Annotated in this window: 37 protein-coding genes and 3 pseudogenes (2 of these 40 running past the window's edge); 23 read left to right on the forward strand and 17 right to left on the reverse strand. The window is 71.8% G+C overall.

Annotated features, from left to right (window positions below; genetic code table 11):
- Nucleotides 1–224, forward strand: partial view of a non-ribosomal peptide synthetase gene (locus OV427_RS07055; protein ID WP_267855341.1) — the 3' portion only. It extends 4,813 nt beyond the left edge of the window; the window shows 224 of its 5,037 coding nt (coding positions 4,814–5,037); its start codon lies beyond the left edge, outside the window; its stop codon occupies nucleotides 222–224.
- A 10-nt stretch (nucleotides 225–234) separates the two neighbouring features.
- Nucleotides 235–17,133: a non-ribosomal peptide synthase/polyketide synthase gene (locus OV427_RS07060; RefSeq protein ID WP_267855342.1), complete on the forward strand. Its 16,899-nt coding sequence runs from the start codon at nucleotides 235–237 to the stop codon at nucleotides 17,131–17,133.
- 7 nt (nucleotides 17,134–17,140) lie between these two features.
- Here the strand turns inward: OV427_RS07060 and OV427_RS07065 are convergent, their stop codons facing one another.
- Complete coding sequence (locus OV427_RS07065) at nucleotides 17,141–17,893, reverse strand: arginyltransferase (protein ID WP_267855343.1); 753 nt, start codon at nucleotides 17,891–17,893, stop codon at nucleotides 17,141–17,143.
- A gap of 213 nt (nucleotides 17,894–18,106) precedes the next feature.
- Between OV427_RS07065 and OV427_RS07070 the strand changes: the two genes are divergently transcribed.
- From OV427_RS07070 to OV427_RS07080, 3 genes are all read left to right on the forward strand, one after another.
- Nucleotides 18,107–18,358, forward strand: a complete 252-nt coding sequence (locus OV427_RS07070; protein WP_267855344.1) for a hypothetical protein — start codon at nucleotides 18,107–18,109, stop codon at nucleotides 18,356–18,358.
- Nucleotides 18,359–18,584: 226 nt separating this feature from the next.
- Nucleotides 18,585–19,436: a glycosyltransferase family 2 protein gene (locus tag OV427_RS07075; protein WP_267855345.1), complete on the forward strand. Its 852-nt coding sequence runs from the start codon at nucleotides 18,585–18,587 to the stop codon at nucleotides 19,434–19,436.
- Entirely contained in the window at nucleotides 19,433–20,878 is a 1,446-nt protein-coding gene (locus tag OV427_RS07080; RefSeq protein ID WP_267855346.1) for a pyridoxal-dependent decarboxylase, read from the forward strand. The genes OV427_RS07075 and OV427_RS07080 overlap by 4 nt, the downstream gene beginning before the upstream one ends.
- On the opposite strand, the gene OV427_RS07085 is transcribed toward OV427_RS07080, so the two are convergent.
- Entirely contained in the window at nucleotides 20,868–22,358 is a 1,491-nt protein-coding gene (locus OV427_RS07085) for a carbamoyl-phosphate synthase (protein ID WP_420718249.1), read from the reverse strand. The genes OV427_RS07080 and OV427_RS07085 overlap by 11 nt on opposite strands.
- Nucleotides 22,359–22,537: 179 nt before the next feature.
- A complete protein-coding gene (locus OV427_RS07090) occupies nucleotides 22,538–23,353 on the reverse strand; it encodes a methylase (RefSeq protein WP_267855347.1) in 816 nt (271 codons plus the stop codon).
- A 181-nt stretch (nucleotides 23,354–23,534) separates the two neighbouring features.
- Here OV427_RS07090 and OV427_RS07095 point away from each other — a divergent pair, with 181 nt between their 5' ends.
- Entirely contained in the window at nucleotides 23,535–24,533 is a 999-nt protein-coding gene (locus tag OV427_RS07095) for a hypothetical protein (protein WP_267855348.1), read from the forward strand.
- Nucleotides 24,534–24,640: 107 nt separating this feature from the next.
- On the opposite strand, the gene OV427_RS07100 is transcribed toward OV427_RS07095, so the two are convergent.
- A complete protein-coding gene (locus OV427_RS07100) occupies nucleotides 24,641–26,167 on the reverse strand; it encodes an MBL fold metallo-hydrolase (RefSeq protein ID WP_267855349.1) in 1,527 nt (508 codons plus the stop codon).
- Between the two features lie 108 nt (nucleotides 26,168–26,275).
- Between OV427_RS07100 and OV427_RS07105 the strand changes: the two genes are divergently transcribed.
- The gene (locus OV427_RS07105; protein WP_267855350.1) at nucleotides 26,276–28,141 is read left to right on the forward strand and encodes an OPT/YSL family transporter; all 1,866 of its coding nucleotides are present in this window, start codon (nucleotides 26,276–26,278) and stop codon (nucleotides 28,139–28,141) included.
- 296 nt (nucleotides 28,142–28,437) lie between these two features.
- Nucleotides 28,438–29,640 carry a threonine--tRNA ligase gene (gene thrS / locus OV427_RS07110; protein ID WP_267855351.1) on the forward strand — a complete coding sequence of 401 codons (1,203 nt, stop codon included), beginning with the start codon at nucleotides 28,438–28,440 and terminating at the stop codon, nucleotides 29,638–29,640.
- Nucleotides 29,641–29,689: 49 nt separating this feature from the next.
- On the opposite strand, the gene OV427_RS07115 is transcribed toward thrS, so the two are convergent.
- The 3 genes from OV427_RS07115 to OV427_RS07125 form a co-directional block, all read right to left on the reverse strand.
- The gene (locus OV427_RS07115) at nucleotides 29,690–30,019 is read right to left on the reverse strand and encodes a hypothetical protein (protein ID WP_267855352.1); all 330 of its coding nucleotides are present in this window, start codon (nucleotides 30,017–30,019) and stop codon (nucleotides 29,690–29,692) included.
- 121 nt (nucleotides 30,020–30,140) lie between these two features.
- Nucleotides 30,141–31,718 (reverse strand): DUF7151 family protein, encoded by a 1,578-nt coding sequence (locus OV427_RS07120; RefSeq protein WP_267855353.1) that lies wholly within the window; start codon nucleotides 31,716–31,718, stop codon nucleotides 30,141–30,143.
- Between the two features lie 296 nt (nucleotides 31,719–32,014).
- Nucleotides 32,015–32,431, reverse strand: a complete 417-nt coding sequence (locus tag OV427_RS07125) for a CBS domain-containing protein (RefSeq protein WP_267855354.1) — start codon at nucleotides 32,429–32,431, stop codon at nucleotides 32,015–32,017.
- Nucleotides 32,432–32,639: 208 nt separating this feature from the next.
- Here OV427_RS07125 and msrB point away from each other — a divergent pair, with 208 nt between their 5' ends.
- Complete coding sequence (gene msrB, locus OV427_RS07130) at nucleotides 32,640–33,062, forward strand: peptide-methionine (R)-S-oxide reductase MsrB (protein ID WP_267855355.1); 423 nt, start codon at nucleotides 32,640–32,642, stop codon at nucleotides 33,060–33,062.
- A 74-nt stretch (nucleotides 33,063–33,136) separates the two neighbouring features.
- Nucleotides 33,137–33,496 carry a hypothetical protein gene (locus OV427_RS07135; RefSeq protein ID WP_267855356.1) on the forward strand — a complete coding sequence of 120 codons (360 nt, stop codon included), beginning with the start codon at nucleotides 33,137–33,139 and terminating at the stop codon, nucleotides 33,494–33,496.
- A 24-nt stretch (nucleotides 33,497–33,520) separates the two neighbouring features.
- Here OV427_RS07135 and purL read toward each other — a convergent pair whose 3' ends face one another.
- Nucleotides 33,521–37,426 (reverse strand): phosphoribosylformylglycinamidine synthase, encoded by a 3,906-nt coding sequence (gene purL / locus OV427_RS07140; RefSeq protein WP_267855357.1) that lies wholly within the window; start codon nucleotides 37,424–37,426, stop codon nucleotides 33,521–33,523.
- Between the two features lie 322 nt (nucleotides 37,427–37,748).
- Here purL and OV427_RS07145 point away from each other — a divergent pair, with 322 nt between their 5' ends.
- On the forward strand, nucleotides 37,749–38,153 hold the full coding sequence (locus OV427_RS07145; RefSeq protein WP_267855358.1) for a hypothetical protein: 405 nt from the start codon (nucleotides 37,749–37,751) through the stop codon (nucleotides 38,151–38,153).
- Between the two features lie 28 nt (nucleotides 38,154–38,181).
- On the opposite strand, the gene OV427_RS07150 is transcribed toward OV427_RS07145, so the two are convergent.
- Nucleotides 38,182–40,269 (reverse strand): fibronectin type III domain-containing protein, encoded by a 2,088-nt coding sequence (locus tag OV427_RS07150; protein WP_267855359.1) that lies wholly within the window; start codon nucleotides 40,267–40,269, stop codon nucleotides 38,182–38,184.
- A gap of 189 nt (nucleotides 40,270–40,458) precedes the next feature.
- Here OV427_RS07150 and OV427_RS07155 point away from each other — a divergent pair, with 189 nt between their 5' ends.
- Both OV427_RS07155 and OV427_RS07160 read left to right on the forward strand, forming a co-directional pair.
- Nucleotides 40,459–41,934 carry a PLP-dependent aminotransferase family protein gene (locus OV427_RS07155; protein WP_267855360.1) on the forward strand — a complete coding sequence of 492 codons (1,476 nt, stop codon included), beginning with the start codon at nucleotides 40,459–40,461 and terminating at the stop codon, nucleotides 41,932–41,934.
- Nucleotides 41,931–44,945: a serine/threonine-protein kinase gene (locus tag OV427_RS07160; protein WP_267855361.1), complete on the forward strand. Its 3,015-nt coding sequence runs from the start codon at nucleotides 41,931–41,933 to the stop codon at nucleotides 44,943–44,945. The genes OV427_RS07155 and OV427_RS07160 overlap by 4 nt, the downstream gene beginning before the upstream one ends.
- A gap of 91 nt (nucleotides 44,946–45,036) precedes the next feature.
- Here the strand turns inward: OV427_RS07160 and OV427_RS07165 are convergent, their stop codons facing one another.
- The 6 genes from OV427_RS07165 to OV427_RS07190 form a co-directional block, all read right to left on the reverse strand.
- Nucleotides 45,037–46,245 (reverse strand): NAD-dependent epimerase/dehydratase family protein, encoded by a 1,209-nt coding sequence (locus OV427_RS07165; protein WP_267855362.1) that lies wholly within the window; start codon nucleotides 46,243–46,245, stop codon nucleotides 45,037–45,039.
- A 95-nt stretch (nucleotides 46,246–46,340) separates the two neighbouring features.
- Nucleotides 46,341–47,639: a hypothetical protein gene (locus tag OV427_RS07170; protein ID WP_267855363.1), complete on the reverse strand. Its 1,299-nt coding sequence runs from the start codon at nucleotides 47,637–47,639 to the stop codon at nucleotides 46,341–46,343.
- Nucleotides 47,640–47,725: 86 nt separating this feature from the next.
- Complete coding sequence (locus tag OV427_RS07175) at nucleotides 47,726–48,565, reverse strand: metal-dependent hydrolase (protein WP_267855364.1); 840 nt, start codon at nucleotides 48,563–48,565, stop codon at nucleotides 47,726–47,728.
- 35 nt (nucleotides 48,566–48,600) lie between these two features.
- Complete coding sequence (locus OV427_RS07180) at nucleotides 48,601–50,121, reverse strand: hypothetical protein (RefSeq protein ID WP_267855365.1); 1,521 nt, start codon at nucleotides 50,119–50,121, stop codon at nucleotides 48,601–48,603.
- Between the two features lie 102 nt (nucleotides 50,122–50,223).
- Nucleotides 50,224–51,663 carry a DUF2079 domain-containing protein gene (locus OV427_RS07185; RefSeq protein ID WP_267855366.1) on the reverse strand — a complete coding sequence of 480 codons (1,440 nt, stop codon included), beginning with the start codon at nucleotides 51,661–51,663 and terminating at the stop codon, nucleotides 50,224–50,226.
- 79 nt (nucleotides 51,664–51,742) lie between these two features.
- Nucleotides 51,743–52,315, reverse strand: a complete 573-nt coding sequence (locus OV427_RS07190) for a hypothetical protein (protein ID WP_267855367.1) — start codon at nucleotides 52,313–52,315, stop codon at nucleotides 51,743–51,745.
- A 190-nt stretch (nucleotides 52,316–52,505) separates the two neighbouring features.
- Between OV427_RS07190 and OV427_RS07195 the strand changes: the two genes are divergently transcribed.
- Entirely contained in the window at nucleotides 52,506–53,066 is a 561-nt protein-coding gene (locus OV427_RS07195; RefSeq protein ID WP_267855368.1) for a DUF2378 family protein, read from the forward strand.
- A 27-nt stretch (nucleotides 53,067–53,093) separates the two neighbouring features.
- A complete protein-coding gene (locus OV427_RS07200) occupies nucleotides 53,094–54,188 on the forward strand; it encodes a hypothetical protein (protein WP_267855369.1) in 1,095 nt (364 codons plus the stop codon).
- Between the two features lie 15 nt (nucleotides 54,189–54,203).
- Here OV427_RS07200 and OV427_RS07205 read toward each other — a convergent pair whose 3' ends face one another.
- The gene (locus tag OV427_RS07205; protein ID WP_267855370.1) at nucleotides 54,204–55,037 is read right to left on the reverse strand and encodes a hypothetical protein; all 834 of its coding nucleotides are present in this window, start codon (nucleotides 55,035–55,037) and stop codon (nucleotides 54,204–54,206) included.
- 258 nt (nucleotides 55,038–55,295) lie between these two features.
- Nucleotides 55,296–55,733, reverse strand: coding sequence for a DUF2383 domain-containing protein (locus OV427_RS07210; RefSeq protein ID WP_267855371.1), 438 nt, complete (start codon nucleotides 55,731–55,733; stop codon nucleotides 55,296–55,298).
- Between the two features lie 489 nt (nucleotides 55,734–56,222).
- Between OV427_RS07210 and OV427_RS07215 the strand changes: the two genes are divergently transcribed.
- The 8 genes and pseudogenes from OV427_RS07215 to OV427_RS50710 form a co-directional block, all read left to right on the forward strand.
- Nucleotides 56,223–61,685 (forward strand): non-ribosomal peptide synthetase, encoded by a 5,463-nt coding sequence (locus OV427_RS07215; RefSeq protein WP_267855372.1) that lies wholly within the window; start codon nucleotides 56,223–56,225, stop codon nucleotides 61,683–61,685.
- A 53-nt stretch (nucleotides 61,686–61,738) separates the two neighbouring features.
- Nucleotides 61,739–66,439 (forward strand): type I polyketide synthase, encoded by a 4,701-nt coding sequence (locus OV427_RS07220; protein WP_267855373.1) that lies wholly within the window; start codon nucleotides 61,739–61,741, stop codon nucleotides 66,437–66,439.
- 44 nt (nucleotides 66,440–66,483) lie between these two features.
- A complete protein-coding gene (locus tag OV427_RS07225) occupies nucleotides 66,484–71,136 on the forward strand; it encodes a type I polyketide synthase (RefSeq protein WP_267855374.1) in 4,653 nt (1,550 codons plus the stop codon).
- A 45-nt stretch (nucleotides 71,137–71,181) separates the two neighbouring features.
- Nucleotides 71,182–77,112 (forward strand): type I polyketide synthase, encoded by a 5,931-nt coding sequence (locus OV427_RS07230; RefSeq protein ID WP_267855375.1) that lies wholly within the window; start codon nucleotides 71,182–71,184, stop codon nucleotides 77,110–77,112.
- Between the two features lie 2 nt (nucleotides 77,113–77,114).
- A complete protein-coding gene (locus OV427_RS07235) occupies nucleotides 77,115–92,306 on the forward strand; it encodes a non-ribosomal peptide synthetase (protein ID WP_267855376.1) in 15,192 nt (5,063 codons plus the stop codon).
- Nucleotides 92,307–92,392: 86 nt separating this feature from the next.
- Nucleotides 92,393–98,956, forward strand: a pseudogene (locus OV427_RS07240) (amino acid adenylation domain-containing protein); the annotation flags it as partial.
- Nucleotides 98,956–112,962: pseudogene (locus OV427_RS07245) on the forward strand (non-ribosomal peptide synthase/polyketide synthase); the annotation flags it as partial. The pseudogenes OV427_RS07240 and OV427_RS07245, both read left to right, overlap by 1 nt.
- A gap of 50 nt (nucleotides 112,963–113,012) precedes the next feature.
- Nucleotides 113,013–115,343: pseudogene (locus OV427_RS50710) on the forward strand (non-ribosomal peptide synthetase); its annotated part runs 258 nt beyond the window's last position; the annotation flags it as partial.

Below are 115,343 nucleotides of genomic sequence, written 5' to 3' on the forward strand. Positions count from 1 at the left end.
TCGCGGCGCGGCTCGTCTCCCGGGTGCGCGCGGAGCTCCAGGTCGGGCTGACGGTGCGGCACGTGTTCGACCACCCGACGGTGGCGCGGCTGGCGGAGGTGCTCGCAGCGCAACGGAGCCGCCCCCCAGACGCGGACGTCATTCAACGCGCGGAGCTGCCCGTGGACGCGGCGCAGCTCTCCGACGACGAAGTGAACCTGCTGCTCGGCATCGACGACCTCTGAGGTCCCCAACATGAGCCAGACACCCAGGACCGCGGTGCTTTCCCAGACCGAGCGGCGCGAGGCACTCGCACGGCTGCTCCAGGAGCGGGGCCCCGGCACGAAGCTGGGGCCGGTGTCCTTCGCACAGCAGCAGCTCTGGCTGGTCGATCGGCTGTCTCCGGGCGGCTTCGCCTACAACCTCTTCCGCGCCTTCCGGCTGACGGGGCCGCTGGACGCGGTGGCACTGCGCAAGGGACTCGATGCGCTCGTCCAGCGCCACGAGGTGCTGCGGACCACCTACGCGGACGTCGGAGGCCAGCCCGTGCAGGTGGTCGCCCCGGCGCGCGAAGGACACTGGCCCACCGTGGACCTGAGCGACGTGTCGGAACGTGAGGACACCGCGCGCCGGCTGGCACGGGACGAGGCGGAGCGGCCCTTCGACCTGGAGCACGAGCATCCCCTGCGGGCCACGCTGCTGCGGCTGGGCACGCAGGACCATGTGCTCCTGCTGTCGCTGCACCACATCGCCTGCGACGAGTGGTCCCTGGGCGTGCTGGTGCGCGAGCTGGGGACGCTGTATCGGGCGTTCTCCTCGGGGGTCGCCCCTTCGCTGCCGGCGCTGCCCATCCAGTACGCGGACTTCGCGCGCTGGCAGCGGCAGAAGCTCACGGGTGAGGCGCTGGAGCCACTGCTGGCGGAGTGGCGCCGCCGACTCTCCGGCCCCCTGCCCTCGCTGGAGCTGCCCGCGGACCACCCTCGGCCAGGCACCCGGACGCTGCGGGGCGGACACCAGCGGGTCCACCTGCCGGCGGAGGTGGCTCGGGAGCTGGAAGCCCTGGCGCGCCGGGAGGGCGTCACGCCGTTCATGCTGCTGCTGGCGGCGTGGCAGGTGCTGCTGCGGGTCCATTCGGGGCAGGAGGATCTGTTGGTGGGCACCCCGGTGGCGGGGCGTGGCCGGGCAGAGGTGGAGGGGCTCATGGGCGCCTTCGTCAACGTGCTGGTGCTGCGCACGGACCTGTCGGGAGACCCGTCCTTCCGCGAGCTGCTGGCGCGGGTGCGCGCGACGTGCCTGGACGCGTACTCGCGAGAGGACGTGCCCTTCGACCGGCTGGTGGAGGCACTGGAGGTGCGCGGGGACGCGGGCCGCACGCCGCTGTTCCAGACGATGTTCACCTTCCAGGCGGCCCCCGCGGCAGCGCTGGAACTGGCCGACGTGCGGGTGTCACGGCTGGAGGTGGAGCGGCGGCTGTCGAAGTTCGACGTGAGCCTGCACCTCGCGGCGGGCCCGGAGGGCCTCTCCGGTGAGCTGGAGTACAGCGCCGACCTCTTCACACCCGACACCGCGGCGCGGCTGGCGGAGCGCCTGGAGGTGCTGCTGCGAGGCGTGGCCCTGGCTCCCGACGCGCGGCTCTCGGCGCTGCCCGTCATGGCGGAGGCGGAGCGGCACCGGTTGCTGGTGGAGTGGAATGCCACGCGCACCGACTACCCACGGGACGCGACGCTCCCCGCGCTGTTCGCGGCCCAGGCGGCGCGAACGCCCGACGCCGTGGCGGTGGCTTTCGGAGACTTGCGGCTCACCTATCGGGAGCTGGACCGGCGGGCGAACGGGCTGGCTCACCACCTGCGCGCGCTGGGCGTGAGGACGGGCACCCCGGTGGGGCTGTGCGTGGAGCGCTCGCTGGAGCTGGTCGTGGGCGTGCTCGGAATCCTCAAGGCCGGAGGCGCCTACGTGCCGCTGGACCCGAGCCACCCGCGAGAGCGGCTGGCGCTGCTCCTGGACGACACGGGCGTGCCATGGGTGCTGGCCTCCCCGGAGCTGCTGCCACGGTTGCCGGAGACGCTCGGGCTTCAGGTGGTGCCCCTGGGCGCCGTGACGACGGAGCGGGAGGACGCGCCCCGCACCGGAGTGACCGCGGGCGACCTCGCGTATGTCGTCTACACGTCGGGCTCCACGGGCCGGCCCAAGGGCGTGGGCGTGCCTCACCGGGCGGTGGTGCGGCTGGTGATGGGAGCGGACTACGCGCGGTTCGGCCCTGACGAGGTCTTCCTCCAGCTCGCGCCGCTGGCGTTCGACGCCTCCACGTTCGAGCTGTGGGGCAGCCTGCTGCACGGTGCTCGGCTGGTGATGTTCCCTCCGCACACGCCCTCACTGGAGGAACTGGGCCAGGCGCTTCGGCGTGAGCGGGTGACGACGCTGTGGCTGACGGCGGGCCTGTTCGAGCAGATGGTGTCCCTCCAGCCCGAGGCACTGGAAGGGGTGCGCCAGCTCCTCGCGGGAGGAGACGTGCTGCCCCCTGGCGCGGCACGCGAGCGGCTGGCCCGTGGCGTCGGCGTGCTGGTGAACGGCTATGGCCCCACCGAGGGGACGACCTTCACCTGCTGTCACGTGATGCGGACACCGGAGGACGTCGGGCCCACCGTGCCCATCGGCCGGCCCATCGCGAATACCCGGGTGTACGTGCTGGACGCGACGCTGCGGCCCGTGCCCCTCGGCGTGCCGGGAGAGCTGTACGCGGGCGGAGATGGCGTGGCGCTCGGCTATCTGGGCAGGCCGGAGCTGACGGCGGAGCACTTCGTGCCGGACGCCTTCAGCACCGAGCCGGGAGCCCGGCTGTACCGGACCGGAGACCGGGTGCGCTGGCGCGCGAACGGGACGCTGGAGTTCCTGGGCCGGCTGGACGGACAGCTCAAGGTGCGCGGCTACCGCATCGAACCGGGCGAAGTGGAAGCAGCGCTGCGCCTGTGCTCCGACGTGCGCGACGCGGTGGTGGTGGCACGAGAGGACGGAGCCAGTGGCAGGAGACTCGTCGCCTACGTGGTGCCCACCACGCCAGGAGCGACGCTCGCGTCCACCGTCCTGCGCGACTTCCTGAAGCAGCGCCTGCCGGAACCCATGGTGCCCTCCGCATTCGTACCGCTGGAGGCCCTGCCCCTCACCGCCAATGGAAAGGTGGACAGAAGGGCCCTGCCCGTCCCGGACTCCACCGTCGCTGAACCGAGGCCCGACAGTGCGCCCCGCACCGCCACCGAGGAGCTGCTCGCGGACCTCTGGGCACGACTGTTCGGCCTGGAGCGCGTGGGCGTGGAGGAGGACTTCTTCGCGCTCGGGGGACACTCGCTGGTGGCCACGCGGCTCGTGGCCTGGGTGCGGGACACCTTCGGCGTGGAACTGCCGGTGCGCCGCGTCTTCGAAGCGCCCACCGTCTCCAGCCTCGCCACCACCCTCGACACGCTCCGGAGTGAGGGACAGCGGCTCCAGGCCCCGCCGCTGGAGCCGGTGGCTCACGAGGGGCCCACGGTCCTCTCCTCCGCGCAGCAGCGCGTGTGGTTCGCGACGCGGTTCGAGCCCGGGAGCGTCCACTACAACGTCCCGTTCCTGCTGCGGTGGAAGGGCGCGCTCGACGTGGGAGTGCTCGAACGAAGCCTGCGGGCCCTCGTCGCCCGGCACGAGTCGCTCCGGACGACCTTCACCGAGGAGCGGGGACGGCCCGTGCAGCGCATTGCGCCCGAGCCATCCCTGGCCCTGCCCGTGGTGGACCTCTCGGGGCTGCCCCCGGAGGCCCGTGAGGACGAGGCCCGCCGGTACGCGGCGGAAGAAGCCGCGCGTCCGTTCGACCTGGAGCAGGGACCGCTGCTGAGGAGCCTGCTGCTCAGGCTCGGACCGGACTCGCACACGTTGCTGCTGACGCTGCACCACATCGTCTTCGACGGCGAGTCCATCGCCGTGCTGCTCCGTGAGCTGCGAGCGCTGTACGCGGCACTCTCCTCTGGAACCACGGCCACGCTGCCGCCACTTCCCATCCAGTACGCCGACTTCGCGGTGTGGCAGCAGCGGTGCGCGCAGGGAGGGACGCTGGAGCCGCAGCTCGCGTGGTGGCGAGAGCGGCTGGCCGGGCTGGAGCCCCTGGAGCTCCCTGCGGACCGTCCCGCCCCCACCGTGCGCACTCGCGAGGGAGCGCGGCTCCAGAGGGTGCTGCCCCGGAGGCTGACGGATGCGCTGGCGGCGCTCGGCCGGCGGGAGGGCGTCACCCGCTTCATGCTGCTGCTGGCCGCCTTCCAGGTGCTCCTCTCCCGCTACACCGGTCAGACAGATGTCGCGGTGGGAGCCCCCATCTCCGGCCGCACCCGGCGCGAGGTGGAGGGGCTCATCGGCTTCTTCGTCAATACGCTGGTGCTGCGCGGAGACCTCTCCGGAGCCCCCACCTTCCGGGCGCTCCTGGGCCGCGTGCGGAACACCTGCCTGGGCGCATATGCCCATCAGGACCTGCCCTTCGACCAGCTCGTCGAGGCGCTCCATCCCGAGCGCGGCGCGGGGCACAGCCCGCTGTTCCAGGTGATGTTCTCCGTGCAGGACGGGGCCACCCCGGTGCTGGAGCTGCCGGGCCTCTGCGCACGCCTGGAGGATGGCGACCCGGGGCGGGCGAAGATGGACCTGGGCCTCGCCATCTCCGAAAGCGAGGCAGGGCTCGTCGCATCCTTCGGCTACGGCACCGAGCTGTTCGACCGGGAGACCGTGGGCCGAATCGCGGACCACTACGTGCGGCTGCTGGAGTCCATCGCCGCGTCCCCGGACCCACGCATCACCGAGCTCTCCATGCTCGCGCCGGAGGAACGCCACCGACTGCTGGTCGAGTGGAATGCCACGGATACCGCCGGGCCCGTGGACTCGCTGGTCCCCGCCCTGTTCGAGGCGAGGGCCGCGCTGACTCCGGATGCGCTCGCGGTGGAGGATGACGCGGGGACGCTGACGTATGGAGCGATGGAGCGGCGGGCGAACCGGCTCGCGCACCATCTGAGGTCGCTGGGGGTGAGGCCCGAGGTGCGCGTGGGGTTGTGCGTGAAGCGCTCGGGGCCGTGGGTGGAGGCAGCGCTCGGCATCCTCAAGGCCGGCGGCGCGTACGTGCCGTTGGATCCGAACCAGCCCATGGACCGGCTGGCCTCCATGCTGCGCGACAGCGGCGCTCCGGTGGTCATCACCACCGAGGCCATCGCCGATGAGCTTCCTTCCGACGGTGAGCAGTGGGTGCTGCTGGACGCGGACGCGCCGCTCATCGAGTCCCAGCCGGACACGCCCCTATCGAGCGGCGCACGCGCCGAACACCTCGCCTACGTCATCTACACCTCCGGCTCGACAGGGCAGCCCAAGGGCGTGGGCGTCACGCACGGCAGCCTGGCGAACCTGGTCCACTGGCACCTGCGCGAGTACGCGGTGGGGCCCGAGGACCGGGTGTCCCACGTCATCGGGACGTCGTTCGATGCGTCGATGCTGGAGCTGTGGCCCACGCTGGTGACGGGGGCAAGCCTCCACATTCCGAGCGACGAGACACGCACGCAGTCCTCGCGACTGCTGGAGTGGCTGGCCGCGCGACGTGTGACGCTGGCCGTCCTCCCCGCGCCCCTGGCCGAGGCCGTGCTCTCCGAGCGCTGGCCCGCAAACGTGGCCCTGCGGGTGCTCGTGTCGGGAGGAGACCGGCTGCATTCCCGTCCCCGTGCGGACGCACGGTTCCGGCTGGTGAACCAGTACGGCCCCACGGAGAGCACCGTGGTGGCGACCTGCGCCACGGTGGCCATGGAGGACACCGAAGCGGGACTGCCACCCATCGGCCGGCCCATCGCCAACACGCGGGTCTACGTGCTGGACCGCGAACTCCAGCCCGTGCCCGTGCGTGCCACGGGAGAGCTGTACGTGAGCGGCGCCGGCCTGGCGCGTGGCTACCTGGGCCAGCCCACCCTCACCGCCGAGCGCTTCATTCCTCATCCCTTCAGCACCGAGCCCGGGGCCCGCCTCTACCGCACCGGAGACCGCGTGCGCTGGCGGGCCGACGGCGCACTGGAGTTCCTGGGCCGCGCCGATGAGCAGGTGAAAGTGCGCGGCTTCCGCATCGAGCCGGGTGAAGTGGAAGCGGCGCTGCTCCAGCACGCGGACGTTCGCGAGGCCGTGGTCGTCGCACGGGAAGACGGGCCCGGAGGCAAGCGGCTCGTCGCGTATGTGGTGCCTCACTCCACCGCGCCCGTCGCCACCGCCCTGCGCGAGTTCCTCCTGCACCGGCTGCCCGAGCACATGGTGCCCTCCGCGGTCGTCATGCTGGACGCGCTGCCCCTCACGCCCAATGGCAAGGTGGACAGGAAGGCCCTGCCCGTCCCGGGCGTCAGCCTCACGGCGGCCTCGCCCGAGCTTTACGTCGCCCCGCGCACCGACCTGGAGCGCCGGGTGGCGGCCATCTGGTCGGAGCTGCTCGGCGTGGCTCGAGTCGGGGTGGAGGACGACTTCTTCGAGCTGGGCGGACACTCGCTGCTGGCCACGCAAGCCCTCTCGCGACTGCGCGAGTCCTTCGGCGTGGAGGTGCCGCTACAGCGGCTGTTCGAGGAGCCCACGGTGGCGGCGGTGGCCCGAAACCTCGAGTCCTCCCTGCGAGACACCGCGCCGGGAGCGCGGCGTGAGCCACCGCTGGTGCCAGTCCCGCGCAACGGTCCGCTGCCGCTGTCGTTCGCTCAGCAGCGGCTGTACTTCCTGGAGCAGCTCGCCCCGGGCGGGGCCACCTACCACGTGCCCCTGGTGGTGCGGCTGGAGGGAGCACTGGAGGCGGACCTGCTCCGCGAGGGCCTGCGGGAAGTGGTGCGCAGGCACGAGGCACTGCGGACGACCTTCGCGATGGAAGACGGGCACCCGATCCAGGTCATCGCGCCGGAGCTGGCGCTCGACATGCCCGTGGTGGACCTCACCGGCCTGTCGTCCGAGGAGCGCGACACGGAGGCCGAGCGTCGCGCCCGGGAAGAGGCGCTGCGCCCGTTCGACCTGCACCAGGGGCCGCTCGTAAGGGCCACGCTGTTGCGGCTCGCGCCGGAGGTCCACGCGCTGCTGCTGTCGATGCACCACATCGTCTCCGACGGGTGGTCCCAGGACGTGTTCCAGCGGGAGCTGAGCGCCATCTACTCGGCACTCCGGTCCGGGGGCGCCGCCACGCTGCCGCCCCTGCCCGTCCAGTCCGCGGACTTCGCCGTCTGGCAGCGCGAGTGGTTGAACGGAGAGGTGCGGGAGACGCAGCTCGCCTGGTGGCGTGAGCAGCTCGCGGGTCCGCTGCCCGTGCTGGAGCTACCAGCGGACCATGCCCGCCCACAGGTCTGGAGCCACCGGGGCGGACGGCTCCGAGCCCTGCTGCCGCGCACGCTGTCCGGGCGTGTCGAGGCCCTGGCGCAGCGCGAAGGGGTGACGCACTTCATGCTGCTGCTCGCGGCGTTCCAGGTGCTGCTGATGCGGCACACGGGACAGGAGGACCTGCTGGTGGGCACGCCGGTGGCGGGCCGCAACCGGCGCGAGGTGGAGGGACTCATCGGCTTCTTCGTCAACACGCTGGTGCTGCGCGGAGACCTGTCCGGAGCCCCCACCTTCCGCGAGCTGCTGGGCCGTGTGCGGGAGCGCTGCCTGGGTGCGTACGCCCACCAGGACCTGCCCTTCGAGCAACTCGTCGAGGCCCTGCATCCCGAGCGGGACCTGGGGCGGACGCCGCTGGTGCAGGCAATGTTCGTGTTGCAGGGCGCCACGCGTGCGGCGCTGGAGCTGCCGGGTGTGTCCGTGCGCCTGCGAGACGTGGAGACGGGCACATCGAAGCTCGACCTGACCCTGTCGATGCGAGAGACGGAGAACGGATGGATCGCCGTCTGGGAGTTCAGCACGGACCTCTTCGAGCCGGCCACGGTGGCTCGGGTTGCCGGGCGCTTCGAGCGACTGCTGGAGGCAGCGCTCGCGGACCCCGATCAGCGCATCGATGCGCTGCCTGTGATGCACGAGGAGGAGCGCCGGAAGGTGCTGGTGGAGTGGAACACCACTGCCGCCGACTTCCCTCGCGACCTCACGCTGCCGGAGCTGTTCGAGCGGATCGTGGCGCTGCATCCAGACTCTGTCGCTGTTGAGAGCAGTGGTTCGCGGCTCAGCTACACGGAGCTGGAGCAAAGGGCGAACCGGCTCGCACACCACCTGCGCTCACTGGGGGTCGGGCCTGAGGTGCGCGTGGGCCTGTGCGTGGAACGCTCGGCGCGCTGGGCCGTGGGCGCCCTGGCCATCCTCAAGGCCGGAGGAGCCTACGTTGCGCTCGACCCCGCCTACCCGCCTCAGCGCCTCGAGTGGCTGCTCAACGACAGCCGGGCGCACCTCCTCGTCACCACGGAAGCCCTCGCCGCGCGGCTTTCCGACAGTGCCACTCCGCGCGTGCTGCTGGACGCGGATGCGCCCCTGATTGCGGCACAGCCTGAGCTCGCGCCTCACTCCGACGCCGGCCCCGCGCATCTCGCCTACGTCATCTACACCTCGGGCTCCACCGGCCAACCCAAGGCCGTCGGCGTCACCCATGCCAGCTTGATGAACCTGGTGGCGTGGCATCAGCGCACGTACGCCCTGACACCCGACAGTCGCTCGACCCAGGTGGCCGGTACCGCCTTCGACGCCTCGGTCTGGGAGCTGTGGCCCCCGCTTGCTTCGGGTGCCAGCCTCCACATCCCCGGCGACGAGGAGCGCGCCAGCCCGGCCCTGCTCCTTCAGTGGCTGGCCGCACAGGCCATCACCCACTGCTTCCTGCCCACGCCCCTGGCGGAGGCCGTCCTCACCGAGGAAGTGTGGCCGCAAGGCATGGCCTTGCGTGTACTGCTGACGGGAGGAGACCGGCTGCGCCAGAGGCCACGCGCGGAGGCTCCCTTCCAACTGGTCAACCACTACGGCCCCACCGAGAGCACCGTGGTGACCACGTGCGCCACGGTGGCCGTGGAGGGCACCGAAGCGGGACTGCCTCCCATCGGCCGCCCCATCGCCAACACGCGGGTGTACGTGCTGGACCGCGAGCTTCAGCCGGTACCCGTGGGTGTCACGGGAGAGCTCTACGTGGGCGGCGCCGGCCTGGCGCGTGGCTACCTGAACCAGCCCGCCCTCACCGCCGAGCGCTTCATCCCGCACCCCTTCAGCGTCGAGCTTGGGGCCCGCCTCTACCGCACCGGAGACCGGGTCCGCTGGCGGGCGGACAGCGCATTGGAGTTCCTGGGCCGCGCCGATGAGCAGGTGAAGGTGCGCGGCTTCCGCATCGAGCCGGGTGAAGTGGAAGCGGCGCTGCTCCAGCACGCGAACGTTCGCGAGGCCGTGGTCGTCGCACGTGAAGACGGGCCCGGAGGCAAGCGGCTCGTCGCCTACGTGGTGCCTCACTCCACCGCGCCCGTCGCCACCGCCCTGCGCGACTTCCTGCTGCACCACCTGCCCGAGCACATGGTGCCCGCCGCCTTCGTCACCCTGGAGGCCCTGCCCCTCACTCCCAACGGCAAGGTCGACAGGAAGGCCTTACCCGCTCCAGAAACGCACGGCACCGCGAGCGCCAGTGGCTACGCGGCTCCAAGCTCCCCCACGGAGGAGAAGCTCGCGTCCATCTGGGCCTCCGTGCTGCGCGTGCGGCAGGTGGGCGTTCGCGACAACTTCTTCGCCCTCGGTGGCGACTCCATCCTCAGCCTTCAAGTCATCTCCCGCGCCCACCAGGTCGGCCTCAAACTCACTCCGCGCCAACTCTTCCAGCACCCCACCGTCGAGCAACTGGCCCGCGTCGTCCAACTGGCCTCCACCGAAGCCACCTCACAGGAGCACGTCTCCGGTCCGGTGCCCCTCACTCCCATCCAGCACTGGTTCTTCGAGTGGGGCCTTCCCACTCCCCACCACTTCAACCAGGCCTTCCTGCTGGAACTCCGCCAGCCCCTCTCCCCCGAAGTCCTGGAGCAGGCCCTGCGCGTGCTGTGCGTGCACCATGACGCCCTGCGCATGCGCTTCACCCACCAGCCCCCTGCCCTCGCCGCAGGCGCGAAGACCTCACGGATGGAAGCAGCACCGCCCCACCTTGCCCACTGGCACCAGGAGAACGCCGAGAAGGCACCACCCCTCACCCTGCTCCAGGTCGACGTCTCCCACCTGCCCCTCTCCCAGCAACCCCAGGCCATCGCCTCACGCGCCGCCGTGCTCCAGGCCTCCCTGCGCCTCGAAGACGGCGGCCTCGTGCGCGCCGCCCTCTTCCACCGCGGCCCTGGCCTGACTCCCCGCCTGCTGCTCGCCATCCACCACCTCGTCGTCGACGCCGTCTCCTGGCGCTTCCTCCTCGACGACTTGCAGGCCTGCTGCCTCGCCCTCTCCCAGGGCCGGCCTCCCGCCCTCCCTCCCAAAACCACTTCCTTCCAGGCCTGGGCACGCCGCCTCCACTCCCACGCCCACTCCGAAGCCCTCTCCCTCCAGGCCTCCTTCTGGACGGGCCTGCCCTGGCACCTCGTCCACCCACTCCCACGAGACACCCACTCCGGCGACAACTCCCTCGCCTCCGCTCGCCACCTCACCGTCTCACTCCCCCCAGACGAAACCCGCCTGCTTCTCCAGGACACTCCCTCTTCCTGGCGCGTGCACATCAACGACCTGCTCCTCGCCGCCCTCGCCCAATCCCTCTGCTCCTGGACCGGCCACTCCGCCCTCGCCGTCAACCTCGAAGGCCATGGCCGTGAGGACCTCTTCGACGACGTCGACCTCTCACGCACCACCGGCTGGTTCACGAGTCTCTTCCCCCTCGTGCTCTCAGCGGAGCCCAAGGCCCGTCCGGGTGAAGTCCTCGCCTCCACGCACCAGCAACTGAGCGACGTGCCGCACAAGGGCCTCGGCTTCGGCCTGCTGCGCTATCTGCGTGAGCTCCAAGACCCGGCAACCCGCGCGCTCGCGGCACTGCCCTCTCCCGAGGTGAGCTTCAACTACCTCGGCCAGCTCGACTCGATGGCGGACACGAGCGCCCTCTTCGGCCTCTCGCGAGACCCGACGGGCCCCATGTACGGCGACCAGGGACCGCGCCGCCATGTGTTGGACGTGAACGGCCATGTCCTCGACGGGCGCCTCGTTCTGCGCTGGACCTACAGCGACAACCTCCACGAGCGCTCCACCATCGAGCACCTCGCCCACGGCTGCCTCGACACGCTCCGTGCGCTCATCCGGGACCGGGACACCGAGGAAGCCCACCGCCGACGTCCCACGGACTTTCCGCTGGCGCGCCTGGCTCCGACCACGCTGGACCGGGTGCTCCAGACGGTTCCCGGAGTCGCGGACCTCTACCCCGTCTCGCCGTTGCAGCAGGGGCTGCTGTTCCATGCGCTCCTGTCCCCCACCACGGGCACCTACGTCACGCAGCTCACCTGGGAGATGCACGGGCTGGACCCGGACGCATTCCGGCGTGCCTGGGAGGTGTTGCTCCAGCGGCACGCCATCCTCCGCACTGCCTTCCTCTGGGAAGGACTGCCCGAGCCCCTCCAGTGCGTCCAGGCCCGCGTCGACCTGCCCTGGCGGGAGCTCGACTGGAGCGACGTGCCGCGGGATGCGCGGGACGAGCGCCTGCGAGCCTTCCTCGCGGAGGACCGCGGCCACGGCTTCAAGCTCACCCAGGCGCCGCTGCTGCGCCTCACGCTCATCCAGATGGACGCGGAGATCCACCGGCTGGTGTGGAGCCACCACCACCTGCTGCTGGACGGCTGGAGCATGGGGCCGCTCCTCGACGAGCTGTTCGCCAGCTACGAGGCCGTGTCCAAGGGTGAGTCCCCGGTCCTCCCGGACCGTCCGCCGTACCGCGACTACATCGCCTGGCTGCGGACGCGAGACGCAGCCCGCGCAGAGTCCTTCTGGCGCGAGTCCCTCGCTGGCTTCACCGAACCCACGCCCCTGCCTGCCGACTCACGGCCCGGTCGCGCTCAGGTGGAGACGGGGGTTCCGGAGGGGCATCTGACCCTGCTCCCAGCAGCGCTCACGGAGAGGCTGCAAGCCTTCGCGAGGCGGCATCACCTCACGATGAACACGCTGGCCCAGGGGGCATGGGCGCTGCTGCTCGGGCGCTACAGCGGCCAGCGGGACGTGGTGTTCGGAACGACGGTCGCCGGCCGTCCGCCAGAGCTTCCTGGCGCGGAGTCGATGATTGGCCTGTTCATCAACACGCTCCCGGTGCGCGTGCGGCTGCCCGAGCGGGAGCGACTCGTGCCCTGGCTTCAGGCGCTCCAGGCGCAACAGAGCCAGGTGCGCCAGCACGAGGCCACACCCCTGGCCCAGCTCCAGAGCTGGTGCGAAGTCCCGAGAGGAACACCTCTCTTCGACAGCCTCTTCGCCTTCGAGAACTACCCGATGGACGGCTCGGTGCGCGAGCGTGCGAACCGACTGGCCGTGAGGGACCTGCGGTCCTCGGAGCACACGCACTACCCGCTCACCGCCGTCATCCTGCCGCGACACGGAGAGCTGCTGCTGAAGCTCGAATACGAGTCCGGCCGCTTCGGCGCCGAGGCAATGCGCCAACTGGTGGAGCACTACCAGACGCTGCTGGAGGGCATGCTCACCCGCGCGGACCAGCCGCTCGCGTCGCTCCCCTGGATGAAGGAGAACGAACGAGCCCGGTTGCTGGTCGAGTGGAACGCCACGCACGCCCCCGTGCCGTCTGGCACCTGCATCCACGAGAAGGTGGAAGCGCACGCCCGCCGCACTCCGCGAGCCCTCGCCGTGAGCGACTCTGAAGAAACCCTCACCTACGCGGAGTTGGAGAGAAGGGCGAACCGGCTCGCACACCACCTGCGCTCGCTGGGGGTCGGGCCCGAGGTGCGCGTGGGCCTGTGCGTGGAGCGCTCGGCGCGCTGGGCCGTGGGTGCCCTGGCCATCCTCAAGGCCGGGGGCGCCTACGTTGCGCTCGACCCCGCCTACCCGCCTCAGCGCCTCGAGTGGCTGCTCAACGACAGCAAGGCACACCTGCTCGTCACCACGGAAGCCCTCGCCGGGCGGCTTTCCGACAGTGCCACTCCTCGCGTGCTGCTGGACGCGGATGCGCCCCTGATTGCTGCACAGCCTGAGCTCGCGCCTCACTCCGACGCCGGCCCGGAGCATCTCGCCTACGTCATCTACACCTCGGGCTCCACCGGCCAGCCCAAGGCCGTCGGCATCACCCACGCCAGCTTGATGAACCTGGTGGCGTGGCACCAGCGCACGTACGCACTGACACCCGACAGTCGCTCGACTCAGGTGGCCGGCACCGCCTTCGACGCCTCCATCTGGGAGCTGTGGCCCCCGCTTGCTTCGGGTGCCAGCCTCCACATCCCCGGCGACGAGGAGCGCGCCAGCCCGGCCCTGCTCCTTCAGTGGCTGGCCGCACAGGGCATCACCCACTGCTTCCTGCCCACGCCCCTGGCGGAGGCCGTCCTCACCGAGGAAGTGTGGCCGCAAGGCATGGCCTTGCGTGTACTGCTGACGGGAGGAGACCGGCTGCGCCAGAGGCCACACACGGAGGCGCGCTTCCAACTGGTCAACCACTACGGCCCCACCGAGAGCACCGTGGTGACCACGTGCGCCACGGTGGCCGTGGAGGGCACCGAAGCGGGACTGCCTCCCATCGGCCGCCCCATCGCCAACACGCAGGTGTACGTGCTGGACCGCGAGCTTCAGCCGGTACCCGTGGGCGTCACGGGAGAGCTCTACGTGGGCGGCGCCGGCCTGGCGCGTGGATACCTGGGCCAGCCCGCCCTCACCGCCGAGCGCTTCATCCCGCACCCCTTCCGCACCGAGCCAGGGGCCCGCCTCTACCGCACCGAAGACCGCGTGCGCTGGCGGGCCGACGGCGCACTGGACTTCCTGGGCCGCGCCGATGCGCAGGTGAAGGTGCGTGGCTTCCGCATCGAGCCCGGTGAAATCGAAGCAGCACTGCTCGAGCACCCGGACATCCGTGAAGCCACCGTCGTGGCACGTGAAGACGGTCCCGGAGGCAAGCGGCTCGTCGCCTACGTGGTGCCTCACTCCAGCGCGCCCGTCGAGGTCGCCGACTCAGTCGCTGCCCGTGCGGTGCCGCACTCCACTGCGCCCGCCACCACCGCCCTGCGCGACTTCCTGCTGCACCACCTGCCCGAGCACATGGTGCCCGCCGCCTTCGTCACCCTGGAGGCCCTGCCCCTCACTCCCAACGGCAAGGTCGACAGGAAGGCTCTACCCGCTCCAGAAACGCACGGCACCGCGAGCGCCAGTGGCTACGCGGCTCCAAGCTCCCTCACGGAAGAGAAGCTCGCGGCCATCTGGGCCTCCGTGCTGCGCGTGCAGCAGGTGGGCGTTCGCGACAACTTCTTCGCCCTGGGCGGCGACTCCATCCTCAGCCTTCAAGTCATCTCCCGCGCCCACCAGGCCGGCCTCAAGCTCTCTCCTCGCCAACTCTTCCAGCACCCCACCGTCGAGCAACTGGCCCGCGTCGTCCAACTGGCCTCCACCGAAGCCACCTCACAGGAGCACGTCTCCGGTCCGGTGCCCCTCACTCCCATCCAGCACTGGTTCTTCGAGTGGGGCCTGCCCACTCCCCACCACTTCAATCAGGCCTTCCTGCTGGAAGTCCGCCAGCCCCTCTCCCCCGAAGTCCTGGAGCAGGCCCTGAGCATGCTGTGCGTGCACCACGACGCCCTGCGCATGCGCTTCACCCACCCGCCTCACTGGCACCAGGAGAACGCCGAGAAGGCACCACCCCTCACCCTGCTCCAGGTCGACGTCTCCCACCTGCCCCTCTCCCAGCAACCCCAGGCCATCGCCTCACGCGCCGCCGTGCTCCAGGCCTCCATGCGCCTCGAAGACGGCGGCCTCGTGCGTGCCGCTCTCTTCCACCGCGGCCCCGGCCTCACTCCCCGCCTGCTGCTGGCCATCCACCACCTCGTCGTCGACGCCGTCTCCTGGCGCTTCCTCCTCGACGACTTGCAGGCCTACTGCCTCGCCCTCTCCCAGGGCCGGCCTCCCGCACTCCCTCCCAAAACCACCTCCTTCCAGGCCTGGGCACGCCGCCTCCACTCCCACGCAAACTCCGAAGCCCTCTCCCACCAGGCCCCCTTCTGGACGGGCCTGCCCTGGCACCTCGTCCACCCACTCCCAAGAGACACCCACTCCGCCGACAACTCCCTCGCCTCCGCTCGCCACCTCACCGTCTCGCTCTCCCCAGACGAAACCCGCCTGCTGCTCCAGGACACTCCCTCCGCCTGGCGCGTGCACATCAACGACCTGCTCCTCGCCGCCCTCGCCCAATCCCTCTGCTCCTGGACCGGCCACTCCGCCCTCGCCGTCAACCTCGAAGGCCATGGCCGCGAGGACCTCTTCGACGACGTCGACCTCTCACGCACCACCGGCTGGTTCACCACCATCCACCCCGTGGTCCTGCCGGCCCTGGCGCACGCCACGCCAGGTGACACGGTGAGCGCCGTGCACCACGCGCTCACGAGCATCCCCGACAAGGGCCTCGGCTTCGGCCTGCTGCGCTACCTGCGACAGTCCACCGAGGACACAGTCGCCATGAGCCTCGCGGCACTGCCCTCGCCCGAGGTGAGCTTCAACTACCTCGGCCAGCTCGACTCACTGGCGGACGCCAGTGCCCTCTTCGGCCTCACCTGGGAGTCCCCCGGTCCAGACCACGGCGCCCAGGGCCACCGCAGACACGTGCTGGACGTGAATGGCCACGTCATGGACGGGCGCCTCGTCCTGCGCTGGACCTACAGCGACAACCTCCACGAGCGCTCCACCATCGACCGCCTCGCCCACGGCTGCCTCGACACGCTCCGCGCCCTCATCCAGACCCGTCCGGCCCAGGTCCCCCCCGAACTCCAAATCGAGGACACCTATCCCCTCTCCCCGCTCCAGCGGCGGATGCTGCGGCACACGCGCCTCGCGCCGGGAACAGGCGCCTACGGCACGCAGCTCACCTGGGAGTTCCACCAGGGCCTGGACGTGCCCGCCTTCCGCCGCGCGTGGGAGGCGATGGTCCGCCGTCACGCCATCCTCCGCACGTCCTTCCCACCCGGGGACGGCACCCAGCAGGTCCACGCCCAGGTCGACCTCCCGTGGAAGGAACACGACTGGCGCACCCTCCCCGCCGAGTCCCAGCACGCGCACTGGGACTCCGTCCTGCGACAGGACCGCGTCCAGGGCTTCGACCCGGCCGCCGCGCCGCTGCTGCGCCTCACCCTCGCTCGCACGGGCACGGACACGTTCCGCTTCGCCTGGAGCTTCCACCACCTGCTGATGGACGGCTGGAGCGTGGGCCTGCTGATGGACGAGCTGCTCGCCACCTACCAGGGCCAGCACACCCCGCTCCCGAGCCGCCCGCCCTACCGCGACTTCATCACCTGGATGAAGCGCCGCACCTCCTCCACCTCCGAAGCCTGGTGGCAAGACACCCTCACCCGCCCCACGCCACTCCCGGGAGACCGGGGCCCGCCGGGCACCCCCACCGTCCCGTGGCGAGAGCACCTGTACGTCCTGCCAGAGTCCCTGACCTCCGCCCTCACGGCCTTCGCAAGGCGGCACCACCTCACGCTGAACACGCTGGCCCTGGGCGCGTGGGCGCGGGTGCTGGCACACCACACCGGCGTGGACACGGTCCTCACACAGGTCATCATCGCCGGCCGGCCTCCGGAGCTGCCGGGGGCGGAGTCCATCATCGGCCCGCTCATCGACGCGCTGCCGCTGCGCATCCCCCTGACCGGCGGCGAGCCGTGCCTCCCGTGGCTGCAGGACCTCCAGGCCCGCCAGCTCGCGCTCGCCGAATACGCGCACACCGAGCCACCGCGGAGCGAGCCCCTTCCCGACACGCTCTACGTCTTCGAGAACTACCCGAGGGATGCCGCCGTGGGCACGCGGGCCCAACACCTGGGCCTGCGCCGCATCCACTCGCTGGAGCAGCCCTTCACCGCGCTCGACGCCGTCGTCCTACCGGGACGGGAGCTGAAGCTCGAGCTCTCCTACGCCCCCGAGCGCCTGGACCCGGCCGTCATCGAGCGGCTCCCCCGCCACTGGCGCGCGGTGCTGGAGTCCCTCCTCGCCAACCCCGAGCAGCGGCTCGCGGACCTGCCGGGAGCCGGGCAGGACGAGGCCCCTGCACGCATCGACACATGACCCGGCCTCACGGCTCTTCGGGAGGCGCCGGCTCCCACCGGGGCGGCGCATCCAGCGCGGGCCGCTCCCGCATCAACTCGTTCGGACGAAAGCCGCCCTTGTAGCGCAGCGACGCGCACGCCTGGACGCGGTAGCCCAGGTACACGTGGGGGATGCCGCGCTCCCGGGCCAATTCCACCTGGCGCACCACGTTGGCGGTGCCGAGCGACAGGTGCGCGTAGGCCGGGTCATAGAAGAAGTACACCGCGCTCCAGGCACGCGGCGTCTCGTCGCACAGGCCCACGCCCACCAGCTTCGGGCCTCCTTCCGCGCCATCGTCGTACCAGGTCAGCTCGCGCGCGGACGGGTGCGGGAAGGAGAACTGGAGCGAGTAGTCGCGCGCGGTAATCGGCGACGGGTTCCACTCGCGCGCGGCCTCGCGCTCCGCATGCCACGCGCGGTACAGGGCCAGCCGGGACGGGTCCACCCGGGGCGTCCCCACCTCCACCCGCAGGTGGGCGCAATTGGCGCGCGCCCGGCGCTGGCTGCGGTTGGGGCGGAAGCCGTCCACGGGGATGCGCAGCGAGACGCATTCATTGCAGGCCGAGCAGGCGGGCCGGAAGTACACCGGCCCGAAGCGGCGCCACCCGCGCACCAGCAGGTGCTCGTACTCCTCCGCCGTGACGTCCTGCATCAGTAGATTTTCCAGGGAGGCCTCCCGCTCCGGCAGGTAACTACAGGGGCGGGGAGCCTCGACGTCGTGAGCCAGGAGGAGGGCCATGGGCGTCCTCGTTCCTGTCCGGCGGCCCTCCCGGCGTCAAGTCGCACACGCTGGCCCGGGTGCAGTGCGTCCGGAGGGCCTCGCGCGGCCCACAAGCCACGACATCCATGTCCCGACGCGGCCCCGACCGCGGGCGCCCCTCCCCATGGGGCGGGCTGGCACGCCGACTGCAAAACAATCAGACGCCGCCCGTGGGGGGGCAGGAGGAAGCACATGGCCCGCGACAGCATGCAGCCCTGGCTGGACCGCCTTTCGTACGGGGAGCTCGAAGTCTCGGGCCTCTCGGCACGCTCGGCGCTGGGCTCCCGGGACTGGGATGGCACCGAGGCCTCCATCGTGTCCCGCTCGTTCGCTCGCCCCGCAAACCCCGACATCTCTGCCCTACCTGTCACGGTTTCCCCAGAGGTCGGGGAAGACACCGCTGGGGGTTATGACGACCTCGACTTCACGGTGGCGAGCTACTGAGCAGCCCCGGCGACGCGTCCGCCCATGACGGCTGCGCGTCGGCAATGAACGCGCGCCCGCCTGCCCTGGACGCAGTTTCTGCGCGGGCCGCGGGGCGCCACGTTTCCCAGAACCCCAACATCCGAGCAGGCAGCCAGGAACGTGCGCGGAAGCAAACAGGCACGCGCGTTCCCTGAGTGGGAAGGCGTCTTCCCGGCCGTGGGCGCCACCGCATATAAGTTCCGGCATGTCAGCGATTGATGTCTCGGTGGTGATGCCCACCCACAAGAGGGAAAAGGAAGTGGTGGAGGCCATCCGCTCCGTGCTCCGCCAGGAGGGGGTGAGTGTGGAGGTCATCGTCCTGGATGACACGCCCGAGGGCACGGCGCGCGCGACGGTGGAGGGGCTGGGGGACGCGCGGGTGCGCTACCTCGTGAATGACCCGCCCTCCAAGGGCCGCCCGGCGGTGGTGCGCAACCATGGGGCCACACTGGCCCGGGGCCGCTACCTGCACTTCCTCGACGACGACGACATGCTCGCGGAGGGCTCGCTGCACGCCATGGTGAGCGCGCTGGACGCCCGGCCGGACGCCGGTGTCGCGGTGGGCTGGGTGGTGCCCTTTGGCGACGACGCGGACTGGCTGAAGGACAAGAGCGAGTACTTCGAGTGGGCGGCGAAGGTGGGCGCCAGCACGCCCAACAGCGCGTGGACGGTGGCGCACATCCTCTTCCGCGGCACGCTGTATGTGAACTCCGCGTGCATGGTGCGCCGCGAGCACTTCGCGCCGCTGGGCGGCTTCGACGCCTCCATCCCCGTCTACGAGGACGTGGACTTCTACCTGCGCGGCATCCGCGCCTACGGCCACGTGTACGTCAACCGCCCCATCCTGCACTACCGCACGGGCCGGCCCTCGCTGATGCACAACCTGGGCAAGGACGGCACGCTGGTCATGCAGTCCAACGAGATGATTCACGGCAAGTACCGCCAGACGAACGGCATGCTGGAGTACCGCGCCCTGCAGCTGCTGATGCGCGCGCTGCCCTTCGACGTCGCCAAGAAGCTGCCGCTGCGACTGCCCAAGCAGGGGCGGGCCTCGTGAGCCTCAAGAGCCGCATCCTCGGTACCGCGAAGCGCCAGGTGAAGGACACGCTGCGGCCGGTGCTGCAGAAGGCCATGGCGCCCTCGCGCACCGCCATCCCCGCCTCGCACTGGGGGTTGGAGCACCGCCCCGGCCAGGGGCTGTGCCTGGAGGGCGTGCCTCTGAAGGAATTGACGGCCCGCTGGGGCTCGCCGCTGCACGTGGTGCACCTGGCCGCGCTCGGCCGCAACGTGGAGCGATTCCTCGCGGTGCCACCCGGCCGCGCGGGCGGCGCCGAGGTCTACTACTCGTACAAGACGAACCCCATCCCGGGCGTGCTGTCCTTCATGCACGAGCGGGGCGTGGGCGCGGAGGTCATCTCCGCCTATGAGTTGTGGCTGGCGCTGAAGCTGGGCGTGGCCCCGGAGCGCATCGTCTACAACGGCCCGGCGAAGTCCGAGGCCTCCGTGCGCGAGGCGATTTCCCGAGGCATCCAGTTGCTCGCCGCCAACCACGCGGAGGAGCTGGCCGTCTTCTCGCGCGTCGCCGCGGAGGTGGGCCGCCGCCCGCGCGTGGCGGTGCGGGTGAGCACGGACAGCGGCTGGTCCGCGCAGTTCGGCACGCCCATCGCCGGAGGCGCAGCGCTGCGCGCCTGCCAGCAGGCGCGCGACTCCAAGCACCTGGACCTGGTGGGGCTGCACGCCCACCGCGGCGCCACCATCCGCACCGAGGGCGAGCTCACCGGCTTCGTGGAGTCGGTGCTCGCCTTCACGGACACGCTGCACCAGGAGCTGGGTCAGGATTTGGAGGTGCTCGACCTGGGCGGCAGCCTGTGCACGCCGACGACGGAGCACATCGCCGAGCGCGACTGGCGGCTCAACCTCACCTTCTTCCGCGACGTGCCCGCGCCGGACCCGGCGGCGTCGCTCTCCATCGAGCGCTACGTGGCGCTGGTGGTGGAGATGGTGGAGTCGCACTACGCGCGCCGGGGCCGCCAGCGCCCGCGCATCTTCCTGGAGCCGGGCCGCGCCATGACGGGCGACACGCAGCTGCTCCTGGCCAACGTCCACGCCCTCAAGCAGGGCGAGGACCGCACCTGGGCCGTCATGGACGCCGGCGTCAACCATGCCGAGTGCGTGCGCAACGAGTACCACCAGCTCTTCCACGTGGAGCGGCCGGACGCGGAGGCCTCGCGCGTGTACACGGTGGTGGGCCCCATCTGCACGCCGGGCGACACGCTCTACTACGCCAAGCGCCTGCCGGAGCTCTCCGTGGGAGACACCCTGGCCATCATGGACGCGGGGGCGTACTTCGTGCCCTTCGCCACGTCCTTCTCCTTCCCGCAGCCGGCCATCATCGCGCTGGACGGCGGCAGGGAGCGGCTGTTGCGCCGCGCCGAGACGTTCGATGACCTGGTGACGTTCGACGCGCCGCCCGCCGAGCCCGCCCGCCTCAGCGGTTGAGCACCATGGAGCGCAGGAAGGCGCGGGGGTGGCGCGCGGAGACGTAGAGAATCTGCGCCAGCTCCACCGCGGTGGGCACCAGGTCATCCGAGTCGATGAGGGGGTCCACCGACACGCCCCGGTGCGACTCCAGCCACTGCCGCCACTGGCGCGCTTCTTCTCCCGGGAGCGCGCCGGACAGCCGCTGGAGGTTGAGCAGCATCTCCAGCGCAATCCGGTTGCAGAACACCTCGCCCCGCCCCTGCCACTCGCGCGCGGCCTTCACCTCGCGCAGGAGCGAGTCCCTGTCACCGACCGCCGCGTGGTACGCGAGCAGCGGCAGCGGCAGGCCCCGGGCGATGTCGAAGCCCATCTGCCCGTAGTAGCGGGGGTTGAAGTCGATGAGGAGGAAGTCGTCCTTCGTCTGGATGAACTCCACCTCGAAGACGCCGTGGTAGCCCAGACGCTTGCACAGCCGCTTCAGCCCGTCGGCCAGCTCCTCGCGCACCGGGGCGGACTCGAAGCACACGCCCACGCCCAGGCGGCGGGGGCGCTGGAGCACCTTCATGGCGCCGCGCACCTCGAACAATTCGCCTGTCTCGTCCACGAAGCCGGACAGGCTGTAGATGCCCTGCGCCGCCTCCGGGTGGAACTCCTGCACCATGGGGCGGGCCACCGCCGGGTCGAACTTCACCAGCATGTCCGCGTACCCGTCGCGCGAGAAGGCGCGGTACTCCTCCGCCAGCTGCGAGGGCTCCGACACCGGGTGGCCCTTGCGGTGGGTGGAGTAGAGAATCTGGGTGGTGGGCTTGATGAGGACGGGGAAGCGCGCCTCGCGCGACACCGCGTCCAGGGCCGCCTCGGACTCGGGGAACCAGGTGCGCGGCAGCCGCAGGCCCACCTCCTGGCCCACCTCGAAGAGCTTGCGCTTGTTGAGCAGGCCGTAGACGGCGTCCACGCCCGGGTCATAGAGGTGGAAGTACTGCGAGAGCGCCTCGCGGTGGACGGACACCAGCCACGCCAGCTCGTCGCTCGTCGGATAGAGCACGTGCCGCATCGGCTCGCGCCGGCCGAAGTCCAGCAGCCACGCGACGAAGTCCTCTGCACGCGACTCGGGGGGGCACTGGACGCGGCGCCCGACGTAGCGGGACCAGCTCGCGGGCCCCAGCTTCGCGGGGTCCGCCACCGTGACGTCGATACCGTTGCGCCCGAAACAGCGCGCGGCCGCGAGCGTGCCGTAGAAGCTCGCGGAGAAGAGCAGCACGGACGGCCGCCCCTCCACACGCGCCTGGGGTGCCTGCTCCACCATGGCGTCCTCAATCTCCTGCTGTGATTCCGGTGCCATCGACTCCCCACCCCGCCGCGAGCGCGGCGTCCCCGCGCGGACCGCGGAGGGCACCTGCGAGGCCAGCCCGGAGGACGTGCCTCGCGGGGGCATGCTGGCGCCAGAGGTGGCCGCGGCGAGCGTCGCGGTGAGGAGGGAGACGAAGTGCCGTTTCATGAAGGTCTGGGGGTCCTGCCCCCCGGGAAATCGCAGGGGCGCAGAATAGCCGTCCGCGCCGTACTTTGCCCCTCCCCCTTGTCATTCATCTTCTCTCAGCGAGGAAGAAACGTGTGGCCCGGCTGCCTGCCCGCCGCGAATGACGGGTGTGCGTCGCGTCATCGCTGGGGCTCCACAGTTCACGGGCTGACGCCACCCTCGGCCTTCCAGACGAGGAAGCCCCGCTCGAGAAGCCACGCGTCGGTCTCCACCCCACCGGTGCGGGCGGCGAGTCGCGGGGCCGTCTCGTGAAAGGCGTCAGGGGGCGCGGCGTGGCCGGCGGCACGGGCCTCGCGCCAGGCGGCGTCCCATTCGGAGAAGAAGGCGTGGATGGGCTCGCCCGGCCGCACGCGGCGGCGCAAATCGCGCGGCAGCCAGTCGCGGAACAGCAGGGGCGCGAAGCCGTGGCGGAAGTCCGTGTGGAAGAGGAGGGCCTCGCGGAAGGGCGGCGCCTCGGCGTCGGGCCCGCGGCGCAGCAGGTGCGCGGTGAGGATGGCCCCCTCCGGGTCCGCGCTGCCCTCGACCAGCAGACCGGATGGCAGCAGATAGCGGGAGAGCGTCCGGTGGACCTCGGGGACGCGCTCGGGCGGGCCCTGCCGCAGCAGGTTCATGGCGCGCACGAGGCGGGCGGGCTCGTCCTCGCCGAGCGGCAGCTCGAAGCCTCCCTCGCGGAAGTGCGTGCGGGCGTCCGCGTGGGCCGAGGCGGCGCGGGCGCGCTCCGCGTCCAGCTCCACGCCGATGACGGCCAGCTCCGGCTGGAGGGCCCGGAAGGCCTCGGCGCTCTCCAGCGTCGTCCACGGGTGCTCGCCGAAGCCCACGTCGACGAAGACGGCGCGCGCCCACGGGCCGTCGCGGCGGGAGAGCAGCTCGCGCTCGGCGTGGCACAGGTACGCGTCCAGCGCGCGCAGGCGGCCACGCGAAGTCCGTCCGCGCGTCTGGGTGTCCAGCGACGACATGGACCCGCTCATGGGGCCAGCGGCGTCCGCCCGTCAAGCGTCGCCGCCCGGCGATGACATGGGCGCGGACAACGTGGGCCCTCTCGGGGACGAGCCGTGCCGTCCGGGCGAGGCCTCCCGACAGTGGCGGAGCGGCCCGGGTTCCCTCCAGCCGACAGGGGCCGGTAGGCTGACGGGCACCGTGGACCCCTCCCCCACCTGTCCCCGCTGTCAGTCGCCGCGTGCCTCGGGGCCGGAGTGCCCCAGGTGCGGTGTCATCTACGCCAGGGCAGACGCCCGGGCCGCCCGCGAGGCCGCGGCGAAGCACGCCGTGCCCCCGCCGGCCGAGGCCATGGCGCTGGTGCCGGAGGAGCCACCCCTCATCGACCCGGCCTGGCTGGTGCGGCCCGGGGAGCTGCGCTCGGACGTCCTCCCCGAGACGACGCCCGACCTGGACGCCGAGGCCGAGGACGCGGCCTGGGAGCTGAAGCTTCACACCTGGGTCCTCCCGGTGGTGCTGCTGGTGTCCTACGGAGCCGCCGCGGGGCCGACTGCGTTCATCGTGCGGCTCTTCACCATGCCGCTCCACGAGCTGGGCCATGCCATCACCGGGTGGCTGTGTGGCTACGCCTCCATCCCCACGCTGTGGAAGACGCTCAACCTCGGGCGCTCGTACTTCATGGCGGCGCTGGCGGCCGCGGCGCTCGGGTACTGGACCTGGCGCGGGTGGAAGCAGCGCCGCCAGTGGCAGGTGGCCGCGGGCGGAGGACTCCTCCTCACGCAGCTCGTCGGGACGCTGCTCCTATCGGAGCAGACGACGCTGATGCTCATCACCTTCAACGGGGACGGGGGGATGATGGTGCTGGGCACCGCGCTGATGGCCACCATGTACGCGCGCGCCGGCAGCTACATCCACGAGCACGGCCTGCGCTGGGGCTTCGCCGTCATCGGCGGCACCAGCTTCATGGACGGTTTCATCACCTGGTGGCGGGCCCGGACGGACTTCGCCGAAATCCCCTTCGGACAGAACGAGGGCGTGGGCCTGAGCGACGCGAGCCGCCTGGTGGACGAGCACGGCTGGGCCGAGGGAGACCTCATCCACCGCTACGTCGCGCTGGGCGTGACGTGCCTCGTCCTCCTCGCCGTCCTCTACGCCGTGAAGCTCGTCCAGGGCCGGCGGCGCCTCGCCGCGCGGGCGTGAGCAGACGCGAGTGTCGGCCATGGCTCCGGCACCGTGGTGAGCACCCAGAACGTGTCCGCCACCCTCCGCCATGACCCCGGCCTGGCGGCCTCGCCGGCCTCCAGGCCTCAGTAGGGCCAGGTGAAGCCGGGGTAGCGCATCACCTCCGGCTTGCGCCGTCCCTTCCACGCCAGCGCCTCGCCGGGCCGCAGGAGCAGCGCCTGCGGCCCGTGCCCCACCGCGCGGCGCACCTCCGCGAGCCGCTCCGGGTACGGGTCCGCGTCCGGATTCTCATCCAGCTGGCTCGCGCCGCTCACCGGCTGTCCCGGGTAGCCCTGGTAGCGGGGCCCCATGCCCTCGCGCCAGTACCAGGGCGCCCCGCCGTCCGCGCACGGCACCACGTAGCGCGCGCCCAGCAATTCGCCGTAATGCAGCGCCTCCTCCGGCCCGGCCATGAGCTGCTGCGGCTTCGTCAGCGCCCGGCGCGGCACGTTGACGAGGAAGGCGTCCAGCGTGCTGAAGCCGAAGAAGATGGGCGCCAGCCGGAAGCCGCGCACGCCGCAGAAGAGCACGTCCACCGGCCCCTCCTCGCGCAGCACCCGCCGGCACACCTCACCCATGTCCCCGCGCACGTCGTGCCCGGAGTCCGCGAAGAAGGCGGAGGAGAAACCCGGCGCGCGCACCAGCCACGCGTTGCCCTCGTTGAAGAGGTCCGGGTAGGGCCCCGCCTCGTCCGTGGGCTGCTCGCCGTGGAAGGGCAGCGCGCGCACGGTGACGTCGCCCACCTGCCGGGACTCGCCCCAGCGCAGCGGCTCCACGCGCGTGAAGCCGAGCTGCGAGAGCCGCAGCGCGCAGTCGGTGGAGAAGAGGCTCTCGCGCTCCACCGCGGGCACGAAGATGCGCGTGTCGCGGGGCAGCGGCAGCAGCGAGCCCAGGTGGAAGTGGTCCCCGTGCGAGTGGGTGATGACCACCGCGTCCACCCGCCCCACGTCCCTGGGCTGCATGGGCGCGTAGCCTCGCGAGTCCACCAGGCCCGCGGGCCGGAAGTACGGGTCCACCAGCACGCGCGCCTCGCGGCCGGACACCAGCACCGTGTTGTGCCCCACGAAGAGGGCGCCGGGCGCGGGCACCTCCACGGGCGCCTCGTGCCGGACCAGCCAGCCGGCCTGCCCCAGGTCCGCCAGCAAGCCCGCCACCACGGGGACCACGGACAGGGCGCGCAATTCCGCGCGGGTGGCGCCCCGGGCCAGCGTGGCGAAGAGGTCCGCGACGTGCGGCCACTCGGACGCGCGCACGGGGACGTCCAGGCCCAGTGACTCCTGGCGCAGGTGCAGCACACGCGGGCGGTGCCGGTGGGCGTCCGGGAAGAGCACCTCGCGCCGCAGCACGCGCCGGCCGCGGCGCCGCCGGCCGTCCTCGCACAGCGCGGCATAGCGGGGCGTCTCCTCGAGCCAGCGCACCAGCGCATCCGCCTCGCGCAGCGCGCCCTCGCGGCCCAGCATGGCGATGTGGCGCTTGAGCGGCAGGTGGGCCCGGCGCACGGGGCGCGCGGTGGGGCCCTGGATGCTGCAGCCCAGGTCCTCGTGGTGGTCGGCTTCCGTCCGGGCCGACGCGAGCACGGCCAGGCTGACGCCCCGGTGCAGGGTGAATCGCATGGCGGGGATGTTAATGCCGCGCCGCGTGAGTGGGGGCTTCGATGACTCGGGGTGCGCGTGGGCCGAGCCCGCGACAGCCGTGGCGAACGCCGCTACCCTGCGGCTCGCATGGCACAACCCGCCCCCCAGCGTCCCCTGCCCCCCTCTGCCCCCGACGCATCCTCCTCTTCGGAGCTCGTCCAGCCCCGCTTCGGCTGGCTACCCGAGGTGGGCACGTGGAAGTACCACGCGCTGCTCAGCGCAGTGGCGCTCCTCGTCCTTGGCCCGCTGGGAGGCATCGCCGCCTCGTACATGAACTTCAGCGTGGGCTTCTTCGTGGGCGGCCAGGTGCTGGCGGGAATCCTGGGCAGCGCCGTCACCTACGGCTACGGCGCGGAGGGCAAGCACGGCGCCAACTACATGCAGACGATGGCCGCGTCGGTGGCCTCGCTGTGCGCCATGTCCGTGCTCATCCAGGCCATGGTGTGGCTGGGCATGGAGATGCCGCCCGCCTGGCACCTCATCCTCTTCGTCGGCTGCGTGGGCATGTTCGCCGTGGGCGTGGGCATGCTCTACACGCCGCTGCTCGTGGACAAGCTGCAGCTCGACTACCCGTCGGGCCTGGCCGTCGCGAACATCCTCCGCGCGCTCACCGACAAGCGGCTGCTCAAGGCGTCCATCTCGAAGCTGGGCGGCGGCACGCTGCTGGGCGCGGTGGCGGCATGGATGACGGAGAAGGTCGCCTTCGTGGCCTCCATCGGCACGAGCGCCGCCACGGTGGGCGCAGGAATGATTGTCGGCAGTCGCATCACCGTGCCCGCCATCGTCATGGCCGTCATCGGCGCGCTGGTGACGCCCTATCTGCGCGAGATTGGCTGGCTGGCGCCGAGTGATCCGTTCCGCAAGGTGGGCTTCATGCTGGGGCTGGCCATGATTTGCGGCGCGGCGGCGGTGGACCTGTCGCTGCTCGCGGTGCAGGCCATGGCACGCATCCGCTCGCGTGCCACGGCGGTGGCGGATGCCGAGGAGGAGTCCTGGAAGAAGGTCAACATGGGCCGGCTGGTGGCCTGGGTGGTGGGTTGGGGCGCGGCGACGTTGCTGGTGGGGACGCAGGTGTTGGGTCAGCCGCTGGGCTGGCTCCTGCTGGGGCTCGCGCTGGCGCTGCTCTTCGTGCTCATCAACGGCATCTCCTACGGCATCACCGACCAGAACCCCATTTCCAGCGCGTTCGTCATCTCCGTCATGCTGATGTCGCTGATGGGGCTGAAGAACCCGCTGGTGGGGTTGATGGGCGCCACCATCCTGCTCATCTCCACGTCCGTGGGCTGTGACATGCAGCAGGACCGCTCCACCGGCTGGCGCCTGGGCACCAACCGCGTCATCCAGTTCCGCTACCAGGTGCTCGGCGTCATCATGGGCGCACTGCTGTGCGTGGGTCTGGCGCGCGTGTTCATGACGGCCTACCCCGCGCTCACCATCAACCAGCTCGACAACCCCAAGGCCGAGGTGGGCCAGTGGGGCTCCGCCATGACGTACAAGCTGGTGGGCGCCATCCGCGGACTGGGCACGCTGTCGGACGCCACGGTGAAGCTGCTGCTCATCGGCCTGGCCATCGGCTTCGTCATCCAGGTGGTGCGCAAGGGCGTGCTGAGCCGGCCGGACTACCAGCGCTTCATCAAGGGTTCCCGCCTGGGCTTCGCGGTGGGCTGGGCCATGGACTCGCTGCTGCTCTCCAGCCCCTACGCGTCGTCGTTCGGTGCCTTCGTGAACTTCCCGGCGGCGCTGTGGTTCGGCGCGGGCGGCATCTTCACCTCGCTGTGGAACACGGTGGCGCAGCGCGGCCAGAAGTCGCACGCCGCGGGCAGCCCCGGCGAGGGCGAGGCCCTCCCCGAGGACATGAGCAGCATGTCCCTCGTCGGCGGCGGGCTCATCGCCGGTGAGTCGCTCTTCTTCCTCATCGCCGGGATGATTGGCCTGGTGTCGCTGCTCGCATGAGGGGGCGGGCCGCGCGCCCGCCTGTCCCGTCGCACTGCTGCAAGGAAGCCCCTGCCCCGGAGGTCGACTTGACTTTCCGTGCGAGGGCCTGCACCTTATTCAGCGTGAGCTTCGTCAATTTCACCACTGCGACCACCACCACGACTCGCTTCGGCGGGCGCGGAACGGTGTGCGTCGCGTGGTGAGCTGACGAACGCACGGTTCCCTGCCCCGCCTTCTCCGGCCGGGGCAACCGTGCGCTCACTTCAGCGCTCCGTCCGGATGGGCCTTTCACCACTTCCGAAACGGAGTTGCACATGCTTGACGAACACGACCACCGCTCGCTGGGCCAGCGCCTGGACCTCTTCCACCTGCAGGAGGAGGCCCCGGGCATGGTGTTCTGGCACCCGCGCGGGTTGATGCTGTACCGGCTGCTGGAGGACCACGTCCGCCGGCGCATGCAGGCGGAGGGCTACAGCGAAGTCCGTACGCCGCAGGTCTACGCGCAGCCCTTGTGGGAGCGCAGCGGCCACTGGGAGAACTTCCGCGAGAACATGTTCCTGGTGGAGGACGGCGAGCGGCACCTCGCCATGAAGCCGGTGAGCTGCCCGGGCCACATCGAGCTCGTGCAGCGCATGGCCCCCAGCTACCGGGATTTGCCCCTGCGGCTGGGGGAGTTCGGCCTCGTCCACCGCAGCGAGCCGGGCGGCGCGTTGCACGGCCTGTTCCGCCTGCGCCAGTTCACGCAGGATGACGGCCACATCTTCTGCGCCGAAGAACAGGTGCAGCAGGAGGTGGTCCGCTTCGCGCGCTCGCTGAAGGACTTCTACGCGGGCCTCGGCTTCGACGAGGTGCAGGTGGCCTTCTCCAGCCGTCCGGCCCAACGCGCCGGCAGCGACGAGAGCTGGGACAAGGCCGAGGCCTGGCTGTTGTCCGCGGCGAAGGAGGCCGGGCTGGAGTGCCTCATGCAGCCGGGCCAGGGCGCCTTCTACGGACCGAAGCTGGAGTTCGTGCTGAAGGACAGGCTGGGGCGCGCGTGGCAGTGCGGGACGATCCAGCTCGACCGGGTGCTGCCCGAGCGCTTCGACCTGCGCTACGTGGACGCCTCGGGGGCGCGAGTCAGGCCGGTGATGCTTCACCGCGCGCTGCTCGGCAGCCTGGAGCGCTTCATCGGCGTGCTGCTGGAGCACCACGGGGGCGCGCTGCCGGCGTGGCTCGCTCCGGAGCAGGTGGTGGTGGCCTCCGTGGGTGAGGCGGCCCGTGACTACGCGGAGCGCTTCGCCGCCCGGCTGCGCGAGTCGGGCTGTCGCGCCCGCGCGGACGTCCGGGGTGAGTCGCTGTCGAGGAAGATTGTCGACGCGCACGGAGCCGGCGCGCCGTGGCTGGTGGTGGTGGGCGCTCGCGAGGTGGAGGCCGGCGGCGTACGCCTGCGCCAGCGCGACGGCGCCCAGAAGGACCTGCGGTGGGACGACGCTGTCGCGGAGTTGGTGGCCGCGTGCCGTCCGGCGGCGGACGCCTGAGTCGGGGACGGCCCGCCCTTCCAGCGAGGAGGGGCGGGCTGTCCGGGTGTCAGCCCTCTTCGGACGAAGAGGCCGACTGCGCGGACTCGCGGCAGTCCCACTCCGACTCATCCGAGAAGTCCTGGCCGGGCCCCACGGAGGCAGCCTCTTCGTCGAGCGCGGGGCTGAGGCTCGGAGTGCAGCTGCCCCCGAAGATTTCCCCGTAGTCCTCCACCCACTCACCGCAGGTGATGATCTCGACGGACCACGGCTTCGCGCAGATGCCGGAGCACGAGGCAGTCCCGGTGCACTTCACGTCACAGTCGGGCGGCAGGGCCAGCGCGGACAGCGGCGCAAGGGTGAGGACGGCAGCGAGCAGGGACTTCGAGAAGAGCTTCATGGATGCCTCGCAGGTGTGGGGGACTGCGAGTGCCACGGTAGGACCGTGGCCGCGTCGCCGTGAATACGGGCCATCCACGATGGACAGCCCTTCTCCACCGCATCCACGAGGCGCGCTCTGCTCAGTAGAACAGCAGCTCCGGCTGGGCCGCCTGGACTTTGATGAAGTCTCCCGAGCCACCCACCTCGGAGGCGCCAGCGGCCACCGAGGAGCTCGTGCCATCTCCGCCATCGCCCGCACAGGCGCCGCCGCCGCCGCCGGCCTGCGCCAGGGCGCTGGCCGTACCCGCGACGGCCGAAGAACCCGCCGTGCCACCGCTCACCTGGATGTTGGCGGGAGTCACGATGACGGGCGTGTTCGCGCTGAGGAACTGGATGATGCCTCCGCCGCCTCCGCCGCCTCCGCCGTACATCTGCCCCGCCACCGGGCTGGAGCCATTCCATCCAACAGCCCCGTTGCCTCCATTCGCGAGGATCTTGCCGTTGCCCTCCACGGTGATGGTGCCGCGGGAGATGAGGCTGACGACCCCGCCACCACCACCGCCGCCACCCGCCACGGGTGTCGGCGAGCCAGCGGGCCGGTTGATGGTGGGAATGCTGTTGTTGATGCCCTGACGGCCGTTCGCATCAATCTGTCCGCGGATGATGATGTTGCCCTTGGCGGCGAGGATGAGCCGTCCGCCACCGTCGCCGCCGAGGATGTCGGGGTTCGTCGTCGAGCGGTAGCCGCTGCCGCCCCCCAGCAGGTCGGCGCGGGAGACCAGTGACGTGCGCCCCAGGTCCAGCCCCTTTCCACCCAGGTACGTGTGGGAGGCGGACATGGCGATACCCCTCTGCGACGGGTTGAGGGACTGAATCTGGAAGTCGGGACTGACGATGATGAGGCCGCTCTGACCGATGATGATGTCGCCCGTGGCGCGAATCATCGTCCCGCTCGACACGATGAGCGTGCCGTCGATGGTCACGTTGTGGAACATCAGGTTGGCGCCACCGGGGGGAAAGTTCCCGGCCTGGAAGTAGCGTGGATTTGAGAAGGAGGAGAGGGTGAAGTCCCCCGCGGAGCCATCGCCGTAGGCGAACGCGAGCGCCCCGGACTCACCCTGGGAGCCCTGCGAGCCCGTGTCGCCGGTGTCGCCCTTGGGACCCTGCGGGCCCGCCGGCCCCGTGTCGCCGGTGTCGCCCTTGGGGCCCAGGGGCCCCACCGCACCCACCGCGCCGGTGTCCCCCTTGGGACCCTGCGCCCCCATCGGTCCCACCTCGCCCGTGTCACCCTTGAGCCCCTGCGGGCCCACCGCGCCCGTCTCGCCCCTGAGCCCCTGCGCGCCGTTGCAGAGGTACTTCGTGGCCGACGCGTTCACCTCGCCTTCTTCATCCAGATCGCCGTCGCCGTTCCGGTCGATGCCGGTCTCCATCTTGATGCCGCCGAAACCGCAGTTGGCGCCCACGGGCTCGGGCGTGGTGAGCAGCAGGGCGCTCAGTCCCTGTGGACCTTGCGGTCCTCCCGCGGGGCCCGCGGGCCCCTGAGCACCCTGCGGACCTTGAGGGCCCTGGGCACCTTGCGAACCCTGGGGTCCAGCCGGGCCCTGAGAGCCATCGGCCCCCACCGAGCCCTTGCAGGCGGCGACGCCGAGAAGCCCCGTCATGAGCGCCACACGCAGCACCTGCGTACGGCCAATCACCATCGAAAGAGGGACGCGCATGTGAACCCCCAACCTGGAAGACGCACGGGTCCGGGAGCAGCCCCGGACTGCGAATGCAGGGGTGCGGGGCCGCGCACACCGGAGAACGACAGGGGGGCATTCTGACCCCACCCGCGCGCCGCGCGCCAGCGTTCTCCGGTCCTTCATGTGGACATGTCGCCCCAGGTGCGCGGACGGCCCGGGACCGGAGCCGTCCTGACGCAAGGCACTACACCGTGCGCGCCCCGCTGCCCGGTTGGAGCTGCCGCGCCCGCCCGCCCGCCCGCGCGCGAACGGCGGACGGGCGGAAGTGGGCGTCAGGCCTGGTGGAGCCGCTCCAGCACCTCACCGGCGTGCAGCACCTCCTCGGGGACGGTGGCCAGGTCATCCAGGCTGAGGATTCCCACCGGCGTCCGCTCCTCGTCCACCACGACGAGGCGGCGCACCATCTTCTCCTCCATCAACTGCTCCGCCACCTCGAGCGTCTCGCGCGCCTCGCAGGTGATGACGACGGTCGTCATCACCTCGCGCACGAGCGTCTTGTTCGGGTCCTGGCCGAGCGCGGCGCAGCGCACGGTGATGTCCCGGTCCGTCAGCATGCCCACCAGCTGCCCGCCCTCCACGACGGGGAGGGAGCCGATGTTGCAGGTGCGCATCCTCAGGGCCGCGACGCGCACGGGCTCGCCCGCCTCGATGGTCTCCAGGTTCTTGGTCATCAACTCGCCAATCCGCATCGCTGGTGCCTCCTTCGCGAGAAGTCCCTCGTCCCTACCCTGGGTGCCCCCGGGAATCCCCGCTGGCCGGCGGCCGGGGCATGGACGCGGAGCGGGCCAGTGGACAACGCGCCGCACTCTCGGCTGCCCTCCAGGCGCGACGGCGGGGCAGGATGCGCATCTGAGTATTTCCCGGTCCTTCCCCGGGACCCGAAAGGAGCATGACGGCATGGCGGACAAGCTCATCCTCAGCGACGACGAGTGGCGCAAGCGCCTCAACCCGGAGGAGTACGACGTCCTGCGCAGGCATGGGACGGAGCGCCCCGGCTCGGGCTGCTTCCTGGGGACGAAGACGCCTGGCACGTACGTGTGCGCCGGCTGCGGCAACCCGCTGTTCAAGGCGGGCACCAAGTTCGAGTCCGGCACCGGGTGGCCGTCCTTCACCCAGCCGCTGACCGCGGACTCGGTGACGGAGGTGCATGACCGCTCGTACGGCATGGTGCGCACCGAGGTCCGCTGCGCGCGGTGCGACGGCCACCTGGGCCACGTCTTCCCGGACGGCCCGCCGCCCACGGGCCTGCGCTACTGCATGAACTCCGTGGCCATGAAGCACGTGCCGGAAGGCCAGCCGCTGGAGCTCGTGAAGGCTTGAGCCGCACCAGACGCGAGCCCGCTCCCGCATCCACTCCGCGGCGGGCTCGCGTAGCCGTTCATGAGGAGGAAGTCATGAACGGACAAGACACCCATTACGAGAGCAACACTCCCATGCGCGACCTGCGGCCGGAGCGGCTGGCGGACGGCGAGCATGCCGTATGGACCTCACCGGAGTCGGTGCGGATCTCCATCGAGGTGCGCGGGGGCAAGGTGGTCCGCTGGCACGCCAGGGACCGGGACGGCAGGCCGGTGAAGCTGAGCTTCCGGCAGGAGGACGGGCACGAAGAAGCGCTGCTCGCCCCGGGAGAAGACGTGCCCATGCTGCCCCCGCAGCAGCCGCCCATCGTCGTCAGGCGCTGCTACGCGTGCTACCCCAACCCGCTGCCCACCGGGCCCCGCATCCTCTGCTACCAGGTGCCCTGCTACGACTGAGGCAGGGCTCCCCGTGGGCGAGGCTCAGCCCAGCCAGGCGCGGGCGTTGCGGAACATGCGCATCCACGGCCCGTCATCGCCCCATTCGCGTGGACGCCACGAGTGCTGCACGGAGCGGTGCACGCGCTCGGGGTGCGGCATGGTGATGGAGAAGCGCCCGTCGCGAGTGGTCAGCCCGGCGATTCCGTGGGGCGAGCCGTTGGGGTTCGCCGGGTACGTCGCCGTCACCTTGCCGTGGTTGTCCACGTAGCGCGTGGTGACGAAGCCCAGCCCGTCGACGCGCGCGGCCTCCGCGTCGCTGGGGAACTCCGCGCGGCCCTCGCCGTGCGAGGACACGATGAGCATCCGGCTGCCGACCATGCCCCGGTAGAAGAGGGACGGCGTGTCCGCCACCTCCACCGTCACCAGGCGCGCCTCGAACTGCTCCGAGGCGTTGCGCACGAAGCGGGGGAAGTGCTCGGCGCCCGGAATCATGTCCTTGAGCTGCGCCATCATCTGGCAGCCGTTGCACGCGCCCAGGCCGAAGCTGTCCGGCCGCGCGAAGAACTCAGCGAACGCGTCGCGAGCGCGCGGGTTGAACAGGATGGACTTGGCCCACCCGCCGCCCGCCCCCATGACGTCTCCGTAGGAGAAGCCGCCGCAGGCCATGATGCCCTGGAAGTCCTTCAGCGACACCCGCCCGGCGAGGATGTCACTCATGTGGACGTCCACCGCCGCGAAGCCGGCGCGGGTGAAGGCCGCCGCCATCTCCTGCTGGCTGTTGACGCCCTGCTCGCGCAGCACCGCCACGCGAGGCTTCGCGCCCTTCGCGATGAACGGCGCCGCCACGTCCTGCGCCGGGTCGAAGCTGAGCTTCGGCGAGAGGCCCGGGTCCGCCGGGTCGCACTTCGCGGCGTACTCCTGCTCGGCGCAGACGGGGTTGTCGCGCAGCAACTGCATCTCGTAGCTGACGCGAGACCACGTGCGGCGCAGGGCCATGGTGCCCTCCGCCAGTCGCGCGTCGCCGTGGCGCACCCGCACCTCCAGCGCCGCCGTGGGCCGGCCCACCTCATGGCAGTGCGTCGCCAGGCCGTGCTGCCCCAGCACCTCGCGCACGCGCGCCACGTCGGCGGCGCGCACCTGCACCACCGCGCCCAGCTCCTCGTTGAAGAGGGCCGCCACCGCGTCACCGCCCAGCGCGGACACGTCCACGTCCAGGCCGCAGTGGCCCGCGAAGGCCATCTCGCACAGCGTGGCCCACAGGCCGCCGTCGGAGCGGTCGTGGTAGGCCAGCAGCCTGCCTTCCTCGTTGAGTGACTGCACCGCCGAGAAGAAGCCCTTCAGCAGCGCCGCGTCCTCCACGTCGGGGCACTCGGGGCCCACCTGCCCGTAGACGTGCGCGGCCACCGAACCACCCAGCCGCTGCTTGCCGCGCGCCAGGTCCAGGAACAACAGCCGCGTGTCCCCGCCCACGTCCACCAGCTGCGGCGTGAGCGACTGGCGCACGTCCAGCACCGGAGCGAAGGCGGAGATGATGAGCGACACCGGCGCCGTCACCGCCTTGCGTGCGCCGCCCTCCTCCCAGACGGTGCGCATGGACATGGAGTCCTTGCCCACGGGGATGGTGAGCCCCAGGGCCGGGCACAGCTCCATGCCCACGGCCTGCACGGCGGCGAAGAGGTTGGCGTCCTCGCCGGGGCTGCCCGCCGCCGCCATCCAGTTGGCGGAGAGCTTCACGTCGGACAGCTTGCCGATGCGCGCGGCGGCGATGTTGGTGATGGCCTCACCCACGGCCATGCGCGCGGAGGCGGCCGCGTTGATGATGGCGAGCGGCGTGCGCTCGCCCATGGACATGGCCTCGCCCGTGGTGCTCGTCACGGTGGACAGCGTCACGGCACAGTCCGCCACCGGCACCTGCCACGGGCCCACCATCTGGTCCCGGTTGACGTGGCCGGACACCGTGCGGTCGCCAATGGTGATGAGGAAGGTCTTGTCCGCCACCGTCGGGTGGCCCAGCACGCGCTCGGCCAGGTCACGCAGCGACACGTCCAGCTTCAGCGGCGGCAGGGCCAGCGGGCGGGACGTGACGTCGCGGTGCATGCGCGGCGGCTTGCCGAACAGCACGTCCATGGGCAGGTCGATGGGCGTGACGCCCAGCTGCGTGTCCCCCAGCTTCAGCACCTGCTCACCGGTGGCGTCACCCAGCACGGCGAAGGGGGCGCGCTCGCGCTCGCACAGGGCGGCGAAGCGCGACAGGTCCTCCGGGGCCACGCCGAGCACGTAGCGCTCCTGCGCCTCGTTGCACCAGATCTCCACCGGGGCCATGCCGGGCTCGGCGTTGGGGACGTTGCGCAGCTCCAGTCGGCCGCCCAGGTCGTTGTCGTGGGCCAATTCCGGCACCGCGTTGGACAGGCCGCCCGCGCCCACGTCGTGGATGGAGCGGATGGGGTTGGTGTCGCCCATGGCCCAGCAGCGGTCGATGACCTCCTGGCAGCGCCGCTCCATCTCCGCGTTGTCACGCTGCACGGAGGCGAAGTCGAGGTCCGCCGCGCTCGCGCCCTGCGCCATGGAGGACGCCGCGCCACCGCCCAGGCCGATGAGCATGGCCGGCCCACCGAGGACGATGAGCTTGTCCCCCGGCTGGAGGCGGCCCTTCTGCACGTGCGGCGCGCGGATGTTGCCCAGGCCGCCGGCAATCATGATGGGCTTGTGGTAGCCGCGCACCTCCACGCCCTGGGGCGTGGGCACCTGCGCCTCGAAGCTGCGGAAGTAGCCGGCGAGGTTGGGACGGCCGAACTCGTTGTTGAAGGCGGCGCCGCCGAGCGGACCGTCAATCATGATGTCCAGCGCGGAGACGATGCGGTCCGGCTTGCCGTAGGGCTGCTCCCACGGACGCTCGAAGCCGGGGATGCGCAGGTGGCTGACGGTGAAGCCGGTGAGGCCCGCCTTCGGCTTGGCGCCGCGGCCGGTGGCGCCCTCGTCGCGAATCTCTCCGCCCGCGCCGGTGGCGGCGCCGGGGTACGGAGAAATCGCCGTCGGGTGGTTGTGCGTCTCCACCTTGATCATGATGTGGGCCGGCTCGCGCACGGCGCCCCACTCCCCCGTCTCCGGATGGGGGAAGAAGCGGTCCACCTCGAAGCCCTCGATGACGGCCGCGTTGTCCTTGTACGCGGAGAGCACGCCCGCCTTGTTCTGGGCGTAGGTGTTCTTGATGGCCTGGAAGAGCGAGCGCTCCTGCGGCTTGCCGTCGATGGTCCACGACGCGTTGAAGATTTTGTGCCGGCAGTGCTCGCTGTTGGCCTGCGCGAACATCATCAGCTCGACGTCGGTGGGGTTGCGCTTCAGCTCGGTGAAGCGCTCCACCAGGTAGTCGATTTCGTCATCGGCCAGCGCGAGGCCCAGCTCCCGGTTGGCATTCGCCAGCGCCGCGCGCCCGCCGCCGAGTACATCCACGGTGGTGAGAGGGCGCGGCGTGTGCGCCTCGAAGAGGACGGCGGCGTCTTCCAGGCGGCCCATCACCGCCTGCGTCATCCGGTCATGCAGCACCGGCGACAGGCGCGCCAGTTCGTCGGACTGCAGTGCGCGCCCGTCGGGGCCGGCGACGTAGTAGGCGACACCGCGCTCCATGCGACGGACCTTGTCGCCCAGGCCGCAGTTGTGCGCGATGTCGGTGGCCTTGGAGGACCAGGGGGAGATGGTGCCCGGGCGGGGCACCACCAGCAGCAGGCTGCCCTTGCGCTCGCCGGCAGCCACGCGGGGGCCGTACTCGAGGAGGCGGCCGAGGGTGGCCTGCTCTGCCTCGGAGAAGGCGGCCGAGGCGTCGATGAAGTGCACGAACTCCGCGTAGACGGACGACACGGAGGGCACCTGCTCGCGGCACCGGGCAAGGAGCTTGGCGAGCCGGAATTCAGAGAGGGCCGGAGCCCCACGCAGGATGTGCATGCTGGACATGGGAATGGGAGTGGCTCTGGGTAACAGCCGGGGCGTCCTTATCACTGCGCGTCGGGGCGGTGAGGGAAGAGTTGCCCCCGGGTTGCCCGCTGCACGGACGGACAGGCGTCACGGTGGGAGCCGCCCGCACGTCAGAGCCTGCGAAGCGCTCGCGATAGCCGGGGAAACACCGCGCGCTCAGTACCCGCCCGGGCCAGGCCCGGCTGCCCGGGCTGGGGCCGCGTGGCGGGGACGCGCACCCCGGCCAGTGGGTCGCGGTCCCCGACGGCGGCGGTTGTAAAGAACACTGGTGTCGACACCACCGCGGAGCTAATCCCGTCGCATGACTCGTCACGCCTGGCTGGGATTGATGCTCTTGACCGCCTGCGCTCCGAACGACATCGCGCGGACGTCCTGTCAGAGCGTGATGATGGCCACGCACGACCCGTGGGAGTGCACGCTCAGCGGTGAGCGAATCGGACGCGCGTCGTCGATCGAGTTCGACACGGAGTCGAGGAACCACGTCGCCCAGGTGAAGTTCACCATGAAAGTCACCAAGGGGACGCTGCGGGTCAGTTACGTCGATCTCGACGGCAACAAGCAGCTCACCGTGACTCCGGCGTCGCCGGCATCGATCGAGATGCAGACGCGCATGCACCGCGAGCGCCGCTCGTTCACGCTGTATTTCGAGCCCCTCGACGGGCACGTCGAGGGACTGACGGGGACGGTCGACTACTCCACGCCGTGAGGAAGAGCCGACGCCGGGGGCCATCCCCCTACCGGTAGTCCACGTGCAGGGCCGGGGCGTAGTCGATGGAGCCGCCCGTCTGCTCGAGGCTGCAGTAGCTCGTGACCTGGTTCTGGTTGTCCCAGGTCTGCCCGCCCCAGGTCGGCACGCGATCCGTGATCGGGGACTGCCCCACGTAGAGGCCGTTCGAGGCCCAGGTCCCGCTCGCCCAGTTCTTCACGAGGGTCGTCACGTCCCAGGCCTGCGCGCCGCCGGCCGTCGGCGCCGGCAGCCACCACGAGCCTGCCGTGTAGACCTGCGGCAGCGTGTTGAAGGTCACCGTGGACGGGTTCCAGGGCCCGGCGAGTGCCCGGACCAGGTAGCGCGCGTCGGACACAGGGTGTGGGGCGAGGGAGCAGGGGTACATCACGAGCGCCGCCACGAGCACGTTCCTCCCCGAGAGCGCCGCCGTGTCGAACCGGAGCGCCGAGCCACCACAGTTGTGGAAGAGGGCCTGCCCGCTCGGGCCGATGGTCCAGGTGAAGAAGCAGCCCACCTCATTCGGTCCGGAGGGGAGGGTCACGTTCTGGTTGGAGCTCAGCGCGGTGCTCTCCATCACGCTGGCGTCACCGGTCGTGCGCAGCACGGCACGGGTCGCGGAGGTGAACGAGACCACGTTGGAGGGCGCGGAGCTCGTCGTCCCCTTCACCGCGCGCACGCGCATCCAATAGGCCGTCGCGGGCGTGAGGCCGCTCACGCTCGTCCCGGTCATGTTGGCGCCGAGGCGGAAGGCCTCGGTGAAGGGCCCCGCCGCCGCGGTGGCGTACTCCACGGAGTACCCCGTCTCATCCTGGGCCACGTCGATCCAGGCGAGGCTCACGCTCGTAGCGGAGGTGACCGTCGCGGTGAGCCCGGTGGGCGTGGCGATGACGACAGGCGGCACCGTCGTCGCCGAGACTGGCGCCGTGTAGCCCGAGGGCGACCACGGCGGCCCGGAGGGCGTGGGGGCGTAGAGGGGGAGCGTGCGGAACCGGTAGTGGTAGAGGGTGCCCGGCGCGAGGCCCGTGTCATCCCACGTACCGTTGGGCGGCCCGCCGAAGACGAAGTTGCCCAGGCGGGCCACCTCGGCCCAGGGGCCGGTGGCGGACGGCGCGCGCTCGATTGCGACGCCGCCGCAGATGTTCCAGGTCCAGCCGAGCCGGAGCGAGGTCTGCGACAGCGCGGAAGCCGACGTGCCCTCCGTGGCCGGGCACAACGTGGCGACGACGATGGGGCCGATGTAGACGGCGACCTGCACCCAGGCGGAGGCGCCCGCGCCACTCACGGCCCGCACGCGGTAGTTGTTGCTGCCGAAGACCGGGCTCTCGTGCACCCAGCCGGTCGAGCCCGCGGGGAGCGTGACTGTCGAACCCCAGGAGACGAACTCGGTGGAGTGCTGTACCTCGTAGGCGGTCTCGTCGGTCGCGGCGTCGGTCCAGGAGAGCCGCGCCACGCTGGCGGAGGCAACCACCTCCTGCACGCCGGTGAGACCGGTCGGCGCGTTGGGCGGCGCCGCCGCGGCCGTGCTCACACTCACGACGGAGGTGAACGCCGACGCGCCGGCGCCATTCACCGCGCGAACCCGGTAGAAGTAGGTGCTCCCGGTGGCGAGGCCCATATCGCCGTAGCCCAGGGCCGAGGCAGGTGGGCTCGCGATGAGCGCGAAGGGCCCGCCGCTCGCAACGGAACGCTCGACCTCGAAGCCGGTGAAGGTTCCGGACGGCGGCATCCAGGTGAGCTCCACGCCCTGGGAGCTCGTGGCCCGCGCGACGAGGTTCGTGGGTGCGGATGGCACTGCCACGCCGCCGTCGTCTCCTCCGCCGCCGTCGTCTCCTCCGCCGCCGTCGTCTCCTCCGCCGCCGTCGTCTCCTCCGCCGCCGTCGTCTCCTCCGCCGCCGTCGTCTCCGCCGCCGCCGTCTCCTCCACCCCCATCGCGGCCGCCTGCTCCACCACCGTCACCTCCGTCCCCGGCGGCGCCTCGGCCGCCGTCTGCTTCTCCATCGCCTGCCCCGTCGGTGGGCCCGCCGCCGCACGCGGCAAGCGCCACGAGCGCGACCAGGAGGAGTGCATGGGGGGTGCGGGGCGAGGCACGAAGCATGGAGACTCCGGTTGAGAGGAACATCGAGGCCGACTATTCCCCTGGCCCGCGGCACGGGGGAGGTGCACTGGCGACAAGTCGGCTGGGCCACCCCTGATTGGGGGGTAGGAGGCTGGCTCACCCTCACTGCGAGCGACGCGGCCGCCCGCGACGTATCCTGTGGCCACGCCGCCAGCGACCGGAGCAGCCATGCCCCCCGGCATCCCCACCATCACCCTCGACCCGCGCTCCAACCGCCCGGTCTACCTGCAGATTGCGCATGCGCTCATGTCCGAGATTCACCGTGGCCGGTTCCGGCCCGGCGACGCGCTCCCGGGCTACCGCACGCTCGCGCAGGGGCTGGGCGTGTCCCGCAACACGGTGATGGCCGCCTACCGCGAGCTCGCCGACGAGGGATGGCTGGTGGCGGCGCCGGGCGAGGGGAGCACCGTCGCACCCACGCCGCCGCGGCGCCTTCCGGGCGCCTCGGAGACTCCGCCCGGGCCCGCGGCGGAGCTCACGGGCGCCGGCATGGGCTTCGACCTCCGCCGGCCCCCCGACCCCGCGGTGCCCGACGCCGCCCGCAATCTGCTCCGCGTCGCCACCGGCAACCCCGACCCGCGCCTCCTGCCTGGCGCCGCGCTCGCGCGGGCCTACCGCCGCGCGCTCACCGTGAACCCGCGCGGCACGCTCGCGGTGGACGACCCGCAGGGCCACCCCACCCTGCGCGAGGCGCTCGCGCGCTCGCTGCGCGCGGCCCGCGGCGTCGCCGCCGCGCCTGAGCGACTGGTGGTCACCCGCGGCGGGCAGCTGCCGCTGGCCCTCGTGGCCCACGCCCTGCTCGGGCCAGGCGACGCGGTGGCGGTCGAGGCGCTCGGCGCACGAGACGCGTGGGAGGCGTGCGCCCGCGCCGGCGCGCGCTGCCTGCCGGTGCCGGTGGACGCGCAGGGGCTCGACGTGGACGCCCTCGAGCGGCTCCTCTCGACGGAGCGGCTGCGCGCGGTGCTCACCACCCCGGTGCGCCAGTACCCCTCGGTGGTCGCGCTCTCGCCGGAGCGCCGGGCGCGGCTGCTCGCCCTCGCGGCGCGCCACCGGTTCGCCGTGCTGGAGTCCGAGCACGACGCCGAGTTCCAGTTCGAAGGAGCGTTGCCCCTGCCGCTAGCCGCGGAGGACCGCGCGGGCGTGGTGGTGCTGGTGGGCTCCCTCTCGAAAATCTTCAGCCCCGGGCTCCGCCTCGGCTTCGTCCACGCGCCCGCGCCGCTCGTGGCGCAGCTGCGCTCCGCCCGCGACGCCCTCGACCGCCACGGTGACCCCGCGCTCGAGCGGGCGATGGCGGAGCTGCTCGAGGACGGCGAGATTGAGCGCCACCTCAACCGCATGCACCCCGTCTACCGCCACCGTCGCGACGTGCTCGCGAACGCGCTCTCGGAGCACGTCGGCGCCGCGCTCACCTTCGACCCGCCCACGGGCGGCCTCGCCCTGTGGGCCCGCACGCGAGAGGGGCTCGACGTGGACGCCTGGGCGCGGCGCGGCCTCGAGCGCGGGGTCGCCTTCCAGGCCGGCCGGCAGTTCGCCTTCGACGGCGGCGCTGTCCCGGGGCTGCGCATCGGTTTCTCCAACTACGGCGACGCAGAGCTGGTCGAGGTCGCGCGACGTATGGGCGAGGCCCTCCCGGAGGGGCGATGACGATGGAGCTGCAGCTGCTGGACGGGCGCGTCGTGCTCAAGGGGCTGCTCGGGGAGGGCGGGATGGGCCACGTCCACCGCGCCTTCGACTCCACGCTCGAGCGCGCGGTGGCGGTGAAGTTCCTGCGCGGCGACGACCCGCGCGAGACCGAGCGGCTCGTCCTCGAGGCGCGGCTGCAGGCGCGAGTGGAGCATGAGAACGTGGTCCGCGTGCACGCGGTCGGCTCGCTGGAGGGCCGCGCGTGCCTCGTGCTCCAGCTCGTCGAGGGGAAGACGCTCGCGGACCTCGCCACGGGCCTCACGCTCGCCACCCGGGTCGAGCTGGTGCGCCAGGCGGCCCTCGGGCTCGACGCCGCCCACCGTCAGGGGCTCGTGCACCGCGACGTGAAGCCCGACAACGTGCTGGTGGAGGAGGGGCCGGGCGTGCCGCTGGCGAGGCTCGGTGACTTCGGCCTCGCCCGCGGCGAGGAGGGCGGGCTCACCCACTCCGGCTTCCCAGCGGGCACGCTCGAGTACATGGCCCCCGAGCAACTCGCCGGCCGAGGCCCGGTGGACTTCCGCGCCGACGTCTATGCGCTCGGCGCCACCCTCTACGCGGTGCTCGCCGGGCACCCGCCGTTCCGCGGGCTCGCCGAGGCGACGGGGCGCTCCGAGCCAGCGAGCCTGCTCCGCCGCATCCTCGCCGATGAGCCGCCGGCCCTCGGCGCCGCGGTCCCCCGCGAGCTGGCGCTCGTGGCCGCGTGCGCGATGGAGCGGGAACCGGCCGCGCGCTACCCCTCGGCGCTCGCGTTCGCAGAGGACCTCGGCCGCTTCCAGCGCAACGAGCCGGTGCTGGCGCGGCCGCCGACGCTCGCGTACCGCGCCACGAAGTGGGCGCGGCGCAACCCGGTGGCGGCGCGCGCCGCCGCCGTGGCGGCGGCGGCGGTGGTGCTCGGCGTGGCGTGGGCCGCGTTCGCCGAGCGGCGGGCGGGCCTGGACGCGCTCGAGGCCGCGCGGCTGGGCGCCGAGGCGCAGCGAATGGAGAGCGCGATGCGCATCGCGCACCTGTCGCCCGCGCACGACCTCTCGCCGGTGTACGCGGCCATCCGCTCCACCGTGGACGAGCTGCGGCGCGCGGACGGCAGCGCCGGAGCAGCCGCGCGGGCCTTCGCCATCGGGCGCGGCCTCCAGCTCCTCCATGACGCCGACCCGGCCCGCGAGGCGCTCGAGCGGGCGTGGACGCTCGGGTTCCATCCCCCCGAGGCGGCGCTCGCGCTCGGCCTGCTGGACGGCGAGCGCTACGCGCGCGAGCGCGCACAGCTCCCGCGCATCGACGACCCGAAGCGGAAGGAAGGCCGGATCGCCGCGCTCCGGGCGCGCTTCCGCGAGCCCGCCGTGGCGCGCCTGCGGCTCGTCCCCACCGCGACCGACGCCGACCGAAACCTCCTCGAGGCCCGCATCGCGTTCGTGGAGGAGCGTCATGCCGACGCCGCCGCGCTCGCCCGGAGGGCGCGCGAGGCCGGGGCCGACCCGCTCGAGGCGAGCACACTCGAGGGCGAGGCCTGGCTGCACCGCTCCCTCGCGGTCTACGAGACGCGCGACCTTGACGGGACGCTCACGCCCCTGGCCGAGGCCCTCCCGGCGCTCCGGCGCGCGGCCGAGATTGGACGCAGCGCCCCCCGCCCCCGCCTCCTGCTCGCCCGGGCGCTCATGCACGAGGGCGTGGTCCGCCAGCAGCGCGAGCCGGTCCGCGCCGACCGCTTCGAACCGGCGCTCGCGGTCCTCGCCGAGGGGCTCGCCCTGGACCCGAAGGACCCGGACCTGCTGGTCGTGCGCTCCGAGATTTTCGCGGAGAAGGGGCGAATCGCACGCATGCTCGGCACCGACCCGGGCCCGAGCCTCCTCGCCGCGGTCACCTCCGCCGATGCCGCGACGCGGGCCGCGCCGGCGAACCGCTCCGCATGGGAGCGGCTCGCCTGGGCTTGCCTCAATTACGCTCGCGAGCTGCGCGATGCCCATTACGAGGTGGGCTGGGCCTGGGAGAAGGGCATCGCGGCGGCGACGCGCGCGGGCGAGCTCTCTCCCGAGTCGAGCACACCGCCTTCGCTGCTCTCGCAGATGTACACGGACCGCGCCGAGACGACCGGCATCCGCGGCGGCGACTCGACCCAGGACATCGAGGCGGCGCTCGTCGCGGCTCGCCGGGTGGCGGAGATTGGAGACCGCCCCATCGTGTCGCGCATCATGCTCTCCCAGGCAATACGCGAGGACGCCACCCGGCGCTGGTCGGCCGGCGAGGCGGCCGACGCGCGCTTCGCGGAGGCGGCCCGCATCATCGGCGAGGCCTTCTCGAGGGGCGAGGCCCAGTCGGCGCTCGCCGGCTTCGGCGTGCAGATTGCAGTCATCTGGGCCGAGTCCGTGCTCCTCGAGGGACGGGGGCCAGACGCCGCGCTGGCCGCGGTGGCTCCCTGGGCCGAGATGCTGCGGACGCGCCTCGACACCGACATCATCGCCGCCGCCCAGCTCGCCGAGCTCGCGGTGCTCGAGGTACAGGCCGCGGTGCTGGCGGGACGGGAGCCCGGGCCTGAGCTCGCCCGGGCCGGGCCGCTGCTCGAGAAGGTGGTGAAGGCCGGGGTCTACCCAGCGATGCGGGGCCGGATGGCGGAGGTCGAGCTGCACCGCGCGGCGTGGCTGGCCGGCCGCGGCCTCGACCCCCTCCCGGCCCTCACCGCCGCCGACCGGTACGCGCAGCTCATGAAGGCGGAGGATGCGAGCAGCCCCGACGGCTGGCGCCTCGAGACGGAGGTCGTGCTCGCGCGGCCCTCGCCGCTGGCCGCCGACCTCGCCCGGGCGCGCGCCGCCATCGACAAGGCCCTGACCTTCATGCCGAAAGACGCGCGCCTCCTCGCCCTCCGCGGCCACGTGCTCGCCGCGTCGGGGGACCTCGCGGGCGCACGCGCCACACTCGAGCAGGCCCGGAAGCGGAACGGCCGCCTGGCGTGGGTCAAGTCGCTGCAGGCCAGGTTGCATTAGCGCATCTCGGGGGGTGTCCCCGCGCGCCCGGCCACGCCAGGCAGGGGCCTCGATGACTGAGGCCCGGCCGTCCGTCGCGACGAAACCTCCCCTACCCGCCCTTGCCGGAAGCCGCCGGAGCCACCGGCGTGGCGGGAGTGGCCGGAGCCGCCTTACCGTCCTTCGCCTTCGCCCACAGCGCGAGCAATTCCGCCTCGCGCTCCGGAGGCAGCCCCGCGCGCATCTTGCCGCGGCGCTCCTCGGGGAGGCCCTTGAAGTACGCCAGCGTGTCGCGGACGGTGACGTCCACCGGCCGGAACTTGAGCCCCGTCTTCACGGCCTTCGCGTTGCTGCGCAGGTGCGTGCCCGCGGAGTTGCCCGCCGGCGGCATGTAGATGGGGAGGCGCATGTCGCCCGTCTCGCCCTGCTTCTCCAGCCAGTCCGCGGGAATCCACGTCAACTTCGTGTCCTTGCCGGACACCTGACGGCACGTATCGAGCATGGCGCCCATCGTCCACGCCTGGCCCGGCCCCACGGCGTTGAAGACGCCGTTCGTGTTGCCCTCGATGAGCAGCACCAGCCACTCTGCGAGGTCCCTCACGTCGATGATTTGCAGCGGGTCATCGGGCGTGCCCGGCGCGAGCATCTCCCCGCCCTTGTCGAAGCGCACCGGCCAGTACGTGAAGCGGTCCGAGCGGTCCTCGGGGCCGACGATGTAGCCCGGACGGACGTTGGCGACGCGGCCCGGCAGCGCGGCCTCTGCGGCCTCCTCGCACAGCCGCTTGAGGGCACCGTAGAACTCGTACTCCTTGCCCATCGTCTCCAGCGTGGGGTCGGCCATCGTCGCGGTGGGGCCGCTCTCGTCCTCGTGGGGCGTCTTGTCGCTGGCGTACGCGGAGACGCTGGAGATGAAGAGGTACTGCTTCACGTTGGGCGCGAGCAGCTCGGCGGAGGCCTTGACGATGCGCGGGTAGTAGCCGGACGTGTCCACCACCGCGTCGAACTTGCGGCCCTTGAGCGCCTTGAGCCCTTCGTCCTTGTTCGGGTCTCGGTCCCCGCGCAGCTTCTCCACGTTGGGGAACAACTCCGGGCGCGTCTTGCCGCGGTTGAACAGCGTCAGCGTGTGCCCGCGCGCCTGCGCCGCCTGCACCACGGCGGGGCCCAGGAAGCCGGTGCCCCCGAGGATGAGGATCTTCTTCTTCGGCCCCTTCTTCGGGGCAGCCCCCTTGTTGCCGGACGCGGCGAGGGCTTCGGGACCGAGCGCGAGCAGGGACGCGCCCGCGAGGGAGTACTGCAGGAACTTCCTGCGAGACGAGGACATGTGTGGCGGCTCCAGGGGGACTTGGAAGCGCTCGGGGGGAGCAGGCGAGGAACCGTGCGCCGGAAATTCCATTCCCGGCGCCGCGCACGCTCTCCCTACCTGTCCCCCAGGGCCATCCCGAAGCCCACCGTCCAGGTGACGCCATGCCCCCAGGCCGCGCCGGGTGGACGCAGGCCCTGGTACAGCACCTCGGTGCTGGCGACGAAGGGCCCGCCGAGTGACACATGGGCCCGCAGCCCCACCGGCACGCCGAGGCGTGAGCCGCCCTCCCAGGACATCAGCCCCACGCCCAAGGTGGCCCGCAGGTCCACCCCGAGCGAGTACCCCGGCCGCCACGCAACCAGCGGAGGCGACTGCACCGCCAGCGCCCAGCCGCCAGAGGGGTGCGGCCGCACTCCCCCCTCCAGCCCGCGCATCCAGTCCACCGACAGCGTCAAGGCATGGGGCAGCGGGAGCGAGGCGCGAAGTCCCGCCACGGGCGCCGTGCCACGCGAGTCCCGGGAGACGCCCCCGAGCGCCTGCAGCGACAGCTCGGGCGAGGGCCGGAAGCCGAGCAACGACAGGCCCGGCGCGTCCGGGGCGGACACCTCCTCGAACCGCGCCGCCGCCCACTCGAGGAAGGCCCGCGCGTATGCCACCGCGGCGGCGGCCCGAGCGTCCACGAAGGCCTCGGTGCTGGCGACATCCACCTGGCGCACGCGGCCCCGCCAGCGGACCTCCGTGCGGCCGAAGGCATTGCCCACCGCGCCATAGACGCCGAACGTCCCCGGGCGCAGCGGGTCCGGCTCGGACCAGAAGGCGCTCCACGGAATCACCGTGCCGTCGCGAGCCGTCAGGGACTGCGAGCGCACCGCCTCCAGCGTCTCGCGCGCGAGAGCGACCTGCGCCTCGACACCGGAGAGCGGAGCCACCTCGCGGGGGGCCATCCGCGACAGCGCCGCGCCGAGGCCATGGTCCTCGAAGCCGTCCCCGAGCCCATGCATCACCGGCACCACGTGCGGCGGCGAGGCCATGTCCTCGATGTGGTGCGCCAGGTGTCCCGCCCTGTCCCAGGCGCGAGCCAGGTCGCCGTGGCGCGCGGCCTCCAGCGCCTCGTCCCACAGGGCCCGCACGCGCGCATCCGAGCCCTCACGCAGCGCCGAGTACAGGTGCCCGTCCGGCCGGTAGAAGTGGTGCCAGCCCGTCCACTTCACGTGGAGGTTGAGGTCCTCCGCGGTGGCCCCGTGCAGCACCGCGCTCCGGTGCTCCGCGAGCCCCGCCCTGCTGCCCTTCGCGACGGCCGCATCGAGCGCGGCCCCGGTGAGCGCGCGGTGGTCCTCCACGGAGAAGGCCTCCGCGCGAGGCGCGAGGCCCACGGCCAGGAACAACACGGAGGCAAGGAGGGCCCGAGTCACACAGCGCATCGTAGAGCACCCCAACCCGCGCCAGCGTCCCGACGTTCCCCCGGTGCCTGCTCGCACGCCGTCCCTGCCGCCGGGCCCTACGCGGCTTCCGCCCCGGGCTCATCGAAGCGCGCCAGGTACGCCCGCGCGAGGTGCAGGTTGTCGTTCTGCAGCGGATGGAAGGACGGGCGCAGGTACTGCTTCAGCCCCTTCCACAGCACGCGCACGAGCACCGGGTCCTTCTTGTGTCCCCGCCACAGCTCGCGCAGCACTCCGCCCCAGCCCAGCCCGGGCTCCTGCCGCAGCAGCGTCACCGACGCGGCGAGCCACAGCCCGAACAGCGACAGCGTGCCCATGAACAGGCCCGCCACGCGCAGCGCGTAGCCCGGGGCCACCTTCCGCAGCACGTCGAAGGCCACGGACTTGTGCTCGATTTCCTCCGCCGCGTGCCACTCGATGAGCCGCTGCATCGCCGGGTGGCCGTCCGCGAACACGCCCAGCGTCAGCGTCTGCTCGCTCATCACCGCGGTGTAGTGCTCCAGCGCGGCCGTCATCGCCAGGCGCAGCGCGGGCGGGAAGTACGGGTCGAGGAAGCCCCAGACGATGCGCTGGTACGCCGCCATGTAGCCGGAGAGCCTGTAGCCCTGTGACTCCAGCAACTCGATGTACGCCTGGTGCTCGCGGGCGTGTTTGCCTTCCTGGGTGAAGAACGCCTTCACCTGGGCGCGCAGCTCCGGCGCGTCTTCCAGGCGGTCCAGGTAGTGGTTGACGCTGCGGACGAAGAAGCGCTCGCCCTGGGGGAAGAGCATGTTGAGCCCGTTCCACAGGTGCGTGGAGCCCAGGCCATGGTGGTGCCACTGCCGGGGGAAGCTCGCGTCGAAGGGGAACTTGAGATGCGTGCGCGGGCGGATGCGTCCGGGGTCATACGGGGGGACCATGGAGGGCTCGGGCGTCGGAAGACCAGGAGGAGGATTCAAGGAAGGGCCGGCGCCACGGGTCGTGCCCGACGGGCCGCCTCCGGAGCGAGCGCGGCCCGGAAAGCGGTGAGCCGCTCACGTGAGTTGAAGACGCCGCTGCCCGCGAGCGTGGCGAAGAAGCGCTTGCGCACGCCCGAAGGCGTCGCGCACAGCACCTCCGTCACGCAGAGGGCCACGCCGCCCCCCACCGCGGGGAGCGGCCGCATGGTGTTGAAGTAGACCGGCGGGTGCCGCGCCAGCGCCGCCTCGTCGTCCACCACGAGCGTCAGCTTGGACACGAGCGCGTTGCCGCACATCGCCGTGGCGACCTGGCGGAGCGCGGGGGTGTACGCGAAGCCATGCGTGGTGAGCGACGGCATCCACCAGGGCAGCGACGGCGAGTAGAGCGTGGAGAAGACGTCCTCCAGCACGCCTCCCTCGTTCCGGGTCCGGGCCAGCAGTGAGGCCACCTGCTCCGGCGTCACCGGCCCCTCGCGCGTGCGCGCCGGCACCACGGCGATGCGGATGCGCCGCCACTCCCGCTCCACGGAGGCCGGCGCGTCCGGCAGCACGGGCACCAGCAGCGTGGGGTTGTCTCCGGACAGCAGCCCCGCTCCGGCGTGCACCAGCGCCTCCAGCGTGGCGCAGCAGAGGTTGCGGAAGTCGAGCCGCTCCGGCAGCTCCACGCGCAGCAGCGGCGAGGGCTCGTCGGGGCCAGTGAGCCAGTCGCCCGAGCCCGCGTCCGCGCCCGCCCCCCGCAGGGGCAGCGCCGACGCGATGGCGCGGGACACGTCGAACATGGACGTGCCGTCCATCACCAGGTGGTCGAAGCTCAGCTCCAGCGAGCCCGTCGTCCCCTCCACCCGAGCCCCCAGCCACGCGCCCGAGGCCAGCAGGTGCGACGTCCAGGCACTGCCGCCGCGCGAAGCACGGTCCACCAACACCTGGGGGCGCAGGCCCTCACGCCGCGCCTCCGCCAACGTGCACACCGGGGCCCGTGCCAGCCGCGCGGCCACCGCCTCCGGCGTCAGCTCCGCGTCGTCCAGGGGCAGCCGCACCATCTGGAAGCCGCCTCCCTCGTGGGTGACGGCGGCGGTGAGCGTGCCCGGATCTGAAGCCGGCTGGCGCGCGTCGAAGCCCTCGCGGCCGAGCTCCGCCACCCAGACGTGCGTGGGCTGGTTGTGCCCCCGGCCCCGACTGTCCCGGTGCCAGCGCGCCACCCGGGCCAGCAGCGCCACGGCCCAGGCGCCTCCGGCGGTGTCCACCCCCAGCGGCTGCAGCGTCACCATGACGCGGCGCGAGCGCGGCTCGGTGGACAGGAATCGCTCCCACGTCGTCAGCGCCGGCACCACGTCGGACTCTCGCCGGGCAGGGAAGAGCCGCTGCCAGCCGTCGCACAGCCGCACCAGCGCGGAGAGCGCCTCGCGAGCCACCGGGTGGAAGTGCGGGAACTTGTACGCCATGGCCGCGTGCACCCGTGCGGTGACGTCCACGTCACGAGGCACGGCCAGGGGGGTATCGGTGCCGGAACCGTCCATGTCGCACGTCCGCGGGGTCAGCGGGGGATGACCCAATGCATCGGTTCCGTACTCTACTCGGACAGGAGACCTGTCCGGTCGCGTCAATTCACGATTTCTCTGTCAGGGCATGTCGGTGAAGCGGCCCCGCGCGAGGAAGACGTGGCCGTCGTCGATGACGATTTCGGCACCCTCCGTGGCACGCCACCGGGCGATGAGCGCCGCGATGTGCTCGGGAGTCATGGGCTGGATGTTGCCCAGCGGGGGCACCTCCACCAGCACCCAGTCGTAGACGGGCCTGCCCTCCGGCTGGGGGCTGCCCACGGCGTACACCTCGTCGCGCGAGGCCAGCGGCGTGACGAGGTTGCCCCCCAGGAGCGCCCTGCCCTCACGGTGCGTGGAGAGGAACTGCACTGCGCGCTCCACGCTGGCCAGCCGGGCCTCGTTGCCCGGGCACATGGACGGGTACGTGGAGGGCGACGCCAGCGTGCGGACCAGTTGCTTGAGGTTGGACTCGTTGGTGGTGATGAGCAGCACGCTCGTCAGCACCAGCACCCACGCGGGCGGGCGGCGTGCGAGCAGCAGCGGCACCATCGCCACCACCAGCGCGGCGATGACGGGCGCGCCGTACTGGTGGCGCCACGCCATGCCCAGGAAGCGGATGCCGAGCATGGGCAGCAGCACCAGCAACCACTTCCAGTCCGGCTTCAGGCGCTCGCGCCAGGCCCAGATGCCGAAGGGGAGGAACAGCAGCAGCAGCGTGCCCACGCGAGAGAGCTGGCGCGGCGCGAAGCGCTCGGCGAGGAACGGACCGAGCCCCTCCTGCAGGCCGCGCTTGAGCCGCTCGCCGTAGTCCACCACGGGGCCGAAGCGGGGCCGCACGCCGATGACGAAGGCGAGCCACGCCACCGCCAGCAGCGCGACGCCCATGGCCAATCGCCGGTCCCCGCGCAGCCACAGCGCCACCGCGAGCATGATGCCCACGTAGGGGAACTCCTCCTTGCACGCGAACAGCAGCACCAGCGACGCCACCAGCAGCGCGTGCTTCCGGAAGTGGAAGGCGAGGCCCAGCAGGATGAACGGCAGCATGGACCACGTGGTGGGGTGGACGGGGAACATCACCGCGTCCACCGTGCTGGGGCTCAAGAGCAGCAGCATGCACAGCAGGGCCGTGGACACGCGGTCCAGCCGGCCGCGCACGTGGAGCCACAGGAGCGGCGCCGTGGAGAGCAGCACCAGGAAGGCCTCCGCCACGAGCGCGGCCCACATGGGCGACATCACCTCGACCAGCGGCCGGGCCAGCCACAGCACGGGGTCGAAGTGGTCGTTGAAGATGCGAATCTGCCGCGCGCTGAGCCAGGGGTTCGGGTCGTCCAGCGACAGCCGCGCCAGCGCCTGGGTGTAGATGCCCAGGTCGTAGTGGGAGAAGCAGCCGTGTGCGGACTGGAGCCAGATGGGCGCCACGACGAGCACGCCCCACACGATGAAGGGAAGGGCCAGCCCGAGCGCACCGGCGACGCGACGCGCGCGCCCGGCTCCGGGTTCAGCTTCTGTCGGGGTCATGATTCCACGTTCGGCGGGAGAGACGAGCAGGGCCGCTCCTACCATGCGCGGGCACACCGCGCAGCCCCGGGAGCGTCCGTCAGCCCGTCGCGCGGCGCGCGGCCAGTGCGCCCTGGACGCCCAGGCCCAGCAACTTGGAGTAGCGGGACAGGCGCGCCTGGAAGCGGCGCTCGCTGCGGCCCCAGTACAGGAGGACGGAGCGAGAGGCGTCCTCGGCGTGGCACAGGTGGATGCCGAACTCGTCCTTGGCGCCAATCCAGTCCGGGTGGTGACGGCGCTCGACGCGCAGGGCGGTGTAGTGCGCCAGGGGCTCGTTCCACGTCTTGTCGCGCAGGGCCCCGCCGCCGGACTGGCGGACCTGCGACGACGTCACCTCGACCTCCAGCCGCGTGAGGATGCAGCTCAGGGTGCCGGCCACGCTGAACAGCCCGCCGAGGAAGAACACGATGGAGAACCACCAGTTCTCCAGGACGGCGGTGAAGGACAGTCCCTGGTCCAGCACGTACGCGGCCGGAATGACGCAGAACCAGGTGCCGATGAGGACCGCGTAGACGACGTCCCCGAGCAGCGGCCGCCAGATGAAACGCAGTGGCAGGTGGCCGCCCATGTCGACGCTCGGAGGGGCCTGGGTGTTCACCTCGAAGAATCGCATGGGGCGGCGCCTCCTCGGGGCTTCGGGGGGTGAAGGGTCGGCCTCACTCGAAAGGGGAGCATGCGCGCGGGGGCGGTGTCCAGTCGGGGCAATCCGCTACAGGCCGCGTGAGTCCACCCCTCAACCAGATGACATGGCACGTGCGCCGGAACTGGCCTCGGGAGGTGGGCTCTGGGAAGAATGCGCGCCCATGAGCAACGAGCGCGTCATCTTCGGCAACACGGTGGACAGTCTCTACCGCAGGACGCTCGACGCGGACCTGCCGCCGGAGCTGCGCGCGCGGCTGAAGGCGCTGGGCATGGACCTGGACGCGCCGCTGCTCGCGGCCTATCCCCACCCCGTCTGGGTGCGCTGCCTCGACGAGGTGGGCCGCACCCTCCACCCGGACGTGCCGCTCGACGAGGCCCGCCGTCGGCTCGCCCGTCGCATGATTGAGGGCTACGCCCAGACGCTCATGGGCGCCGCCGTGCTCGCCATGGCGCGGGTGCTCGGGCCCATGCGCTCGCTGTCGCGGATGACGCACAACTTCCGCAGCGGCAACAACTTCACCGAGACGCGCCTCACCACCGTCGGCCCCACCGCCGCCGACCTCTGGTTCAACGAGCCCGAAGTCACCGAGGGCTTCGTCGAGGGCGTCCTCGAGGAGGGCCTCCACCGCATCGGCGTGCAGGGCCTCACCCTCGCCCGGGACCGCCACGGCCCCGAGTCCTGCACCTACCGCGTCCAGTGGGACGACCCGTCCGCACGCTGACGTCCCCCTCCCGGAAAAGCCCTCACCATGCCCCGCCTCCTCGACACCCTCCCCGTGCTCTACCGGGAACTCCTCCCCGCCTTCTTCCACCAGGACGTCCCCGACGAGACGAAGGCCACCTGCTCGAACTGCGCCATGTGCAAGGAGAACGCGCCGGGCGCCGTCGACGCCGTGGACGGGGTGAGCCGCTTCTTCCGGCCGGACACCAAGTGCTGCACCTACTCGCCGCGCCTGCCCAACTACCTCGTGGGCGCGCTGCTCTCCGACGAGCGCCCGGAGCTGGCCGAGGGCCGTCGCCGCATGGAGGAGAAGCTCGCCAGCCGCAGCGGCGTGACGCCGCAGTGGGTGCGGCCGCCGGCGAAGTTCCAATTCCTCTACAAGAACGGGCACCAGTTCTTCGGCCGGGCCGCGTCGCTGCGCTGCCCCTACTTCGCCGTGGACACCGGCGGCTGCACCATCTGGCCCTACCGCGAGGCCGTCTGCTCCACCTTCTTCTGCAAGTACGTGGCGGGCGCCGACGGCCGCAAGTTCTACATGTCCATGAAGACGTACCTCACGCTGGCGGAAATCCAGCTCTCCCGCTGGGCGGCGTTCCAGCTGCTGCCGGACTACGTCCTCTCCGGAAAGGACCGCGCGGAGACGCAGGCCGTCCCGCTGAGCGTGGAGGACCTGGACGACACCGCGCCGCCCGCGAAGGCGTACGCGGAGCTGTGGAAGGGGTACGTCGGACTCGAGGCGGACTACTACCGCGAATGCTACCGCCTGGTGCGCGAGCTGCCCGCGGACGGACTGGAGCGGCTGCTCGGCCTGGACGGCACGATTGAGCTGAAGACGCTGGAGAAGCTCCACGACACCGCCGTGTCGCCGAAGCTGCCGCGCACCCTCAAGTTCAACCCCGACGCCACCGTGCAGTGGATGCAGGACGGCAGCGTCGCCCTGGGCGCGTACAGCGACTTCGACGCCCTGGCCCTGCCCGGCGAGGCGTACGGCCTGCTGGTGGAGTTCACCGGCCGCGAGCCCGTGGACGCCGTGCGCCACCACCTGCGCGAGCACAAGCAGGCGGACCTCTCCGAGGACGTGCTGCTGGAGCTGTACCGCCACCGCATCCTCGTGGAGGCGTGAGCGGGCCGCGCGCGACTACGGCTGTCCGGACAGCGCGCCCAGCTCGCGCAGCAGCCGGACGGCCGCGTGCGTCTGGCGCCAGGGGAAGACGGTGCCGGCGAGGTGCTCGGCCAGCCACGCGCAGAAGCCCGGGTCGCCCGCGCCCAGCCACGCGGCCCACTCGGACAGCTCGGCCTCGGTGGACTCCCAGGCGCGGCGGTAGGCGCTGGCCGCGGCCATGACCTCCGACACCGCGTGGGTGAAGGCGTCCAGCATGGCCCGCAGCTCCAGCGGCGCGCCCGGCTCGCTGCCGCGCGACTCGCGCAGCCGGCCCACGTGGACCAGCAGGCCCTGCTCCAGCGCGGCGGCGGTGCCCAACCGGGCCTGCGCGCCGCGCAGCAACAACTGGAGGTCCTCGCCCAGCTCGCGCAGCAGCTCCTCGCTGGAGCGGGCCACGGGACGGCCCAGCCGCGTGCAGACGGCCTGCCACAGGTTGCTGTAGCCCAGCAGCTCCGCCACGCTCCGCCCCACGTGAGGCGGGACGCGGTCGAGGAAGTCGAGCGCACACGTGCGGGCCGCACCCACCAGGGTCCCCACCTCGGGGCCACCCTTCGTCAACTGGAGGAGCCGCCAGGCCCACTGGAGCGCCTGCTCGGTGGAGCGGAACAGCGCCTCGCAGCCCACGCCGAGCGCACCCGCGTGGCTCGTGTCCACGAAGGGAGAGGCGACCACGGCGGGAGCGGGGGCGACGGGCGACGGCTCGGCCCGGGGTGCCTCACCGGGAGTCACGGTCTCGGTGCCGCGGTCGTCCGTGCGCCGGTCCGGCCCGGAGCCCGAATCGCGTCCCGACGAACCGCTGTCCAGCCACATGCCGCGCCTCCTGAAGCTCAAATGGCGGACTCCTGGTATCGCATGCCGCACCCACAACCTCCAGACCCCCTCCCCGCACGGACATGCCCGGACGAGAGGGGCCCGAAGGCCGGAACGGGGGTGTACGGGCTCCTGACGCCGCGCGGCCCGGCGGATTCACGGGGCCCCCCCGGGCTCCGGAGGGAGGCGAAGCGACAGCGCCCCCCGGTGCGGGGGCACCGGAGGGCCATGGACCCGACGCGTCAGGTCGTCCCCGCGTCAGTGAAGGGTGCGCTTCAGGCGGCTGAGCCGCTCGTGGGTCCGCTTCTGGGCGGGTAGCAGCTCCATCCGCACGAAGCGCCGGGCCTCGCCGTGCACCTGGTCCAGTCCACCCTGGTAGTCGTTGAGGCCGTGATCCTCACCTTCCTCCAGGGCCTGGATGGCCGCCTTCTCCCCGAGCACGTCCGCGCCCCCCTGGACGAGCTTCGCGAAGCCGCCCCACACGCCCGAGCCCTCCGCGGGCTCGCCGCCCATCTTCCGGATGCGGTCCTTCAGCTCGTCCACCCGGTGCTCGTGGTCGTGCTGGCAGTCCTCCAGCGCGTCCCGGAGCCGGTCGTCCGACACATGCCCCAGTGCCTGACGGTACGACTCCACCGCGGAGATTTCCCCTCGAAGGAAGGTGTTGAGCGCGTCGACATCCTTGCCGATGTTCGCCATGGACGGCCTCCTGCTTGAGCGTGGTACCGCGCGAAGGTGGTGCCGTCCCCGGACGGAGGCGAGGCCCGCTCCCTCGCACGCCCAACCCCCTGGGGCGGGTGGCGCCCACGGCCGGCTGCCCTATTTGCAAGAATGCGCTCGGACTGTGAATATGCCGCGCACGCGACGTCACGCGCGACCCACACCCCGGCCATGATTCGACAGCCTGAACCACCCCCCTGTGCGGCCCGGTGCCGTGCGTCCCCTCCCCCACTCCGCGTCGCAGCCCCATCCCAGGGGCCTCGTACCCGCGCTGGGATGGAGTGCTGTCAGGGGTGACATGCAGGCTTCACCCGTCGTTACTCCCCTTGAGCCTGTTTCATCTGTTCTAAACGCCCTGTCTCAATTATCGGGCCCTCACGGGAAGGCCCTTCACCAGGGCTTCTCGAACAGCCCGTGTCTCCCCGGGAAACACGGCGCTGCTACCGCGATACATTTCTAGGAGGCGTCGTGCCCACCGGTCTTCCTTCGGACCTGGATTCCCGCTGTGACACGCTCGTGGAGCTGCTGCGCTTCCGCGCGGAGCGGCAGCCCAACCAGCGTGCCTTCACCTTCCTCGTCGACGGCGACGAGGAGGAAGCGCACCTCACGTACGCGGAGCTGGACCGGAAGGCGCGCGCCATCGCCGCGGCCCTGCAGGCCCGGGGCGCGCAGGGCCAGCGGGCCCTGCTGCTGTACCCGCCGGGGCTGGACTACATCGCCGGCTTCTTCGGCTGCCTCTACGCGGGCGTCATCGCCGTCCCCATCTACCCGCCGGACCCGATGCGCCTGGGCCGCACCCTGCCCCGCCTGCTGGCCATCAGCCAGGACGCGCAGGCCACCGTCGCCCTCACCACCGACTTCATCCTCGGCATGGGGGAGATGCTCTTCGAGCAGGCGCCGGAGCTGCGCGAGCTGCACTGGCTGGCCACGGACACGCTGGACGAGTCCACCGGCGAGGCGTGGAAGCACCCGGGCGCCACCGCCGCCACCACCGTCTTCCTCCAGTACACCTCCGGCTCCACGTCGTCGCCCAAGGGCGTGGTGCTCAGCCACGCCAACCTGATGCACAACCTGGGGCTGATCCACGGGTGCTTCGGGCACTCGAAGAGCAGCCAGGGCGTCATCTGGCTGCCGCCGTACCACGACATGGGCCTCATCGGCGGCATCCTCCAGCCGCTCTACGGTGGCTTCCCGGTGGTGCTGATGTCGCCGGTGGACTTCCTCAAGCGCCCGCTGCGCTGGCTGAAGGCGGTGTCGCGCTACGGGGCCACCACCAGCGGAGGGCCCAACTTCGCCTACGACTTGTGCATCCGGAAGGTGACGCCGGAGGAGCGCGCCGCGCTCGACTTGAGCAAGTGGGACCTGGCCTTCAACGGCGCCGAGCCGCTCCAGCCGGAGACGCTGCGCCGCTTCGCGGAAGTGTTCGGTCCGTGCGGCTTCAAGATGGAGGCCTTCTACCCCTGCTACGGCCTGGCGGAGGGCACCCTCATCGCGTCGGGCGGCCTCAAGGTGGAGGCGCCGGTGCTGCGCACCGTGGACGCCGCCGCGCTGAAGAGCCACCGCGTCCAGCAGTCCCAGCCGGAGCTCCCGGGCGCGCAGACGCTGGTGGGCTCGGGGCGCAACCTGGACGGACAGAAGCTCCTCATCGCCCACCCGGAGACGGGGGCGCCGCTCGCGCCGGGGCAGGTGGGTGAGGTCTGGGTGTCCGGCCCCAGCGTGGCGCAGGGCTACTGGAACCGCCCGGAGCAGACGGCGGCGGCCTTCGGCGCGAAGGCGCCCGGGGACGACGCGCGCTACCTGCGCACGGGCGACCTGGGCTTCCTGGACGGCGGCGAGCTGTACGTCACCGGCCGCCTGAAGGACCTCATCATCATCCGCGGCCGCAACCACTACCCGCACGACATCGAGCGCACGGTGGAGCCGGTGCACCCCGCGCTGCGGCCGGGCTGTGGCGCCACCTTCTCCGTCGACAAGGATGGCGAGGAGCGGCTCGTGGTGGTCCAGGAGGTGGACCGCCGCGCCGTGGAGTCGGGCAGTGTGGACCTGGAGGCCGTCTCCACCTCCATCCGCCAGGCCGTCGCGGAAGCGCACGAGCTGCAGGTCTACGCGGTGGTGCTCATCCAGGGCGGAAGCCTGCCCAAGACGTCCAGCGGCAAGATTCAGCGCTTCGCCACCCGCGCGGACTTCCTGGCCGGCAGCCTGGAGGTGCTGCACCAGAGCGTGCTCGACACCCCGGCCGCGGCCCCTGTCGCGCCGGCCCGCACGGAGCAGGCCGCGCCCGCCCACGAGGCCCCCGCCGCCCCCGCGCGCGAGCCCAGCTTCATCCAGAAGGCGTTGACGGCCGTGACGGACCCGGGGGCGCGCCGCGCGCTCCTGTCGGTGTTCCTCCAGGAACAGGCCGCCGCGGTGCTGCGCCTGCCCGCGTCGCAGGTGGACGCGAAGAGCCCGCTCCACGTGTACGGCGTGGACTCGCTGATGGCCATCGACTTCAAGAGCGCGCTCGACGCGGGCCTTGGCATCGACGTCCCGCTGGGCGGCATCCTCCAGGGCGACTCGCTGGAGAAGCTGGCGGACACCGTGCTGGCGCTGCTCGCCGCGCCGAAGACGCAGGCCTCGGGCCCGGCCGTCGCGGCGCACGAGAGCACCGGTGACGCCCCGCTGTCCGGCGGCCAGCAGGCGCTCTGGTTCCTGCACCAGCTCGCGCCCGGCAGCGCCGCGTACCACGTGCCCGTCGCGGTGCGCGTGAAGGCCGCGCTGGACGTGGACTCCCTGCGCCGCGCCTTCGACACGCTCGTCACCCGGCACCCGGCGCTGCGCACCACCTTCGCCATGACGGCGTCCGGTCCGGTGCAGCGCATCCACGCCGAGCTGCCGCTGGACTTCGAGACGGTGGACGCCAAGGGCTGGGACGACGCCGCCCTGCGCGAGCGCCTGTCCGAAGAGGCCCGCCGCCCGTTCGACCTGGAGGCCGGTCCACTGCTGCGCGTGCGCCTGTACTCGCGCGCGGCGGATGACCACGCGCTGCTCCTGGCGATGCACCACATCGTCACCGACTTCGGCTCGCTGGCCGTCATCGCGGAGGAGCTGGAGACGCTCTACCCCGCCCTGCGCGCGGGGAAGAACCTGGCGCTGCCGAAGCCCTCGCGCACCTACGCGGACTTCGCGCGCTGGCAGGCGGAGCTGCTGGCCAGCCCTCGCGGCGCGGCGCTGGAGCGCTACTGGCGCGAGCAGCTCGCCGGCCCGCCGCCGGTGCTCGATCTGCCCACGGACCACCCGCGTCCGCCCGTGCAGACGTACGCCGGCCGCGTCCACACCGAGCGCCTGGACACGCAGCTCACCGCGTCCCTCAAGGCGCTGGCACGCGAGCAGGGCGCCACGCTGAACATGCTGCTGCAGGCGGCCTTCCAGGTGCTGCTGCACCGCTACACCGGGCAGGACGACTTCACGGTGGGCGTGGTGAGCGCGGGCCGGCATCGTTCGGAGCTGGCCTCCGTGGCGGGCTACTTCGTCAACCCGCTGGTGGTGCGCACGCGGCCGTCCGCCGCGCTGCCCTTCACGGACTACCTGGCCAGCACGCGGCGCACGGTGCTGGAGGCGCTGGAGCACCAGGACCAGCCCTTCAACGTGCTGGTGGACAAGCTCCAGCCGGTGAGGGACCACAGCCGCTCGCCGCTCTTCCAGGTCATGTTCGTGTACCAGCGCGCCGCGCGCCTGGACGAGCGTGGCCTGACGGCCTTCGCGCTGGATTTGCCGGGCTCGCGCGCCGAGCTGGCCGGCCTTCCGCTGGAGTCGCTGCCGCTGGACCATGGCGGCGCGCAGTTCGACCTCACGCTCACCATGGGTGAGGCCGCCAACGCGCTGGTGGCGTCCTTCGAGTACAACACCGACCTCTTCGAGGCGGGCACCATCGCCCGCATGGCCGGGCACCTGCGCACGCTGCTCGCCGGCCTCGTGGCGGACCCGCGCCGCGCGCTGTCGGACCTGCCGCTGATGCCGGAGGCGGAAGCCCAGCAGCTCCTCCAGATGCAGGCCGGTCCTCGCGTGTCGCTGGACGGCTCGCTGCTCCCCGCCCTCTTCGCCTCGCAGGCGGCGCGCACGCCGGACGCAGCGGCGGTGATGTTCCGCGAAGAGCAGCTCAGCTACCGCGAGCTGCGCCAGCGCGCGGGCTTCCTCTCCGCGTGGCTGCGCGAGCAGGGCGTGGGCCCGGGCTCCATCGTGGGCCTGTGCCTGGAGCGCTCGGTGGAGATGGTGGCCGCGGTGCTGGGCGTGCTGTCCACGGGCGCGGCCTACGTGCCCATCGACCCGGCGTACCCGGTGGAGCGGCTGGCCTTCATCCTCTCCGACGCGGGCACCCCGCTGCTGCTCACCCAGTCCACGCTGCACGGCCAGCTCGCGTCGCACGCGGGCAGCGGCGCGGTGCGGGTGGTGAGCCTGGACACCGAGCTGGACTGGAGCGCCGCGGCATCCGCGACGGTGCCGGAGCCGGTGGCGGTGCGGGCCGAGGACCTGGCGTGCCTCGTGTACACGTCCGGCTCCACCGGCCAGCCCAAGGGCGTGATGCTGGAGCACGGCGGCCTCGCCAACCTCGTGCGCTCCTTCGTGGAGTCCTACGCGCCGGGCGAGAAGGACCGGATGCTGCCGCTCACCTCGGTGGCGTCCGCCAGCTTCGTGGGCGAGGTGCTGCCGCCGCTGTGCACGGGCGCGGCGCTGGTGCTGCCCACCGAGGAGGAGGTGCTGGACGCGGAGCTGCTCTTGGGCCTCATCGCCCGGCACCACATCAGCATCGTCAGCACGGTGCCCGCGGTCATCGCCGGCCTCAACGCGCGCAAGGACACGCTGCCGCCGGTGCGGCTGGTGCTCAGCGGCGGCGAGGCGCTGGTGGCCCGCGACGTGGAGGCGCTGCTGGACACCACCACGGTGGTCAACGGCTACGGCCTCACCGAGACGACGGTCTGCACCACGTACCACCACCTGCGTCCGGAGGACCTCGAGGGCCGCGCGTGGATGCCCATCGGCAAGCCCATCATCAACACGGACGTGTACGTGCTGGACGCGCGGCGCAAGCCCGTGCCCGTGGGCTGCGCGGGTGAGCTGTACGTGGGCGGCCTGGGCGTGGCGCGCGGCTACTGGCGCCGCCCGGAGCTGACGGCGGAGCGCTTCGTCGCCAACCCCTTCCGTCCCGGTGAGCGCATGTACCGCACCGGCGACGTGGCCCGGTGGCTGCCGGACGGCGTGCTGGAGTACCTGCACCGCGCCGACGACCAGGTGAAGATTCGCGGCTTCCGCATCGAGCTGGGTGAGGTGGAGGCCGCCGTGCGCCGCCACCCCGCCGTGCGCGACGCCTTCGTCATGGCGCGCGAGGACGCTCCGGGAGACCGGCGCCTCGTGGCCTACGTGGTGCTCACCGAGCCCGCGCCCACCAGCAGCGACCTCCACGGCTTCCTCTCGGAGTCGCTGCCGCCGTACATGGTGCCGTCGGCCTTCCTGGTGCTGCCGTCGCTGCCGCTGACGCCCAACGGCAAGGTGGACACGCGCGCCCTGCCGGTGCCGGAGGGCGAGCGCCCCGCGCTGGCCGCCGCCTACGCCCCGCCCACCAGCGAGCTGGAGCGGCGCATCGCCACCATCTGGGCGCAGGTGCTCAAGGTGACCGACGTGGGCCTGCACGACAACTTCTTCGAGCTGGGCGGCAACTCCATGCTCATCGCCCAGGCGCACCGCCGCCTGCGCGAGGAGCTGGGTGCGAACCTGGCACTCGTGGACCTCTTCAAGCTCACCACCGTGAACGCGCTGGCCCGCCACCTCGGCAATGCCGAGGCGGGCACCGGGGACGCGAAGGAGCAGGCCCAGTCCATCAAGGACGAGGCCGAGCGGCGCAGGGCCGCCATGGGCCGCCGGCAGCAGGCCGCGCGCGGCCGTGGGACCCGTAAGTAAGGATTCAGGAACTGACTTCCATGCCGCGTGACGCGGCCAGCAGGGACGATTTCATGAGCACCGAGAACGAGACAGAGGGCGGGGGCTTGGAGGGCATTGCCGTCATCGGCATGGGGGCCCGGCTTCCAGGCGCGAAGACGGTGGCCGAGTTCTGGAAGAACCTCAGCGGCGGCGTGGAGGGCATCTCCTTCTTCACGGAGGAGGAGCTCATCGCGGAGGGCATCGACCCGGCCATCGTGAAGGCGCCCAACTACGTGAAGGCGGGCGGCGTACTCGGTGACGCGGAGATGTTCGACGCGGCCTTCTTCGGGCTCAACCCGCGCGAGGCCGCGCTGATGGACCCGCAGCACCGCGTCTTCCTGGAGTGCGCATGGGAGGCCATGGAGGGCGCGGGCTACAGCCCGGAGCGCCAGCCCGGCCGCGTGGGCGTGTTCGGCGGCATGAGCATGAACACGTACCTGCTCAACAACATCTACGCGCACCTGGCCCACGTCGCGTCGCTGGAGAGCCTCCAGGCGTCCATCGGCAACGACAAGGACAGCCTCACCACCGAAGTGGCGTACCGGCTCAACCTCAAGGGCCCGGCCGTCACGGTGCAGTCGTCCTCGTCCACGTCCCTCACCTGCATCCACTTCGCCTGCCAGAGCCTGCTCTCATACGAGTGTGACGCGGCGCTGGCTGGCGGCGTGTCCATCCACTTCCCGGAGAAGGCGGGCTACCTCTACTACGAGGGCGGCACCACGGCGCCGGACGGGCACTGCCACACCTTCGACGCCAAGGCCCAGGGCTTCGTCGCGGGCCACGGCGCGGCCGTCCTCATGCTCAAGCGCCTGGAAGACGCGGTGCGCGACGGCGACACCATCTACGCGGTGGTGAAGGGCTCGGCCTGCAACAACGACGGCTCCCACAAGGTCAGCTACATGGCCCCCAGCGTGGACGGCCATGCGGAGGCGATTGCCCTCGCGCAGGCGGTGGCGGGCGTGACGCCGGACACCATCAGCTACGTGGAGGCGCACGGCACCGCCACGCAGGTGGGAGACCCGATTGAAGTCGCGGCGCTGACGCAGGCCTTCCGCCAGGGCACGGACGCGAAGCAGTTCTGCGCGCTGGGCTCGGCGAAGACGAACGTCGGCCACCTGGACTCGGCGGCGGGCGCGGTGGGCTTCATGAAGGTGGCGCTGTCGCTGCACCACAAGAAGCTGGTGCCCCACCTCAACTACGACACGCCCAACCCGGCCATCGACTTCGCCAACAGCCCCTTCTTCGTGAACACGCAGCTGCGCGACTGGCCGGAGGGCGCCACGCCCCGCCGCGCGGGCGTCAGCTCACTGGGCATGGGCGGAACCAACGCCCACGCCATCCTGGAAGAGGCCCCGCCGCTGCCGGCCACCGACGCCCCGCGCCGCCCCGCGCAACTGCTGCTGCTGTCGGCCCGCACGGACACCGCGCTGGAGGCCACCACGGACCGGCTGGTGTCCCATCTGAAGAACAACCCCGACGTGTCCCTGGCGGACGTGGCCTTCACGCTCCAGGTGGGCCGCAAGCGCTTCGGCAAGCGCCGCGCGCTGGTGTGCCGCACGGTGGCGGACGCGGTGGAGGCGCTGGGCTCCAGAGACCCTCAGCGCGTGCTCTCCGGCGTGCAGGACTCCGCGGGCCGGCCGGTGATGTTCCTCTTCTCCGGCCAGGGCGCGCAGTACGTGGACATGGGCCGGCAGCTCTACGAGACGGAAGCCGGCTTCCGCGCGGACGTGGACGCGTGCGCGGAGAAGCTCAAGCCGCACCTCGGCCTCGACTTGCGCACGGTGCTCTACCCGCCCGCGGGCCAGGCGGAGGCCGCGGCCGAGCGCCTGAAGCAGACGGCGCTCACCCAGCCGGCCCTCTTCGTCATCGAGTACGCGCTGGCGCGCCGGTGGATGGCGTGGGGCGTGAAGCCGCGCGCCATGCTGGGGCACAGCATCGGTGAGTACGTGGCCGCCTGCCTCGCGGGCGTCTTCTCGCTGGACGACGCGCTGTCGCTGGTGGCCGCTCGCGGCCGGCTGATGCAGGGCATGCCGGCGGGCACCATGCTGGCCGTGTCGCTGCCGGAGTCCGAGGTGACGGGCCTGCTGCCCGCGACGCTGTCGGTGGCGGCGGTGAACAGCCCCGGCACCTGCGTGGTGGCGGGACCGGTGGACGCGGTGGAGGCCTTCGCCGCGCAGCTCGCGTCCCGGAGCGTGGCCACCTCGCGGCTGCACACCTCGCACGCGTTCCACTCGTCCATGATGGACCCCATCCTGGACGCCTTCCGCGAGGCCGTGCGCAAGGTGAAGCGCAACGCGCCCCAGGTGCCCTACCTGTCCAACGTGACGGGCAAGTGGATCACCACCGAGGAGGCGACGAGCCCCGACTACTGGGCGAAGCACCTGCGCGGTGCGGTGCGCTTCGCGGACGGCGTGGGCGAACTGCTGAAGGACGCGGACGCCATCCTCCTCGAGGTGGGGCCCGGCAACACGCTGGCCACGCTGTCCCGCCAGCACCCGGCGAAGGGCGCGCAGCACGCCTTCGTCACCTCGCTGCGCCACCCGAAGGAGACTCACGCGGACGCGGAGTTCCTCCTCAACGCCCTGGGCCGGCTGTGGCTGGCGGGCGTGGACGCGGACTGGGACGCGTTCCTCGACGGCGAGCGCCGCCGCCGCATCCCCCTGCCCACCGCGCCCTTCGAGCGCCAGAAGTTCTGGGTGGAGCCGAAGAAGGTCTCCCACGCCAAGGCGGCCCAGGTGGACGACACCTCGGGCGCGGACCAGAAGCAGGACGTGTCTCGCTGGTTCTACCTGCCCACGTGGAAGCGCACGCTGCCGCTCGCCTCCGGTGAGTGGGCGAAGACGAAGGCCTGCTGGTGGCTCTTCACCCCGGGCCCGGACGGCCTGGGCGGACAGGTGGCGAAGCGGCTGGCCGACGTGGGCCAGGACGTCATCACCCTCACCCCGGGCCCGCGCACCGCGCAGGTGGCCGCGCGCCAGTGGACGGTGGACCCGAAGGACGCCGCGGGCTACGCGTCGCTGCTGGAGGCCCTCACCGCGGACGGCTTCGCGCCGGACCGCATCCTCCACCTGTGGAGCGCGGAGCCGGAGCAGTCCGCCGGTGAGGCCGCGCTCGACACGGCACTGGAGCGGGGCTTCTCCAGCCTGCTCTTCCTGGCGCAGGCCCTGGGCCGTCAGGGCGGCGCGAAGCCGGTGTCGGTGGTGGCCGTCACGCACCGCATGCAGGCGCTCGCGGACGAGCAGCCCCGGCCGGAGTGGGCCACGGTGCTCGGCCCCTGCCGCGTGATTCCGCAGGAGTACCCGCACCTTTCCTGCCGCTCGGTGGACGTCGTCGTCCCGCTAGCGGGGAGCTGGCAGGAAGCCGCGCTGGCGGACGTGCTCCTCGCCGAGTGCGCTGCGGCCTCCCGCGCGGAGGCCGCCGTCGCGTACCGCGGCGGTCAGCGTCACGTGCAGGCCTTCGAGTCCGTGCCCCAGGGCGCCTCGAAGCCGGAGTCCCTGCCGCTGCGCGAGGGCGGCGTGTACCTGCTGCTCGGCGGCTTCGGCACGCTGGGCACCGCGCACGCGAAGGCCATTGCCCGCAAGGTGAAGGCGAAGCTGGTGCTGGCCAGCCGCACCGCGCTCCCCGAGCGCTCCGGCTGGGACGCATGGCTCGCGTCGCACGGCGAGGCCGACGCGGTCAGCCGCCGCATCCAGAAGGTGCGGGCGCTGGAGGCGCAGGGCTCCGAGGTGCACGTGGTGGCCGCGGACGTGGCCGACCGGGCGCAGCTCAAGGCGGCCGTGGATGCGACGGTGTCGCGCTTCGGCACCCTGAACGGCGTGGTGTACGCGGCGGGCGACGTGGACCCGGCGCTCTTCCGCGCCATTCCCGACACGCGCCCGGAGGACGTGCGCAACCACTTCCGCAGCCGCATCCAGGGCCTGTACGCGCTGGAGGAGGCGCTGGCGGGCCGGACGCTGGACTTCTGCCACCTGGCCTCGTCGCTGGCGGCGGTGCTGGGCGGCCTGGGGCTGGCCTCGTACACGGCGGCCACGGGCTTCATGGATGCGTTCGCCGCGAAGCACACGCAGCAGTCCCCGGTGCCCTGGACGAGCGTGGGCTGGGACGCGTGGCGCTTCGAGGAGGGCTCGGCCTCGCCGCTGGCCACGGCCACGCCGTTCGGCGCGCTGGCCATCTCCGCGGACGAGGGCGCGCTGGCCTTCGAGCACCTGCTCTCGCTGGGCCCGGTGGGCCACGTGGCGGTGTCCACCAGCTCCCTGTCCGCCCGCGCCGCGCGCTGGACGCGGCCGGAGCAGAAGGAAGAGAAGACGCAGGGCGCGCTGGTGCAGCAGGACGCCGGGGCCGAGGACCGCACCCCGCGCCCCACGCTGCAGAACCCGTACGTGGCGCCCCGCGACGAGCTGGAGGAGTCGATTGCGCGCCTGTGGGAGTCCACGCTGGGCATCGCGCAGGTGGGCGTCCACGACAGCTTCTTCGAGCTGGGCGGCAACTCGCTGGTGGGCGTGAAGCTCATCGCCCGCGTGCGCGAGCAGTTCAAGGTCTCCATCCCCGCCGTCAGCCTCTACGAGGGCCCGACGGTGCACGCGCTGGCGAAGCTCATCAAGGCGGCCACCCTGCCGCCCGACGTGGCCGCGGCCGAGGAAGACGAGTCCAGCATGGACCGGGGCGCGCGCCGCCGCGCCCGCCGCGCCCGCCGGGGTGAGTCCTCCGAGGATGCATCCGAAGACGAGACCTGAGCCGTAGAAACCCGACGGACCCCACACCCGAAAAGTCAGTGCCCATGCCCAACGACATCGCCGCCGACGAGCAGGACATCGCCATCATCGGCATGACCGGGCGCTTCCCTGGAGCGCCCGACCTCGACGCCTTCTGGCGCAACCTGCGCGAGGGCGTGGAGTCCATCCATCCCGTGCAGGACGCGGAGCTGGAAGCGCTGGGCGTGGACGCGTCCCTGCGCAAGGACGCGTCGTGGGTGAAGGCGTCCGCGGCGCTGGAGGGCATGGAGCTCTTCGACGCGGGCTTCTTCGGCTACACGCCCCGCGAGGCGGAGCTGATGGACCCGCAGCACCGCGTCTTCCTGGAGAGCTGCTGGGAGGCGCTGGAGCGCGCGGGCTACGCGCCCGAGGGCTTCAAGGGCGCCATCGGCGTCTTCGGCGGCGCGCCGACGAATACGTACCTGCTGCACAACCTGGTGCCCAACGCGGACCAGCTCAGTATGCTGGACCAGGTGCAGATTGACGTCGCCAACGGCGGCGACTTCCTGGGCACCCGCGTCGCGTACAAGCTCAACCTGCGCGGGCCCAGCTACTCCATCTCCAGTGCGTGCTCCACGTCGCTGGTGGCCACGCACGTCGCCGTCCAGAGCCTCCTCAACGAGGAGTGTGACATCGCCCTGGCCGGCGGCGTGTCCGTGCACGTGAAGCACCCGGAGGGCTACCGCTACCTGCCCGGCGGCATCGTCTCGCCGGACGGACACTGCCGCGCCTTCGACGCGAAGGCGGACGGCACGGTGTTCGGCAGCGGCGCGGGCGTGGTGGTGCTCAAGCGCCTGAAGGACGCACTGGAGGACGGCGACTTCATCCACGCCGTCATCAAGGGCTCCGCCATCAACAACGACGGCTCGGCGAAGGTGGGCTACACCGCGCCGAGCGTGGAGGGCCAGGCCGCCGTCATCGCCGAGGCCCTGGGCGCCGCGGGCGTGGAGCCGGAGAGCATCGGCTACGTGGAGGCGCACGGCACGGGCACGAAGATGGGCGACCCCATCGAGGTGCGCGCGCTCACCAAGGCGTTCCGTCCGCGCAAGGCCAGCGCCGCCCCGGCGGCCACTGCCGCCACCGCGCGCAAGATTCCCATCGGCTCGGTGAAGACGAACATCGGCCACCTGGCGAACGCGGCCGGCGTGTCCAGCCTCATCAAGGCCGTGCTGTCGCTGCAGCACCGCGAGCTGGTGCCCAGCCTCCACTTCGAGCAGCCCAGCCCGGAGATTGATTTCGAGGCGAGCCCCTTCTACGTCAACGCGAAGCTGGAGCCCTGGCCGGCGCACCCGAAGCATCCGCGCCGCGCGGGCGTCAGCTCCTTCGGCGTGGGCGGCACCAACGCGCACATCGTCCTCCAGGAGGCCCCTGCCCTGCCCCCGTCCGGCCCGGCCCGGAAGGCGCAGATGCTGGTGCTGTCGGCCCGTTCCGCCACCGCGCTGGACGCCGCCACGCAGCGGCTGACGAAGCACCTGAAGGCGCACCCCGAGCAGTCGCTCGCGGACGTGGCGTACACGCTCCAGGTGGGGCGCCAGCCCATGTCGCACCGCCGCGTGCTGGTGTGCACGGACCGGGACGACGCGCTCGCGGCGCTCGAAGCCGAGGGCATGCCGCGCTGCCTGACAGACGCGCCCCAGGTGCAGGACCGGCCGGTGGCCTTCCTCTTCCCGGGCCAGGGCTCGCAGTACGTGGGCATGGCGCGCGGGCTGTACGACGCCGAGCCCGTCTTCCGCGAGCACCTGGACGCCTGCGCCACGCACCTGCTCCCGCACCTGGGGCTGGACCTGCGCACGGTGCTGTACCCGGACGCCGCGGGCGTGGAGGAGGCAGCGAAGAAGCTGGGCCAGACGGCCCTGACGCAGCCGGCCCTCTTCGCGGTGGAGTACGCGCTGGCGCGGCTGTGGATGTCCTGGGGCGTGAAGCCGCAGGCCATGCTGGGGCACAGCGTGGGCGAGTACGTCGCCGCGTGCCTCGCGGGCGTCTTCGACTTGAAGGACGCGCTCGCGCTGGTGGCGAAGCGCGGGCAGCTCATGCAGTCGCTCCCCGCCGGCTCCATGCTGAGCGTGCAGCTTCCCGAGGACGCGCTGCGGCCGCACCTCACGCCGGAGCTGTCCCTGGCCGCCGTCAACGGGCCGCGCCTCACGGTGGTGGCCGGGCCGACGGAGGCCATTGCGGCGCTCCAGGCGAAGCTGGAGGCCCAGGCCGTGGGCGTGGCGAAGCTGCACACGTCGCACGCGTTCCACTCGGCGATGATGGACCCCATCCTCCCGGCCTTCATGGACGCGGTGCGCGCGGTGAAGCGCAACGCGCCGAAGCTCCAGTTCCTCTCCAACGTGACGGGCACGTGGATTGACGCCGCGCAGGCCGTGGACCCGGCGTACTGGGCGCAGCACCTGCGCCAGGCGGTGCGCTTCGACGCGGGCCTGCGCACGCTGGCGCAGAAGCCGCAGCTCGCGCTGCTGGAGGTGGGTCCGGGCACGACGCTCGCCTCGCTCGCACGGCAGCAGCCCGGCGCCGAGACGCGCGTGGCCGTCTCCTGCACACGGCACCCGCGCGAGACGACCGCCGACGACGTGACGGTGCTCGTGACGGCGCTGGGGAAGCTGTGGCTCAACGGCGTCCACCCGGACTGGGCGGGCTTCACGAAGAAGGAGCAGCGGCGCCGGCTGCCGCTTCCCTCCTACCCCTTCGAGCGGCAGCGCTACTGGATTGATGCGCGTCCCGGCACCGGCCTGGGCATGACGCGTCCCGCGGCGGCCACCACCTCCGCATCGCCGGAGAAGAACAGCAACCCGGCGGACTGGTTCTACGTGCCGTCATGGAAGCGCGCGCCGCTGCCTCGCACGGCCGTGGCCACCGGGCCCGCGGCGGGCGTGCGGAGCTGGCTGGTGTTCGCGGACGCCGTGGGCGTGGCGGATGCGCTCGCCGCGAAGCTGGTGGCGGCGGGCCATGCCGTGGCGCGCGTCGTCCCCGGCACGGGCTTCAGCGCGTTGAGCGACGGCAGCTTCACGGTGGACCCGAAGCGGCGCGAGGACTACGCCGCGCTGCTGGACGCGCTCCAGCAGCAGGGCCACGCCGTCGGCGGCGTCGTGCACCTGTGGGGCGTGACGGCGGGCAACGTGCTGCGCGAGCTGGCGCTGGACACGGGCCTGCACAGCCTCCTGTCGCTCGCGCAGGCGCTGGGCGCGAAGGGCCAGACGGAGAAACAGCCCTGGTTCGTGGCCACCCGCGGAGCCGCGAAGGTGGAGCGCGCGGACGCCCTGGTGCCCGAGCTGGCGGCGCTGCTGGGGCCCTGCCGCGTGATTCCCCAGGAGTACCCGCACGTCACCTGCCGGCTGGTGGACGTGGCCCCCGAGGGCCGGAGCGAGGACGCCCCCGCCCTGGCGGAGCACCTGCTGTCCGAGCTCTTCACGGGCGCGGCGGAGCCGGTGGTTGCCTGGCGTGGACGCCAGCGCTGGGTGCAGACCTTCGAGCCGCTGCAACTGGAGCAGGATGCCGCGTCCAGCCGTCCGCTGCGTGAGCAGGGCGTGTACCTCGTCACCGACGGCCTGGAAGGCCCGGGCTACGTACTGGCCGCGGACCTGGCGAAGACGCTCCAGGCGCGCCTCGCGCTGGTGGAGGCCCCGGGCTTCCCGGACCGCGAGCAGTGGGCGCAGGTGGTGGCCACCCACGAGCCGACGGACGCCACGCGCCGCAAGGTGGAGGCCGCACAGGCGCTGGAAGCGGCCGGAGCCGAGGTGCTGGTGCTCGGCGTGGACGCGACGGACGAGGCGCAGCTCCAGGGCGCGGTGACGCGCACGCGGGAGCGCTTCGGCCGCCTCGACGGCGTCATCCACGCAGCCAGCGGGCTGCGAGGCGCCATGCTGGGAGCCATCCAGGACCTCGGCCCCGAGCAGCGCGCCGCGTGCTTCGACCCCGCCGTGAATGGCCTGCGGGCCCTGGCCGCCGCGCTGCCCGCGGAGGGCCTGGACTTCGTGCTGCTCATGTCGTCGCTGTCCTCGGTGCTGGGCGGCCTGGGACAGGTGGCGCACGCGGCCTCCAGCGCGTACCTGGACGCCTTCGCGGAGGTGCGCTCCGACGCGGGCACCGTGCCCTGGCACAGCGTGGGCTGGGACGCGTGGAAGCTGGACGACACCGCCGCGCTGGGGGCGCTCGCGAAGTTCGCGCTGAGCCCCGCCGAGGGCGTGGACGCCACGCGCCGCATCCTCTCGGGCGCCTCGGGCGGTCCCATCGCCGTGTGTACGGCGGACCTCGCGTCGCGGCGGCGGCAGTCGGCGCGCTCCGCGTCGCAGGCCCAGGCGGGCACCACGACCGGGGGCCGCAAGAGCCACCCGCGCCCCGCGCTCGCCACGGCCTACGTGGCGCCGCGCAATGACCTGGAGCGCACGCTCGCCACGGTGCTGCAGGGGGTGCTGGGCATCGACCCGCTGGGCATCGACGACAACTTCTTCGAGCTGGGCGCGGACTCGCTCCTCGCCGTCCAGGCGTCCGCACAGCTCAGGCAGGCCCTCCAGGTGGAGGTGCCGGCCGCCACCCTGTACCAGCGCCCCACGGCGCGCTCGCTCGCGGAGTTGCTGGGCGAGGGCGATGCCGCGGCCCGCGAGCGCGCGGAGAAGCTGGCGAAGCGCAAGGAAGAACTGAGCCGCCGCAACCAGTGGCTCCACCGCAAGCAGCGGTAGCAGCGCGAACGCGCGCACCGCCCACATCCCCACGAGAAATACGCCATGGCAGACATCAACGAGACCGACGAGTCCTCCTACGAGGGACTGGCCATTGCCGTCATCGGCATGGCCGGACGCTTCCCCGGCGCGAAGGACGTGGAGCAGTTCTGGAAGAACCTGTGCGCGGGCGTGGAGTCCATCGTCCCCCTCACCGACGACGAGCTTCGCGCCGCGGGTGTGCCCGCCGACGAGCTGGGCTCCGGCCGCTACGTGAAGGCGGCGCCGGTGCTGGACGGCGTGGAGAACTTCGACGCGGGCCTCTTCGGCTACACGCCGCTGGAGGCGCGCGTCATGGACCCGCAGCAGCGCCTGCTGCTGGAGTGCGCGTGGGAGGCGCTGGAGCACGCGGGCTATGACCCGGACAAGCACCCGGGCGAGCGCGTCTCCGTCTTCGCCGGCACCCGCACCAGCACGTACCTCTTCCACGTGCTGGCCAACCGCGCCGCGCTCCAGCCGCAGGACCGCCTGCTGGTGGAGCTGGGCAACGACATGTCGTCGCTGGCCACGCGCGTCTCGTACAAGCTCAACCTCACCGGCCCCAGCACCATGGTGCAGACGGCGTGCTCCACGTCGCTCGTCGCCATCCACCTGGCCTGCCAGAGCCTGCTGATGGGCGAGTGCCGCATGGCCCTGGCCGCGGCCACCGCCGTCAACGTGCCGCACCGCGCGGGCTACACCTACGAGCCGGGCAGCATGCTGTCCCCGGACGGGCACGTGCGCCCCTTCGACGCGAAGGCCGAGGGCACCGTCTTCGGCAGCGGCGCGGGCGTGGTGGTGCTCAAGCGCCTGCAGGACGCGATTGCCGACGGCGACAACGTCCTGGCCGTCGTCCGCGGCTCGGCGGTGAACAACGACGGCTCGCACAAGGCGTCCTTCACCGCGCCCAGCGTGGAAGGCCAGACGGAAGTGCTGCTGGAGTCGCTGGCGTGCGCCGGACTGGACGCGGACGCCATCAGCTACCTGGAGGCCCACGGCACCGGCACGTCGCTGGGAGACCCGATTGAAATCCTCGCGCTCAACAACGCCTGGCGCGCGAGCACGGACAAGAAGGGCTTCTGCAAGCTGGGTACGGCGAAGGGCAACGTGGGCCACCTGGACGTGGCCGCGGGCATGGCGGGCTTCATCAAGACGGTGATGCAGCTCCAGCACCGCAAGCTGCCGCCCATGCTGAACTTCACGGCGCCCAACCCTCAAATCGACTTCGGCAACAGCCCCTTCACCGTCAACACGAAGCTGACGGACTGGACGGGCACCGGCCCGCTGCGCGCGGGTGTCAGCTCGTTCGGCTTCGGCGGCACCAACGCCCACGTCATCCTCGAGGAGGCTCCGAAGGCCGAGGCCTCCGGCCCGTCCCGTCCCGCGCAGCTCCTGCTGGTGTCGGCCCGGAGCGAGGCCGCGCTGGACACGGCCACCGACAACCTGGCGGCGTGGCTGAAGGAGCACCCGGGCGCGTCGCTGGCGGACGTGGCCTTCACGCTCCAGGTGGGCCGCAAGGACTTCGACCACCGCCGCGTGCTGGTGGCCCGCACCGCGCAGGATGCCGCGGAGGCGCTGGCCTCCCGCGCGCCCGCGCGCGTCCTCACGGGCCTGCGCGAGGTGGGCGACCGGCCGGTGGTCTTCATGTTCCCCGGCCAGGGCGCGCAGCACGTGAACATGGCGCGCGAGCTGTATGACAGCGAGCCCGCCTTCCGCGCCGAGGTGGACACCTGCGCGGAGAAGCTCAAGCCGCACCTGGGCCTGGACCTGCGCACCGTCCTCTACCCCGCCCCCTCCGGCGAGGCCGAGGCCACGAAGAAGCTGGAGGGCACCGCCCTCACCCAGCCGGCGCTGTTCGTCATCGAATACGCGCTGGCGAAGCTGTGGATGGCCTGGGGCGTGAAGCCACGCGCCATGGTGGGCCACAGCATCGGCGAGTACGTGGCCGCCTGCCTCGCGGGCGTCTTCTCGCTGGACGACGCGCTGGCGCTGGTGGCCACGCGCGGCCGGCTGATGCAGTCGCTGCCCGCGGGCTCCATGCTCGCCGTGCCGCTGCCCGAGGCCGAAGTCACGCCGCTGCTGGAGGGGAAGCTGGACCTCGCGGCCGTCAACGGCCCGGCGATGTGCGTGGTGGCCGGCCCCACGGAGGCCGTGGACGCGCTGGAGGCGAAGCTCTCCGCGCGCGGTGTCCAGGCGCGGCGGCTGCACACGTCGCACGCCTTCCACTCCGCGATGATGGACTCCATCCTCGCGCCCTTCACGGACGCGGTCCGCCGCGTGCGCCTCCAGGCGCCGAAGCTGCCGTACGTGTCCAACGTGACGGGCACGTGGATTGACGCCGCGCAGGCCACGGACCCGGCGTACTGGGCCCGCCACCTGCGCTCGCCGGTGCGCTTCGCCCAGGGGCTGCGCGAGCTGCTGAAGGACGCCTCCGACGTGCTGCTGGAGGTGGGCCCCGGCCAGACGCTGGGCAGCCTCGCCAAGGCGCAGCCGGAGGCCGCCGGGCGCACGGTGCTCTCGTCGTCCCGCCACCCGCAGAAGCCCGAGTCCGACGCCGCGAAGCTGATGGGCGTGGTCGGCGAGCTGTGGCTGGCCGGTGTGCCGATGGACTGGAAGGGCCTCTACACCGCGCAGAAGCGCCACCGCGTGCCGCTGCCGGGCTACCCCTTCGAGCGCGAGCGCTACTGGGTGGACGCCGTGGAGGGCGCGGCCGCGCAGACGCAGACGCGCGCGCCCACGGGCAAGCACGCGGACGTGGCGGACTGGTTCCACGTCCCCGCGTGGAAGCCCGCGGCCCCGCCCGCGCTGGACGCCGAGGCGCTGGCGAAGTCGCGCTGCTGGGTGCTGCTGGAGGACGGGCTCGGGGTGGGCGAGGCGCTGGCCCGCCGCCTGAAGGCGGAAGGGCGTGACGTCGTCACCGTGAAGGCGGGCAAGGCGTACGCCCGCGAGGACGCGCGTCGCTACACCGCCGCGCCGGACAGCAAGACGGACCTGCAGGCGGTGTTCGAGGACCTGGAGAAGCAGGGCCTGCCCGCCGACGTCGTCGTCCACCTGTGGAGCCTCACCGCGCCGGACGTGACGGGCTCCGGCCCGGAGCTGTTCCGCAAGGTGCAGGACGGCGGCTACTACAGCCTGCTCGCGCTGGGCCAGTCGCTCGCGAAGGGCACCCGGCCGGTGCGCGTGGAGGTGGTCTCCAACCGCCTCCACGACCTGGAGGGCGAGCACCAGGCGCTGGCGGAGAAGTCCCCGCTGCTCACCGCCTGCAAGGTGATTCCGCAGGAGCTCCAGCACGTCACCGCCCGCTGCGTGGAGGTGGAGCTGCCGGTGCCGTCCAGCCCCCGCGCGGAGCGGCTGGCCGGGATGCTGGTGGCGGAGTTCAGCGCCCGTGGCTCGGAGCTGCTGGTGGTGCTGCGCGGCACCCGCCGCTACGTCCAGGCCTACACCCCCGTGCGGCTGGAGGCGAAGGGCGCGCCCCTGGCGCCGATGCGCGAGGGCGGCGTGTACCTCATCACCGGCGGCATGGGCGCGGTGGGCCTCATGCTGGCGGACCACCTGGCGGAGACCTTCAAGGCGAAGCTGGCGCTGCTCGGCCGCACTCCGCTGCCGGAGCGGAGCTCCTGGGACGCGTGGCTTTCGGGCCATGCCGAGGACGACACGACGAGCCGCCGCATCCGCCGTGTGAAGGAGCTGGAGGCGAAGGGCGCCGAGGTGCTGGTGCTCGACGCCGACGTGGCGGACGCCGCGAAGCTCAAGGCGGCGGTGGCCAGGGCGGTGGCCCACTTCGGCGCGCTGCACGGCGTGCTGCACACGGCGGGCGTCACCCGCGGTGACTCGCCGTACATGGCGCTGACGGACGTGCGCCGCGACGCGGCCGAGACGCAGTTCGGTCCCAAGGTGTACGGCACCTACGCGCTGGAGGAGGCGCTGCGCGGGCACGCGGTGGACTTCGTGCTGCTCTTCTCGTCCAGCTCGTCGGTGCTGGGCGGCCTCGCGCACTTCACCTACGCGGCGGGCAACCAGTTCCTGGACGCCTTCGCGGAGAGTCGGCGCGGCCTGGAGTCGCCGCGCTGGGTGAGCGCCTCGTGGGACCCGTGGCCCGAGGAGACGAAGCACACCTCGCTGCGCACGGCGATGGACCAGTACACCATGTCGATTCCGGAGGGCACCCAGGCACTGCGCCGCGTGGTGCAGGCCGGGCTCGACGGCCAGGTGGTGGTCATCACCGGCGACCTGCAACAGCGCGTGCGCCTGTGGGTCGACCGCGAGGTGAAGGCGCCGGGCGCGCCGCAGAAGAAGGCCGCCAACCGCGTGCGCCGGGGCAAGACGGCCTTCGTCGCCCCGGGCACCGATTTGGAGAAGGCGGTGGCCGCGCTGTGGAGCGAGCTGCTCGGCGTGGCCGAAGTGGGCCTGCACGACGACTTCTTCGACCTGGGCGGACACTCGCTGCTGGCCACGCAGCTGCGCAACCAGCTCCAGGCCACCTTCAAGGTGGAGCCGCCGCTGCGCAGCCTCTTCGAGAACCCCACCGTGGCCGGCCTCTCCGGCCTCATCGCGAAGGAGCTGGCGGCGCGCGAGGCCGTCCCGTCCAAGCCCCTGGCCGAGGCCCTGCGCACGGCCTTCCCCACCGAGCGCCCGTCGCTCCTGGAGGACTGGCTGCGCCGCAAGGTGGCGAAGGTGACCAACCGCGCCGTGAAGGACCTGCCCGCCAACGGCAGCCTCACGGGGCTCGATCTGGACGCCATCGGCTCCGAGCTGGAGTTCGACCTGAAGAAGGAGCTCAAGTTCCAGCTCTACCCGCATGAGCTGCGCGAGCACGCCACGCTGCCCGAGCTGTCGCGCTACCTGCTGGCGGAAATGGAGCGCCAGTCGGACCCGGGCCGCTTCGCCACGGACCTGCCGCTGTCGGCCTTGTCGCTGCGCCCCTACCGCCGGCAGGCGTCCGGCCCCAAGGTGCGGGCGGCGAAGAAGAACCCGAGCATGGTGTTCGTGCACTCCACGCCGCGCGCGGGCTCCACGCTCTTCCGCGTGATGCTCGCCGGGCACCCGCGCCTGTTCTGCCCGCCCGAGCTGAACCTCCTCTTCTTCGAGACGATGAAGGAGTGGAAGCAGAACGTGGGCTTCGGCCACGAGATGGAGTGGACCGAGCGCGGCCTGCTGTGGGCCTTCATGGAGATGCTCAAGGTGGACTCCACCGCGGGCCAGGCGTTCCTCGACAAGCTGGTGGCGGACGACGTCTCCTCGCAGGCCGTCTACGGACGGCTGCAGGAGCTGTCCGGCCCGCGCCTCCTGGTGGACAAGACGCCGCCGTACGCCATGGACCCGGAGACGCTGCAGCGGGGCGAGGAGCTGTTCGACAAGCCGAAGTACCTCTTCCTCATCCGCCACCCGCTGCCCGTCATGGAGTCGCTGGTGCGCATGCGCTTCGACCGGCTCTTCGGCCCCAGCCTCTTCGGCTCGGCGGACGTGGACCCCTACGCCGTCGCGGAGACGGTGTGGGCCATGCCCAACCAGAACCTGCTCGACTTCTACGCGCGCATCGGCTCCGAGCGCGTGCACTGGGTCCGCTACGAGGAACTGGTGAGCGAGCCGGAGCGGGTGATGAAGGGCGTCAGCGACTTCCTCGAGCTGCCCTACGACGCCGGCATGGTGCAGCCGTACGACGGCAAGCGCGAGCGCATGCTCGGCGGTCTGGGTGACCCGAACATCCTCCAGCACACGCGCATCGAGGGTGAGCGCAGCGACTCCTGGAAGCGCATCCAGTGGCCCCGTGCGCTGGACGCGTCCACGCGCTCGCTGGCCACCCGCCTGGGCTACGAGCTGCCGGAGGCCGCGCCCGTGCCGAAGAAGGCCGCCGCCGGCGGGGCCGAGCAGTTGCTGGAGAACCTGGACAACCTCTCCGACGAGCAGGTCGCCGCACTGCTGGCGGAGATGGAGGGCGACGCGGACAAGGTAGCCTGACCATGGCGCTCACGCCCGAGCAGAAGCGCGCGCGGCTCGCCGGGCTTCTGCGCGAGCGTTCACGTGCTCGCCGCGAGCCCGTGTCGTTCGCGCAGGAGGGCTTCTGGCTCCAGGAGCGACTCAACGCCGGGGGGACGGTCTTCAACATCCCCACGGCCGTACGCCTCTCGGGCACGCTGGACGCGGACGTCCTGCGCAGGGCGCTCGACGAGGTGATTCGCCGGCACGAGGCGCTGCGGACCACCTTCGTCGAGCAGGACGGCCAGCCGCGCCAGCTCATCTCCCCCACCGCGGAGGCCGCCCTCCCGGTGGTGGAGTTGGGGGAGGTCCCCGAGGACGTCGTGTGGCGCGCGCTGCACGACGAGGCGCGCCGCCCCTTCGACGTGGAGCAGGGGCCGCTGCTGCGGGCGGTGCTCTACCGGATGAGCGCCACCGAGCACCTGCTGCTGCTCAACGTGCACCACCTCGTCTCGGACGCATGGTCTCTGGGAGTGCTGGTGCGGGAGCTGGGCGCGCTCTACCCGGCGCTCGCCGAGGGCCGTGCGTCGCCCCTGCCTCCGCTGCCCATGCAGTACGCGGACTACGCGACGTGGCAGCGCGGCTGGCTCCAGGGAGAGGTGCTGGAATCGCGGCTCGCCTGGTGGAGCAAGCGGCTGGACGCGGATGCGGTGCTGGAGCTGCCCACGGACCGGCCCCGGACCCCGGCGGCCTCCACGCGTGGCGCACGGCAGACGGTGGTGCTGCCCCTGGCATTGCTCGACTCGCTCCGGACGCTGGCCCGCCGCGAGGGCTGCACCCTCTTCTCTCTCCTGATGGCCGCGTACGGCGTGCTGCTGTCCCGCTACAGCGGACAACCGGACGTCGTCGTGGGCACACCGGTGGCCGGGCGCTCCCGCGCGGAGCTGGAGGGGCTGGTCGGGCTGTTCGTCAACGCCCTGCCCCTGCCACTGGACCTGTCCGGGGACCCGTCCTTCCTGGCGCTGCTCGGCCGCGTGCACGAGGGCGTGCTCGGGGCCATGGCCCACCAGGACGTGCCCTTCGAGACGCTGGTGGAAGCGCTCCGGCCCGAGCGACGGCCGGGCATCACGCCCCTGTTCCAGGTGTCGCTCACGCTTCAGAACGCGCCCCTGCCCCCGCTGGAGCTGCCGGGGCTGCGCATGGAGGCGCAGCCTGTCGACAGCGGCGCCAGCCAGCAGGACGTGTCCCTGCTGTTCACCGAGCTGGAGCAGGGGCTGCGCACCGCGGTGGTGTACCGCACCGACCTCTTCGAGTCCGAGCGCATCTCCCGCATGCTGGGGCACCTGCACACGCTGCTGGAGGGCATCGTCGCCGCTCCCGGCAGACGCCTGAGCGAGCTGCCCCTGCTGTCCGCCGGGGAGCAGCGGCAGGTGCTCGTGGACTGGAGCGGCCGGACCGAGCCCTTCCCGGACGGCGCCTGCATCCACGAGTTGTTCGAGGCGCAGGCACGGCGCACGCCCGACGCGGAGGCGGTGCGCTTCGAAGCCACCGTGCTCACGTACGCGCAGCTCGACGCTCGCGCCAACGCGCTGGCGCACCTGCTGAGTGCCTATGGTGTGAGCGCGGAGATTCGCGTGGCGCTGTGCCTGCCGCGCTCTCCCGAGTGGGTGGTGGCGGTGCTCGCCGTCCTCAAGGCCGGTGGCGCCTTCGTCCCCATGGACCCCGCCTATCCCTCGGAGCGGCTGGAGTTCATGCTGGAGGACTGCGGCGCGCCGCTGCTGCTGACGCACGCGTCGCTCGATGTGCCGACGCCGCCTGGCGTGTTGGCGTTGGCCATGGACGCGCTGGAGACGCGCCTGGCCGGCCAGGCGACGACTCCGCTTGCATCGAAGGCCCCGGCCGATGGGCTCGCGTACGTCATCTACACCTCCGGCAGCACCGGCCAGCCCAAGGGCGTCATGGTGCCCCACCGGGGCGTGCTCAACCTGGTGCGAAGCCAGGTGCAGCCGCAGGGGCTGGGGCCCGGCACGCGCGTGCTCCAGTTCGCCTCGCCCGGCTTCGACGCCTTCGTCTGGGAAACCCTTCCCACGCTGCTCTCCGGCGCCACGTTGTGCCTGGCCTCTGACGAAGCCGTGCAGCCGGGCCCGGCCCTGGCCCGCCTGCTCCAGCAGCACGACGTCCACGTCCTCTCCCTGACGCCCTCCGCCCTCACCGCCCTGCCAGCCGACGGACTTCCCTCGCTGCGCACCGTCGTCTCCGCGGGTGAGGCCTGCTCCCCCGAGCTGGTGGCCAGGTGGGCCCCCGGCCGCACCTTCTTCAACGCCTACGGCCCCACCGAAGCCACCGTCTGCGCCTCCATGGCCACGTGCGTGCCCGACGGCCAGAAGCCCTCCATCGGCGAGCCCCTGGCCAACGTGCGCGTCTTCGTCCTCGACGCCCACCTGCAGCCCGTCCCCGTCGGCATCCCCGGCGAGCTCTTCATCGGCGGCGTCGGCGTGGCGCGCGGCTACCTGCACCGGCCTTCTCTCACCGCCGAGCGCTTCGTCCCCGACGCCTTCAGCGCCACTCCCGGCGCACGCCTCTACCGCACAGGAGACCGCGTGTGCTGGAGGACGGACGGCCAACTCGAGTACCTCGGCCGCACCGACTTCCAGGTGAAGCTGCGCGGCTTCCGCATCGAGCTGGGTGAAGTCGAAGCCGTCCTGCGCTCCCATCCAGACGTCTCCGAGGCCGTGGCCCTGGTGCGCGACGATGGCCCCACCGGCCCCAGGCTCGTCGCCTATGTCGTGCCCTCCGCCACGGCTTCCGCCCTGGACTCGCAGACGCTGCGCGACTTCGCCTCCACGCTCCTTCCGGAGCACATGCTGCCCTCGGCGCTGGTGTCGCTGCCGTCGCTGCCGCTGACAGCCAACGGCAAGGTGGACCGGAGAGCCCTACCCGCTCCGGACATGGGCGGCGCCGACGCGGCCTCCGCCGGCTACGCGCCTCCGAGCACGCCCACCGAGGAGCTGCTCGCGGACATCTGGGCCCAGGTGCTCGGTGTCTCGCGCGTGGGCACGGGCGACAACTTCTTCGAGCTCGGCGGTCACTCGCTGCTGGCCACGCAGGTCGTCTCCCGCATCCGCGCCATCTTCGGCACGGAGCTTCCCGTGCGGGAGCTCTTCTCCGCGCCGACGCTGGGCGCGCTGGCCCGGCAGGTGGACGCGGCTCGCGGGGCCACGGGAAGACTCACGCTTCCGCCGCTCGCCCCCGTGCCGCGCACGGGCGAGCTGCCGCTGTCCTTCGCGCAGCAGCGGCTGTGGTTCATCGACCAGCTCGAACCCGGCAACTCGACGTACAACATGCCCGCCGCCCTCCGCCTGGAGGGCACCCTGGACGCCGGTGCACTGGAGGCCGCGCTGGTCGAGGTGGTGCGCCGCCACGAGGCCCTGCGCACCACCTTCGTCTCGCGCGAGGGCCAGCCCGCGCAGTGCATCCAGCCGGACCCGGTGTTCCACCTGCCCCAGGTGGACCTGACGTCATGCTCCGACTCCGGGCAGGAGGCCCGGCGCCTCGCGCGTGAAGAAGCCCTGCGCCCCTTCGACCTCGCCGCGGGCCCCCTGCTGCGCGCCGTCCTGCTGCGCCTCGGTGACACCGAGCACGTGCTGCTGCTCACGCTGCACCACATCGTCTTCGACGGCTGGTCCCTGGGCGTGCTGGTGCGCGAAGTCGCCGCCCTCTACGCCGCCTTCCTGCGGGGCCAGCCTTCGCCGCTCCCGCCCCTCCCGGTCCAGTACGCGGACTACTCCGTCTGGCAGCGCGGCTGGCTCGAAGGCGAGGTGCTGGACGGGCAGCTCTCCTGGTGGAGACAGCAGCTCGACGGCGTGCCGCACTCGCTGGAGCTGCCCACCGACAAGCCGCGTCCCGCCGTGCCGTCCTCGCGTGGCGCCTTCGTGCCCGTGCGAATCCCCACGGACCTTTCCGAGCACCTCAAGGCTCTCTCGCGGCGGCAGGGCGCGACGCCGTTCATGACGCTGCTGGCGGCCTTCCAGGTGCTGCTGCACCGCTATTCCGGACAGGACGACCTCGTCGTCGGCTCGCCCATCGCCGGCAGGAACGACGCGGGGACCGAAGGGCTCATCGGCTTCTTCGTCAACAACCTGGCCCTGCGCGCGCGCATCGCCCCGCGGGCTTCGTTCCTCGCGCTGCTGGAGCAGGTGCGGGAGACCACGCTCGCCGCCTACGAGCACCAGGACGTGCCCTTCGCGAAGCTCGTCGAGGAGCTCCGACCACAGCGAAGCCTCAATCAGGCGCCGCTGTACCAGACGAGCTTCAGCCTGCTGAATACGCCCATGCCGGCGCTGGAGCTTCCCGGACTGCGGCTGCTCCCGCTGCTTCCGGACACCGTGCCGGCGAGGTTCGACCTGAACCTCGCGCTGGAGGAGACGACGGAGGGCTTCAGCGGCAGCCTCCACTACGCCACCGACCTGTTCGACGCCTCCACTCTCGAGCGCATGGCGGGGCATCTCCGGACCCTGCTCGCGGCCATCTGCCAGGACGCCACCCGGCCGGTGGCGATGCTGCCGCTGCTGTCCCCCGAGGAGCAGCGGCAGGTGCTCGTGGACTGGAGTGGCAGGGACGAGCCCTTCCCGGACGGCGCCTGCATCCACGAGTTGTTCGAGGCGCAGGCACGGCGCACGCCCGACGTGGAGGCGGTGCGCTTCGGCGAGGAGGTCCTCACCTACGCACAGCTCGACACGCGCGCCAACGCGCTGGCCCACGTGCTGCGTGCCCATGGTGTGCGCGCGGAAACGCGTGTCGCCTTGTGCCTGCCGCGCTCGCCCGATTGGGTGGTGGCGGTGCTCGCCGTCCTCAAGGCCGGTGGCGCCTTCGTCCCCATGGACCCCGCCTATCCCTCGGGACGGCTGGCCTTCATGCTGGAGGACTGTGCCGCGCCGCTGCTGCTGACGCACGCGTCGCTCGATGTGCCAGCGCCGCACGGCGTGCTCGTGCTGGAGGTGGATGCACTCACGCAGCAGCTCTCCGGTCAGCCCTCCACGCCGCCTGCTCCGCTGGCCAGCGTGGACGGGCTCGCGTACGTCATCTACACCTCCGGAAGCACCGGCCAGCCCAAGGGCGTCATGGTGCCCCACCGGGGCGTGCCCAACCTGGCGCGAAGCCAGGTGCGGCCACAGGGGCTGGGGCCCGGCACGCGCGTGCTCCAGTTCGCCTCGCCCGGCTTCGACGCCTTCGTCTGGGAAACCCTTCCCACGCTGCTCTCCGGCGCCACGTTGTGCCTGGCCTCTGATGAGGCCCTACAGCCCGGTCCCGCGCTGGCGCGCCTGCTCCAGCGGCACGACGTCCACGTCCTCTCCCTGACGCCCTCCGCCCTCACCGCCCTGCCAGCCGACGGATTGCCCTCGCTGCGCACCGTCGTCTCCGGCGGCGAGGCCTGCTCCCCCGAGCTGGTGGCCAGGTGGGCCCCCGGCCGCACCTTCCTCAACGTCTACGGCCCCACCGAAGCCACCGTCTGCGCCTCCATGGCCACGTGCGTGGCGGACGGCTCCACTCCGCCTCTCGGACGCCCGCTGCCCAACGTGCGCGTCTTCGTCCTCGACGCCCACCTGCAGCCCGTCCCCGTCGGCATCCCCGGCGAGCTCTTCATTGGCGGCGTCGGCGTGGCGCGCGGCTACCTGCGCCGGCCTTCTCTCACCGCCGAGCGCTTCGTCCCCGACGCCTTCAGCGCCACTCCCGGCGCACGCCTCTACCGCACCGGAGACCGCGTGCGCTGGAGCACGGACGGCCAACTCGAGTACCTCGGCCGCACCGACTTCCAGGTGAAGCTGCGCGGCTTCCGCATCGAGCTGGGTGAAGTCGAAGCCGCCCTGCGCTCCCATCCAGACGTCTCCGAGGCCGTGGCCCTGGTACGCGACGATGGCCCCGCTGGCCCCAGGCTCGTCGCCTACGTCGTGCCCTCGGCCACGGCCTCCGCCCTGGACACGCAGGCGCTGCGCACGTTCCTCGCCCAGCAGCTTCCCGAGCACATGGTGCCCTCGGCACTCATGGCGCTCCCGGCCCTGCCCGTCAGTCCCAACGGCAAGGTGGACAGGGCGGCGCTCCCCTCACCCGACTCCGCCACGGCCACCGCGAAGCACCTCGCGCCGAGCACGCCCACGGAGGTGTTGCTCGCGAACATCTGGACCCAGGTGCTCGGCGTCTCGCGCGTCGGGGTCGACGACAACTTCTTCGAGCTCGGTGGCCACTCGCTGCTGGCCACCCAGGTCGTCTCCCGCATCCGCTCCGTCTTCGGTACCGACTTCGCCGTGCGCGAGGTCTTCTCCGCCCCGACGCTGGGCGTTCTGGCCCGGCAGGTGGACGCGGCCCGGAGCGAGACGCACGGCCTGACGCCTCCGCCGCTCGCCCCCGTGCCGCGCACGGGCGAGCTGCCGCTGTCCTTCGCGCAGCAGCGGCTGTGGTTCATCGATCAGCTCGAGCCGGGCATGGCGACGTACAACATGCCCACCGCCCTGCGGTTGGACGGCACCCTGGCGCCGGAGGCCCTGGAGGCCGCGCTGAAGGAAGTGGTGCGCCGCCACGAAGCGCTGCGCACCACCTTCGTCTCCCGCGAAGGCCAGCCCGTGCAGTGCATCCACCCCGAGGGCACCCTCCACCTGTCCCAGGTGGACCTGACGCCGCTGCCCGAATCGCAGCGCGAGGACGAGGCCCGGCGTCTCGCGCGCGAGGAAGCCCTGCGTCCCTTCGACCTGGCCGCAGGCCCCCTGCTTCGTGCCGTCCTGCTGCGCCTGGACGAAAACGTCCACGTGCTGCTGCTCACGCTCCACCACATCGTCTCCGACGGTTGGTCCATGGGCGTGCTGGTGCGCGAAGTCGCCGCCCTCTACTCGGCCTTCTCCCAGCACCTGCCCTCTCCCCTTCCTCCTCTTCCCCTCCAGTACGCCGACTTCTCAGGCTGGCAGCGCCAGTGGCTCCAGGGCCCCGTCCTCGACGCGCACCTCTCCTGGTGGCGACAGCACCTCGCCGACGTCCCCCACTCCCTCGAGCTGCCCACCGACAAGCCCCGCCCCGCCGTCCAGTCCTCTCGCGGTGCTTCCGTCCCCGTCCTCCTCCCTCCTTCCCTCGCCGACGCTCTCGACTCCCTCTGCCGCCAGCACGCCGTCACCCCCTTCATGGCCCTGCTGGCCTCCTTCTCCCTCCTGCTCCACCGCTACTCCGGACAGTCCGACGTCCTCGTCGCCTCTCCTCTCGCCGGCCGCGACGCCCAGGAGCTCGAAGCCCTCATCGGCTTCTTCGTCCGCACCCTCCCCCTCCGCTCCCGCCTCTCCCCCTCCGACTCCTTCCTCTCCCTCCTCTCCCAGGTGCGTGACACCACCCTCGACGCCTTCGCTCACCAGTCCCTCCCCTTCGAGCGCATCGTCGACTCCCTCCACCTCCAGCGTGACCTCAGCCGTCCTCCTCTCGTCCAGGTCCTCTTCGCTCTCCAGAACGCGCCGCTGCCTCCGCTCTCCCTCCCCGGCCTCGCCCTCCGTCCGCTGGAGGGACCCGGCAGCGAGGTCATCAAGCTGGAACTGGAGCTGTACCTGTGGCGGACGTCCGGGGGCTATGCGGGGCAGCTCGCCTACAACGTGGACCTCTTCGAGCGCTCCACGGCCGAGCGCCTCGCCGCGCACTTCCGCCAGTTGATGGCAGCGCTGGTGGCCCGCCCCGAGGCGTCCCTCGCGTCGGCCTCCATCCTCACCGACTCCGAGCGCCAGCGGATGCTCGTCGACTGGAACGCGACGGCCACCGACTACCCTCGTGACGTCACCCTTCCCGAGGGCTTCGCCCGGGCCGCGGCCCGCTACCCCGACGCCATCGCCGTGCAGCTCGGCGGGGCGCGCCTCACGTACCGGCAGCTCGACGAGCGCTCCAGCCAGCTCGCGCACCACCTGCGCGCCCTGGGGGTGACCACCGATGACCGGGTGGCGCTTGGGCTGGAGCGCTCGCTGGAGTTCATCGTCTGCATCGTCGCGGTCGCCAAGGCGGGCGGCGCGTACGTCCCGCTGGACGTCAACTCTCCCGCCGCGCGGCTCGCCAACATGGTGGAGGACGCACGCCCTCGCGTCTTCATCACCCGGCGCGCGCTCGTGTCCCGGCTGCCCACCGAGGGCCTCTCCACCGTCGTGCTGGAGGACATGCCCCTGGACGGCCTGCCCACCACCGCGCCGCCCTCGACGGCCACCCCGGGCAGCCTCGCGTACATCATCTTCACCTCGGGCAGCACCGGCCGCCCCAAGGGCGTCGCCATCGAGCACCGGACCGTGCAGCGCACCGTCTTCGGAGTCGACTACCTCGACTACGGCCCCGAGGAGTCCATCCTCCAGACAGCCCCCGTCTCCTTCGACGTCTCGGTGGCCGAGGTCTGGGGCGCGCTGCTGCACGGGGCCCGGCTCGTCCTGCTGCCACCCCACACGCCGTCGCTCGAGGAGCTGGCGACACTGGTGCGCCGCGAGCGCATCTCCACGCTCTGGCTCGCCTCCGGCCTCTTCAGCCAGATGGTGGAGTTCGAGTTCGAGTCGCTGCGCACGGTGAAGCAGATCATCTCGGGCGGCGACGTGGTGAGCGCGCTTCACGCGCGGCAGATGCTGGAGCAACTGCCGGGCTCGCTCACCAACGGGTACGGCCCCACCGAGACCACCGTCTACGCCGTCTGCAACCGCATGACGGAGCCCTCGCAGGTCAGCACCACGGTCCCCATCGGCAGGCCCATCGGCAACACGCGCGTGTACGCGCTGGACGCGGGCGGTCAGCCGGTGCCCGTGGGTGTCGTCGGGGAGCTGTTCATCGGTGGCGAGTGCGTGGGCCGCGGCTACGTGGAGCAGCCGGCCCTCACCGCCGAGCGCTTCGTCCCGGACCCGTTCTCCACCGTTCCTGGCGCGCGCCTCTACCGCACCGGAGACCGCGTGCGCTGGCGCGAGGATGGAATCCTCGAGTACCTCGGCCGCGCGGACAGCCAGGTGAAGGTGCGCGGCTTCCGCATCGAGCTGGGAGAAGTCGAAGCCGCGCTGCTCGCCCACCCGCGAGTGCGCGAGGCCGTGGCCCTGGTGCGCGAGGACCTCCCCGGGGACAAGCGTCTCGCGGGCTACGTCGTGCCGGCGCCCTCGGACGGACAAGGCGACCTGCAGCCGTCCGAGCTGCGCGCCTTCCTCCAGCAGCGCCTGCCCGAGTACATGGTGCCCTCGGCACTCGTGGTGCTCCCGGCCCTGCCGCTGACGGCGAATGGCAAGGTGGACCGGAGGGCGCTCCCCGCGCCGGGCGCACCGGCCTCGGGCGCCAGCGGCGCGGCGCCACGCACGCCCACGGAGACACTGCTCGCGGACCTCTGGGCCCGGCTGTTGGGCGTGTCGCGCGTCGGTGCCGACGACAACTTCTTCGACTTGGGAGGCCACTCGCTGCTGGCCACCCAGGTCGTCTCCCGCATCCGCTCCGCCCTGGGCGCCGAGCTCTCCCTGCGGGAGTTCTTCTCCACACCGACGCTGGGCGCGCTGGCCCGGAAGGTGGACGCGGCCCGGCAGCCCGCCCCCGGCTTCGCGCGGCCGCCGCTGGTGCCGGTGCCTCGCACGGACGAGCTGCCGCTGTCCCTCGCGCAGCAGCGGCTGTGGTTCATCGACCAGCTCGAGCCCGGCAGCCCGCTCTACAACATCCCCATCTGCCTGCGCCTGGAAGGAGCGCTGGATGCGGACATCCTGGAGGCTGCGCTGAAGGAGGTGGTGCGCCGCCATGAGGCCCTGCGCACCACCTTCGTCTCCCGCGAAGGCCAGCCCGTGCAGTGCATCCACGCGGACGGCGGCTTCGGACTCACGCGAGAGTCACTGGAGCAACTGTCAGCGCCACGCCGTGCGGAAGAAGTGCGGCGACTCGCGCGGGAAGAGGCCCTGCGCCCCTTCGACCTGGCCGCAGGCCCCCTGCTGCGCGCCGTCCTGCTGCGCTTCGGTGACACCGAGCACGTGCTGCTGCTCACGCTCCACCACATCGTCTCCGACGGCTGGTCCATGGGCGTGCTGGTGCGCGAAGTCGCCGCCCTCTACTCAGCCTTCTCCCAGCACCTGCCCTCTCCCCTTCCTCCCCTTCCTCTCCAGTACGCCGACTTCTCCGTCTGGCAGCGCCAGTGGCTCCAGGGCCCCGTCCTCGACGCGCACCTCGCCTGGTGGCGACAGCACCTCGCTGACGTCCCCCACTCCCTCGAGCTGCCCACCGACAAGCCCCGCCCCGCCGTCCAGTCCTCTCGCGGTGCTTCCGTCCCCGTCCTCCTCCCCTCTCCCCTCGCCGACGCTCTCGACTCCCTCTGCCGCCAGCACGCCGTCACCCCCTTCATGGCCCTGCTGGCCTCCTTCTCCCTCCTGCTCCACCGCTACTCCGGCCAGTCCGAGCTGCTCGTCGCCTCTCCTCTCGCCGGCCGCGACGCCCAGGAGCTCGAAGCCCTCATCGGCTTCTTCGTCCGCACCCTCCCCCTCCGCTCCCACCTCTCTCCCTCCGACTCCTTCCTCTCCCTCCTCTCCCAGGTGCGCGACACCACCCTCGACGCCTTCGCTCACCAGTCCCTCCCCTTCGAGCGCATCGTCGACTCCCTCCACCTCCAGCGTGACCTCAGCCGCCCTCCCCTCGTCCAGGTCCTCTTCGCCCTCCAGAACGCGCCCGTTCCGCCCGCAGCGCTGCCCGGACTCGCCCTGCGGCCGCTCAACGAGGCCGAGGGCACGGTGACGCGCTTCGAGCTGGAACTGAGCATGGCGCGCACCGCCGCGGGCTATGTCGGCCAGCTCACCTTCAACACCGACCTGTTCGAGCACTCCACGGCCCTGCGCCTGGCGGAACACTTCCGCACGCTGACACAGGCCCTCGTGAGTCAGCCCGAGGCGCCGCTGGCTTCGGCCTCCCTGCTGCCGGATGCGGAGCGGCGGAAGCTGTTGGTGGACTGGAACGCCACCGTCACCGAGTACCCGCGCGACCTCACCGTGCCCGAGGTATTCGCGCAGGTGGTGGCCCGGTACGCGGACAGGGTCGCCGTCGAATTCGGTGAAGCGACGCTCACCTACCGGCAGTTGGATGAGCGTGCGAATCAGCTCGCGCATCACCTGCGCGACCTGGGCGTGTCCACCGACTCGCGCGTGGCGATTGCGCTGGAGCGCTCGCTGGAGCTGATTGTCGCCCTCGTCGCCATCCTCAAGGCCGGTGGCGCCTACGTCCCGCTGGATGCGTCGTACCCGCGCGAGCGTCTCGCGGCCATGGTGGAGGACACACGGCCTCGCGTGCTGCTCACCTCACGTGAGCTGCTGGCGAAGCTGCCCACGAAGCGACTCGTCACGCTGGTGCTGGAGGACCTGCCGGCACAGGGCACGCCTTCTCATGCGCCGCCCTGCACGGCCCTGCCCGGAAGCCTGGCGTACATCGACTTCACCTCCGGCTCCACGGGGAGGCCCAAGGGCGTCGGCACTCCGCAATCCGCCGTGCTGCGCACCGTCTTCGGCAACGACTACGCGCACCTCGGTCCGGACGAGACGTTCCTCCTCATCGCCCCCATCTCCTTCGACGCGTCCACGCTGGAGCTGTGGGGCGCGCTGCTCCATGGAGCGAAGCTCGTCGTCTTCCCGCCGCATCCGCCCTCCGACTTGAAGGAACTGGAGGCCATTCTCACGAAGCACGGCGTGACGACGCTTCACCTCACCGCCGGCCTCTTCACCCAGGTGGTGGACCAGAACCTCGCCGCGTTGAAGAACGTGAAGCAACTGCTCACCGGGGGTGACGTCGTGAGCGCGCCGCACGTGCGCCGCGTCCTGGAGGAGCTGCGCATCCCGGTGACGGCCTGCTATGGCCCCACCGAGACGACGCTCTTCGCATCCACCCACCGAATGACGGATGTGGCCGGGCCAGGGACCTCCGTCCCCATCGGCCGTCCCATCGGCAATACGCAGGCGTATGTGCTGGACGCCTCTGGCCAGCCCGTACCCTCCGGCATCACCGGCGAGCTGTTCATCGGCGGTGACGGCGTGGCGCGCGGCTACCTGGAGCAGCCCGCCCTCACCGCCGAGCGCTTCGTCCCCGACGCCTTCTCCGGTGTCCCCGGCGCGCGCCTGTACCGCACGGGAGACCTCGCGCGCTGGCGCCATGACGGCGTGCTGGAGTTCCTCGGACGCGCCGACGCGCAGGTGAAGGTGCGCGGCTACCGCATCGAGCTCGCCGAAGTCGAAGCCGCGCTGCTGGCACACGGCGACGTGCGCGAGGCCGTCGCCCTGGCGCGGGAGGATGCCCCGGGTGACAAGCGGCTGGTGGGCTACGTCGTCGCGCCGCCGTCGCTGGACACCGCGGGCCTGCGCGACTTCCTCCTCCAGCGTCTGCCCGAGTACATGGTGCCCACGTCGCTGGTGGTGCTCGACGCACTGCCGCTCACGGCCCGGGGCAAGTTGGACCGGAGGGCCCTGCCCGCGCCCGGCTCGGTGCGCTCCGGGAGTGACGCTTCGTACGTCGCCCCGCGAACCCCGACGGAGCAGTCGCTCGCGGAGCTCATGGCCGCCCTGCTGCAGGTGCCGCGCGTGGGACTGCACGACAGCTTCTTCGCCCTGGGCGGACACTCGCTGCTGGCGACGCAGCTCGTCTCCCGGCTCCGGACCGCCTTCGCGGTGGAGCTCCCCCTGCGCGCGCTCTTCGAGCACCCCACCGTGGAGGCCCTGGCCCGGCGCCTCGAAGAGGCACGGACCACTTCCGGGCAGAGTGACGCGCCCGCCCTCGTCCCGGTGCCGCGCACGGGACCGCTGCCGGTGTCCTTCGCGCAGCAGCGCCTGTGGTTCATCGACCAGCTCGAGCCCGGCCTCGCCACGTACAACATGCCCGCCGCCCTTCGCCTGGAGGGGCCGCTGGACGACACCTCGCTCCAGCGCGCCCTGTCCGAGCTGGTCCGCCGGCACGAGGCGCTGCGCACCGTCTTCACTCAAGAGGCGGGCCAGCCCCTCCAGGTCATCCTTCCCCACGCCGAGCTTCCGCTGCACCGCGTGGACCTGAGCGGCCTGCCCCCGGAAGCCGCGCACGAAGCGCTGCGACAGCAGCTCCGGGCGGAGCTCCAGCGCCCGTTCGATCTCGCCACCGGCCCGCTCATCCGCGCGGGGCTGTGGAAGCTGGGCCCCACCGAGCATGTGTTCGCGCTCGACATGCACCACATCGTCTCCGACGGCTGGTCCATGGGCGTGCTGGTGCACGAGGTCGCGGCGCTCTACGACGCCTTCTCGCGGGGTCGCCCGTCTCCGCTGACGCCGCTGCCGCTCCAGTACGCGGACCATGCCGTCTGGCAACGCCAGTGGCTCCAGGGCGCGGTGCTGGACTCGCAGCTGTCCTGGTGGCGCGAGCAGCTCGCCGGCGTCCCCAAGCTGGCGCTGCCCACGGACCGACCGTATCCGCCCATGCAGACGTTCCGCGGGGCGCAGGTGACCTTCCAGCTCTCGCGTCCCGTCTCGGAGTCGCTCCAGGCACTGTGCCAGCGGGAGGGACTCACGCCGTTCATGGCGCTGCTCGCGGCCTGGCAGGCGCTCATGTCGCACGTCTGCCGGCAGCAGGACATCGCCGTGGGCACGCCCATCGCCGGCCGGCGGCATGCCGACCTGGAAGGCCTCATCGGGTTCTTCCTCAACACGCTGGTGTTCCGCGCGCGGGTGGACGGGCGCGACTCGTTCCTGGCCCTGCTGAGGCAGGTGCGGGAGACGACGCTGGGGGCCTACGCGCACCAGGACGTGCCCTTCGAGCGACTGGTGGAGGAGCTGCGGCCGCCACGAGACCTGCGCCGCACGCCTCTGTTCCAGGTCATCTTCGCCTTCCAGAGCGCGCCCACGCCGCCGCCTCGGGGCGGAGCGCTCGCATTGCAGCCGCTGGAGCTGGACACGCCCGCCGTGCGCTTCGAGCTGGAGATGAGCCTCCGGGAGTCGGCGGAGGGCTACCAGGGAGCTCTCAGCTACAACACCGACCTGTTCGATGCGAGCACGGTGGCGCGGCTGGTGGAGCACTACCTCATGCTGGTGGAGGCCCTGCTCGCACGGCCCGAGGCGCCCCTGGCCCTCACCACCAGCGAGGTCCTCCCCCCGCCGCCTGCCCCCAGGAGGGAGGCGGAAGTCACGGCACCGCCCGCGCCGCCCCCCGCCGAGCCCGACCACGTCGCCCCCCGCACGCCGCTGGAGGCGCGGCTCGCGGACGCCTTCGCCAGCGTGCTCCAGGCGCCTCAGGTGGGCGTCACCGACGACTTCTTCGCGCTGGGCGGCCACTCGCTGCTCGCGGTACGGCTGGTGGCGCGCGTGCGCGAGAGCACCGGCCACTCCATTCCGGTGTCGGCCCTCTTCCAGTCCGCCACCGTGGAGCGGCTGGCACAGTGGCTGGAGCAGCGGGACGAAGCCACGAGCGCCACTCCCAACCTGACACGGCTGGACCCGGGCGGGACTTCTGGGCGCCCGCTCTTCCTCGTCCATGGCGGCGGCGGACAGGTGCTGGGCTATGCGCCGCTGGTCCGCCACCTGGGCGCGGAGCGGCCCGTGTACGGATTGCACGCTCCGGGCCTGGAGGACGGCGAGCCGCCTCCCGCGTCCGTCGAGTCACTCGCCAGCCTCTACCTGTCCCAGGTGCGCACCGTGCAGCCCGCCGGCCCCTACCTGCTGGGAGGCTGGTCCTTCGGCGGACTCGTGGCCTACGAGATGGCGCGCCAGCTCCAGGCCGCCGGAGAGCGGGTGGACCTGCTCGCGCTGCTCGACACGCCCGCCCCCGTGCCCCAGCCTCCGCCGGATGCACGCTCCGAGCTGGCCGCCTTCGGCACCGTGCTCGGGCTTCCGTGGCGGGAGCTCGCCCTGGACGAGGACCGGCTCCTGGACCCGGAAGGCCGCCCCCGGTGGGCCTACGTGGTGGAGCAGCTCGAGCGCGCGCGCCCCGGCGAGTCCGCCATGGAGCCCGGCTCGCTGGAGCGGCTCTTCGCGGTGTTCCGCAGGCTCGTCGAGGCCCGCCGCACCTACCAGCCGGCCCCCTACTCCGGCCCAGCGCTCCTCTTGCGCGCCGCCACGTCCTTCCAGGGCGCGCCTCGCGAGGAGGACCTGGGCTGGGGGCCGTGGCTCACCGGCCACCTCACGGTGGTGGAGACGCCGGGCGACCACCACTCGATGCTGGATGTCGCTCACGCGCCACAAGTGGCGGAGTGGCTCATTCGGCACCTCGGGGGTCTGGAAGCTGTATCGCTGTAGCCGCGGATGCGCGCACGTCATCTGGCCGATGGACGGGAACGACAACGTTCCCGGCGCGCGCTCGACTTCTTGATTCGGAGTACCGCATGTCGCTCTCCCCTGAGCAGAAGCGCGCACGGCTCGCCGAGCTGCTGCGTGACAAGGCCCGTTCGTCCCGTCGTGCCCCGGTGTCCTTCTCCCAGGAGCGCATGTGGCTCCAGGAGCGGCTGGAGCCAGGGAGCGCCGCGCTCAGCGTCCCGAGCGCCGTGCGGCTGTCCGGAGCGCTGAACGTCGAGGCCCTGCGTCGTGCCCTCCAGGTGCTGGTGGACCGGCACGAGGCGCTGCGCACCACCTTCGTCGAGCAGGACGGCCAGGTGTCGCAGCTGATCGCCGCCTCACGCGACGTCTCACTACCCGTGGTGGACGCCAACGGCGGAGAGCTGGAGGCCTGGCGCCGGCTGCACGAGGACGCGAAGCAGCCCTTCGATCTGGAGCAGGGCCCGCTGCTGCGCGCCATGCTTTATCGCTGGGCGGAGCGTGAGCACCTGCTGTTGCTCAACCTGCACCACATCGTCTCCGACGGTTGGACGATGGGCGTGCTGGTGCGGGAGCTGGGCGTGCTCTACCCCGCGCTCGCCGCGGGACAGCCCGCGTCCCTGCCGCCGCTGCCATTGCAGTACGCGGACTTCGCCGTGTGGCAGCGCGACTGGCTCCAGGGCGAGACGCTGGACACGCAGCTCGGCTACTGGCGCCAGCGGCTGGACCCGGGCGCCGTGCTGGAGCTGCCCACGGACAGGCCCCGTGCGCCCGACGCCAGCACCCGGGGCGCACGTCACACGGTGATGCTGCCGCCCGAGCTGCTCCAGTCACTCCAGGAACTGGCCCGCCGCGAGGGCCGCACCCTCTTCACGCTGCTGCTGGCCGCGTGGCAGGTGCTGCTGTCGCGCTACAGCGGCCAGGACGACGTGGTGGTGGGTGCGCCCGTCGCCGGCCGCAATCGCTCCGACCTCCAGGGCCTCATCGGTCTCTTCGTCAACACGCTGGCCCTGCGCACGGACCTCTCGGGGGACCCGTCCTTCCTGGAGCTGCTGGGCCGCGTCCACGAGACGGTACTGGGGGCCTTCGCCCACCAGGAGCTGCCCTTCGAGAAGGTGGTGGAGGCGCTGCGGCCGGAGCGGAGGCTCGGCGTGTCGCCGCTGTTCCAGGTGATGTTCGCTTTGCAGAACGCGCCCCTGCCGCCGCTGGACGCGCCCGGGCTGCGGATGGAGGCGCAGCCGGTGGACAGCGGCGCCGCCCAGGTGGACCTGTCGCTGCTGGCCACCGAGCTGCCCCAGGGCCTGCGCGTCGCCGTCGTGTACCGCACGGACCTGTTCGATGCCGCGACGGTGACGCGGCTGCTGGGGCACTTCCAGGCGCTGCTGGAGGGGCTGGCCGCGCACCCGGAGCGGCGCCTGTCCGAGCTTCCGTTGATGGACGCCGCCGAGCTGCGACGGGTGCTGGTGGAGTGGAACGGGGAGCCCGTGCCCTTCTCGGATGGTGCCTGCATCCACCACCTCTTCGAGGCCCAGGTCTGGCGCACTCCCGACGCCACCGCCCTGCGCTTCGGCGAGGACGCCCTGACCTACCGCGAGCTGGAGGCGCGCTCCAACCAGCTCGCCTGGCACCTGCGCTCGCTGGGCGTGCGCCCCGACACCCTCGTCGCCCTCCACCTGGAGCGCTCCTTCGAGCTGGTGGTCGCCATCTTCGGCGTCCTCAAGGCCGGCGGTGCCTTCGTTCCGTTGGACCCCAGCTACCCCGCCGAGCGTCTCGGCTTCATGCTGGGCGACGCCTCGGTCCCTCTCGTCATCACCATGGGGGCTCTGGCGAACGTGCTGCCCTCACGTGGGGAACGTCGAGTGCTGCTCGACGCGGACGCCTCACAGCTCGCACGGCAGCCGCGAACGCCCCCCGCGTCGGAAGTCCTCGCGGAGCATCTCGCCTACGTCATCTACACCTCCGGCAGCACCGGGCGCCCCAAGGGCGTCATGGTGGCACACCGGGGCATGCCCAACCTGGTCCAGGACAAGTCGCGCACCCAGGGGATTGAGCCGGGCACTCACGTGCTCCAGTTCGCATCGCTGAGCTTCGACGCGGCCGTCTGGGAGACCTTCGGCGCGCTGCTCTCGGGCGCCACGCTGTACCTCCCGTCGAACGAGGAGCGGATGCCCGGGCCCGCGCTGGCGACGCTGCTGCGCACCCGTGAAATCCACGTGGCCACGCTGCCGCCCACCGCGCTCTCCATCATGGAGCCCGAAGGCCTCATGGGGCTGCGCACCGTCGTCTCCGCGGGCGAGGCCTGCTCCGCCGAGCTGGTAACGAAGTGGGCGCCGGGCCGCCGCTTCCTCAACGCCTATGGCCCCACCGAAATCACCGTCTGCGCCTCCATGGCCATCTGCGCGCCCGACGGACAGAAGCCCTCCATCGGCGGGCCGCTGGCCAACGTGCGCTTCTACGTGCTGGACGCGCACCTGCGCCCGGTGCCCACCGGCGTGCCCGGAGAGCTCTTCATCGGCGGCGTGGGCCTGGCGCGCGGCTACCTGCGCCGCCCGGAGCTGACCGCCGAGCGCTTCATCCCCGACGCCTTCAGCGGAGTGCCCGGGGAGCGCCTCTACCGCACGGGAGACCTCGTGCGCTGGAAGGCAGACGGCACGCTCGACTACCTGGGCCGCACCGACTTCCAGGTGAAGCTGCGCGGCTTCCGCATCGAGCTGGGTGAAGTCGAAGCCGCCCTGCGCGCCTGGCCGGGCGTGGGTGACGCAGTGGCCGTGCTGCGCAATGACGGCAGCGCGGGTCCCAGGCTCATCGCCTACGTCGTGACCTCGGCGGAAACGCTGGACGTCCGCGCCCTGCGCGAGTCCCTCTCCCAGCGTCTTCCCGAGTTCATGGTGCCCTCGGCCTTCGTCGTGCTGAAGGCCCTGCCGCTGACCCCGAGCGGGAAGGTGGACCGCAAGGCCCTGCCCGCTCCGGACGCCTCCCAGACGTCGGCCTCCGAGTACCTCGCGCCGCGCACGCCCACCGAGACGCTGCTGGCGGACCTCTGGGCCCAGTTGCTGGGCGTTCCCCGAGTCGGCGCCAACGACAACTTCTTCGAGCTGGGCGGCCACTCCCTGCTCGCGACTCGAGTCATCGCCCGGCTCCGCGCCCTCTTCGGCGTCGAGCTGTCCCTGCGCGAGCTGTTCTCCGCGCCCACCCTCGCGCGGCTCGCCGAACAGGTGCAGCAGCATCGTCTCGCCGCGGTCCAGGGAAGGGTGAAGCCTCTGCTCATCCCGAGGGCTCGCACGGGCGAGCTGCCCCTCTCCTTCGCCCAGCAGCGCCTGTGGCTCATCGACCAGCTTCAGCCCGGCAGCTCCGCCTACAACATGCCCGCCTTCGTGCGCATGGAGGGGCAGCTCGACCCGGAGGCCCTGCGCCGCGCCTTCCACGAGGTGGTGCAGCGCCATGAGGCGTTGCGCACCACCTTCCTCCAGCGGGAGGGACAGCCCTTCCAGCGCATCGCCCCCCAGGTCGAAGTGCCGCTGGAGGTGGTGGACGTCGACAACGAGGACCTGGAGCGCCAACTCCAGGAGGACTCGCTCCGCCCCTTCGACCTCGCCACCGGCCCGCTGCTGCGCGCACGGCTGTTGAGGCTGGGCCCCACCGAGCATGTGCTGGCCCTCGGCATGCACCACATCGTCTCCGATGGTTGGTCCATGGGCGTGCTCGTGCGCGAGGTGGCCGCCCTCTACTCCGGCGCCTCACTGCCCCCGCTTCCCGTGCAGTACGCCGACTACTCCGCCTGGCAGCGCGACTGGCTCCAGGGTGAGGTGCTGGACGCCCAGCTCGGCTGGTGGAAGCAGCAGCTCTTCGATGCGCCTGCGCTCCTGGAGCTGCCCACGGACAGACCCCGACCGCCCGTCCAGTCCCACCGGGGCGCCTGGCTGCCCGTGCGGCTGCCTCGGAACCTCTCCGAGTCCCTCAAGGCCCTCTCCAAGCGCCACGGCCTGACGCCCTTCATGACGCTGCTGGCCGGCTTCCAGGCCTTGCTCGCCCGCTACTCCGACCAGGAGGACATCGTCGTCGGCGCGCCCATCGCCGGCCGCACCCACTCCCAGACCGAGGGCCTCATCGGCTTCTTCGTCAACAGCCTTGCCTTGCGAGCCCGGGTCGACTCACGAGCTTCGTTCCTCGCGCTGCTGGAGCAGGTGCGTCACACCACCCTGGGTGCCTACGAGCACCAGGACGTCCCGTTCGAGAAGCTCGTCGAGGAGCTGCGGCCCCAGCGCAGCCTGAGCCACTCGCCTCTGTTCCAGGTGAGCTTCACCCTCCAGAACACGCCCATGGGCCCACTGGAGCTGCCGGGGCTGAAGCTGCGCCCGCTGGCCCCGGCGTCACTGCCAGCGAAGTTCGACCTGGAGCTTGCACTGGAGGAGACGCCCGAGGGTTTCAACGGCGGTCTCCACTATGCGGCCGACTTGTTCGACGCGGGCACCGTCGCGCGGATGGCCACGCACCTGCAATCGCTGCTCGCCGCCGCTTGCGAGGATGCGACGCGACCGCTGGCCTCGTTGCCGTTGATGCCCACGGAGGAGCGGCGACAGGTGCTGGTGGAGTGGAACGCCACCGTCCGTGACTTCCCTCGCGACACCTGCGCTCATCTCCTGTTCGAGGCCCAGGCACGGCGTACGCCGGATGCCACGGCCCTGCGCTTCGGCGAGGAAGCACTCACCTACCGGGAGCTGGACGTGCGCTCCAACCAGCTCGCTCACCACCTGCGCTCACGGGGCATCGGTCCCGACACCCTCGTCGCACTCCACCTGGAGCGCTCCATCGAGCTGGTGGTCGCCATCTTCGGCGTCCTCAAGGCCGGCGGAGCCTTCCTCCCGCTGGACCCCAGCTACCCCGCGGAGCGCCTCGGCTTCATGGTCGCGGACGCGTCCGTCTCTCTCGTCATCACCGTGCAGGGCCTGGCCGACTCGCTTCCTTTGGGCGAAGCGCGGCGCGTGCTGCTCGACGCGGATGCGCAGGTGCTCGCGAAGCAGCCCCAGACGCCTCCCTCGCCCACGGCGACGGCCGACAACCTCGCCTACGTCCTCTACACCTCCGGCAGCACCGGCCGTCCCAAGGGCGTCATGGTGATGCACCGCGGCCTCGTCCACTATCTCCACTGGGCGCTTCAGGAGTACCGCGTCTCCCTGGGGCAGAGCGCCCCCGTCCACACCTCCGTCGCCTTCGACGCCACCCTCACCAGCCTCCTCACCCCCCTGCTCGCTGGCGGGGAGGTGCACCTGCTTCCCTCCACGGGTGAGCTGGAGGCGCTCGCGGACTCTTTGCGGCAGCACCGCCACGGCCTCGTCAAGCTCACCCCCGCTCACCTCCAGGTGCTGCTGGACCTGATGCAGCCAGAGGAGCTGGCACGGCTGGAGGGCGCCTTCGTCGTCGGCGGCGAGGCCCTGCCTCCCGCAACCGTTGAGCGCTGGCAGCAGCTCGCGCCTCGCGTCCGCCTCGTCAACGAGTACGGCCCCACCGAAACCGTCGTCGGCTGCTCCATCTACGACTTGAATGAGGGCGGCGTCGTCAACGGCGTCGTCCCCATCGGACGGCCCATCGCCAACACCGCGCTGTACGTCCTGGATGCTCAGCTCCAGCCGGTGCCCATCGGCGTCGTGGGCGAACTCTTCATCGGCGGCCAGGGCGTGGCTCGCGGCTACCTGCGCCGCCCGGAGCTCACCGCCGAGCGCTTCATCCCAGACGCCTTCAGCACCCTGCCCGGCGCCCGCATGTACCGCACGGGAGACCGTGCGCGCTTCCTCCCGGACGGCAACCTCGACTTCCTCGGCCGCCGTGACGGGCAGGTGAAGCTGCGCGGCTTCCGCATCGAGCTGGGCGAAATCGAGGCCGCGCTGCGTGCCCATCCGGACGTTGACGACGCGGTGACCGTGGTGCGCGAAGACGGCGCCGTGGGCCCGAGGCTCGTCGCCTACGTCGTGCCCTCGGCGGAAGCCGTGGACGTCCGCGCCCTGCGCGAGTCCCTCTCCCGGCGGATGCCCGAGTTCATGGTGCCCTCGGCCTTCGTCGAGCTGAAGGCTCTGCCGCTGACACCCAACGGCAAGGTGGACCGCAAGGCCCTGCCTGCTCCGGACTCGGCTCAGCCAGCGGCTTCCGACTTCGTCGCGCCACGCACGCCCACCGAGACGCTGCTGGCGGACCTCTGGGTCCAGTTGCTGGGCGTTCCCCGCGTCGGTGCCAACGACAACTTCTTCGAGCTCGGAGGCCACTCCCTGCTCGCCACCCAGGTCGTCTCCCGCCTCCGCACCGCACTGCAGGTGGAGCTGCCACTCCGTGCACTCTTCGAGGCTCCCACCGTCGCCGGCCTTGCCGCGCGCATCGACGCCTCGCGGGACTCCGCGCGGCGGAGCATGCCCGCCATCGCGCCCCAGCCACGCACGGCTCCGCCGCCGTTGTCCTTTGCCCAGCAGCGGCTGTGGTTCATCGACCAGTTGGAGCCCGGCGCCGCGACCTACAACATCCCCGCCGCCCTCCATCTGGAAGGAGCGCTGGACTCGGAGGCCTTGGAGCGCGCGCTGACCGACGTGGTGCGCCGTCACGAAGCCCTGCGCACCACCTTTGTCTCGCACGAAGGCCAGCCCGCTCAGTGCATCCACGCCAGCGGTGCCTTCTCCCTGGCCCGGGTGGACCTGACGCACCTGTCCCGCTGCAACGGGAGGATGAGTCCCAGCGGTTGGCACGTGAAGAAGCACTCCGCCCCTTCAATCTCGCCACCGGCCCGCTGCTGCGCGGCACCCTGCTCCGCCTGGACGCAGAAGCGCATGTGCTGCTGCTCGACATGCACCACATCGTCTCCGACGGTTGGTCCATGGGCGTGCTGGTGCGTGAAGTCGCGGCGCTCTACTCCGGCGCCTCGTTGCCGCGGCTCCCGGTGCAGTACGCCGACTACTCCGTCTGGCAGCGCGACTGGCTCCAGGGCGAGGTGCTGGAGGCCCAGCTCGGCTACTGGAAGCAGCAGCTCGCCGGTGCGCCGAACGTGCTGGAGCTGCCCACGGACAGACCCCGGCCGCCTGTCTCGTCCCACCGTGGCGCCTGGCTGCCCGTGCGGCTGCCTCGGGACCTCTCCGAGTCCCTCAAGGCCCTCTCCAAGCGCCAGGGTCTGACGCCCTTCATGACGCTGCTGGCCGGCTTCCAGTCCCTGCTGGCGCGCTACTCCGGTCAGGAGGACATCGTCGTCGGCTCGCCCATCGCCGGCCGCACCCACTCCCAGACCGAGGGCCTCATCGGCTTCTTCGTCAACACCCTGGTCCTGCGCACCCGCGTCGAGTCCCGCACCACCTTCCAGGAGTTGTTCGCTCGTGTGCGCGCCACCACCCTCGGCGCCTACGAACACCAGGACGTGCCCTTCGAGAAGCTCGTCGAGGAGCTGCGGCCCCAACGCAGCCTGAGTCACTCGCCCCTGTTCCAGGTGGGCTTCACCCTCCAGAACACGCCCATGGGCCCACTGGAGCTGCCGGGAGTGAAGTTGCGCCCGCTGGCCCCGGCGTCACCACCCGCCCGGTTTGACCTGAACCTCTCGCTGGAAGAGACGCCCGAGGGCTTCCGCGGCGGTTTCCACTACGCCACCGACTTGTTCGACGCCACCACCGTCGCGCGGATGGCCACGCACCTCCAAACGCTGCTGGAGGGCATCGCCACGCATCCGGAGCGGCGCCTGTCCGAGCTCCCGCTGATGGACGCGGCCGAGCGGCAACGCGTGCTGGTGGAGTGGAATGCCACCGCCCGCGACTTCCCCCGCGACACCTGCGCCCACGTCCTCTTCGAAGCCCAGGTCCAGCGCGTTCCTGACGCCACGGCCCTGCGCTTCGCCCACGACTCGCTCACCTATCGGGAGCTGGACGCTCGCGCCAATCAACTTGCCTGGCAGCTGCGCTCGCTGGGCATCGGCCCCGACAGCCTCGTCGCGCTCCATCTGGAGCGCTCCATCGAGCTGGTGGTCGCCATCTTCGGCGTCCTCAAGGCCGGCGGTGCCTTCCTTCCACTGGACCCCAGCTACCCCGCGGAGCGCCTCGGCTTCATGCTCTCCGACTCGGCCGCATCGGTCGTTGTCACGACAGTGCACCTGTCGGCGGCGCTGCCTTCTCGGGGAGAACGGCGCGTGCTGCTCGACGCGAATGCGCAGGTGCTCGCGAAGCAGCCCCAGACGCCTCCCACGTCCACTGTGACGGCCGAAAACCTCGCCTACGTCCTCTACACCTCCGGCAGCACCGGCCGTCCCAAGGGCGTCATGGTGATGCACCGTGGCCTCGTCCATTACCTCCACTGGGCCCTGCGCGAGTACCGCGTCTCCCTGGGGCAGAGCGCTCCGGTCCACACCTCCGTCGCCTTCGACGCCACCCTCACCAGCCTCCTCACTCCCCTGCTCGCTGGCGGGGAAGTGCACCTGCTTCCCTCCACGGGTGAGCTGGAAGCCCTCGCGGACTCTCTGCAGCAGCACCGCCACGGCCTCGTCAAGCTCACCCCCGCTCACCTCCAGGTGCTGCTGGACCTGATGCAGCCAGAGGAACTGGCACGGCTGGAGGGCGCCTTCGTCGTCGGCGGCGAGGCCCTGCCTCCCGCAACCGTGGAGCGCTGGCAGCAGCTCGCGCCTCGCGTCCGCCTCGTCAACGAGTACGGCCCCACCGAAACCGTCGTCGGCTGCTCCATCTACGACTTGAACGCGGGCGGCGTCGTCAACGGCATCGTCCCCATCGGCCGGCCCATCGCCAACACCGCGCTGTACGTCCTGGATGCTCAGCTCCAGCCGGTGCCTGTCGGCGTCGTGGGAGAGCTCTTCATCGGCGGCCAGGGCGTGGCTCGCGGCTACCTGCGCCGCCCGGAGCTCACCGCCGAGCGCTTCATCCCCGACGCCTTCAGCACCGCGCCCGGTGCCCGCCTCTACCGCACGGGAGACCTCGCGCGCTGGCAGGACTCCGGCGAGCTGGAGTACCTGGGCCGCGCTGACTTCCAGGTGAAGCTGCGCGGCTTCCGCATCGAGCTCGGTGAAGTCGAGTCCGCTCTGCGCGCCCACCCGGGAGTCGGCGACGCAGTGGCCATGGTGCGCCAAGACGGTGTGGCGGGCCCCAAGCTCGTCGCCTACGTCGTTCCCACCGATGGCAGCACCTCTGACACCCAGGCCCTGCGCGCCTTCCTGTCCGAGCGACTGCCCGAGTTCATGGTGCCCTCGGCGCTCGTCGCGCTCCAGGCCCTGCCCCTGACGCCCAACGGCAAGGTGGACCGCAAGGCCCTGCCTGCTCCGGACGCATCCCAGGCCTCGGCCTCCGAGTACCTCGCGCCACGCACGCCCATCGAGACGCTGCTGGCGGACCTCTGGTCACAACTCCTCGGCGTCCCCCGCGTCGGAGCCAACGACAACTTCTTCGAGCTGGGCGGCCACTCCCTGCTCGCCACCCAGGTTGTCTCCCGCCTCCGCTCCCTCTTCAGCGTCGAACTGTCCCTGCGCGAGCTGTTCTCCCATCCCACGCTCGCCCAGCTCGCCATGCAGGTGGAGTCCAGTCGCAGGGAGGCCCAGGGCCTGGCGCAGCCTCCGCTCCTCCCCGTGCCTCGCACGGAGGCGCTGCCTCTCTCGTTCGCCCAGCAGCGCCTGTGGTTCATCGACCAGTTGGAGCCAGGAAGTCCCCTCTACAGCATCCCCATGTCGCTGCGCCTGGAAGGGGTCCTGGACTCGAACGCGCTGGAGCGCGCCCTGGCCGGGGTGGTGCACCGTCACGAAGCCCTGCGCACCACCTTCGTCTCACGCGATGGCCAGCCCGTTCAGCGCGTCCACGCCAGCGGCGACTTCACCCTGGCCCGGGTGGACCTGACGCACCTTTCTCCGCTGCAACGGGAGGAAGAATCCCGGCGGCTGGCACGTGAAGAGGCACTCCGTCCCTTCAACCTCGCCACCGGTCCGCTGCTGCGCGGCACGCTGCTGCGCCTGGACGCTGAAGCGCACGTGCTGCTGCTCGACATGCACCACATCGTCTCCGACGGTTGGTCCATGGGTGTGCTGGTACGTGAGGTGGCCGCCCTCTACTCCGGTGCCGCACTGCCACCGCTGCCCGTGCAGTACGCCGACTACTCCGCCTGGCAGCGTGGCTGGCTCCAGGGCGAGGCCCTCGAGACGCACCTCTCCTGGTGGCGGGAGCACCTCCACGGCGCGCCTCGGTTGCTGGAGCTCCCCGCCGACTTCCCGCGTCCCGCTGTCCAGGGTGTCCGCGGCAGCCTGCTCACGCGCGTGCTGCCTCGCGAGCTGGCCGACTCGCTCCAGTCCCTCTCCCGCCGCGAGGGCACCACCCTCTTCATGGCCCTGCTCGCCGGCTTCGAGGTGGTCCTCTCGAGGTACTCGGGGCAGGACGACTTCGTCATCGGCACGGACATCGCCAACCGCAACCGGGCGGAGACCGAGGGGCTCATCGGCTTCTTCATCAACCAGCTCGCGCTGCGTGCGCGGTTGGAGGGGAGCCCGACCTTCCGCGAGCTGCTCGGCCGCGTGCGCGACACCACGCTGGGGGCCTATGCCCACCAGGACCTGCCCTTCGAAGAGCTGGTCAAGGTCCTCAACCCCGAGCGCAGCCTGGGCCACGCGCCCCTCTTCCAGGTGAAGCTGGTCCTCCAGAATCAGCCCGCCTCCGAGTTGAAGGTCCCCGGCCTGACCCTGCGCTCCGAGGGCGCCGGCACCAGCGTCTCGCGCCTGGACCTCACCCTCTTCGTCGTCCAGACGGCGCAGGGCCTGACCTGCGCCTGCGAGTACCGCACGGACCTCTTCGAGGCGGCGACCATCGACCGGATGGTGCGGCACCTCGGCACGGTGCTGGAGCACGCGGCGGCGCGGCCCGAGGCGCGGGTGTCCGGCCTGCCGTTGATGTCGCCCGAGGAGCAGCGCCAGTTGCTGTTGGAGTGGAACGCCACCGCCCGCGACTTCCCCCGCGACACGTGCGCCCACCTCCTCTTCGAAGCCCAGGTCCAGCGCACTCCCGATGCCGTCGCCCTGCGCTTCGGCCACGACGCCCTCACCTACCGGGAGCTGGACGTTCGCGCCAACCAGCTCGCTCACCACCTGCGCTCTCAGGGCATCGGCCCCGACACCCTCGTCGCGCTCCATCTCGATCGCTCCATCGAGCTGGTGGTCGCCATCTTCGGTGTCCTCAAGGCCGGCGGAGCCTTCCTCCCGCTGGACCCCAGCTACCCCGCCGAGCGTCTCGGCTTCATGCTCTCCGACTCGGCGGCTCCGGTTGTTGTCACCGTGGAGCGTCTCGCGGACGAACTGCCCTCACGAGGTGAGCTGTATGTGCTGCTCGACGCGGATGCGCCGCTGCTCGCGCGACAGCCCCAGACGCCTCCTATTCCCACGGTAACGGTCGAGAACCTCGCCTACGTCCTCTACACCTCCGGCAGCACCGGACGCCCCAAGGGCGTCATGGTGATGCACCGTGGCCTCGTCCATTACCTCCACTGGGCCCTGCGCGAGTACCGCGTCTCCCAGGGGCAGAGTGCCCCCGTCCACACCTCCGTCGCCTTCGACGCCACCCTCACCAGCCTCCTCACTCCCCTGCTCGCTGGCGGGGAAGTGCACCTGCTGCCTTCAGGCAAGGACCTGGAAGCCCTCGCGGACTCTCTGCGGCAACACCGCCATGGCCTCGTCAAGCTCACCCCCGCTCACCTCCAGGTGCTGTTGGACCTGATGCAGCCAGAGGAACTGGCACGGCTGGAAGGCGCCTTCGTCGTCGGCGGCGAGGCCCTGCCTCCCGCAACCGTTGAGCGCTGGCAGCGACTCGCGCCTCGCGTCCGCCTCGTCAACGAGTACGGCCCCACCGAAACCGTCGTTGGCTGCTCCATCTACGACTTGAATGAGGGCGGCGTCGTCAACGGCATCGTCCCCATCGGCCGGCCCATCGCCAACACCGCGCTGTACGTCCTGGACGCCCAGCTCCAACCGGTGCCCGTCGGCGTCGTGGGTGAGCTCTTCATCGGCGGCCAGGGCGTGGCTCGCGGCTACCTGCGCCGCCCGGAGCTCACCGCCGAGCGCTTCATCCCAGACGCCTTCAGCACCGCGCCCGGTGCTCGCCTCTACCGCACGGGAGACCGTGCGCGCTTCCTCCCCGACGGCAACCTCGACTTCCTCGGCCGCCGTGACGGGCAGGTGAAGCTGCGCGGCTTCCGCATCGAGCTGGGCGAAATCGAGGCCGCGCTGCGTGCCCATCCGGACGTTGACGACGCGGTGGCCGTGGTGCGCGAAGACGGTGCCGTGGGCCCGAGGCTCGTCGCCTACGTCGTGCCCTCGGCGGAAGCCGTGGACGTCCGCGCCCTGCGCGAGTCCCTCTCCCGGCGGATGCCCGAGTTCATGGTGCCCTCGGCCTTCGTCGAGCTGAAGGCCCTGCCCCTGACGCCCAACGGCAAGGTGGACCGCAAGGCCCTGCCTGCTCCGGACTCGGCTCAGCCAGCGGCTTCCGAGTACCTCGCGCCACGCACGCCCACCGAGACACTGCTGGCGGACCTCTGGGTCCAGTTGCTGGGCGTCGACCGCGTGGGCGCCAACGACGACTTCTTCGAGCTGGGCGGCCACTCCCTGCTCGCCACCCAGGTCGTCTCCCGCCTCCGCTCGCTCTTCGGCGTCGAGCTGTCCCTGCGCGAGCTCTTCTCCCATCCCACCCTCGCGCAGCTCGCCATGCAGGTGGAGGCGAGTCGCAGGGAGGCCCAGGGCCTGGAGCTGCCCCCGCTCGCCCCGGTGCCTCGCACCGGAGAACTGCCCCTCTCCTTCGCCCAGCAGCGCCTGTGGATCATCGACCAACTGGAGCCCAACGAATCCACGTACAACCTGCCCGCGGCGCTGCGCCTGGAGGGCATGCTGGACGCGGAGGCCCTGGAGCGCGCCCTGGCCGACGTGATGCACCGTCACGAGGCCCTGCGCACCACCTTCGCTTCACACGACGGACAGCCCACGCAGCGCATCCATGCCAGCGGCGACTTCACCCTGGCCCGGGTGGACCTGACGCATCTTTCTCCGCCGCAACGGGAGGAAGAGGCCCGACGACTGGCGCACGAGGACGCACTCCGCCCCTTCAATCTCGCCACCGGCCCGCTGCTGCGCGGCACGCTGCTCCACCTCGGTGCTGAAGCGCACGTGCTGCTTCTCAACATGCACCACATCGTCTCCGACGGTTGGTCCATGGGTGTGCTCGTGCGCGAGGTGGTCGCCCTCTACTCCGGCGCCTCGCTGCCGCCGCTGCCGGTGCAGTACGCCGACTACGCCATCTGGCAGCGGGGCTGGCTCCAGGGCGAGGTGCTGGACGCGCAGCTCGGCTACTGGAAGCAGCAGCTCGCGGAGGCTCCCGCGCTCCTGGAGCTACCCACCGACAAGCCCCGCCCGCCCGTCCAGTCCTTCCAGGGCGGCATCGTCCCATTCTCGCTCTCCCGCGACTTCTCGGACGAACTGCGGGCCGCGTGCCAGCGACACGGCGTGACGCCGTTCATGTTCCTGCTCGCCGCCTTCCAGGTGCTGCTGCATCGCTACTCCGGCCAGGAGGACATCGTCGTCGGTTCGCCCATCGCCGGCCGCAACCGCGCGGAGACAGAGGGCCTCATCGGCTTCTTCGTCAACACCCTCGTCCTGCGCTCCCGCATGGCCCTGGGGGATTCGTTCCTCTCGCTGTTGCAGCACGTCCGCGAAAACACCCTGGACGCCTACGAGCACCAGGACGTGCCCTTCGAGAAGCTCGTCGAGGAACTGCGGCCCGAGCGCAGCCTCAGCTACTCGCCGCTGTTCCAGGTCATGTGCTCCCTCCAGAACGTGCCCCGGGAAGCGCTGGAGCTGCCGGGGCTGCGCCTGAGCCCCGTGGAGCTCGACGACGTCCCCGCGAAGTTCGACCTGGACCTCACCCTGGCGGAGTCCCCCCAGGGCCTCAGCGGCGCGCTCCTCTATGCCACCGCGCTCTTCGAGCCCGCGACCGCGGCCCGCATGGTGGAGCACCTGCGCACGCTGCTGCGCGCCGCCGTGGCCAGTCCCGAGCTGCGCCTCTCCTCTCTGCCACTGATGGACGAGGCCGAGCTGCGCCGGGTGCTCGTGGAGTGGAACGACACCGCCTCGGAGTTCCCAGCGGACGTCAGCGTCCACCACCTCTTCTCCGCGCAGGCCGCGCTCTCGCCTGACGCCCTCGCCGCGCTCGCGGACTCGGGCTCGCTCACCTACGCCGAGCTCGACGCGCGCTCCAGCCTGCTGGCCACGCACCTGCGGCAGCTCGGCGTGCGTCCCGGCTCGCTCGTCGCCGTCTGCATGGAGCGCGCGCTGGAGCTGCCCGTGGCGCTCCTCGGCGTGCTCAAGGCCGGTGGCGCCTACGTGCCCCTGGACCCGGCCTACCCGCGTGAGCGCCTGGCCTTCATGCTCCAGGACGCCGCCGCCCCGGTGCTGCTCACCCAGCGCCACCTCCAGGGGCTGCTGCCCGAAGGCCCCACCGTCTTCTGCGTCGACACCGACCTGCGCGACGCCCCGGCCGCTCCGAGCACCGACGTGCCTCCGGAGAGCGCCGCCTACGTCATCTACACCTCGGGCAGCACTGGCAGGCCCAAGGGCACCGTCATCTCGCACCGCTCCCTCGCCAACCACGCCTCGTGGATGCGCTCCATGTACGGCCTGGGCCCGGGTGAGCGGACGCTCCAGCGCACCGCGCTGAGCTTCGACGTCTCCGTCGCCGAGCTCTTCTCCGCCCTCCTCAACGGAGCCACCGTCGTGCTGGCCCCGCCGGAGGCCCATCGCGATGCCGCCGTCCTGCTGGCGAGCCTCGTGCGCCATCACGTCACGGTGCTCCAGTTGGTGCCCTCGCACCTGCGCGTGCTGCTGGACGAGCCCGCCCTGCGCAACGCCACGCGGCTTCGCTGGCTCATCGCTGGCGGCGAGGCACTGCCCGCGGACGTGCCTCCCCGCGTGCGCGAGGTGCTGCCGCACGTGTGCCTGCACAACAGCTACGGCCCCACCGAGGCCACCATCGACGCCACCTGGTGGCACGTGGAGGACGCGTTCTCCGGACCCGTGGCGCCCATTGGCCGGCCCATGGCCAACACGCAGACCTACGTCCTGGATACGGGCCTGCGGCCGGTGCCCACCGGAGTGCCCGGCGAGCTGTACCTGGGCGGCGTGGGCCTCGCCTGGGGCTACCTGCACCGGCCGGACCTCACCGCGGAGCGCTTCGTCCCCAACCCCTTCAGCGCCGAGCCCGGAGCACGCCTGTACCGCACCGGTGACAAGGTGCGCTGGCGGGCGGACGGCACGCTCGACTTCATCGGCCGCATCGACTCCCAGGTGAAGCTGCGCGGCCTGCGCATCGAGCTGGGGGAAATCGAGTCCGCGCTGCGCGCCCACCCGAACGTCGCGGACGCAGTGACGCTGGTGCGCGAAGACGGAGCCGGCCCCAGGCTCGTGGCCTACGTCGTACCCACCGAAGGCCTCACACCAGACACCCAGGCCCTGCGCACCTTCCTGTCCGAGCGACTGCCCGAGTTCATGGTGCCCACGGCGCTCGTCGTGCTCCAGGTCCTGCCGCTGCTGCCCAACGGCAAGGTGGACCGCAAGGCCCTGCCCGCTCCGGACGCCCCGCGGCGAGACACCGCCGACTTCGCCGAGCCGCGCACGCCCGAGGAGAAGACCCTGGCCATCCTCTGGGCGGAGCTGCTCGGAGTGCCCCGCGTCGGGCTGCACGACAACTTCTTCGAGCTGGGCGGCGACTCCATCCTCTCCATCCAGCTCGTCTCTCGTGCGCGGCAGGCCGGCCTGCATCTGGCCGCCAACCACATCTTCCAGCACCAGACGCTGGAGGCCCTTGCGCGCATGGTGAAGCGAGAGGCCCACGTCCAGGCCGAGCAGGGCCTGGTGCAGGGCACCGTGCCGCTGACGCCCATCCAGCTCGAATTCTTCGAGCAGCCGCCCGCACTGCCGCACCACTACAACCAGGCCGTCCTCCTCGCCGCGCGCGGGACGGTGGACGTGCCGTGCGCGGAGCAGGCGCTCCAGGCGCTGGTGGCCCATCACGACTCACTGCGCCTGCGCTTCGCGTGCGGGGCGGACGGCGTGTGGCGACAGGAGCTCGCGGGCCTCGAAGCCCCCGTGCGGCTGGAGCAGGTGGACCTGTCGTCCATCCCCGAAGCCGACCAGGCCCGGGCCATGGAGTCCGAGGCCACGCGTCTCCAGGCCAGCCTCCACCTGGACGAGGGCCTGCTGCTGCGCGCCGCCCTCTTCCACTTCGGTCCGGACCGGGCGCCACGACTGCTGCTGGCCATCCACCACCTCGCCGTCGACGGCGTCTCCTGGCGCATCCTGCTGGAGGACCTGGCCACGGCCTACGCACAGCTCCAGCGCGGCCAGCCGGTGGCGCTGCCGCCCAAGTCCACCTCCTTCAAGGCGTGGGCGGAGAAGCTCCAGGTCTTCGCGCGCTCGGAGGAGCTGGCGCGCGAGCTGCCCTACTGGGAAGAGCAGGGACGTGCACGGGAGACGGCGCTTCCGGTGGACCTGCCGGGAGTCGGCAACTCCCTGGCCTCCGCTCGCGTGGTGAACGTGTCGCTGGAGGCGGAGGAGACGCGCCTGCTGTTGCAGGAGACTCCGGCCGCCTGGCGCGCGCACATCAACGACGTGTTGCTGGCGGCACTGGTGGAGGGCCTGACGCAGTGGACGGGCCAGCCCCGGCTGCGCGTGGAGCTGGAGGGCCACGGCCGCGAAGCCCTCTTCGAGGACGTAGACCTGTCCCGCACCGTGGGCTGGTTCACCACCACGTACCCGGTGGTGCTGGATGTCTCCGGCACCGCCACTCCGGGCGACCGGCTGCGCGCGGTGCGGGACTCACTGCGCCGCCTGCCCCGGCGAGGCATTGGCTACGGGCTGCTGCGCCATCTGGCCGGCGACGCGGCACGGGGCCTCCGTGAGACTCCGCAGGCACAGGTGGTCTTCAACTACCTGGGCCAGTTCGACCAGCTCGGTGGAACCCAGGGCCCCGGCACCGCGCCGCCGCCCTTCGTCCCTGCACGCGGCTCCACGGGCGCGCTGCGCAGTCCTACTGGCGAGCGGAGCCACCTGCTGGAAGTCGATGGCTACGTCTTCGAGGGCCGGCTGACATTGGGCTGGACGTACAACGCGGCCCTGCACCGCGAGGACACCGTCCAGGCCCTGGCCGCGCGCTGCCTGTCCGCGCTGCGGCAGCTCATCTCCACCCGGGCCACCGACGACGCGCGTCGCTACACCCCGTCCGACTTCCCCCTGGCGGGGCTGGAGCAGTCCACCCTTCAGCGGCTGCTCCCCACGGGCCTTCCCGTGGAGGACCTCTACCCGCTGTCTCCGTTGCAGCAGGGCATGCTCTTCCACACGCTGGCGGAGCCCGCCTCCGGCGTCTACGTCTGTCAGCTCGCGTGGACCTTTGGCGGCACCGTGGACATGACGGCCTTCCGGCGCGCCTGGGAGGCCGCGGTGGAACGCCATCCCCTGCTGCGAACCTCCTTCCTCTGGGACGGACTGGAAGAGCCCCTGCAACAGGTCCACCCCGGCGCGCCCCTGCCGTGGGAAGAGCATGACTGGCGCGACGTGCCCGACACGGAGCAGCGGGCGCGCTTCGACGCCCTCGTAGCGGAGGACAAGACGCGCGGGTTCGACCTGCGCCGGCCGCCCCTGTCGCGACTGACGGTGGTGCGTCTGGGCGAGCGCACCTGGCGCGTCCTCTGGAGTCACCACCACCTGCTGCTGGACGGCTGGAGCCTGGGCCTGCTCCTCCAGGACCTCTTCGCTGCCTACGGCGAGGTCCGCGCGGGCCGGACGCCGTCCAGGGGCCAGTCCCTGTCCTTCCGCGACTACATCGCCTGGCTGCGGAACCAACCCGTGGAGCGCACCGAGGCGTACTGGCGCGAATCCCTCCGAGGCTTCACCGCCCCCACGCCCCTGCCAGGCCTGCTGTCCGGCAGGCCCGGGGTGGCGACCTCTCGCGAGGAGCTGCACGCGTCGCTGTCCGCTGAAGCCACCACGGCGCTCCAGTCCTTCGTCCGCCAGCACCAGCTCACGCCCAACGACGTGGTGCAGGCGGCCTGGGCCCTGGCCCTGTCGCGCCACACGGGCGAGGACGACGTCCTCTTCGGAGCCACCACCTCCGGCCGCTCCGCGGAGCTGCCCGGCATCGACCGTGCCGTGGGCATGTTCATCAACACGCTGCCCGTGCGCATCCGCGTGGACGAGGACGTGCGGGTCCTCGCCTGGCTGAAGGCGCTGCACGCGCGGCAGGTGGAGCAGCGCCAGCACGAGCACTCCGCGCTGGTGCGCATCCAGGGGTGGAGCGACGTGCCTCGGGGCACCCCGCTGTTCCAGTCCCTGTTCGTCTTCGAGAACTACCCCGTCGACGCCGCCGTGAAGTCGGCCCATGCCGAGCTGGGCATCCGGGACGTCACCACGCACGAGCAGACCGACCTGCCGCTGCTGGCCACCAGCGTCCCCGGCACGCGACTGGGACTGCACCTGACGTACGAGCCGGCACGCTTCGAAGCGCACCACCTGGAGCAACTGCTGAAGCACTGGGCCGTGGCGCTGGAGGCGCTGGTGTCCCGGCCCGACAGCCGGTTGGGAGACGTGTCACTTCTCTCCGAGGCCGAGCGCCGTCAGGTGCTGGTGGGGTGGAACGACACCGCCGCCCGGCTTCCGAGCGGGTCGCCCCTGCACGAAGCCATCTCGCACGTGGCGGCGCGACTTCCCGACAACGTCGCCGTCGAGCTCGGTGACGCGAAGCTCACCTACCGCCAGCTCGACGCACGCGCGAACCTGCTGGCCTCGCACCTGCGTCAGTCGGGCGTGCGCACGGGCTCCCTCGTCGCCGTCTGCATGGAGCGCGCGCTGGAGCTGCCCGTGGCGCTCCTCGGCATCCTCAAGGCCGGTGGCGCCTACGTGCCGCTGGACCCGAACTACCCGCACGAGCGCCTGGCCTTCATGCTCCAGGACACCGCCGCCCCCGTGTTGCTCACCCAGCAGCACCTGCGCGGCCTCCTCCCTGAAGGCCCGTCCGTGGTGTGCCTCGACTCCGGTTGGGGCGATGACGGCGATACGAGCGCGCCCATCGTCCAGGTGCCGCTGGAGAGCCCCGCCTACGTCATCTACACGTCGGGCAGCACCGGCCAGCCCAAGGGGGCCGTCATCCCCCACGGCGCCCTCGCCAACCACATGGCGTGGCTGCTCTCCACCTTCGGCCTCTCCGCCGAGGACCGGGTGCTGCAGAAGACGCCGCTGAGCTTCGATGCCTCCGTCTGGGAGTGCTGGGCCCCGCTGCTGGTGGGCGCCCCGCTCGTCCTCGCGCCTCCCGAGGCCCACCGAGACCCGGCCGCACTGCTGGCCTGCGTCGCCCGGCAGCGCATCTCCGTGCTCCAGGTGGTGCCTTCGATGCTCCGCTTCCTGCTGGAAGAGAAGGGACTGCGCGCCGCCACGCACCTGCGCTGGTTGTTCTGCGGCGGTGAGGCCCTCGCCTCCGAGCTCGCCCCGCGCCTGCGCGCCGTCCTGCCCGAGGTCCGCCTCGTCAACCTCTACGGCCCCACCGAAGTCACCATCGACGCGACCTTCGCCCAGGCCACGGACGAGGAGTCCGGCCTCACCATCCCCATCGGCCGCCCCGTCGCCAACACCCGGGCGTATGTGCTCGACACGCGCCTGCGGCCGGTGCCCATTGGAGTACCCGGTGAGCTCTACCTGGGCGGCGTACAACTCGCCCACGGCTACCTGCACCGGCCGCACCTCACCGCCGAGCGCTTCGTCCCAGACTCCTTCGGCACCGAGCCCGGCGCACGTCTGTACCGCACCGGCGACAAGGCGCGGTGGAAGGCCGACGGCACGCTCGACTACCTGGGCCGCATCGACTTCCAGGTGAAGCTGCGCGGCCAGCGCATCGAGCTGGGCGAAATCGAGGCCGCCCTCAAGCAGCAGCCCGGCGTGCGCGACGCCACCGTGCTCGTGCGCGAGGACGTGCCCGGCAACCAGCGCCTCGTCGGCTACGTCGTCCCCGCCACTCCGGATCAGGCGTTGGACATGGGCGCGCTGAGTGCCGCCCTCCAGAAGCACCTGCCCGATTACATGGTGCCCTCCTCCTTCGTCACCCTGGAGGCCCTGCCCCTCACTCCCAACGGCAAGCTGGACCGCAAGGCCCTGCCGGCGCCCGGCGCCTCGCGGAATGAACGTTCCTTCCACCCGCCCGCCTCGCGCGTCGAGCGGGAGCTGGCCCTGCTCTGGCAGGCCCTGCTGCATGTGGAGCGCGTGGGGCAGGACGACAGCTTCTTCGCCCTGGGCGGACACTCCCTGCTCGCCACCCAGCTCGTCTCCCGGGTCCGTGCCGCCTTCGGCGTCGAGCTCCCGCTGCGTGCCATCTTCGATGCGCCCACCCTCGGCGGACTGGCCCGGTGCATCGACACGGCCAGGGCGGAGCAGGTGCCGGCGGCTCCGGCCATGGTGCGCGTGCCACGCACGGGCGGACGGGCGCTGTCCTTCGCCCAGCGGCGCCTGTGGTTCATCGATCAGCTCGAGCCCGGCAGCGCCGCCTACAACATCCCCTCCGCCCTGCGCATGTCGGGCGTGCTGGACGTGGCGGCCCTTGAACACGGCTTCCAGGTGCTCATCGAGCGCCACAGTCCCTGCGCACCACCTTCGGCCTCGAGGACGGCGAGCCGGTGCAGCGCATCCATCCGAGCCCGGACTTCTCGCTGCCCGTCGTGGACCTCGGCCCCCTGCCCACCGGGGCGCGTGAGACCGAAACCCACCGCCGGGCCACCGAAGAGGCCCTGCGCCCCTTCGACCTCACCCGGGGCCCGTTGCTGCGCGCGGCACTGCTGCGCCTGGACACGACGGAGCACGTGCTGCTGGTGACGATGCACCACATCATCTCCGACGGCTGGTCCATGGGCGTGCTCGTGCGGGAGCTGGCGGAGCTGTATTCCGCGTGGACCACCGGGACGGAGGCGTGCCTGCCGCCGCTGCCGGTGCAGTACGCCGACTTCGCGGAATGGCAGCAGTCATGGTTGCGGGGTGAGGTGCTGGAGCAGCAACTGGGCTACTGGCGCGAGCAGCTCTCCGGTGCGGCCCCCGTGTTGGAATTGCCCACCGACAAGCCCCGTCCCGCCGTCCAGACCCACCGGGGTGCATGGCTGCCGGTGCAGCTCTCCACTCCTGTGTCCGAGGCGCTCCTGGCCCTCTGCCAGCGCGAGGGCGCCACGCCCTTCATGGCGCTGCTCGCCCTCTGGCAGGTGTTGCTGGCCCGCTACTCCGGACAGGACGACATCTCCGTCGGCTCTCCCATCGCCGGCCGCACCCGTGCGGAGACGGAGGGCCTCATCGGCTTCTTCGTCAACACGCTGGTGCTTCGCACCCAGGTGGACCCGCGCACCACCTTCCGCGAGCTGCTCGCCCGGGTGCGTGCCACCACCCTCGGGGCCTACGAGCACCAGGACGTGCCCTTCGAGAAGCTCGTCGAGGAATTGCGGCCCCAGCGCAGCCTGAGTCACTCGCCGCTGTTCCAGGTGATGCTCGCCCTGCAGAACGCGCCGACGGCTACCGTGGAGGTGACGGGCAGCTCGCCACTGAGCCTGAAGTCCTTCGAGTCTGGCGCCGAGGCCACCCACTTCGACCTGACACTCTCGCTGACGCAGCGGCCCGAGGGGCTCGGCGGCGAGTTGAGCTACCGCACGGACCTGTTCGAGCCGGACACCATCGCCCGCATGGTGGAGCACTTCACCACGCTGGTGCACGCCGCCGTGTCCGCGCCGGAGACGCGCGTGGGTGAATTGCCCCTGCTGCCCACCTCCGAGCGCCAGCAGCTACTCATGCGCTGGAATGACACCCGCCAGGAGCTGGACTGGGACGGCGCGCTGCATGAGCGCTTCGAGGTGCAGGCCGCACGCACGCCGGACGCGCTGGCCGTCCTCGATGACTCCGCCTCGCTGTCCTTCGCGCAGCTCAACCGCCGCGCCAACCAGCTCTCTCGCTGGCTGCGCGCTCGCGGCGTCGGCCCTGAAGTGCGCGTCGCCCTCTGCATCGAGCGCTGCGTGGACATGGTCGTGGCCATCCTCGCCATCCTCAAGGCCGGCGGCGCCTACGTACCCATGGACCCGGCCTACCCGCGCGAGCGCATCGCCTTCATGCTCCAGGACTGCGGTGCACGACTGGCCCTCACCCAGCGCCACCTGCGCTCGAAGCTCGAAGGCGCCTCAGCGGAAGCGGTGTACCTGGACGACAGGGCCGTGCATGAGCAACTCCTGCGCGAGTCCGCCGCCAACCCGCCCCGTGTCACCTCCCCCGAGAATCTCGCCTACGTCATCTACACCTCCGGCAGTACCGGCCGCCCCAAGGGCGCCATGGTGCAGCACGCCTCGTTGAGGAACCTGCGTGCCGCGCTGGCTTCCACGGTACACGCAGGGGCCAAGGGCCCGATGCGCGTCGGCATCAATGCGCCGCTGGCCTTCGACGCTTCGGTGCAGGGACTCATCCAGGTGGCCGACGGCCATGCCCTGTGCATCGTGCCCCAGGCCGCTCGCGAAGACGCCGCGCTGTTCAAGGCGTGGGTGGAGAAGCACGAGGTCGACGCCCTCGACTGCTCACCCTCGCACCTGCGACTGCTGCTGGAAGAGGGCCTCGCGGCCTCCAGGCCGCTGCGCGTGCTGGTGGGTGGTGAAGCCGTGGACGAAGCGCTGTGGGCGAAGCTGTCGGCACACCCCTTCATCCAGGGCTTCAACGTCTACGGCCCTACCGAATGCACCGTGGAGTGCACCGCTCGCGCCATTCGCGGTGCCTCCCGGCCCACGCTGGGCGGCCCGCTGGCCAACATGCAGGTCTACGTCCTCGACGAGCGCATGCAGCCGGTTCCCACCGGTGTCCCTGGTGAGCTCTTCATCGGCGGCGCGGGCGTGGGGCGCGGCTACCTCGGCAGGCCCGAGCTCTCCGCGGAGAAGTTCGTTCCCGACCCGTTCGGAAACACTCCGGGCGGCCGTCTCTACCGCACCGGTGAC

The organism is Pyxidicoccus sp. MSG2, from assembly GCF_026626705.1.
Classification (GTDB): domain Bacteria; phylum Myxococcota; class Myxococcia; order Myxococcales; family Myxococcaceae; genus Myxococcus.

What these genes read in the sequence shown, in the direction of transcription:
- OV427_RS07230 (WP_267855375.1), top strand. Translation starts at nt 71,182, where the DNA reads ATGGCAGACATCAACGAGACCGACGAGTCCTCCTACGAGGGACTGGCC.
- OV427_RS07155 (WP_267855360.1), top strand. Translation starts at nt 40,459, where the DNA reads ATGCCCCCCGGCATCCCCACCATCACCCTCGACCCGCGCTCCAACCGC.
- OV427_RS07210 (WP_267855371.1), bottom strand. Translation starts at nt 55,733, where the DNA reads ATGGCGAACATCGGCAAGGATGTCGACGCGCTCAACACCTTCCTTCGA.
- OV427_RS07060 (WP_267855342.1), top strand. Translation starts at nt 235, where the DNA reads ATGAGCCAGACACCCAGGACCGCGGTGCTTTCCCAGACCGAGCGGCGC.
- OV427_RS07115 (WP_267855352.1), bottom strand. Translation starts at nt 30,019, where the DNA reads ATGAAGCTCTTCTCGAAGTCCCTGCTCGCTGCCGTCCTCACCCTTGCG.
- OV427_RS07125 (WP_267855354.1), bottom strand. Translation starts at nt 32,431, where the DNA reads ATGCGGATTGGCGAGTTGATGACCAAGAACCTGGAGACCATCGAGGCG.
- OV427_RS07160 (WP_267855361.1), top strand. Translation starts at nt 41,931, where the DNA reads ATGACGATGGAGCTGCAGCTGCTGGACGGGCGCGTCGTGCTCAAGGGG.
- OV427_RS07090 (WP_267855347.1), bottom strand. Translation starts at nt 23,353, where the DNA reads ATGTCGTCGCTGGACACCCAGACGCGCGGACGGACTTCGCGTGGCCGC.
- OV427_RS07175 (WP_267855364.1), bottom strand. Translation starts at nt 48,565, where the DNA reads ATGGTCCCCCCGTATGACCCCGGACGCATCCGCCCGCGCACGCATCTC.
- OV427_RS07220 (WP_267855373.1), top strand. Translation starts at nt 61,739, where the DNA reads ATGAGCACCGAGAACGAGACAGAGGGCGGGGGCTTGGAGGGCATTGCC.
- OV427_RS07065 (WP_267855343.1), bottom strand. Translation starts at nt 17,893, where the DNA reads ATGGCCCTCCTCCTGGCTCACGACGTCGAGGCTCCCCGCCCCTGTAGT.
- OV427_RS07105 (WP_267855350.1), top strand. Translation starts at nt 26,276, where the DNA reads ATGGCACAACCCGCCCCCCAGCGTCCCCTGCCCCCCTCTGCCCCCGAC.
- OV427_RS07180 (WP_267855365.1), bottom strand. Translation starts at nt 50,121, where the DNA reads ATGGACGGTTCCGGCACCGATACCCCCCTGGCCGTGCCTCGTGACGTG.
- OV427_RS07085 (WP_420718249.1), bottom strand. Translation starts at nt 22,358, where the DNA reads ATGAAACGGCACTTCGTCTCCCTCCTCACCGCGACGCTCGCCGCGGCC.
- OV427_RS07235 (WP_267855376.1), top strand. Translation starts at nt 77,115, where the DNA reads ATGGCGCTCACGCCCGAGCAGAAGCGCGCGCGGCTCGCCGGGCTTCTG.
- OV427_RS07135 (WP_267855356.1), top strand. Translation starts at nt 33,137, where the DNA reads ATGAACGGACAAGACACCCATTACGAGAGCAACACTCCCATGCGCGAC.
- OV427_RS07190 (WP_267855367.1), bottom strand. Translation starts at nt 52,315, where the DNA reads ATGCGATTCTTCGAGGTGAACACCCAGGCCCCTCCGAGCGTCGACATG.
- OV427_RS07185 (WP_267855366.1), bottom strand. Translation starts at nt 51,663, where the DNA reads ATGACCCCGACAGAAGCTGAACCCGGAGCCGGGCGCGCGCGTCGCGTC.
- OV427_RS07150 (WP_267855359.1), bottom strand. Translation starts at nt 40,269, where the DNA reads ATGCTTCGTGCCTCGCCCCGCACCCCCCATGCACTCCTCCTGGTCGCG.
- OV427_RS07200 (WP_267855369.1), top strand. Translation starts at nt 53,094, where the DNA reads ATGCCCCGCCTCCTCGACACCCTCCCCGTGCTCTACCGGGAACTCCTC.
- OV427_RS07165 (WP_267855362.1), bottom strand. Translation starts at nt 46,245, where the DNA reads ATGTCCTCGTCTCGCAGGAAGTTCCTGCAGTACTCCCTCGCGGGCGCG.
- purL (WP_267855357.1), bottom strand. Translation starts at nt 37,426, where the DNA reads ATGTCCAGCATGCACATCCTGCGTGGGGCTCCGGCCCTCTCTGAATTC.
- OV427_RS07145 (WP_267855358.1), top strand. Translation starts at nt 37,749, where the DNA reads ATGACTCGTCACGCCTGGCTGGGATTGATGCTCTTGACCGCCTGCGCT.
- OV427_RS07075 (WP_267855345.1), top strand. Translation starts at nt 18,585, where the DNA reads ATGTCAGCGATTGATGTCTCGGTGGTGATGCCCACCCACAAGAGGGAA.
- thrS (WP_267855351.1), top strand. Translation starts at nt 28,438, where the DNA reads ATGCTTGACGAACACGACCACCGCTCGCTGGGCCAGCGCCTGGACCTC.
- OV427_RS07195 (WP_267855368.1), top strand. Translation starts at nt 52,506, where the DNA reads ATGAGCAACGAGCGCGTCATCTTCGGCAACACGGTGGACAGTCTCTAC.
- OV427_RS07205 (WP_267855370.1), bottom strand. Translation starts at nt 55,037, where the DNA reads ATGTGGCTGGACAGCGGTTCGTCGGGACGCGATTCGGGCTCCGGGCCG.
- OV427_RS07120 (WP_267855353.1), bottom strand. Translation starts at nt 31,718, where the DNA reads ATGCGCGTCCCTCTTTCGATGGTGATTGGCCGTACGCAGGTGCTGCGT.
- msrB (WP_267855355.1), top strand. Translation starts at nt 32,640, where the DNA reads ATGGCGGACAAGCTCATCCTCAGCGACGACGAGTGGCGCAAGCGCCTC.
- OV427_RS07225 (WP_267855374.1), top strand. Translation starts at nt 66,484, where the DNA reads ATGCCCAACGACATCGCCGCCGACGAGCAGGACATCGCCATCATCGGC.
- OV427_RS07070 (WP_267855344.1), top strand. Translation starts at nt 18,107, where the DNA reads ATGGCCCGCGACAGCATGCAGCCCTGGCTGGACCGCCTTTCGTACGGG.
- OV427_RS07100 (WP_267855349.1), bottom strand. Translation starts at nt 26,167, where the DNA reads ATGCGATTCACCCTGCACCGGGGCGTCAGCCTGGCCGTGCTCGCGTCG.